The organism is Aeromonas sp. QDB14, from assembly GCF_027707845.1.
GTDB classification, from domain to species: Bacteria; Pseudomonadota; Gammaproteobacteria; order Enterobacterales; family Aeromonadaceae; genus Aeromonas; species Aeromonas caviae.
On sequence record NZ_JAPCJD010000011.1, the window covers coordinates 1 to 84,886 of the forward strand.

Genomic DNA, 84,886 nt, shown 5'->3' on the forward strand with positions numbered 1-84,886 from the left:
GGGCGGTGAAGATATCAAAGACCCGTTTTCCGGTAAATCGCAATGCGGCTCCGCTTAAGTGAACAGCATTGGGGCATGCCCGGCTTTTTCTATTGCGCTGCCCTTCCCTCAGGGTTTGACCAGTTTTTGCAGCGCCTCGAGTTCGCGCTGGGCTTCCAGCAACTCGGCCTGGGACTCCTCCAGCTTGGACTGCTTCTTGGCGATCTTGTCCGGCTTGCCCGATACCCGTGCGCTCTGCAACTCGGCCAGCCGCTCTTCCACTTCTTCCCTCTGCTTGACCACCTTGCGTTGCTGCTCCTCAAGGAGCCCGGCATCGGTACAATGGGCCTCCAGGTTGCGCAGTGCCCGCTCAAGACCGGCTACCTGCTCCTGGTTGTTGTGCGCCCTGGCGAACGCAAGCTGATCCGTCACGGCCTGCTGTCTGGCCTTGCAGCCGATGTTTTCACTACCATATGCTTGCCCGGCCAACAACAATAAGCCTATTCCGGCGATCTTCCACATAAAAACCTCTTTGTTCTGTCATACTGGATGGCCGTCCATGAGACCTGACTCCCTGTGTGAGGTCAAGACACACGGGGCCGGGCTACGACAGAGTGTGCTCTGTATCATGCCGGGCCGCTTTCGCCAAAGCTACAATGGCCCTTTCAATCAGGAGAGCCACATGACCCAACACATTCTCATCATTGCCAACGGCGCCCCCTATGGCAGCGAGTCCCTGTTCAATGCCCTGCGCCTCGGCATCGCCCTCAAAGAGGAGGGAAAGGTAGACCTCAACCTCTTCCTGATGTCGGATGCCGTCACTGCTGCTCTGGCCGGGCAGGCTCCGGCCGAGGGCTACAACCTGCGCCAGATGCTGGAGATACTGCTGGCTCAGGGCACCCGGATCCGGCTTTGCAAGAGTTGCACCGATGCGCGCGGCATCACCCCGCTACCCCTTGTCGAGGGCATAGAGATAGGCACCCTCCCCTTGCTGGCCCAATGGACTCTGGCCGCCGACAAGGTGCTGACCTTCTAGCCGTCAGGGCCCGGCCCGGACCAGCGCAGGGCGCGAGGTCCGGGTACTCAGACCATAGAGCATCAGGATCACCAGGCAGAGCAGCGCCATCAGGGCATAAAGCCAGCTCCCGCCCCAGTGGGCCAGCACCCAGCCTCCCAGCAAGGCCCCCATGGCCACCCCGAGTCCGGAGATGGAGGCCGCCCCGAAATAGCTCCCCTTCAAATGACCAGGCGCCATCTGATCGATCAGCACATTGAGCAAGGGGAAGAGGATGCACTCCCCGACGCTCAGGAGGATCACCGCCACTATCCAGTGCCACCAGATGGCGGTATCCCCCAGCGCAAACTGCAACTGGGCGCCGAGAAAGAGCGCCACCCCGAGTTGCAGCTTGCGCCGCGTGGACCAGCGGGCAGTCAGGTGCAGCAGGGGGAACTGCAGCATCACTATGGTCAGCGCGTTGGTCGTCACCAGCCAGCCGATGAGCCGCTCCACCTCCGGCGTCCCCGCGCGGGTCAGATACTGGATGAGGGGCGACTCGAACTGTGCATAGACCAGCATCAGCAGCAGATTGGCCATGATCAGCAGCAGAAACCCCCTGTCCTGCCAGAGCACCCGCAGCACGGCACGCATGCCGGGCCCGGCCGCCTGGCTGGTGTGGCAACCCGCCAGCCTGAACCCGATGACAAAGACGATGCCAAGCAGCAGATAGCTGGCACTGAGCAACAGGAAGGTCTCCTGACGCGCGCTCAGGCCATAGGTGACGCCGAGCAGAGGACCGATGGCCGCCCCCAGGTTGAGCAGGAAATAACGCAGGTGCAGCGCCAGCTCACGGGCTTTGGGCTCGGCCAGATTGTCGGCCATCAGTGCCTTGCCCGGTGAGTCGATGAGACCGTAGGAGAGTCCGCTGCCGATCACCCCGAGTGCCAGCCAGCCCACCTGGTGGGAGAGGCCGAGCAGGGCCACGCTGGCGGCGGAAACCAGGCAGCCGAACAGCAGGATGTTGCGCCGCCCCCATTTGTCCGAGAGCCAGCCGCCATAGAAGCTGACGAGAGTGGAAAGCGCCGCCGTCGCCCCCAGGATGGCGCCTATCAGGGTCGCCGAAAGTCCGTAGTCACGGTAGAGCAGGATGGAGAGAAAGGGCCAGACCATGAAGAAGGTGGTACGCACCATGAAAGTGCCCAGGATGACGATCCAGACCAGGGAAGGAAACTGCCTGAGGTAGGCCCATGACATGCTGCAATTCCTTTTGCCAACGAAGCGGGGTCGTCCCTTATATCAAGGGGCGCCAAAAGGAACAAGGAGACAATCTGCGCCATGCCGGGCGACAGGCACAAAAAAGCCGACCCAAGGGTCGGCTCTTTTACATACGGCAGCCTTATTCGGCAGCCGGCTCTTCGACGGCAACGGCAGCAGGAGCAGCAGCCGCTTCGGTCGGTGCGTTCGCTTCCTTGATGGAGAGACGCACACGGCCCTGACGGTCCACTTCCAGTACCTTCACCTTCACCACGTCGCCGATTTTCAGGAAGTCGGCCACGTTCTGCACGCGGGCATCGGTGATCTGGGAGATATGCACCAGACCGTCTTTACCCGGCAGGATGTTGACGAAGGCGCCGAAGTCAGCCAGGCGCACGACCTTGCCTTCGTAGATGCGGTTCACTTCGATCTCGGCGGTGATGGCCTCGATACGGCGGATCGCTTCCATGGCGGCTTCGTTGGCCACGGCGGAGATGCGAACGGTACCATCATCATCCAGCTCGATGTTGGTGCCGGTCTCTTCGGTCAGTGCACGGATCACGGAACCACCCTTGCCGATCACGTCCTTGATCTTCTCAGGATTGATCTTGATGGTGTGGATGCGCGGTGCGAAATCGGAGATCTGAGCACGGGGAGCCTGGATAGCTTCGTCCATCACTTTCAGGATGTGCAGACGAGCGCCACGAGCTTGCTTCAGGGCAATCTCCATGATCTCTTTGGTGATGCCTTCGATCTTGATGTCCATCTGCAGCGCGGTCACACCTTCGCTGGTACCGGCTACCTTGAAGTCCATATCGCCTAGGTGATCTTCGTCACCCAGGATGTCGGACAGCACGACGAAACCTTCTTCTTCCTTCACCAGACCCATGGCGATACCGGCAACGGAGGCCTTGATCGGCACACCGGCATCCATCAGCGCCAGGGAGGAACCACAGACAGACGCCATGGAGGAGGAACCGTTGGATTCGGTGATTTCAGAGACCACGCGCACCACGTACGGGAACTCGGCGGCGCTCGGCATCACGGCAGCAACGCCGCGCTTGGCCAGACGGCCGTGACCGATCTCACGACGCTTCGGGCTGCCCATCATGCCGGTCTCGCCGACGCAGTAGGGCGGGAAGTTGTAGTGCAGCATGAAGCGATCGGCGCGGTTGCCGGTCAGCTCGTCGATGTTCTGGGCGTCACGCTCGGTACCCAGCGTGGCCACCACGATGGCCTGAGTTTCACCACGGGTGAACAGGGCAGAACCGTGGGCACGGGGCAGGATGCCGGTACCGACGGAGAGGGCGCGGATCATTTCCGGATCGCGACCGTCGATACGCGGCTCACCACGTACTACGCGACCACGGACGATGCGGCTCTCCAGGCTGTGGAACTCTTCGCCGATCTTCTTGGCATCTTCTTCCACGCCGGATGCGATGACTTGCTCGACGACGCGGCCCTTGATGGCAGCGATGGTTTCGTAACGAACAGCCTTCTCGGTGATGCGGTAGGCTTCACCCAGTTCGCTGGTCGCCAGTTCGGCAACTTTGGCTTTCAGCGCTTCGTTGACGGCAGGCGGGGTCCAGTCCCAGGGCTTGGTACCGACGTCGGCAGCGAATTCATTGATGGCGTTGATCACGGTCTGCATCTGCTCGTGACCGTAGACCACGGCGCCCAGCATCACCTCTTCGGAGAGGATGGCCGCTTCGGATTCCACCATCAGCACCGCATTGGCAGTACCGGCAACCACCAGATCCAGATCGCTCTGGGGCAGTTCGGTAGTGGTCGGGTTCAGCACATACTGACCGTTCATGTAACCCACGCGGGCTGCACCGATCGGGCCGCCGAACGGGATGCCGGAGATGGCCAGGGCCGCGGAGGCACCGATCATGGCAACGATGTCGGGAGAAACGGCCGGGTTCACGGACATGACGGTGGCAACCACCTGAACCTCATTGAGGAAGCCTTCCGGGAACAGCGGACGGATGGGACGGTCGATCAGACGGGAGATGAGGGTCTCACCCTCGCTCGGACGGCCTTCACGACGGAAGAAACCACCCGGGATACGACCAGCAGCATAGGTACGCTCCTGATAGTTGACGGTCAGCGGGAAGAAATCACGGCCGTGATCGGCCTCTTTCTTGCCAACGACAGTCACGAAGACACAGGTATCGTCCATGCTGACCATGACGGCCGCAGTGGCTTGACGGGCCATCACACCGGTTTCCAGTGTGACGGTGTGTTGACCGTACTGGAATGACTTTACAATAGGATTCACGTGAATTTCCTTTTAACAATTTGGCGCTTTAAATTCGCGTGCAAGTATACTTGATTCGCATCAAAAGGTAAGCGCGGACGTCAATTCTGTGAGGCAGGCAACGGCCTGCATCCTGTTTGAAACGGGCAATAAAAAAGGGGAACCTCGCGGTTCCCCTTTTTTGCGAAATCTGATGGTCGATTAACGACGCAGACCCAGCTTGGCGATCAGAGCAGCGTAGCGCTGAACGTCTTTACGCTTCAGGTAGTCCAGCAGCTTACGACGCTGGGAAACCATGCGCAGCAGACCGCGACGACCGTGGTGATCCTTGGCGTGCTCCTTGAAGTGACCTTGCAGATGGTTGATCTGGGCAGTCAGCAGGGCAACTTGCACTTCGGGGGAACCGGTGTCGTTGGCGCCACGAGCGTTGTCGGCAACGATTTGAGCTTTGATCTCAGCATTTAGAGACATGGTATTACTCCAGTAGAGTGTTTAAAGGTTCACAGCCAATCTCTAATTCAGCCGTGAAATGAGGGCGGTATCATAATCGTCCCGGCCCCTTTTCGCAACGGGAAAGACGCGTGACAGACCGATACCACCTGAGGATCACTCCTCGTCGTGGTAGCGAACCAGACGCTTGGGCGCCACGCGCCCCTCGTCATCGATCTCGCCAACCCCGATGAATTCGCGCTCCGGGCCAACCGTCATGCGGACCTGGCCACTTTGGGGGCTACCTGCCACCTGCACGGCCTGACCCTGGTTCACATAGGCGGCCACGGCGACCAGCATGTTCACCTCGGGCAGAGAGGCCACAGCGGTGTCCATCGGCAGCAACAGGGGATCCAGCTGCTCCCGTGGCGGAATGCTTTCGGCCTTGGCCTGCTCGAAGATACACTCGAGCTGCTCCAGGGTCAGCATCCGCTCGTAGGGGTAGCTCGCCACCTGGGTGCGACGCAGCTGGGTGACGTGAGCGCCACAGCCCAGCACTTCCCCCAGATCGTCCACCAGGGAGCGGATATAGGTACCCTTGCTGCAATGCACTTCCAGCTTCACCTCGTCCCCCTCGAAGCCGAGCAGCTTGAGTTCGAAGATGGTGATGGGACGGGCTTCCCGCTCGATCTCGATCCCTTCACGGGCATATTCGTAGAGCGGGCGGCCGTTGTGCTTGAGGGCGGAGTACATGGACGGCACCTGCATGATGGGGCCGCGGAACTGGTCCAGCGCCTCGATCAGGGTGCCCACCGCCACGTTCACCGGGCGGGTGGAAACCACCTCGCCGTCGGAGTCGCTGGTATTGGTGCGCTCGCCCAGCTTGGCGGTCACCTCATAGCGCTTGTCCGCTTCCAGCAGATACTGGGAGAACTTGGTGGCCTCCCCGAGGCAGATCGGCAACATGCCGGTGGCCAGGGGGTCCAGGGCGCCGGTATGGCCAGCCTTGGCGGCGTTGTAGATCCGCTTGACCTTCTGCAACACATCGTTGGAAGTCAGGCCGGTCGGTTTGTCCAGTAGCAGGATGCCGTGTACGTCACGGCCTTTGAAACGACGTCTACGAGACATCTCAGGCGTTATCCTCAGTCATGTCATCCGGTGCGGATTGCTCTTCGTCACGACCGGCTTCAGTCATGCGACGCTTGTCTTCACGCACAGTGTTGGTCACCAGGTTGGAGAGGCGCATCCCCTCGACCAGGGTCTGGTCGTAGTAGAAACGCAGCTCGGGCACCACCCGCAGACGCATGGCGCTGCCCAGCAGGCTGCGGATGTAACCGGCAGCCTCGGTCAGGCCCTTGAGCCCTTCCTTGATGCGCTCGGCGTCATTCTCCAGTTGCAAGAAGGTGACATAAACCTTGGCATAGTTGAGGTCCTTGGAGACCTCCACGTCGGAGACGGTCACCATGCCGATGCGCGGGTCTTTCACCTCGCGCTGCAGGATCAGCGCGATTTCACGCTGGATCTGCTGTCCGACCCGACGGGTCCGGCTGAATTCTCTGGCCATATTCTATCCTGCGATAAAAGGGGGCCGCGGCCCCCTATTTTGTCTAACTCTCGGCTTACAGAGTCCGTTGGATTTCAACGGTCTCGTACACCTCGATCTGGTCGCCTTCGCGCACGTCGTTGTAGTTCTTGACCGCGATACCACACTCGTAGCCGTTGCGAACTTCGTTGACGTCATCCTTGAAGCGGCGCAGGGATTCCAGCTCGCCTTCATAGATAACCACGTTGTCACGCAGAACGCGAATGCGGTTGGAACGCTTGACCACACCTTCGGTGACCATACAGCCAGCAACGGCGCCGAACTTCGGCGACTTGAAGACGCTACGCACTTCAGCCAGACCGATGATCTCCTGACGATACTCAGGAGCCAGCTTGCCGCTCATGGCCTGCTTCACTTCGTCGATCAGGTCATAGATGACGGAGTAGTAACGCAGATCCAGGCTCTCGGATTCGATGACCTTGCGCGCAGAAGCGTCGGCACGGACGTTGAAGCCCACCAGGATGGCGCTGGAAGCCGCGGCCAGGGTCGCGTCGGTTTCGGTGATGCCACCTACGCCGGAACCCACGATCTTCACCTTCACTTCGTCGGTGGAGAGTTTGACCAGCGCATCGCAGATCGCTTCCACAGAGCCTTGTACATCGGCCTTGATCACCACGTTCACTTCCGACACTTCGCCCTCGGTCATGTTGGCGAACATGTTTTCCAGCTTGGCCTTCTGCTGGCGAGCCAGCTTGACTTCGCGGAACTTGCCCTGACGGTAGAGCGCCACTTCACGGGCTTTCTTCTCGTCACGCACGACCGTGGCTTCGTCACCGGCAGAGGGAACGCCGGACAGACCCAGAATTTCCACTGGCAGAGAGGGACCGGCTTCCTTGATCTCGCGACCCAGTTCGTCACGCATGGCGCGAACCCGGCCGTACTCAAGACCACACAGCACGATGTCGCCCTGACGCAGAGTACCTTCCTGTACCAGCACGGTGGCAACCGGACCACGACCTTTATCCAGGAAGGATTCGATCACGACGCCGTTGGCCATGCCGTCAACCACCGCTTTCAGCTCCAGGACTTCGGCCTGGATCAGGATGGCTTCCAGCAGGTCGTCGATGCCTTCGCCAGACTTGGCGGAGACGTGCACGAACTGGCAATCGCCACCCCAGTCTTCGGACATGACGTTGTAACGGGCCAGCTCGGTCTTGACGCGATCCGGATCCGCTTCAGGCTTGTCGATCTTGTTCACCGCAACAACCAGCGGCACACCGGCTGCCTTGGCGTGCTGGATGGCTTCGATGGTTTGCGGCATCACGCCGTCGTCAGCTGCAACAACCAGAACAACGATGTCGGTCGCCTTGGCACCACGAGCACGCATGGAGGTAAACGCCGCGTGACCCGGGGTATCCAGGAAGGTGATCATCCCGCTGTCGGTCTGGACGTGGTACGCACCGATGTGCTGGGTAATGCCACCGGCTTCGCCCGCCGCGACCTTGGCTTTACGGATGTAGTCCAGCAGCGAGGTCTTGCCGTGGTCGACGTGACCCATGATGGTCACGACCGGCGCACGCGGCTTGGCTTCGGAGGTCTCGTCACGATCGCTAAGTACCGCCTCTTCCAGCTCGTTCTCACGGCGCAGCACCACCTTGTGACCCATCTCCTCGGCGACCAGCTGAGCGGTCTCCTGGTCGATCACCTGGTTGATGGTGGCCATGGCGCCCATCTTCATCATCACCTTGATGACTTCAACGCCCTTGACGGCCATTTTGTTGGCGAGCTCCGCCACTGTGATGGTCTCGCCGATGACGACGTCACGGTTGACCACGGCAGCCGGCTTGTTGAAGCCGTGTTTCATGGCGTTCGGCATGGCCATCTTGCCACGCTTGCCTTTGCGGGCACGGGGATCGCGGGAGTTGCGGTCATTGCGGTCGTCTTCGCGACGGCCGACTTTCTTCGGCGCCTTGGCAGCGGCAGCCGTGCGACGGCTGGTCTCTTCCTTACGATCCAACTCATCTTCGGCCGCTTGCGCGTGCTTGTTGGTGGTCAGATGGTAATCGCTGCTCTCTTTGGCGCGAGCCGCTTCTTCTTCAGCCCAGCGGGCCGCATTCTGTTCCGCCATGATGCGAGCCTCTTCGGCTTTCTTCGCGGCGAGTTCTTCAGCTTTTTGCAAAGCTGTCTGTTCCTGTTGGCGCTTCAGTTCTTCTGCTTCGCGCTTGGCCATCTTTTCTGCCTCTTGCTGAGCTGTGCTACCGGCTGCTTTGGCGGGCTGTTGAGCCTGTCGAGCCTTCTGTTGTGCCTCGATCCGCGCCTTTTCCTCAGCTTCACGACGAGCCTGCTCAGCCTCACGGCGAGCCTTCTCTTCAGCGTCGAGGCGGGCCTTCTCTTCGGCCTCGCGACGAGCTTTTTCTTCTGCTTCCAAACGCGCTGTTTCCTCGGCTTCCGCCTGGCGCTGTTCATCTTCCAGCGCCGAGCGTCTTACATAGGTGCGAGACTTGCGCACTTCTACCTGCACTTCCTTGTTCTTGCCACCAGTCCCCTGAACACTCAGAGTGCTCTTGGTCTTGCGCTGCAAGGTCATGCGAGCAGGTGCGGTGACCTCGTCACCTCCATGCTGTTTCTTCAGATGTGCCAGCAGAGTCTGTTTCTCAGACTCGCTGACCATGTCGTCGGCCTTGCTCTTCACGATACCGGCATCGACAAACTGCTGGAGAAGACGATCAACCGGCGTGTCGATGTCAGTGGCAAGTTGCTTAACTGATACTTCTGCCATTCATTTTCCTCCGTTTGACCTTATTCAGACTGCTCTTCTCCGAACCAACAGATATTGCGAGCAGCCATAATGAGCTCACCAGCCTTCTCGGCGGTCAACTCTTCGATGTCGGCAAGGTCATCGATACCTTGCTCTGCCAAATCTTCCAGTGTGCCGACACCGCGAGCGGCCAGAGCATAGGCCATTTCACGGCCGAGGCCGGAGAGATTGAGCAGTTCTTCGGAAGGCTCAACGCCTTCAAAGGATTCTTCTTTGGCCAGGGCCTTGGTGGTCAGGGCATCCTTGGCACGCTTGCGCAGCTCTTCGACCATGTCTTCATCCAGACCGTCGATGGCCAGCAGCTCGTTGACCGGGACGAAGGCGATCTCTTCCAGGGTGGAGAAGCCCTCTTCCATCAGCAGGCCGGCGAAATCGTCGTCGATGTCGAGGGTGCTGGTGAACAGCGTCAGGATGCGGTCGTTCTCGGCCTGGTGCTTGGCACGCATGTCCTCGACGGTCATCACGTTCAGTTCCCAACCGGTCAGCTGGGAGGCCAGACGTACGTTCTGACCGTTGCGGCCGATGGCCTGGGCCAGGTTGGCTGCTTCCACGGCGATGTCCATGGTGTGGTTGTCTTCATCGACGATGATGGAGGCCACATCGGCTGGCGCCATGGCGTTGATCACGTATTGGGCCGGGTTGTCATCGTACAGCACGATGTCGGCACGCTCACCGCTCAGCTCGGCGGAGACGGCCTGAACGCGGGCACCACGCATGCCGATACAGGCACCGATCGGGTCGATACGACGATCGTTGGTCTTGACCGCGATCTTGGCGCGGGAGCCCGGATCACGGGCAGCGCCCATGATTTCAATCATCTCTTCGCCGATTTCCGGCACTTCGATGCGGAACAGCTCTTTCAGGAAGTCCGGGCTGGAGCGGCTGACGAACAGCTGGGAACCACGGGCTTCCGGACGCACGGCATACAGCAGGCCACGGATACGGTCGCCGGGACGGAAGGTCTCACGGGGTAGCATGTCGTCACGGAAGATCACGGCTTCGGCATTGCTGCCCAGATCCAGGATCACGTTGTCGCGGTTGCTCTTCTTGACCACGCCGCTGATGATGGTGCCTTCCTTGTCCTTGAACTGGTCAACGACCTGGGAACGCTCAGCCTCGCGCACTTTCTGCACGATGACCTGCTTGGCGGTCTGGGTGGTGATACGGTCGAAGGTCACAGAGTCAATCTGGTCTTCAACATAGTCGCCGATCTGGATATCCGGCTGCTCGATCTTAGCGGCTTCGAGAGTGATTTCCCCGTACGGGTTCTCCATGGAAGCCTGATCGGCCACCACGACCCAACGGCGATAGGTGTCATAGTCACCGGTCTTGCGATCGATCTCGACACGCACTTCAATCTCACCTTCGTATTTTTTCTTGGTCGCAGTCGCCAGCGCAGTCTCCAGAGCCTGGAAAATCTTCTCGCGGGGGACAGCCTTCTCGTTGGACACAGCGTCAACGACCAGCAAAATCTCTTTATTCATATCCGATAGCCTCGTTAACCAAAGTTCGGCACTATGTTCGCTTTTTGGATATTGGTGAAAGCCAACACCTCGTCCTTACCATCTACCGTCAGAGTGATCATGTCCCCCTGCACGGCTTTGATTACGCCTTTGAACTTGCGGCGGTTGTTTGTTGCCATCCGAAGCGTTACCGCCGCCTCCTGGCCAACGTATTTTTCGAACTGGGCGACCTTGAACAGTGGACGATCCAGACCCGGGGAAGACACCTCAAGGTAGTACTCCTCGGTGATGGGATCTTCGACATCCATGATGGCGCCGACCTGGCGGCTCACCTCGGCACAGTCTTCCACCGTCACGCCTTGCTCCGAGTCGATGAAAACGCGCAAGGTCGAGTGCTTACCCGCACGGATAAACTCGATACCCCACAGTTCAAAACCCAAGGCAACGACCGGAGCCTCGAGCAGATCGGTCAAACGTTGTTCCAACGTAGCCAAAGTCACCCTCCGAAAAACGAAAAAAGGGCATATAGCCCAGATAGAAATAGATTCAGAGTAAATTGCACATAACAAAAAGCCCCGATGTCAAATCGGGGCTTGGCGCTTTACCCTGATTGTCGCCTCGCAGCGACCGCCTTCCTGAGCGTAGGAAATGCGTGAAATTTGGTTGCGGGGGCCGGATTTGAACCGACGACCTTCGGGTTATGAGCCCGACGAGCTACCATGCTGCTCCACCCCGCGTCCGAAATCGTGCGAGATTATAGCCACTTCACACTCGTGAGACAAGACTCAGCGGCTATAACATCCCGGTTACCCGGGTTCACTGCTTAATTGGTGCCGTGGGCGGGACTCGAACCCGCACACCCTAGAGCACTACCCCCTCAAGATAGCGTGTCTACCAATTCCACCACCACGGCAAAACTCTTATTCGGGAACGTCAGTATCTTTCCTCACTGGCGCTTTGCTCTGCTCAACTTGTTGAGTCTGTTGCAGATTTTCCCATTCACTACCCTGTTTGACCTTGTTGCTGGACATGGAACCCAGAACCAGACTAATCAAGAAAAACAGAGTAGCCAAAATCGCTGTTGTGCGGGTCAGGAAGCTCCCTGAACCACCGGAGCCGAATACAGTATTCGATGCCCCTGCGCCGAAGGAGGCGCCCATATCAGCCCCTTTACCTTGCTGAATCATCACCAGACCAATCAGAGCCAGCGATACCAGCAGATAAACGACCAAAAGAATCTCGTACATTTAACTTGCACCCTTTGCCGCTTCAACTATTCCTAAAAACGCCTCGCCATCAAGACTTGCCCTGCCTATCAGACCGCCATCAATATCGGGCTGCGCAAACAAATCTTGTGCATTGGCCGGTGTCACGCTCCCACCATAGATGATTCTGACTTTCTCACCTATTACCGGAGTATCCTCCGCCAAGCGACCGCGAATAAAGGAATGAACCTCTTGTGCCTGCTCGGGTGTGGCGCATTTACCTGTACCTACAGCCCAGATTGGCTCGTAGGCGATGATAGCATTATCGAAAGCCATCGCGCCATTTTTCTCTATGACGATGTCCAGTTCCTCGGCAATCACCTCAAAGGTTCTTCTTGCCTGCCTCGCCGCGCCTGACTCACCCAGACAAAGTATGGGTATCAGACCTGCTGCTCTGACTGTCGCAAACTTCTCTGCGACGATAAAACTGGTCTCACCAAAGAGACGCCTGCGCTCGGAGTGGCCAACAAGTACATATCGGCAACCTGCCTCGACCAGCATCTCACACGAGATTTCACCCGTATAAGCGCCCTGTCTGTGCTGGCTCACGTTCTGAGCCCCCAGCTTCACTCTTCCCTGCTCACCGAGCAGTTCGGCTGTGAAACCGAGATGCACATGGGATGGACACAAGACCATATCTACGTCTTCATCAATGCGCTCTGTGCACTGACTCGTAAACTGCTCTAACTGCGACCTACTACCGTGTAACTTCCAGTTGGCTGCTACAAACGGCTTGCGATGTCCCATCGGCAACTCCCTTGCGAAAGCGGGGCTGATAATATCCAGAGGATGCTCAGCTGACAAGTGCTATTTTCAAATTTTCGAATCGTTTGAACAAGATACAACCAAGGCGACTAAAAAGCCGCCTTGGTTGTTCATTAAAACGCCGATTCGACCTGTTTGGCGATGCGCTCTGCCATATCGCGCACCTGCTGTTCGTGTTCACCTTCGACCATGACCCGGATCAGGGGCTCGGTGCCAGATTTGCGCAACAGCACCCGGCCACGGCCGGCCAGTTCCTGCTCCACTGCCGCCACTTCCTGCTGAACGGCACCGGAGGTCAGCGGATCCTTGCCTTCGGCGAAGCGCACATTGACCAGCACTTGCGGGAACTTGCTCATGCCCGAACGCAATTTGGCCAGCGGCATCTCGGCACTGCGCATGGCCGTCAGCACCTGCAGGGCGGCGACGATACCATCCCCCGTGGTGGTCTGATCCAGGCAGATGATATGACCGGAGTTTTCGCCCCCGATGCGCCAGCCCTTCTCGTTCATCATCTCAAGCACGTAGCGGTCACCCACCTTGGCACGGGCAAAGGGGATGCCCAGGGTCTGAAGTGCAAGCTCCAGCCCCATGTTGGCCATCAGGGTGCCCACCACACCGCCCTTGAGGCGGCCATGGCGCAGGGCATCCCGGGCGATGATGTAGAGGATCTCATCCCCGTCGATGATGTAACCAGTGCTGTCCACCATCACCAGACGGTCGCCGTCACCGTCGAAGGCGACGCCGAGATCTGCCTTGCATTCCTGGACCTTGGCGGCCAGCGCCTCCGGTGCTGTGGAACCGACACCGTCATTGATGTTGAGCCCATCCGGGCTGCAGCCGATGGCGATGACTTCGGCACCCAGCTCGCGGAAGACGGAAGGGGCGATGTGGTAGGTGGCACCATGACCGCAATCCACCACCATTTTCAGCCCTTCCAGGCTCAGATTGGAGGGGAAGGTGCTCTTGCAGAATTCGATGTAGCGACCAGCCGCATCATCAATGCGCTGCGCCTTGCCAAGCTCCGCGGACTCCACGCACTTGAGTTCGTTGTCGAGCTCGGCTTCGATGGCCAGCTCGACATCATCGGGCAGCTTGGTGCCGTCGGCGGAGAAGAACTTGATGCCGTTGTCGTAATAGGGGTTGTGGGATGCACTGATGACGATGCCGGCTTCGGCACGGAAGGTGCGAGTCAGGTAGGCAACCGCCGGGGTGGGCATGGGTCCCATCAGTATGGCTTTGAGACCGGCGGCGGAGAGCCCCGCCTCCAGTGCCGACTCCAGCATGTAACCGGAGATACGGGTATCCTTGCCGATCAGCACCTTCTTGGTCCCTTTCTTGGAGAGCACCTTGCCGGCGGCCCAGCCGAGTTTCATGACGAAATCCGGGGTGATCGGGTATTCACCCACCTTGCCGCGCACGCCGTCGGTGCCGAAGTACTTTCTGGTCATTGTCTGTTTCTCGTTTTTCTATTTGGATATGAAATCTTGTCCCGTCATGGTCATCCAGCCTGTACGCAAGACATCCATGGTGGCCCGCACGTCGTGCACCCGGATGATCCTGGCGCCATGTTGCAACCCGATCAGGGCACAGGCCAGACTACCAGCCAACCGCTCGGCTACCGGGCGGTCAAGCAGGTTGCCTATCATAGACTTTCGTGACATGCCCACCAAGAGCGGAAGTTGGTAATCGAGCAGTGACGCCTGCTGTGCCAGCAGCTGATAGTTGTGCGCCAGCGTCTTGCCAAAGCCATAGCCTGGATCCAGTACCAGATGCTCACGCGGGATACCAGCCCCCAGACAAGCGGCAATCCGCTCGTCAAAGAAGGCTCTCACCTCCCCCAGCAAATCGTCATAGTGCGGCTCCACCTGCATGGTACGGGGCTGCCCCTGCATGTGCATGAGGCATACCGGTACGCCAGCCTCGGCCGCCGCGCCCAGCGCTCCCGGCTCTTGCAGAGCGCGGACATCATTGATGAGGTGACCACCTGCAGCACAACCCTCCCGCATGACAATAGCCTTGGAGGTATCGAGGGAGATCATCACATCCAGCTCGGCGACCATGCGCTCCACCACGGGGATGACCCTGTCCAGCTCCTCCTGCTCGCTCACGTCGGGGGCGCCCGGGCGGGTCGACTCGCCACCTATATCGATAAGGGTGGCCCCATCGGCCACCATGTCGCGGGCATGACCCAACGCCAGATCGATCTGCTTGAAGCGGCCACCATCTGAAAAGGAGTCCGGCGTCACATTGAGAATGCCCATGACATGGGGACGGTCGAGAGAAAGGGTACGTCCCTTGCTGATTAACTGCATTGCTTCAACTACCTCCAACAAGAGCGGCAAACTCTTCGTGCAAAGAAAAACCCCGGGCAAGCCCGGGGTTTGTATCATGACAACTTATTTGGCCGGGACATCGTTCGCCTTGTCGATGTCACTCAGAGGTGCACTGCCCTCTTCAGCCGGCGCCTTGGCCTCCGGCTCGTTGTTCACGCTGGCACCACCTTGCGGGGTGTCACCGTGCTCATCATGCCAGTTGCTGGGAGCACGGACCTCGCGACGCGCCATCAGATCATCGATCTGCTTGGCATCGATGGTCTCGTACTTCATCAATGCATCTTTCATGGTGTGCAGCACATCCATGTTGTCCAGCAGGATCTGCTTGGCACGATCGTAGTTGCGATCGATGACCTGCTTGACCTCTGCATCGATGATGCGGGCGGTATCGTCAGACATGTGCTTGGCCTTGGCCATGCTGCGGCCGAGGAAGACTTCACCGTCCTCTTCTGCGTAAAGCATGGGGCCGAGACGCTCGGACATGCCCCACTGGGTCACCATCTTGCGGGCGATGTCGGTGGCACGTTCGATGTCGTTGGATGCACCGGTCGATACCTTCTCGGCACCGTAGATCAGCTCTTCCGCCAGACGACCGCCATACAGGCTGGAGATCATGGACTCCAGATGCTGCTTGGAGTGGCTCCAGCGGTCCTGTTCCGGCAGGTACATGGTCACACCCAGCGCACGGCCGCGCGGAATGATGGAGACCTTGTAGACAGGGTCATGATCCGGCACCACGCGACCAATGATGGCGTGACCCGCTTCATGATAGGCCGTCATCTCCTTCTCGGACTCTTTCATCACCATGGAGCGACGTTCCGCCCCCATCATGATCTTGTCCTTCGCCTTTTCGAACTCCAGCATGGAGACCACTCGGCGGCTCTCGCGAGCAGAGAAGAGGGCAGCCTCGTTCACCAGGTTGGCCAGATCGGCACCGGAGAAACCAGGGGTACCACGGGCAATCAGCGCCGGATTGACGTCATCCGCCAGCGGTACCTTGCGCATGTGCACTTTCAGGATCTGCTCACGACCGCGAACATCCGGCAAGCCGACCACGACCTGGCGGTCGAAACGACCTGGACGCAGCAGCGCAGGATCCAGTACGTCGGGACGGTTGGTGGCGGCGATGACGATGATGCCTTCATTGCCTTCAAAACCATCCATTTCAACCAGCATCTGGTTCAGGGTCTGCTCACGTTCGTCGTGACCACCACCCAGACCGGCGCCACGCTGGCGACCGACCGCATCGATCTCATCAATGAAGATGATGCAGGGGGAGGATTTCTTGGCCTGTTCGAACATGTCACGCACCCGGGAGGCACCGACACCCACGAACATTTCCACGAAGTCCGAACCTGAAATGGTGAAGAACGGCACCTTGGCCTCGCCTGCAATGGCTTTGGCCAGCAGGGTCTTACCGGTACCGGGAGGACCTACCAACAGGACGCCGGTCGGGATCTTGCCACCCAGCTTCTGGAATTTGGTCGGGTCACGCAGATAGTCGACCAGCTCCTTGACCTCTTCCTTTGCCTCGTCACAACCGGCTACGTCGGCAAAGGTAGTCTTGATCTGATCTTCGCTCATCAGGCGAGCCTTGCTCTTGCCGAACGACATGGCACCCTTGCCGCCGCCGCCCTGCATCTGACGCATGAAGAAGACCCAGACACCGATCAGCAACAGCATCGGGAACCAGGAGATGAAGATGGACGTGATCAGAGATGGTTCTTCCGGCTTCTCACCCATCACTTTGACGTTATGGTTGAGCATGTCGTTGAGCAGTTGGGGATCCGGCGCAGGAATGATGGTGGTGAAACGTTCACCGGTGCGCTTGACGCCATTGATGACCTTGCCATCCATCCGCACTTCACGGATCTGCTCCTGGGTCACTTCTTTCACGAAGCTGGAATAGTCCAGCTGGCGACTGGTGGTATCGCTGGGGCTGAAGCTATTGAACACCGACATCAGCACGACGGCGATGACCAGCCACAGGATTAGGTTTTTCGCCATGTCACTCAAATCAATGACCTCGCAGACTGACAGTTAACGATGAGGGTTAGGGTACTACAGTTTAAAACCGGTAGCCACAATGTAGACTTCTCGTGAACGAGCACGGGACGAGTCTGGTTTTCGAATCTTGACGACAGAGAAAAGTCTACGTATTTCATTGAGATAGGCATCAAACCCTTCCCCCTGGAACACCTTGACTACAAAACTGCCATTACTGCTCAGGACCTGATTGCACATGTCCAGCGCCAGTTCCACCAGGTACATGGCACGGGCTTGATCCACCTGCTGGGTACCGCTCATGTTGGGCGCCATGTCGGACATGACGACATCCACCTTGTCGGGGCCGACTCGCTCCAGCAAGGCGCCGAGTACAGTTTCCTCCCGAAAGTCCCCTTGCAGGAAATCGACACCGGCAATGGAATCCATCGGCAAAATATCACACGCAATGACGCGCCCCTTGTCACCGACCTGGTCGATAGCAAATTGGGACCAGCCACCGGGAGCAGCCCCCAGGTCCACTACCGTCATCCCCGGCTTGAGCAGCCGGTCTTTGCCCTGGATCTCGTCTATCTTGAAAACGGCGCGAGAGCGCAGTCCCAACTTCTGGGCTTTCTTGACGTATTGGTCGTCGAAATGTTCTTTTAACCAGCGGGTTGAACTGGGGGAACGTTTTTTCTGGGTCATGATTGTCGACTTTAAAAAACCACAAGGGTTATTAGTATTAAGGGCTAAGTGGGGGTAGAATACGCCCCTTTCAACCCTGACTTATGAAGAAATTGCCATGATTCTCAACAATAAACAGAAACAGTACCTCAAGGGCCTGGCCCACAGTCTGAAGCCGGTCGTCCTGCTGGGACAACACGGTCTGACCGAAGGGGTGCTGGCCGAGATCGATCTGGCCCTGAACCACCACGAGCTGATCAAGGTTAAGGTTGCGTCTGAAGATCGTGAGATGAAACAGCTGGTGATGGATGCCATCGTTCGCGAGACCGGCGCCATCAAGGTACAGAGCATGGGCCATGTACTGACCATCTACCGTCAGGCCAAAGAGCCCAAGATCCAGTTGCCGCGCAAGTAACAGGAAAGAGCATTCGCTCTTTCCTTCATTTCCCTTCTTCCCAAGTCGCTTGCCAAAATAGTTGCCAGGCCCTTAACCTGCGATGAATAGCCGTGGACACCCACTATGGACAAGCATCAGCTCCTCACCGATGAAGAACTGGCCATGCTGCGGGACCTGGGAAACGATGAAGACATTGCCACCAGCCAATACCTGCGCGGCACCCTGCCCCTTCCTCTCCAAAGCCTGTTGCAGCGAGCCAAGCCTCTGACACTCGAAGCCCGCATCGCCGGCTACCAATTGCGTTTCCCGCTCCACTGTACCCAGGCAGAGGAGGGCCACGCCGAGCTGCGCATCGCCGCGCCGACCATTACCGAGCTGGGTTCGCCCCATCTGCGCGCCTGGCGACTCGAGGAAAAGGCCGTGCTCTGCACCGAAGACGCGGAGTACGAGGTATACAGCCTCTCCCTTGGCGGTCTCATCGTGGCCGGCTTGCCGGACGCCTTTGCCAAGGGAGATCCACTTGGCGGATACCTTCGCATCGAGGATCTCCCTCCCTTGGCCATGACAGGCACCCTCGTCAGGCACGTGGATGCCAATCCACATCGCCATGACTGGGCCGTCCAGTTCCGGCTGGGCAAGGAGGATCAGGAACAATTGCGGGACTGACTCTTCCAGCGCCACCAGGACGCCTTCGTCCAGGCCTATCAGGGTGACTAAAGACAACAGGGGAGCCCGGCTCCCCTGTCTCTTTCCCCGACGTTCAATCAGAGATAGGCAACTTCCAGGATCTCGTACTCCACATCGCCACCCGGCGTCTTGACGATGGCAACGTCATCCACTTCCTTGCCGATCAGGGCGCGGGCAATGGGGGAGTTCACGGAAATCATGTTCTGCTTGATGTCCGCCTCGTCGTCTCCCACGATGCGGTAGACCACTTCCTCTTCCGTTTCACTTTTGAGCAGGGTCACGGTTGCGCCGAAGATGACGCGGCCATTGTTGGCAATCTTGGTGACATCGATAATCTGGGCATTGGAGAGCTTGCCTTCGATTTCCTGAATGCGGCCTTCACAGAAACCCTGCTGCTCGCGGGCGGCATGGTATTCGGCATTTTCTTTCAGATCGCCATGTTCACGGGCATCAGCAATCGCTTCGATAATCTGGGGACGCAGCTCGGTCTTGAGATAATCGAGCTCTTGACGCAGCTTTTCAGCGCCGCGAACAGTCATCGGAGTATGATTCATAGTCGAAACCTGGGTTGCTTTATAAAGAGAAGCTGCGGCAATCAAAAGAGAGCCGCAGCTGTCGGTTCGGATGGGGCATCTTAATATGAAGCCGCCACAAAATCCATGTCAGCCCCTGCGAGCGGGATCCCGCTTTGGGCCAGCGTTACTTGGATTCCGAGACGCCAAGCGGAGCCGACACCGTCGGTTTGCCCTGCATGATGGCGATCTCGACACGTCGGTTCATGCGCCGATTCTCCGGGCTGTTGTTGGGCACCAGCGGCTGGGAATCCGCCATCCCTTGCACCACCAGACGATTGCCGTCAAAACCGGGCACCTTGATCATCTGGTGGGCAACCGCCACCGCCCGCTGGGATGAAAGCTCCCAGTTGGACTGGAACAACTCGTCCTCGGTGGCCACATTGTCGGTGTGGCCGGAGACGGTGATCTCCCCCGGCACATCCTTGAGCAGCGCAGCCACCTTGCGGATCACCGGCCAGAACTGGGGTTGCAGGAAGGCGGAGCCCGCCGGGAACGCCGCTTTCTCGCGAATGCGAATGATGATCTGCTGACCCAGCGCCTCTATCTCGATGGCCCCATCCTGGATCTGGGCCTGCATCTGCTCCGCCAGTGCCTTGGCCAGGGTGTTGGACTGTTCCTGCGCCTTCTGGGCCTCCTGGGCGGTATCGCCACCGCTCTGCTGGCCTTCGGTCTTGTCATGTCCACCCGCCTTGTCCGCATCCCCAGGCTGGAAATCCAGCTCGGTCTGGGTCATGTCGATGGTCTGCTGCATGATGGTGTCAATAGGCGTCGGCTCGGGGCGACCAGGACGAAACTCCTGGGCGATGACGGAGGTTCCCTTGGGGATATCCTTGACCTCCAGGATGTTCTGCACCCCGAACGCCTTCTCCATGGAACCGGCGATCTGCTTGAACTTCTGCACATCCATCTCGGCAAAGGAGAGCAAAAGCACGAAGAAGCACATCAGCAGAGACATGAGATCCGCGAAGGTTCCCATGTAACCGGGCAATCCGGGAGGCGGGCACTTGCACTTTGCCATCTGTGCGCTCCTATTCGGTCCCGTTGTTGCGTTTGGACTGATTCAGGTAGTTCTGCAACATAGCCTGGATCACCCTCGGGTTCTGTCCATCCTGGATCCCCATGATGGCGTCGAGGATCAGGGTGCGACTCAACTGTTCCTCGCCGCTACGCAGTTCCAGCTTGTCAGCGATGGGGATGGCAATCATGTTGGCCTCGATGGCGCCATACAGGGTCGTCAGCAAGGCCACCGCCATGGCCGGACCGATGGATTTGGGGTCGCTCATGTTGGCCAGCATGGCCACCAACCCCACCAGGGTACCGATCATGCCCATGGCCGGACCGAGATCCCCCAGGGAGCGGAACACCTTGATGGCTGTGGCGTGACGCTCGGACGTCAGTTCGATGTCCTTCTCCATCACCGCACGCACTACGTCGGCATCATGGCCGTCCACCAGCATGTCGATGCCCTTCTTCATGAAGGTATTGGGGATCTCCGCCGCCTCCAGAGCCAGAAAGCCCCCCTTCCGGGCCGCATCCGCCAGTTCCACCGCCTTGGTGATGAGATCGTCGAGCTTGTCCCCCTTGTACATGAAGGCCTTGCCCGCGACCTTGAAGGCCATTAGAAACTGGCCGAGGTTGAACTTCATCATGCAGATGAACACGGACCCCAGTATGGTGATGTAGACCGATGGCATGTCCACATACATGCTCATGGGGCCGCCCAGCAACATGCCGTACACCACGACCCCGAACCCCAGCACTAAGCCTATCAGACTCCCTAAATCCACATCCCTACTCCTGTCGCCGAACGTGCCGTCTCATTATATTGCGTTGAATTTTCTGCTATTGCGTCCCCGGCAGCAAGTCCGGCACACCGCAATCGCCGATCGGCAATGCGTGGTTGCATGCCCGTTCTTATCGGCCAGGGTCAGGATAGTTTGAGGACGCCGCGTTTTTCTGCCTCCCCCCTGTGGCCGGTCGATGTTAAGATGAGCCGTTTTTTCAATCCCCGAGGATGGACATGGCCAGTAAAAAAATCGACCGTCTGAGTTTTGATGCCACCCTGGAAGAGCTTGAAACCATAGTGCATCAACTCGAACAGGGCTCGCTCCCCCTCGAGGAGGCACTCAAACAATTCGAACAGGGCATCCATCTGGTGCGCGCCGGCCAGCAGAAGCTGGAACAGGCCGAGCAGAAGATCCAGATCCTCCTGACCCAGGCCGATGGCAGCGAGCAAGCGGTCCCCTTTCGAGCAGAACAAGGAGAGGAGTGAGTGACCCTGGACGATTTCTCCCGCCTGCATCGGCGCCGCATCGACGATTGCCTCTCGGCACAGCTTGACGCCCTGCCCGCCATGGCGCCACGTTTGCGGGACGCGATGAAATACGGCCTGCTGCTCGGTGGAAAACGGGTGCGCCCCTTCCTGGTCTATGCCGTCGGCGAGATGCTGGGGGTCAAGAGCGAACTGCTGGATGGCCCCGCCGCCGCCGTGGAGTGCATTCACGCATACTCCCTCCTGCACGACGACTTGCCCGCCATGGACGACGACGACCTGCGTCGTGGTCAGCCCACCGTACACAAGGCCTTCGATGAAGGCACAGCCATCCTGGCGGGCGATGCCCTGCAGACCCTGGCGTTTTCCATTCTGGCCGACCACCCCATGCCCGATACATTGATGGCCAACCGGGTGCGGATGCTGAGTGCCCTGGCCCGCGCGTCCGGCTATCTCGGCATGTGCGGCGGTCAGGCACTGGATCTGGACGCCGAAGGGCGCCGGATCAGCCTCGCCGAGCTGGAGCAGGTGCACCGCCACAAGACCGGGGCCCTCATCGAGTGCGCCGTGACCCTCGGCGCCCTGTGCAAGGCTGACGTGGAACCCGCCACCCTCACCGCCCTGCAAACCTATGCCGCCGCCATCGGACTCGCCTTCCAGGTGCAGGACGACATCCTCGACATCACGGGCGATACTGCCACCCTGGGCAAGCCGCAAGGCTCGGATCTGGCGCTGGAAAAGAGTACCTATCCGGCCCTGCTCGGACTCGACAATGCCCGTGAGCTGGCTCGCGAACTGCATGACAAGGCCTTAACAGCCCTGCAATCCTTGCCCTACAATACCGACATTCTGGAAGCGTTTGCCGATTACATCATCGAGCGAACCCACTAAACGCTGGATAACAGTAACAATATGAGCGTTGATATTAGCGATTTCCCCAACCTGGCCCTCGCGGACACGCCGGTCGATTTGCGATCCCTCCCCTTCGAGCGGCTGCCCGTGGTGTGCAACGAGCTGCGCGAGTATCTGCTGCGCTCGGTGAGCCGCTCCAGCGGCCACTTCGCCTCCGGCCTTGGCACCGTCGAGCTGACGGTCGCCCTGCACTATGTCTACAACACCCCCTTCGATCGGCTGGTGTGGGACGTGGGCCACCAGGCCTATCCCCACAAGATCCTGACCGGAAGACGGGAGCGCATTCACACCATTCGCCAGAAAGATGGCCTGCACCCCTTCCCCTGGCGGGAAGAGAGCGAGTACGACGTGCTCAGCGTGGGCCACTCCAGCACCTCCATCGGGGCGGCGCTCGGCATGGCGGTGGCGGCCGAGAGCGAAGGGCTTGGCCGCAAGGTGGTCGCGGTCATCGGTGATGGCGCCATCACCGCCGGCATGGCCTTCGAGGCCCTCAATCACGCCGGCGACGTCCACAAGGACATGCTGGTGGTGCTCAACGACAACGAGATGTCCATCTCCGAGAATGTGGGGGCCCTGAACAATCACCTCGCCAGGCTGATGTCCGGCAAGCTCTACACCACCATTCGCGAGGGGGGCAAGAAGGTGCTGGCGGGTCTGCCGCCGGTCAAGGAGCTCGCCAAGCGGGCCGAGGAGCACCTCAAGGGCATGGTGGTACCCGGCACTCTATTCGAGGAGTTCGGCTTCAACTACATCGGCCCCATCGACGGTCACGACATCCATGCCCTGGTCGAAACCCTGCGCAACATGCGCAACCTCAAGGGTCCCCAGCTGCTGCACGTCAAGACCAAGAAGGGCAAGGGCTACGAGCCGGCGGAAAAAGATCCCATTGGCTATCACGCCGTCCCCAAATTCAACCCGGATGACAGTGCCCTGCCCAAGAGCGCCGGTGGCAAACCCACCTTCTCCGCCATCTTCGGTCAGTGGCTGTGCGATATCGCCGCCAAGGACGAGCGCGTGGTCGGCATCACCCCCGCCATGCGCGAAGGCTCCGGTCTGGTGAAATTCAGCCAGCAATATCCGGATCGCTACTTCGATGTGGCCATCGCCGAGCAACATGCGGTCACCTTCGCCGCCGGTCTCGCCATCGCCGAGCAGAAACCCGTGGTCGCCATCTATTCGAGCTTCCTGCAACGGGCCTATGACCAGCTGATCCACGATGTGGCGCTGCAGAAGCTGCCGGTGCTGTTCGCCATCGACCGGGCCGGTCTGGTGGGGGCCGACGGCCCGACCCATCAGGGTGCGTTCGACATCAGCTTCCTGCGCACAGTGCCGAACATGGTGGTGATGACGCCGTCCGACGAGAACGAGTGCCGCCAGATGCTCTACACCGGCTATCTGTGCAACGGGCCAGCGGCGGTGCGCTACCCCCGTGGCAGCGGCACCGGTATCCAGGCCGAGAGCGAGATGCAGGCCCTGCCCCTCGGCAAGGGACGTGTCGTTCGCGAGGGCAAGGGGACCGCCATCCTGGCGTTCGGCACCCTGCTGCAACAGGCCAGAGCAGCCGCCGAGGCGCTGGATGCCACCCTGGTGGACATGCGCTTCGTCAAACCCATGGACGAGGCGCTGGTGCTCTCTCTGGCCGCCTCCCACGATCAGTTCGTCACCCTCGAAGACAACGCCATCATGGGCGGTGCAGGCTCTGCGGTGAACGAGCTGCTGATGGGCTGCAAGCAGTGCAAACCGGTGCTCAACCTCGGCCTGCCGGACCGCTTCATCGAGCAGGGCACCCAGGATGAGATCTACGCCCTGCTGGGGCTGGACAGCGTGGGCATTCAGACCCGCATCGAGAGCTGGCTGCAGGCCTGACAAGGGTTATCGCAAGCAATAAAAAAGGGCGCCTGATGGCGCCCTTTTTTGTTATTCACTGTGCCAGACCAACCCTGTTCAGATACTGTCGCGAGAAGGCCGTCAACAAGGTTACAAGCCGCTCAGGAACCGAGACATACATGAGCACTCCTTGGTTCTACATAAGCGAGCAGCACATGAACCTTGATCACGGCCTCGCAGCCAGTTCGTGGATAGGTTTATCAGCCCTTGTAGATCTTCGGGTTGAACACATCCCGCAGCCAGTCACCCAGCAGGTTGATCACCAGCACCAGCACCACCAGGCAGAGGCCCGGGAAGGCGGTGATCCACCAGGATCCGGAGAAGATGTAGTTGAAGCCCACGCTGATGAGCGACCCCAGGGACGGTTGATCAACCGGCATCCCCAGACCCAGGAAGGAGAGGGCCGCCTCGCTCATGATGGCGTTCGCCACCTGCACGGTGGAGATGACCAGAATGGGGGAGAGGCAGTTCGGCAGAATGTGGCGGAACATGATGCGCGGGGCGCGGAACCCCATCACCTGAGCCGCTTCCACATACTCCTTCTTCTTCTCCGCCAGCACGGAGGCGCGCACCGTCCGGGCATACTGCGGCCACTCGGCGATACCGATGATCACCACCAGCATCAGGATGGCGAACTTCGAGTAGAACTCGGAGCCAAAGGTCGCCTGGAAGATGGCGGAGATGATGATGGCCACCATCATGGTGGAAAACGACAGCTGCACGTCGGCAAAGCGCATCAGCAGGTTGTCGATGCGACCACCAAAGTAGCCGGCCATCAGACCGATGACGATACCGAGCACCAGCTGCAGCCCCACCGCGAACAGACCAATGGTCAGCGAGATGCGGGCGCCATAGAGGATGGTGCTCCAGATGTCGCGTCCCTGGTTGTCTGTCCCGAGCCAGAAGCGGGCCTCGCCCCCTTCCAGCCAGGAGGGGGGCAGCTCCGCATCCATCAGATCGAAACTGGTCTGGTCATAGACGTTGTGCGGCGCGATCCAGGGTGCCAGCAGAGCCGCCAGCACGAAGACCACAAACACCGCAAAGCTGAACATGGCTACCTTGTCCCGCAGGAAGTAGTAGACGATGTCGGAATTTTTGAAGCGTGCCCAACGGCTTGGGCTTGCAGTTACAGCATTAGTCATCTGTTACCCCTTGGCGGTCAGGTTGACGGTCGGGTTGATCAACCCGTAGAGCAGGTCGACCAGGGTATTGGTCACCACGAAAATGAGGCCGACGAAGATGACGTAGGCGGTGATCAGCGGCGTATCGACCCGGTGGATCGCCTCAAGGAAGAGGAAGCCGGTCCCCGGCCACTGGAACACACTTTCGGTCAGGATGGTGTAGGCCACCATGGTCCCGATCTGCACACCGCCCACCGTGATGACCGGCAGCATGGTGTTCTTCAGGGCGTGCTGGTAGTAGACCTTGTTGTTGTCCAGCCCCTTGGCACGGGCAAACTTGACGTACTCGGAGGAGAGCTGCTCCAGCATCTCCGAGCGCACCAGCCGGATGAACAGCGGCAGCATGATGGAGGAGAGGGAGACCGCAGGCAGCACCAGGTGCAGGATACCGTCCCAGGTGAAGAAGCCCGAATCCCAACCCAGCAGGTTATAGGTCTCGCCACGGCCATAGGCCGGCAGCCAGCCCAGCTGGATGGAGAAGAGGTACATCAGCATGATGGCGGTCAGGAAGACCGGGATCGAGATGCCGATGCTGCTCACCGCCATGATGACCTTGGTGAGGATGCTGCGCGGTCTTATCGCCGAATAAACCCCCAGCGGAATGGAGACCACGACGATGATGAGCGCGGCGGCAAACACCAGCTCAAGGGTAGCCACCAGCTTGTCGAGGATAACCTCGAGGGCTGGTCGCTTGAAGAAATAGGAAGTGCCCAGATCCCCGTGTACCGCGTTCTTCAAGAAGCGGCTGTATTTCACGAGGAAGGGATCATTGAGTCCCATCTTGTCGCGCAGCTCCTGGCGCACGGACTCGGAGACGGATTGTCCCACCAGCTCGCGCAGCGGATCCCCCAGGTTGTCCTGGATGGAGAAGGCGACCAGGCTGATGACGAACATCACTATCACGGCCTGATAGAACCGTTTCAGCAGGAATGTAAACATGCTTGTCCTTCTACGTGGCCTGTGTCTTGGCACAGGCTTCTGTTAATGGCGGGGCAACCATGGGTGCCCCGCCGGGTCCTTCCTTAAACGCTTCGCTTACTTGTTGACCACCAGGTCACCCAGATAAGGGAAGTTCATCACGTTGACCACCGGCTTGATGTCGACGTTCTTCTTGGCACCATAGGCCAGGTCTTCCCAGTGCAGCGGCACATAGGCAGCGTCGTCGATCAGCATGGCTTCCACCTTCTGCAGGATGGCGGCACGCTTGGCAGGATCGGTCTCGGTGTTGGCTTCCATCACCATCTTGTCAGCTTCCGCGTTGGCATAACCGCCGCAGTTGTACTGACCCATGCCGGTCTTGGCATCCTTGGTGAAGGTCAGGAACTCGAAGAAGTTCGCACTGTCTTCGGTGTCGGAGTGCCAGCCGATCAGCTGCATGTCAGCGGCGCACTTGTCAAACTCCGGCCAGTACTGGGCCACCGGCATGGTCTTCAGATCCACCTTGATGTTGATCTTGGACAGCATGGCGGAGACGGCCTGGGCAATCTTGACGTCGTTGACGTAGCGGGCAGCCGGGGAGATGAAGCTCATCTTGAAGCCCTTCTCGTAACCGGCTTCCTTCATCAGCTCCTTGGCCTTGGCCAGATCATACTGGGGCTTGAGCGCCTCGTTGTAGCCTGCATAGCCTTTCGGGCTCAGCTGGCCGGCCGGGGTACCGAAGCCCTTGTTGATCTTGTCGACGATGCCCACCTGATTGATGGCGTAGTTGATCGCCTGACGCACGCGCTTGTCTTTCAGCGCAGGGTTGGTGTTCTGGTTCAGCTCGATGATGATGGCACGGGTACCGGACAGGGTGACCAGCTGGGAATCCTTGCCGTTCTTCACGCGCTCCAGATCGTTCGGGGCAACCGGGTAGATCATGTCCACGTCGCCGCCCAGCAGGGCTGCAACACGGGTGGCGTCTTCCTTGATCGGTACCACGGTCAGGTTTTCGACGTTGCCCTTGGAGGCCTTGTCCCAGTAGTTGGCGTTGCGCACGTATTCCAGCTTCACGCCCTGCTCGCGGAACTTGACGCTGAACGGACCGGTACCGGAGACATTGGTGGAGGCGAAGGAGTCACCGTTCTTCACGATCTCGGCCTTGTCCTTGCCCGCCTCTGTCTTGCCGCTATAGAACTTGGAGTCCATCGGGAAGATGTAGGTGACGGTCTGCAGCACCAGCGGGAACGGCTTGGCGGTGACGAGATCCACGGTGAAATCATCCACCTTCTTGGCTTCGGCGATGGGGTCGAAGATCGCCTTGAAGTCCGGGGAGGCCTTCAGACGGTTGACGGTCCATACCACGTCATCGGCGGTGAAGTCGTTGCCGGAGTGGAACTTCACACCCTTGCGCAGGTGGAAACGGACGGTCTTGTCGTCGATGCGCTCATACTTCTCGGCCAGACGCGGCTCGAACTGCAGATCCTGGGTGTAACGCATCAGGGGGTCGAACACCAGGTGAGACATCTCCAGGGTCTGACCGGAGAGCTGCTCCTGCGGGTCCAGCGAGGTGGCGTCGGACGCGACGGCGACCTTGATGTCGGCAGCAGAAACGTTGAACGCGAGACCAGCGGCGAACAGCGCCATGGCGATCTTGGATAATCCTTTCTTCATGTCTTTCTCCATGCTTTTGGCTTTTTATTGACAGACAAACCGGCGAACCGGTGCTTTCCTAGCTTGCGATTTCCAGCCCCTCGCGGGACATTCCCTTGAATTCCGGCATGAGGGAGATCAGCTTGCGGCTGTACTCATGCTCGGCATTGGTGAACAGTTTCTCGGTCTCGGCCACTTCCACCAGATGACCGTGCTGCATCACACCGATGCGGTCGCACATCTGGCGGATGACCGGCAGATCGTGACTGATGAACAGCATGGTGAGCCCAAGCTCCTGTTGCAAGTCTTTGAGCAGGTTGAGGATCTGGGCCTGCACCGAGACATCCAGCGCCGAGGTGGGCTCGTCGCAGATGAGGAAACGCGGGCGGGTCGCCAGGGCGCGGGCAATGGAGATGCGCTGGCGCTGGCCACCGGAGAACTCGTGGGGATACTTGACCCCGGCGCCGCGGCCCAGGCCCACGTGATCCAGCAGGTCCCCGACGATCTGCTCTATCTGCCGCTCGCTCTCGGCGAGGCGGTGGAAGCGGATCGGCTCGGCGATGATGTCACGCACTTTCATGCGCGGGTTCATCGAAGAGTACGGGTTCTGGAACACCATCTGCATCTGGCGGCGCAGGGGGCGACGCTCGTGCTCCCCTTTCAGGGCGGTGAGATCGATCCCCTCGAAGACAATCTTGCCGGTATCGGGCGGATAGAGCCCGGTGATGGCACGGGCGATGGTGGATTTGCCGGAGCCCGACTCCCCCACCAGACCGAAGGTCTCACCCTCGAAGATCTCGAAGCTGATGTTGTTGCAGGCCCGCACGTACTGGCGGCGGCTCGGGAAGATGGAATCCTTGGTGACGAACTTCAGATCCACGTTCTCCACCCGCAGCAGTGCGCCTTCATAGGTGCGCTCGTCCTGACTCTGGCCGAGCCAGTGGGTCTTGAGATCGATGCTGGTATCCGCCGCACCGGCATCCTCGATATAGGAGACCAGAGGGAAGCGCACCAGCTTCACATCCGAGCGGGGCACCGCCGAGATGAGGCTGCGGGTATAGGGGTGATTGGGGCGGCCCAGCACCTGTTCCGTGGTGCCGAACTCCACCAGATCGCCGCGGTACATCACCGCCACCTTGTCGGTGACGTTGGAGACCACCCCCATGTCATGGGTCACCAGCATGCAGCCTACCTGGCGCTCTTTGCACAGGTTGCGGATGAGCTGGAGGATCTGATCCTGGATGGAGACGTCCAGCGCCGTGGTCGGCTCATCGGCGATGATGAGCTCGGGATCCCCGGAGAGGGCGATGGCGATCACCACCCGCTGGCGCATGCCACCGGAGAACTGGTGAGGATACTGCTTGATGCGCACATCCGGGTTCGGGATCCCCACCGCCCCCATCAGCTCGAGGGCCTTGGCAAAGGCCGCCTCGCGGGACAGGTCGGTGTTGGCGAGGATGGTCTCCACCAGCTGCTGCTCCACGGTGAACAGCGGGTTGAGGGAGGTCATGGGATCCTGGAAGATGAAACCGATGCGCGAGCCACGAATGGCCCGCATCTCGTTCTGGCTCTTGCCGGAGATGAGCTCGCCGTTGAGGTAGATGTCACCACGGGCGATGCGACCGGGCGGGCTCAACAGATCGATGACGGCGTTGCCGATGGTGGATTTGCCAGCGCCGGACTCACCGACGACGCCGACGATCTCGCCCTTTTCAACAGAAAAAGAGAGATCCTTGACCGCGGCAAGCACCCCGTAGCGGGAGGGGTACTCGATCCGCAAGTTTTTGACTTCAAGCAAGGACATGGTTACCTCTGCGGGGGACATCCGTCCCAAATAATTCGTCCGTAAATCAGCCGCAGATGCTGGTTGTGCCTTGGTACTGCTCGAGAGCCGTTGTTGTGTAATTAACGCTCAATCCATGAGGCAGCCAAACCAGCGATCCGGGCGGGTTTTTTGCATTTTTTTGGAATAACCCGCGAGTAAGTTAGTCGGTTTGCCCGCGGGTGTAAATGATCCAGTTATACAATTTCGCAATACTTTGCCCAGAGAATGCCGACACCCTGGGGTTAAAATGTCGATAAAAGTCACATTACCAGAGATTACGCTGGCAATGCGAGACCATCAACCAATTATGTTTCAACAAAATAGCAACAAACCATCTTATTCACTATCAGCATTATGCTGACCAGCTTCGAATGAGTAGTGAATATTTATGTGAAATGATTTTTTGACGGCAGCATATCTGGAGTAAGGAAAAATAGGCAGAGCTAAATAGGGACAATGCAGAAGGATCAACCTGGGCCACAGGCCCGCCGGCACGGCAAGCCGGGAGGGATTGCATACAAAAAAACGCAGGCCCCTCAGGGCCTGCGTGTGCGGTATATCCGACCTCTTTGCAAGAGGAGATGAGTGAAAAAACAACGAGACGGGCGTTCGGGAGCCACCTCCCCTCACCAGTGGGCAAGCAGTTGCATGCAGGCCAGGGCAAACAGGCCGGCGATGAGATCGTCCAGCATGATGCCAAGCCCGCCGTGAATGCGGCGATCGAACCAGGAGATGGGCCAGGGCTTGAGCACGTCGAATAGGCGAAACAGCACGAAACCCGCCAGCACCCACTCCCAGCCGGCCGGGGCCGCAATCATGGTGACCCCGAATCCGATGACCTCGTCCCAGACGATAGCCCCGTGATCCGGCATCCCGATGGCGTCGGTGGCGCTCTGGCAGATGCGGATGCCCGCCACGAAACCCACCACCAGCAGGACGATGAACCAGGAGGTCGGCAGCCCGCTCACCAAGAGATAGAGCGGGATGGCTGCCAGGGTCCCCATGGTGCCCGGCGCCTTGGGGGAGAGGCCGGAGCCAAAGCCCACCGCAAGGAAGTGGAGCGGGTTTTTAAGGTTCAGCCGCGTCAGTTCGGGCTTTATCTTGAAAGACATCATGCGAAGTGATCCCAGCCCTTGAGGTGCAGTTCGACGGGTTGTTCGTCCTGCAGGTAGTCGATGCCAGGCTCCCCGGCCAGGATGCGACCGATGCGGGTGAACTTCACGCCACAATTGGCCAGCGCCGTGTCCAGGGCACCGTGATGCTCCTGGGGCACGGTGAAGCAGAGCTCGTAGTCGTCGCCCCCGGCCAGGGCCAGCTGCCAGGCATCCATGGCCGGCACCGCATCCTGCAACACGGGGGAGAGGGGCAGCAGATTGAGATCGATCTGGGCCCGCACGCCGGACGCCTTGAGGATGTGGCCAAGATCGGACGCCAGGCCGTCGGAGAGATCCAGGGCGCTGCTGGCCAGCCCGCGCAGGGCCTGACCGGCCAGGATGCGGGGATGGGGATGGTCGAGGCGCGGCAGCACGGCCGCCAGCTGGTTCTCGTTGAGGGTGCGCTTGCCCAGCAGGTGGGAGAGCGCCAGGGCGGCATCTCCCAGGGTACCGGTCACGTAGACCCCGTCACCGGCCTTGGCGCCGCTGCGCATCAGGGCGCGACCTGCCGGGACCGATCCTTTCACCGAGACGGTGATGGAGAGGGGCCCGCGGGTCATGTCTCCCCCCACCAGCGCCACGTTGTAGTACTCGGCGAGCTCGAGGAACCCTTCGGCGAAACCGGCGACCCAGCGCTCGTTGATGGCGGGCAGGGTCAGGGCCAGGGAGACCCAGCGCGGCTCGGCACCCATGGCGGCCAGATCGGAGAGATTGACCGCCAGCGCCTTGTAGCCGAGATCCACCGGATCCATGTCGGGGAAGAAGTGCACGCCGCTCACCAGGGTGTCCGTGCTCACCGCCAACTGGGCGTCGGGGGGCAGGGTCAGCAGGGCACAGTCATCTCCAGGGCCCATCACCACGTCCTTGCGGGCGTGGGGGACCTTGAAGTACTTCTCAATCAGCTCAAATTCACCCATACAGTAAAAAGCCAGCAATAAGCTGGCTCCTCTCTTAATTGCTGACGGACAGCAGGATCAGCGCTTGGGCAGCGTCTTGATCACCTTGTCCAGGACGCCGTTGACAAACTTGTGGCTGTCATCGGCGGCGAAGGCTTTGGCCAGCTCGATCGCTTCGTTGATCACCACGCGCGGCGGCACATCTTCACGACGGGTCAGCTCGTAGGTCGCCAGACGCAGGATCGCCTTGTCCACCATGTCCACTTCTTCCAGCGGACGGGAGAGGAAAGGCGCGAACACCTTGTCCAGCTCGTTGCAGTGGACCGCTACCCCGAACAGCAGATCGCGGAAATAGTTCAGGTCCACACCCTTGGTGTCCTGATCGATCTTGAACTGCTCTTCGATGTCGCCCACGTTGGCCTGGGTCATCTGCCACTGGTAGATGGCCTGGGTGGCGCAATGGCGGGCCTTACGGCGCTCGGACGGTTTCAATGCATTTCTCCTCGTTACACGTCCAGTTGTTTCAGGACGTTGATCATTTCGAGCGCGCTCAGTGCAGCCTCTGCACCCTTGTTACCCGCCTTGGTACCGGCGCGTTCGATGGCTTGTTCAATGTTTTCGGTGGTCAGCACGCCGAAGGCAACGGGAATGTCGTATTCCATCATTACCTGGGCCAGACCCTTGCCGTTCTCGCTCGCTACCAGTTCGAAGTGGTAGGTACCGCCGCGGATGACGGTGCCGAGTGCGACGATGGCGTCGTATTGACCGCTCTTGGCCAGCTTCTTGGCCGCCAGGGGAATTTCGACGGCCCCCGGTACGCGCACCAGGGTCAGATTGCTCTCCTGGACCTGACCTTGACGCTTCAGCACGTCCAGCGCGCCGTTCACCAGGCTGTCATTGATGAAGCTGTTGAAACGGGCAACGACAATAGCAACACGCGCCTCGGGAGCGGCGATATTTCCTTCGATAATCTTCATTGGAAATCCTGTCTCTGTGCAATCAATTAGGGGCCGGGCTCAAAAGTGCACGCATTCTAGCACAACAGAGCCGCGACAAAAAACCATGGCCGCAACGGGCGGCCATGGTGATGAATTCAACCATACGCAGCGCTTACTCGCCGACGTACTCCACCACTTCCAGACCAAAGCCACCGAGGGCATGGTACTTCTTGGGGGAGCTCAACAGGCGCATCTTGCCGACCCCCAGCGCCTTGAGGATCTGGGAGCCGACGCCGACCCGGCGCGAGGTGCCCTGCCACTTGGCCCCTTCCGGTGCCAGCCCCTTGTCGGCGGCTTCAAAACCCTTGACCCTGGCCAGCAGCTCGGCGCCATGGGCTTCCGCCCCCAGGATCACCAGCACCCCGCCCTCGTCGGCGATGCGGGCCATGGATTTGGGCAGCGGCCAGCTGCGAGCGCTGTGGCGGTCGGTGAGCAGCAGATCGCTCAGCACGTCGTGCAGGTGCACCCGTACCAGGGTCGGCTGGTCGGCCTTCACGTCCCCTTTCTTCAGGGCGAAGTGCACCTGGTTGTCGATGGTGTCGCGGAAGGTGACGAGGTCGAACTCGCCGTATTCGGTGGGCAACTTGCACTCGGCCACCTTCTCTACGGTGGTCTCGTGCTGGTTGCGGTATTCGATAAGGTCGGCAATGGTGCCGAGCTTGATGCCGTGCTGCTCGGCGAAGATCTCGAGATCCGGGCGCCGGGCCATGGTGCCGTCTTCGTTGAGGATCTCGACGATGACGGAGGCTGGCTCGAAGCCGGCCAGCCGGGCCAGATCGCAGCCCGCTTCGGTGTGGCCGGCGCGGGTCAGCACACCGCCATCCTGCGCCATCAGCGGGAAGATGTGGCCGGGCTGCACCAGATCGGCGGCCTTGGCATGGGGCGCCACCGCGGCCTGCACGGTGACGGCGCGGTCGGCGGCGGAGATGCCAGTGGTCACCCCTTCCGCCGCCTCGATGGAGACGGTGAAGGCGGTGGAGAACTGGGCATTGTTGCGATCGACCATCAGCGGCAGCGCCAGCTGCTTGCAGCGATCCCGGGTCAGGGTCAGGCAGATGAGGCCACGACCGTAGCGCGCCATGAAGTTGATGTCTTCCGGGCGGACACAGGAGGCGGCCATGATCAGGTCCCCTTCGTTCTCCCTGTCTTCGTCATCCATCAGGATTACCATCTTGCCAGCCTTGATATCGGCAATGATTTCCTGGGTCGTGCTCAGCGCCATGGGCTACTCCATCAACATGCTTGGGGATTGAGCCAGTCGGCTCGACTTGATACTGCGTATTGTGCTCTAGATGGGGGCACGCGGCCCCGTTTCAATCCGCGCGGGATCACAGAACCGCGTTTTCCCGTCAAAACGGCTCACAAGAATCCGGACTGGGCCAGCTTCTCCAGGGTCAGGGTAGAGGCACTGCTCTCCTCGAGCTTGCCCGTCATCAGCCGCTCCAGATAGCGGGCTATCTGGTCCACCTCGAGGTTGACCCGGTAGCCGGGTTTCCAGCGGGCGATGGTGGTCTCCTGGGCGGTGTGGGGCACGATGGTCAGCCGGAACAGATCCCCCTGAACCGCATTGACGGTGAGGCTGATTCCATCCACTGCAATGGAGCCCTTCTCGGCGATGTAGCGGGAGAGCTCCCCCGGCGCCTTGATCCAGTATTCGATGGCGCGGCCGCTGGACGATTTGCTCTTCACCTCGCCGATGCCGTCCACGTGGCCGGAGACCAGGTGGCCGCCGAGGCGGGAAGTGGGCATCAACGCCTTTTCGAGGTTGACCGGATCCCCCACCTTGGCGGCAGAAAAACCGGTGCGGGAGAGGGTTTCCAGGGAGACGTCGGCGGTATAGCTGTGATCCCCGAGCGCCACCACGGTGAGACAGACGCCGTTGGTGGCGATGGAGTCGCCCAGCTTGACGTCACTGAAGTCCAGGGTCGGCGCGTGCACGGTGAGGGCCATGTCCTCCCCCTGGCGACGCAGCTCGGCCAGGGTTCCCACCGCTTCGATAATTCCGGTAAACATGCAGATCACCTTGCTGATGACGGGGGAGATGGATGCCCCCGTGAACATTGAAAAATCAGGCTATTTTCGCAGTGATGCGAATATCCTGGCCAAGCATGCGCACATCCTTGAGGTTGAGTTTAGGGGCCTGGAACAGCCGGGTCAGCCCCGGCAGATGGAACAGGCCGCGCCCCTCATCCCCCATCAGTTTGGGCGCCTGATAGAGCACCAGCTCGTCCACCAGCCCCTTCTCCAGCAGGGCGCCGCACAGCCGCGGCCCCGCCTCCACCAGTACCGAGTTGACGTTCTGTTTGGCCAGCAGCATGAAGAGGCTGACCAGATCCAGCTTGCCATCCAGCAGCGGCACCTCCAGCTGCTGCACCCAGGCGGGCCACTCACCGGATGCCTTGTGGCGGGCCAGCAGTACCGGGCTCTCGCTCTGGAACAGGGGCAGATCCGGGGTGAGCCGGTTTTGCGAATCCACGATGACCCGAAGTGGCTGGCGCAGGGTCTCTTTGGGATAGACCGCCTTGACCGAGGGAGGCAGCTCGTCCCAGCGCACGGTGAGGGAGGCGCCATCCGCCAGCACGGTTTCGGCGCTGGAGAGGACTGCATCGTGACGGGCCCGCAGCCGCTGCACGTCCCGGCGCGCCTCCGGAGAGGTGATCCACTGGCTCTCGCCACTCGCCATGGCGGTGCGACCATCCAGGCTCGCCCCCAGCTTGACCGTCACCAGCGGAAACGCGGTGCGCATCCGCTTGAAGAAACCGGGATTGAGGGCCTCGGCTTCTGCGGCCAGCAGGCCGAAATCGGTCTTGATCCCCGCCTCGGAGAGCATCCGCAGGCCGCGCCCGCCCACCTGGGGATTGGGATCCACCATGGCAGCCACCACCCGGGTCACCCCGGCCTTGATGAGCGCCTCGGCGCAGGGGGGCGTGCGACCATGATGGGAGCAGGGCTCCAGGGTCACATAGGCGGTGGCACCGCGGGCCTCTTCCCCTGCCGCGTGCAGGGCATAGACCTCGGCATGGGGCTCACCGGCCCGCTTGTGCCAGCCCTCCCCCACCACCACGCCGGCCTTCACCAGCACGGCGCCGACGCAGGGGTTGGGAGCCGTGGTGTAACGGCCGCGCCGGGCCAGTTCGAGGGCCCGGCTCATCCATTGGTAATCGTCTTGACTAAACATCCGGGCTCCTGTGTCCAGCAACCTGTCCCCAGTGGCACGGCCATCCGATGGGACAAGAAAATAGGGTGTACGCGCTTGCAGCACGCCTTCTCGGGCAGATCGGCCATGGCATCTGACGCCATGGCGACGGGCACACACATCGCAGGATGCGGCCGCACGCCCTCATACTTTTTCACCAGTGCAACGATGCGCTATCTGGATGTCTCACTGGTGTAACAACTGGCGCTGCCGCAACGGCAGCCCCTCTCTTATTCACATAGGGAGCGACAGGCCGACGTTACTTCTCCAGCTTGGCGATCTCTTCCCCGAATTCGCGAATGTCTTCAAAGCTGCGGTAGACGGAGGCAAAGCGGATGTAGGCCACCTTGTCCAGGCTCTTGAGCTCATCCATCACCAGATTGCCCACCAATTGGGAGGCGACTTCACGCTCGCCGGTGGCCCGCAGGCGGGACTTGATGTGGTTGACCGCCTTCTCGATGGCCTCCATGCTCACCGGCCGCTTCTCCAGCGCCCGCAGAATGCCGGCCCGCAGTTTGTCTTCGTTGAAGGGCTCGCGGGAGCCGTTGGACTTGATGACGCGGGGCATGACCAGTTCGGCCATTTCGAAGGTAGTAAAACGCTCGTGACAGAGCAGGCATTCGCGACGGCGGCGCACCTGATGGCCCTCGGCCACCAGACGGGAATCGATCACCTTGGTATCAACGGCACTACAGAAAGGGCAATGCATCTGACCTCCGGCGTGGATGAAAATGGGCGCGGGCCCCGGGGGCTGGCGCTAGGCCGGCCAGTGTAACACGGCCATCCAGAGCCGGTAAAAGCCCATGAAAACAAGGGACAACCTGCCAGGCCTTCGGGCAGGACTCAGTCGTCATAGGGCAACGCCTCGGGGTCGCAATCCTGGTAATCGGGGGCAGGATCCGCCGCGAACCGGCGAGCAGCCACATGGCTGTGGCCCAGCATCAGCGCCTTGCCCACCCGGTGCATGCCATCCATCACCCGGCCGGCGCTGTCCAGCAGGATGGGATAGGCGAGATCCGCCGCCATCATGAGCTGGCAATGCGCCACCACGCTGCGCACCGTGGGCGTGGCGTCGCCATGGCCGTACCAGTGGTCGCGGTCAAGCTCGGCAATCTCGCCGAGTGCCACCGCCTGCACCGGCAGGTTGCGGCTCAGCCGGATCAAGCGGCGCACATCCCAGGCCAGCAGCCCCTGTTCGCTGGCGCGAAAGTGGTACTGGGCGCGAACCGCCTGCCGCAGTGACGCCTCCAGCACGTCCTCTTCCATGTCATCGCACATGGTCACCTCTGTCTCATCTTGCCAGACGCTGCAAAAAACAATGCCACCCGAGGGTGGCATTGGTCTTCAACCTGAAGGTCAGGCTGATTATGCGTAGACCGGGAAGCGGCGGCAGATGTCCAGCACCTTCTCGCGCACGGTCGCCAGCACTTCTTCGTTGTCGTGGCTGTCCAGCACGTCGCAGATCCAGTTGGCCAACTGGATGGACTCGGCTTCCTTGAAGCCGCGGCGGGTGATGGCCGGGGTGCCGATACGCACGCCGGAGGTCACGAACGGGGAACGCGGGTCGTTCGGTACGGAGTTCTTGTTGACGGTGATGTTGGCCTTGCCGAGGGCTGCGTCGGCATCTTTGCCGGTCAGCTCGCGACCGATCAGGTCAACCAGCATCAGATGGTTGTCGGTACCGCCGGAGACGATCTTGTAGCCGCGCTCGATAAAGGTCGCCGCCATGGCCTTGGCGTTCTTCACGACCTGGGCCTGGTAGGTCTTGAACTCGGGCTCCAGCGCTTCCTTGAAGGCCACGGCCTTGCCGGCGATGACGTGCATCAGCGGGCCGCCCTGACCACCCGGGAAGACGGCGGAGTTCAGCTTCTTGTACAGATCTTCGTCGTCGGCGGCGGAGAGGATCAGACCACCGCGCGGACCGGCCAGGGTCTTGTGGGTGGTGGAGGTGACCACGTGAGCGTGGGGCACCGGGTTCGGGTAGACGCCGGCGGCAATCAGACCGGCTACGTGGGCCATGTCCACGAACAGGTAAGCACCGATCTTGTCGGCGATCTCGCGCATGCGGGCCCAGTCGACGATGCCGGAGTAGGCGGAGAAGCCGCCGATCATCATCTTCGGCTTGTGCTCAACGGCCAGGCGCTCCATCTCGTCGTAGTCGATCTTGCCGGACTCGTCGATGCCGTAGGGGATGATGTTGTACAGCTTGCCGGAGAAGTTGACGGGGGAGCCGTGGGTCAGGTGACCGCCGTGGGCCAGGTTCATGCCGAGCACGGTGTCGCCCGGTTGCAGCAGGGCCATGTAGACGGCGCTGTTGGCCTGGGAGCCGGAGTGCGGCTGCACGTTGGCGTAGGTGGCGCCGAACAGCTCTTTGGCGCGCTCGATGGCCAGGGTTTCAACCACATCCACATACTCGCAACCGCCGTAGTAACGCTTGGCCGGGTAGCCTTCAGCGTACTTGTTGGTCAACTGGGAGCCCTGGGCTTCCATGACGCGGGGGCTGGTGTAGTTCTCGGACGCAATCAGCTCGATGTGCTCTTCCTGACGACGGGTCTCGTCTGTGATGGCCTGCCACAGCTCTGGATCATAGCCGGCGATGGTCATGTCACGTTTCAACATCCGTTTATCTCCTGAAAATCGTTTGCGCGATAGGTGAAGTGGGCCCGCGCATTGTAACGTGAGCTGGATCAAAGAGACAGTCCAACCACCCAAAAAATTGTTTATAAAATGTAAAATACGTCGCAAATTTCGAATCCCGCCCCCTGGCTTCGCTCATCCCCCCGGCCTCCCCACACCAGCAATCCGGCTCCAGCCATCGTCCCCGCTTCCCGGGCAAAGCGATAGAAACCAGAGCCAGATCATGGATATAGCATTTACTAACAGATAACATCTTTAGGCCATGGGACATCTGCACGAGCGGGTGTCGCTCCCTGCCATCCCGGAACACAAGGGGAAACGCCATGATGGATCATCTGATGCTGTTCGTGATTGTCGCGGTCTTCGCTCTCTTCTACTGGGTCTACTACACCGGCAGCCGTAAGGGTGCCTGCACCGCCAACTGGGAGACACTTCCCACCCGGGAGCAGTACCTGGCGGCCCACCCCGGCGCCGCCGACGGGGATCTCATTTTCTGCATCCATTGCGGTCATCATCAGCAGCGGGAAGTCGGCCTGGTGCACCAGATGGATTACCGCCGCCAGCACATCTGCCCCCGTTGCAAGCAGGTGCTCTATCGCGTCGAGGAGTAAGTCGGCCTCCTCGTCGCCCACGGTCATCCCGCGAATGCGACCCCCTCTCCTGGCGCTATCCGGCCAAAAGGCCCCATGAGTTTCCTTTATTTTTAAAGTCGTTAGAATCGGGGGCCATCAAGGCTCCCGATTGTCATCCACGGAGGAAAAATGCAGGAATTCATGGCGACCAGCGAACGCCGGGCCGAGCTTTACTGGTGGTTTTCCACCCTGTTTGCTGCCGAACTCAGTGATGCACAGATCGCTGAATACGACACTTATGACGTGCGCAGCTTCTTGAAGAGCCTCTCTACTCTCGACCCCATGCGCGAAGCCGTGGCCGAGCTCAACGATGCCATCGCCCGCCTGCTGGTGCGCCCCGAGCGCCAGACGGCCCTGGCCGCCGACTTCGCAGGCCTGTTCCTGAGCGCTCCCGGGCAGGGTGCCCTGCCCTACGAATCCCTCTACCGGGGCGAAGGCAAGCAGCTGATGCAGGCCCCTATGACCGAGATGCAGGCACGCCTCGATCGCCTCGGCATCAACGTCAGCGACAAATACAATGAGCCTGCCGATCATCTGGCCATCGAGCTAGATCTGATGGGCAGCCTCATCATTCGCGCCGTCGAGTCGACCACCGCCGACCAGCGCGAGGCGTGGCTTGGCGAGCAGGAGTCCCTGCTGCACGGCCACCTGCTGGGCTGGTTCGAGCGCTTCGAGCAGGCCTGCCGGGCCGCCGACAAGTTTGGCTTCTACGGTGCCAGTGCCCGCCTGCTGGGGGTGTTCCTCAAGATGGACGCCAACTACCTCTCCCTGGTCAAACCGGCACCGTCCGCCGACTGAGCCCGGCATGAAGACAGCCCTGCTTCTTATCGCATGCTGGCTGCTGGCCCTGATCCCGCTGGATCAGGGTCTCACTCCCCTCGTGACGCTGCTGTTCAACCCGGACCGCGCGCTCTACGGCACCGCCCAGCTCACCGGCTTTGCCGGCATCCTGCTGACCCTCTACCTCGCCAATCTCGGGGTAGAAGTGGTGCTGCGTCGCCGCTTCCAGATAGCGGGCATGCTGGCCCTGCTCGCCGCCTGGACAGATTTCATCAACAGCAGCGGCACCGAGAGCCACTGGCTGGTGCTCTACGCCATGGCGTTGCCGTTTCATCTGGTGGGCTGGCTGGTATTTGTTCGCGGGATCCAGGCGTTTGGCCGCCAGAAAGGCTGACATCTCGTTGATTTCACACCCTTCTCACACTTTCTTTCTCTCCTGACACTTCCTGCCATACTGACACAGTCGTCCAAATGACAAAGCAATCAATTCAGGAGCCTCCATGGAAAAAGTGCTACCCGAATCGGTTCCGACACGGCATTTGTCAGGCCCGCTCTCTCCCCACGAGTTGCAACAGCTGTTCGCCCAGGCGCCCTTCGGGATTGGGGTCTTCGATCACGAATTCAGGTGTCGCGACGTCAACGGACGCTTTGCCGAACTGACCGGCCTCGCGCGGGCAGAGCACCCGGGCAAGACGCTGTTCGACATTGTCCCTGCCCAGACTCCCCAGCTGCTCCCGCTGTTTCAGCAACTGCGGCAAGGTCCCCCCCGATGCACATTTGAGGTGGAAATGGTCGGTCTCTCCCGCGCGGCCTCCCCGGCACGCTGGCAAGTGAGCATCAGCTCCGTGCTGGATGAGGACGGCTCCTTCAGCGGCATCTTCCTCGTGATGAGGGAATCCGCGCAGACAGGCCCCCACCTCGACGCACCCGCGTCACCCGGCCTGTAGGAGATGACCCACCGCCATGCACTGCGTCTCTATCAGGCCGAAGCCCGCTTGCAGCACCTCTCCTATTACGATCCCCTCACCGATCTCGGCAATCGCCATCTGCTGCAAGAGCGCCTCACCCTGGAGATAGAGACGGCCAGGGTGAACCACCACGTCCTGGCGCTGCTGTTCATCGATCTCGACGGCTTCAAGCTCATCAACGACAACCTGGGGCACAGTGCCGGCGATCTGCTGCTCAAGCTGTCGGCAGACCGCATTCGCCACTGCCTGCGCCCTGGAGACATCGCCATCCGGCTGGGGGCAGACGAATTTCTGGTGTTGCTGCCCGCCATCAGGGAGACCCAGGATCTGCTGGGTCTCATCGAGGGGTTGCAACGCAGGCTGCACGATCCCGCCGACATCGGCCAGGAGCGGGTGAGGCTCTCCGCCAGCATCGGCGTCTCCCTCTATCCGGAGCATGGCCAGACCCCGGACAGCCTCATCAGCGCGGCGGACAACGCCATGCATGAAGCCAAGCGCCGTGACCGCAACGGCTATCTGTTCCACTCCCCCGACATGACGGCACAGACCAGGGAGCGGATGCTGCTGGAGCAGGGACTGCTCAAGGCCATTGAGCAGCAACAGTTTCGCCTGCTCTACCAACCCATGACGGATCGGCGGATGGTAATCTCAGCGGCCTGGAGGCCCTGATCCGCTGGCAGCATCCCAGCCTTGGCATGATATCCCCGGACCGTTTCATTCCGGTGGCAGAGGGGTGCGGTCTCATCGAACCACTGGGCGAATGGGTGATGCGTACCGCCTGCCGGCAAGGGCAGCAGTGGCTGGCCGAAGGGCTCGCCGTGCCCCGGCTCTCGGTCAATGTGTCGGTCAGGGAGATGCGCTCCCACGACTACGTGGAGCGGGTGACAGCCATTCTGGCCGAGACCGGTTTTCCTGCCGAACGGCTGGAGATCGAGGTGACCGAGAGCATCATCCAGAGCGTGGATCACAGTCTGCGGCTCTTCATCCGTCTCAAGGCGCTGGGGGTGCAGATCGCCATCGACGACTTCGGCACCGGTTTCTCCTCCCTGAGCCTGCTCAGGAGCCTGCCCATCGATCGCATCAAGATAGACAGGGCCTTCGTCTAGGCGTTGCCCGACGACAAGCACAGCCGCGAGCTGTGCCGTACCATAGTCCAGCTGGCCAGCTCCCTCGGCATGGCCGTCACGGCGGAAGGGATAGAAACCCAGCCCCAGCGCCAGTTCCTGCAATCCCTGCGTTGCGAAGAGGGACAGGGCTACCTGTTCAGCCATCCCCTGCCAGAACCCAGCCTGCCTCCCCTGCTCCCCCTCCGCCATTGAGCCTTGGCCGCGCCACCACGCAAGCAAAGAAGGGAGCCCATGGCTCCCTTCTGCTTCATCATCATGGCTTCCCGCCCGCTATCTTCGTCGCTATCCAAAAGTCTAATTGCCCTCGGGAACCAAAGGTATAAGTTGTTACTCAATCATTAAGAAAATGTATTCACAGGAGTGAGAGATGAGCGAGAGCAAGGTCTACCCGGTCAAGGCCCACATCGGCAACGGCGCCCTGCTGGACAAGGAAGGTTATGAAGCCATGTATCAGGCGTCGGTGCAGGATCCGGACGCCTTCTGGGGGGAGCAGGGCAAGATCCTCGACTGGATGACCCCCTACACCCGCGTCAAGAACACCTCCTACGATCCGGGCCACGTCTCCATCAAGTGGTATGAGGATGGTCTGCTCAACGTCTCGGCCAACTGCCTGGATCGTCATCTGAGCGAGCGCGGCGACAAGGTCGCCATCATCTGGGAAGGGGACAACCCGGCTGAAGATCGCAAGATCACCTATCGCGAACTGCACGCCGAAGTGTGCAAGTTTGCCAACGTGCTCAAAGCCCAGGGGGTCAAGCGTGGCCACATGGTCTGCCTTTATATGCCCATGGTGCCGGAGGCGGCCATCGCCATGCTGGCCTGTACCCGCATCGGGGCCGTGCACAGCATCGTCTTCGGCGGCTTCTCGCCGGAGGCGCTCTCGGGCCGCATCATCGACTCCGGCGCCTCCGTCGTCATCACCGCCGATGAGGGGTTGCGAGGCGGTCGCCCCATCCCCCTCAAGAAGAACGTGGATGAGGCCCTTACCCACCCGGATACCAAGGTCAGCAAGGTGATCGTCCTCAAGCGCACCGGTGGCAACGTGGCCTGGCACGATCACAGAGACATCTGGTGGCATGATGCGGTCAACGCCGCCAGCCCGGATTGTCCGCCCGAAGCCATGGGCGCCGAAGATCCCCTGTTCGTGCTCTACACCTCCGGCTCCACCGGCAAACCCAAGGGTGTGCTGCACACCACGGGCGGCTATCTGGTCTATGCCGCCCTCACCTTCAAATACGTGTTCGATTACCACGAAGAGGACATCTACTGGTGTACCGCCGACGTGGGCTGGGTCACCGGTCACTCCTATCTGGTCTACGGGCCGCTGGCCAACGGCGCCACCACCGTCATGTTCGAAGGGGTGCCCAATTACCCGGCCACCAACCGCATGAGTCAGGTGGTGGACAAACATCAGGTCACCATCCTCTATACCGCCCCCACCGCCATTCGTGCACTGATGGCCAAGGGCAAGGAGGCTGTCGAAGGCACTTCCCGCACCAGCCTGCGCATCATGGGGTCGGTGGGTGAACCCATCAACCCGGAAGCCTGGGAGTGGTACTACCGCACCATCGGCGACGAGCGCTGCCCCATCGTCGACACCTGGTGGCAGACCGAGACCGGCGGCATCCTCATCACTCCGCTGCCCGGCGTCACCGCCCTCAAGCCCGGCTCGGCCACCCGTCCCTTCTTCGGAGTACAGCCTGCTCTGGTGGACAACCTGGGTGAACCGCTGGAAGGCGCCACCGAGGGCAACCTGGTGATCACCGACTCCTGGCCCGGCCAGATGCGTACCGTGTTCGGCGATCACGAGCGCTTCGAGCAGACCTACTTCTCCACCTTCCCGGGTCGCTACTTCACCGGCGACGGTGCCCGTCGCGACGAGGACGGCTACTACTGGATCACCGGCCGGGTGGATGATGTACTCAACGTCTCCGGCCACCGCATGGGCACCGCCGAAATCGAGTCCGCTCTGGTGGCCCATCCGAAGATCGCCGAAGCGGCGGTGGTGGGTGTTCCCCACGAGATCAAGGGACAGGGCATTTACGCCTATGTCACCCTGATCGCCGGGGAAGAGCCGAGCCGCGAGCTGCACAAGGAAGTGAAGGAGTGGGTGCGCAAGGAGATTGGCGCCATCGCGACCCCGGACGTGATCCACTGGGCCGAGGGGCTGCCCAAGACCCGTTCCGGCAAGATCATGCGGCGCATATTGCGCAAGATCGCCACCGGCGAAACCGACAGCCTGGGGGATATCTCCACCCTGGCGGATCCGGGGGTCGTGGACAAGCTGATCCGCGAGAAGTCGGAAGCGGCGTGAGTCTCTTCCCCACGTCAACAGAGCCGGCCACGTGCCGGCTTTGTTGTCTTCGGGATCCGGACAGGGCAGAGTTCGGAGGCAGGCAGGGCTTGCGGGCAAACCAGGCCAATAAATAGCCAGATGTAGAGATTAGACCAGTAAAATGCTGCTAATTTTCACGAAATCAATATAATTGCGAAATCTGTGTGTCAGGGCACACCGATTTGTGCAAAAATTGGCTAGATTTTTGGTAGTCCAAAGATAGCTGATAGATAGCAGCATAATCATCGAGGATGTACTCAATATGTCGCAACATCACCGAATCCTCCTGCTTAACGGCCCCAATCTGAATCTGCTGGGCAAGCGGGAGCCGGGAATCTACGGCAGCAAGACGCTCGATGAGATCGTCGCCGATCTGACGCGCAGCGCCAGCGAACTCGGTGTCACCCTGGAACATCTGCAATCCAATGCCGAGCACGAGCTGATCGGCCGCATCCATCAGGCCATGGGCCAGGTGGATTTCATCATCATCAATCCCGCCGCCTTCACCCATACCAGCGTTGCCCTGCGCGATGCCCTGCTGGGTGTGGCCATCCCCTTTATCGAGGTTCACCTGTCAAACGTTCATGCCAGGGAGCCCTTCCGTCATCACTCCTATCTGTCTGATGTCGCCAAGGGGGTGATCTGCGGGTTGGGTGCCGATGGTTACCAATTCGCTTTAACCGCGGCCGTGCATCAGTTGCGCGCGGCTTGATAATCACTGATCAGATAAAGAAGAAAGAGAATGCTAATGGATATCCGCAAAATCAAGAAGCTGATTGAACTGGTTGAAGAGTCCGGCATCGCCGAGCTGGAAATCTCCGAAGGGGAAGAGTCCGTTCGCATCAGCCGTAATTTCTCCGGCCAGGTTAGCGTTGCCCCGCAGATGATCATGCCCCAGGCCGCAGCTCAGGTTGCCGCACCGGTTGCCGCTGCTCCGGCAGCAGCCGCTGCGCCTGCTGCCGATGCCGCCCCGAGCGGTCATCTGATGCGCTCCCCCATGGTGGGCTCCTTCTACCGCTCCTCCAGCCCGGAAGCCAAGCCGTTCGTGGAAGTCGGTCAGCACGTCAATGTCGGCGACACCCTGTGCATCGTCGAAGCCATGAAAATGATGAACCAAATCGAGTCTGACAAGGCCGGCGTGATCAAAGCGATCCTGGTTGAAAATGGTCAGGCCGTCGAGTTTGACGAGCCGCTGTTCATCATCGAATAAGGGAAAATGCCACCCATGTTGGACAAAGTAGTCATCGCCAACCGCGGTGAAATTGCCCTGCGGATCCTGCGCGCCTGCAAAGAGCTCGGGATCAAGACAGTGGCCGTTCACTCCACTGCCGATCGGGAGCTCAAGCATGTGCTTCTGGCGGACGAAACCATCTGCATCGGCAAACCTGCCAGCGGTGAGTCCTACCTCAATGTGCCGGCCATCATCGCCGCCGCCGAGGTGACCGGTGCCGTCGCCATCCACCCGGGCTACGGCTTCCTCTCCGAGAATGCCGACTTCGCCGAAGTGGTCGAGAAATCCGGCTTCATCTTCATCGGTCCGCGCGCCGAGACCATTCGCCTGATGGGTGACAAGGTCTCCGCCATCGAGGCGATGAAGAAGGCGGGCGTGCCCTGCGTACCCGGCTCCGACGGCCCGGTGGACAACGATGCCAAGCGCAACGCCGCCATCGCCAAGCGGATCGGGTATCCGGTGATCATCAAGGCCGCCGGTGGCGGTGGTGGTCGCGGCATGCGCGTGGTGCGCAACGAGGCCGAGCTGGCCTCCGCCATCGCGCTGACCAAATCCGAAGCGGGCCAGTTCTTCAAGAACGACATGGTCTACATGGAGAAGTACCTGGAGAACCCGCGCCACATCGAGATCCAGGTGCTGGCTGACGGTCAGGGTACCGCCCTCTATCTGGGTGAGCGGGACTGCTCCATGCAGCGCCGTCACCAGAAGGTCGTGGAAGAGGCGCCGGCCCCCGGCATCACCGACGAGATGCGCAAGTTCATCGGTGAGCGCTGCGTGCGCGCCTGTCTCGAGATCGGCTACCGCGGTGCGGGTACCTTCGAGTTCCTGTACGAGAACGGCGAGTTCTATTTCATCGAGATGAACACCCGTATCCAGGTGGAGCATCCGGTCACCGAGATGGTCACCGGCGTCGACCTCATCAAGGAGCAGCTGCGCATTGCCGCCGGTCAGCCCCTGTCGATCACCCAGCAGGACATCCGCATCCGTGGCCACGCCATCGAGTGCCGGATCAATGCCGAAGATCCGGCCACCTTCCTGCCCTCTCCCGGTCTCATCCAGCGCTTCCACGCGCCGGGCGGCCTGGGCGTACGCTGGGAATCCCACATCTATGCGGGTTACAAAGTCCCCCCCTACTACGACTCCATGATCGGCAAGCTGATCTGCTACGGGGAGAACCGCGACGTGGCCATCGCCCGCATGCGTCACTCCCTCGACGAGCTGGTGGTGGAAGGGATCAAGACCAACATCGCCCTGCAAAAAGAGATCATGAAGGACGAAAACTTCCAGCACGGTGGCACTAACATCCACTACCTGCACAAGAAGTTGGGTCTGTAATGGCTTGAGGCCCGGCCCATTGAGCACGGTGGCAACACAGAACAGCCACTACCTGCACAAGAAGTCGGGTCTGCAATAGCTTGAGGCCCGATCCATTGAGCACGGTGGCAGCACAGAACAGCCACCACCTGCACAAGAAGTCGGGTCTGCAAAGACCCCTTTGATCGGGATATTGCGCGATCCACCCGGATCACCAACGTAAAAAAGGGCCATGGCGACATGGCCCTTTTTTGTTATTCTTGCGCCCCGCTCACTCGTCGGAGGCCACAGTGAACCGTTTCGCACTCGCCCGTCGGGAAGCAGCCTTCTGCCTGCTGCTGACCCTGCTCTACTTTGTCGCCTGGTATGGCTCGGCTTATTTCATCCCCGAGGATCTCGAGCTGTGGGACCTGCCCCTCTGGTTCCTGCTCAGTTGCATCCTGATGCCCCTGCTGTTCATCGGCCTCTGCGCCCTCATGGTGGATCGCCTGTTCGTCGATATTCCCCTGGATAGCGAGGTACCACCCCATGAATCTTGAGCTGATGCTGCCGCTCTGCATCTACCTGGTGCTGGTACTGGGGGTCGGTTTCTGGGCCAGTCGCCACCGGACCGGCGGCAACTTCATGCAGGAGTACTTCATCGGCAACCGCAGCATGGGGGGGCTGGTGCTCGCCATGACCCTGGTGGCCACTTATACCTCTGCATCGTCCTTCATCGGCGGGCCGGGTGCCGCCTACAAGGTCGGCCTCGGCTGGGTATTGCTGGCGATGATCCAGCTACCCACCGTCTGGCTCACCCTGGGGGTGCTTGGCAAGAAGTTCGCCATCATCGCCCGCCGGGTCAACGCGGTGACCATCAACGACATGCTGTGGGCCCGCTACCAGAGCAGGGCGGTGGTCGTGCTGGGCTCGGTCACCATCATCCTCGCCTTCATCGCCACCATGGTGGTGCAGTTCATCGGCGGCGCCCGCCTGCTGGAAACGGCGACCGGCCTCAGCTATCAGCAGGGGCTCTTCCTGTTTGCCAGTTGCGTGCTGCTCTACACGGTGATCGGCGGCTTTCGCGCCGTGGTGATGACGGATGCCCTGCAGGGCATCGTCATGCTCATCGGCACTGGCGCCCTGCTGGCGGGCATCCTCATCGCCGGTGACGGGTTGCCGAATCTTGTCCACCAGCTCAAGGAGATAGATCCCAAGCTGGTGAGCCCCCAGGGGGCCGGCGACATGCTGACCCAACCCTTCATGCTGAGCTTCTGGGTGCTGGTCTGCATCGGGGTGGTGGGCTTGCCCCACTCGGCGCTGCGCTGCTTTGGCTACCGGGACAGCAAGGCGTTGCACCGGGGCATCCTCATCGGCACCATCGTCTGCGCCCTGCTGATGTTCGGCATGCACCTGGCCGGGGCGCTGGGCCGCGCCATCCTGCCCGGCATGGACAGCCCGGACAAGATCATGCCCTCCCTGATGATGGAGGTGCTCCCCCCCTGGCTGGCCGGGGTCTTCCTGGCGGCCCCCATGGCGGCCATCATGTCCACCATCGACTCCCAGCTGATCCAGGCCTCCGCCACCCTGGTGAAAGATCTCTACCTCAATTACCTCAACCCCAAGCAGGAGAAGCTGGAGGTCCGGGTGCCGCGCCTCTCCCTGCTCTGCACCCTGATCCTGGGTACCCTGGTACTGCTGGCGGCGCTCCAGCCCCCCGAGATGATCATCTGGCTCAACCTGCTCGCCTTCGGCGGCCTGCAGGCGGTCTTCCTCTGGCCCCTGGTGCTCGGCCTCTACTGGTCCAGGGCCAACGGCCCGGGAGCCCTGGCCAGCATGGTCTGCGGCATCCTCTGTTACAGCACCTTGAGCCAGTGGGGGATCAAGCTGGCCGGTCTGCACGCCATCGTCCCGAGCCTGGCCCTTGGCCTGGCGGCCTTTGTCCTGGTCAGCCTGCTCACTCCTGCCCCGGATCAGCGTGTCCGTCGATTGTTTGATCAAAATTAAGAAAAGGATCAATAAAGGAAGGCTCGCCTATTCCCAAATGGGGGCTCACGGGTAAAATGTGCGCCACGTCACAAATACCGTGCCCCCATGCCAGTCCAGAACGCCAGAAAGATCCTGACCCAGTCCCTGCAGCGCCTCGGCTATGCCCTGTTGCTTCCCGTCTCCATCCTGCCCCTGGCCGCCCTGCTCCACCGGCTCGGCCAACCGGACGTGCTGGATCTCGCCGTGCTCTCCCTCGCCGGTCGCGCCCTCTTCAGCCAGATGCCGCTCATCTATGCGGTGGCCATTGCCTTCGGGTTGAGTCGCCAGGGGCAAGGAGCCCAGGCGCTCGCCGGTGCGGTCAACTTCCTGCTGCTGAGCTCGGCGCTGGGCACCCTGGTGCCCGGGCTGCATGCGGACATGATCTGCGGCCTGCTGGCCGGGCTCGTCACCGCCATGGTTTGCTCCCGGGCCCGCACTCTGCGGCTGCCGGGCTGGTTGCGCCCCCTGCAGGAAGATCTGCCGGGCATGTTGCTCTCGGCGCTGGCCTGCCTGCTGCTGGTGCTTCCCCTCTCCATCCTCTGGCCGCTGCTGGAACAGGGGCTCACCCTGCTCGCCTCCGATCTGCTCACCACGCCATTTGGCGCCTTCTGCTACGGCGTGCTGAACCGGCTGCTGATCCCCCTCGGTCTGCACCAGGTGCTGGGCAGCCTCATCGGGCTGGGGGAGAGCAACCTGCAAGCCCTCTCGACCGCCCAGCCGCTGCATGAAGGCTATGTGGCCGGGCTCTATCCGGTCATCATGTTCGGCCTGCCCGGTGCCTGTTTTGCCATCTGGATCCATCGCCAGCGGATGCAGCAGCTGCCCCAGGGGGGGCTGCTGCTCACCCTGGCGCTCACCTCGGCACTGGTGGGCATCACGGAGCCCATCGAGTTCCTGTTTGCCTTCACCGCACCCTGGCTCTTTCTGGCCCATGCCCTGCTGACCGGGCTGTCGCTGGCCATCTGCAGCGGGCTCGACATCCAGGTGGGCAGCTACTTTTCTGCCGGATTGCTGGACCTGGTGCTGAGCTACCACGCCGGTCTGCACAGCTTCTGGCTCATCCCCCTGGGCATCCTCTTCTTCATCGTCTATGCCCTGCTCTTCTCCCGGCTGCTGGAACACGCTCCCCTCAGTCTGCCGGGCAAGCCCATCGCCGAGGATCTCTCCCGGCTCGCGACCGTGGCCCCCACCGATCCCCAGATGCTGGCTATCCAGTACCTCAAGATGCTGGGGGGCATGGACAACCTGCAGGCCATGAGCGTCTGCCTGACCCGCCTCAGCCTGCGAGTTCGCGACATGGCCCTGGTGGATCAATCCTGCCTGGCCAGACTGGGCTGCCTCTCCTGGGTCGTGCTCAACGAACATCAGCTGGTGCTGGTGCTCGGCCCCCATGCCGGCCTCATCGAAGGGCAGATCCGCATGCTGGCGGAACGCCAGTCGGTCCCGCTCGGTCTCGAACCGGCTCAGGCTCCCCTTGGCCAGCACCAGTGATCAGGCAAAGGGAAGACGTTCGGCCACGAAGTCCATCAGGCTGCGAAGGGCGGGGGCCAGGTGTTCCCGGCTCGGGTAGATGAGATAGAAGGGGTTCACCGGAACCAGGAGATCCGGCAGCACCTTGAGCAGTCGCCCCGCCGCCAGATCGTCGCCGCAGACATGGGCTGGCAGCAGGGCAATCCCCCCGTCATGGAGTGCCAGCTCCCGCAGCGCCAGCAGGCTGTTGCTCTGGCAGGCCCCGCGAGGGCGCCAGCCCCCCTCCTGCAATGGCCACACCGGCAAGGAGCCATGTACCAGGCAGGCGTGTCCGGCCAGCTCCGAGAGCTGGAGCGGCGTCCCGTTGGCCGCCAGGTAACCGGGAGATGCCACCAGATGGCGCGCCACCTGGCCGATGCGCCGGCAGATGAGGCTGGAATCTTTCAGCGGCGCTGCCCGCAGCGCCAGATCGTAACCTTCCCCCACCAGATCCAGCTGTTCATCGCAAAGGGTCAGCTCCAGCACCACCTCGGGATAGAGGGCGCGAAATTCGGCCAGTATCCGGCCAAGCAGCAAGGTTCCCGTGGCTTCGGGAGCAGTGATCCGCACCCGCCCTCCAGGAGCCGCGCGCAACCGCGCCATCGCCAGATTGGCGCTGCGCGCCAGTGCCAGCAGCTCCTGACAATGGACCACATAGACCTCCCCCTGGGGCGTCAGGCTGAGCCTGCGGGTGGTGCGTTGCAGCAACCTCACCCCGAGCCGGGATTCGAGGCGCGAGATCTTCTGGCTCACCGAGGACTTGGGCATACCGAGCACCTCGGCCGCCCCGGTGAAGCTCCCCTGCTCCATCACGGTGGCGAACAGCCCCATCAACTCCAGTTCGACATTGTTCATATATTCAAACAGTCTTTACCAATTACCCATCTTAATCTTGATAATCATCCAGACTAGAGTGAGTGGCAATCCCGAACACTGCTATTTGAAAGGAAAAGCCATGAAAGCCATCGCCCTGACTCACTATCTGCCAAGCAACCACCCCCACTGCTTCATCGAGAGCGATCTACCCGATCCGACACCGGGCCCGCGGGATCTGCTGGTACGGGTCAACGCCACCTCCATCAATCCGGTCGACACCAAGGTACGCGCCCCCAAGGACAAGGTCGAAAGCAGCCCCCGCGTGCTGGGCTGGGACGCCGTGGGCGAGGTGATCGCCATCGGTAGCGACGTCACCCTGTTCAAGGCCGGTGACAGGGTCTGGTATGCCGGCGACATCAGCCGCCCGGGCAGCAACAGCGCCCTGCAACTGGTGGACGAGCGCATTGCCGCCATCGCCCCAGTCACCCTGACCGATCTGGAAGCCGCCGCCCTGCCGCTCACCGCCATCACCGCCTGGGAAACCCTGTTCGAGCGCATGAGCCTTACCCGCGAAAGCACCGGGCGACTGCTGATCATCGGGGGCGCCGGCGGGGTCGGTTCCATCGCCATCCAGCTCGCCCGCCAGCTCACCGGCATGGAGGTGATCGCCACCGCATCGCGCCCCGAAACCCGGGAGTGGTGCCTGGACATGGGGGCACACCAGGTGGTGAGCCATCACCATCTGCAGGCGGAGCTCAAGGCGCTCGGCATCAGCGAGGTGGATGCCATCTTCTGCACCAACGCCACCGAGCAGCACTGGAACACCATGGCCAGCCTCATTCGTCCGTTTGGCCATATCTGCACCATCGCCGAGTCCAGTGAACCCTGGGATCTGGGTCTGCTCAAACCCAAGAGCGTCACCTTCAGCCAGGAGTTCATGTTTACCCGCTCCCTGTTCCAGACCCCGGACATGATCGAGCAGCACAACCTGCTCGGCCGGGTCTCGGCCCTGATCGATGAAGGGGTGCTCAAGACCACCCTCAGCAAGGTGGTGCCCGAACTGACGCCCCTCACCCTGGCCCGGGCTCATGCCGAGCTGGAAGCGGGTCGCATGGTGGGCAAGCTGGTGATCGACATGAGCGGCTTCCATCGCTGAGGCACAGCCCAGGCGGGCCTTACCGTCCAGCCTATTCCCTTTTAGGTAAATAAATGCACCATCATGGGGTGAAATCACCAGTGACAAGCCCCAAGAGTGCACAGCCCCGCAGGTAACCTTTGTCCCTGACGGGGCATCTCCCCCGAAAAAACCATAAAAAAGAGGCCATCCCGTCGGGATGGCCCTAAAAACCTGAACGTTGGGGTAACAATCACACACATATCCTTATGCAGGACATCTGTAACTTTGCAGATAGCGTGCCAATCTCTGCTTTTCCCTCCCAATTAACCGCTTTTCAGCGCACCGGCATAAAAAAAGCCACCCGAAGGTGGCTGAAAAAAGATGACGGAACTTCATAGAGCAAAGCATTCAGCGGGAACAAGTTGCTTCCCGTCACCCATGAAGGAATACATTAACCGTGCCAACTTGGCAGAGTTACCTCCCTTCCCCATGAGACCATGGTCAAACCACGACAGCACGGGCCCATGATGATAGAATCCCGCGGTTTCACATTTATGAAGAGCCGACGCCATGCCCTGGATACAAATTCGAATCAACGCCACTGCCAAGACCGCAGACAAGGTGAGCAACATGCTGCTGGGGCGTGGGGCCCAGGCGGTGACCTTTATGGATGCCAAGGATGTGCCCGTCTATGAGCCCATGCCCGGTGAAACCCCGCTCTGGGGCGAGACCGAAGTAATGGGACTGTTCGATGCCGAAACCGATCCGGCTCCCACCATCGCCTTCTTCCAGCAGATCTTCGGAGAAGACGTGGGCTACAAGGTCGAACAGCTGGAAGACAAGGACTGGGTGCGCGAGTGGATGGATCACTTCCACCCCATGCAGTTCGGCGAGCGGCTCTGGATCTGCCCGAGCTGGCGCGACGTGCCGAACCCCGATGCGGTCAACGTCATGCTGGACCCGGGCCTGGCCTTCGGCACCGGTACCCACCCCACCACGGCGCTCTGCCTGCAGTGGCTGGACGGGCTGGATCTGGCCGGCAAAACCGTCGTCGACTTTGGTTGCGGCTCCGGCATCCTCGGCATCGCCGCCCTGAAACTGGGGGCTGCCCGGGTCATCGGCATCGATATCGATCCGCAGGCCATCCAGGCCAGCCGTGACAACGCCGAGCGAAATGGCGTTGCCGACCAGATCGAACTCTACCTGCCGGCGGATCAGCCGCAAGACGTCGAAGCGGACGTGGTGGTCGCCAACATCCTGGCCGGCCCGCTGCGGGAACTGGCGCCGCTTATCGCCGGCCACGGCAAGGCGGGCAGCCTGATGGCCCTCTCCGGCGTGCTGGAAAGCCAGGCGCCAGAGCTGGAGACCATCTATGGCCAGTGGTTCGAGATGGACCCGACTGCGGTGAAGGAAGAGTGGTGCCGCCTCTCCGGCCGCAAACTCGGCTGATAAACAACAAGCCACGGTGGCTGCCAACCCATCAGCCGCACACTCGGCTGATAAGCAACAAGCCACGGCAGTTGCCAACCCATCAGCCGCACACTCGGCTGATAAACAACAAGCCACGGTGGCTGCCAACCCATCAGCCGCACACTCGGCTGATAAACAACAAGCCACGGCAGTTGCCAACCCATCGGCCGCACACTCGGCTGATAAGCAACAAACCACGGCAGTTGCCAACCCATCGGCCGCAAACTCGGCTGATAAACAACAAGCCACGGCAGTTGCCAACCCATTGGCCACACACTCGGCTGACAAGCCACAGCGGCAACACTTAGGTCGTTTCCGGACGCCGTTCTCCTTCTGCCCACTCTGGGGAGAACCTCACGCTTCTCTGCCTCCCGATGGCTTATCCTCTCTTCCTCCACCCCATCGAGGCCCAGTCATGACCGAATACGAGAAGATGATCGCCAGCCAGCCTTACAACTGCATGGCGCCAGAGCTGGATCTGTTGCGCCGGGAGACGGCTCGCCTGTACCGCCGCTTCAATCGCAGCGACGAGGGGGATGAACAGCTGGCACTGCTGCTGCAGATCGTCGGCGAGCTGGCACAGGGTGCTTTCATCTGCCCGCCCCTCTACTGCACCTATGGCCGCCACATCCACCTTGGCAAGGGTAGCTACATCAACATGGGGGCCACCCTGCTGGACAATGCCCCCATTCGCATCGGTGCCGAGGTGATGATTGGGCCGAACGTGCAGATCTACACCGCCGCCCATGCGCTGGACGCCGATGAGCGCATTCAGGGGGTTGAGACGGCACTGCCGGTCACCATCGAAGACAGGGTCTGGATAGGCGGCGGCGCCATTCTGCTGCCCGGCGTCACCATAGGGCGGGAAGCCGTCGTGGGTGCGGGCTCGGTCGTGACCAGAGATGTACCGGCCGGTGCCAGGGTGGCAGGCAACCCGGCACGGCTGCTGCCAGTCAAAGGTTGAGCGGAAGGCCCGAGGCTCGCTCAGGCGCTTTCCAGCAAGCGGTCGATGCAGTGCACCACCTGCATGCTGGCGTTTTCCATGGTCTTGAGCTGCTCGACCATGCTTTTGATATCCCCCTGCTCGCGCGCGTGCAGGGCGGCCTTGCCGCTCTCGTGGACCCGCTTGTGGGGCCCATCCAGTTCACGAAAGCCCGGCTTGTGGGCGAAGAGCTCGGCCCCCTGCCCCTCTAAATATCATTTGCCCAGCCTGCACTGAGCGTGGTCGCTCACCGGCTCGTGAAAATGCTGCTGATCGATGAGCCGATAGATGGTGTTCTTCCAGACGGCGTGATCCAGCTTGGTGGTATTGAGGAAGGAGGTGGAGGCCGCACTGTGGATCACCTGCTGCATCCGGCCTGATTGTGCCAGCACCTGGGTCACCACCACATCGATCTGGGAGGAAGAGGTCGCCACCTCGGCGGCACTGGCCTGGTTGTCATCGATGATGGACTTGATCTCCTGTGCCTGGGCCACTATCTGCTTGACCAGCACCTCGATCTGGCTGCTGGCTTCATGAGCCTTGCTCGCCAGCTGACGCACCTCATCGGCGACCACGGCGAATCCTCGACCAGCTTCACCGGCCCTGGCCGCCTCGATGGCCGCATTGAGTGCCAGCAGGTTGGTCTGATCCGAAATGCCCTGGATGGCGGTCACGAACTGGTTGATGGCGGATGTGCTGGCATCGAGCTGATGGACGGCTGCGAGGCTGCGAGCCGCCTCATCCGTGATGGCATGGGCGCGACCGGAGAGACGAGTGATGGCGCCCCGGGTCTGGGCAAAGAGCTGATCCAGCTCGCAAAGCGCTCCCTTTTCAGCCATCAGGTGCTCGGCACTGCCAGCCAGCGCTTCCCGCACGCTCTGCAGCATCTCACCTCCCTGGTTCTGGCAGGTGATAACCTGATTGAAGAGATCGCCACGCTCCCGGCTGGTGCGCTGCATGTGCTCGTATTCACCGATGGTGGCGCGCAATTCGGCCAGTTCGCTCTGGTGCTGCTGCTCTTTGAGAAGCATCGTCTCCCTGAGCTGTTGATTCTCTTTTTCAAGCTTGCGGTTGAACCACATATGGCCTCCGGATGGCAAAGGTGCGGGCAGTCGACGTCAAAGGGAAGCCTCTGGCTCTCTTGTCTCTGCCGATGCTGGCGGATCCCGGGCCGGATTTCACCTGCAAATGCAGGATATTTGACCCTGATCCTGATTCCAATCGAGACCACATCAATGACTGTGCAAAAGATCGCCACAAAGAGGCCGGGTGAGGTAGAGAAGAGGCGGAGGAGAAAGAACGCTGACGTGCCGATCCCGCAAAAAATGAAGCCCAATGTCATCAAGACGTTGGGCTCTAAAAAGGTGCTACGGAATTGCGACTCTCATCGCAGAAAATTAGAAGGGGTCACCTTCTAAACTGGCAGTGGGATAATAACGTGGCGCAAACGTTTTACATAGCGTAATAAACCAGGAGTGAGAAGAATCTCTCACAATTCAAAAAATGTCCGGCCAACCCCCTTCTACCCTCTTGGCAAGTGCGCATTTATCAGTACAGCCTGACGGCTCTGTCAGAAAACAAAAAAGCCCTGAATAATCAGGGCTTTTGGCGTTCTGCGCTTCAGAAGCTGCGCACGAAGTCCTGAATGGGCAACTCGCGCAGCTTGCGGGCCTCCAGCATGGGGGTGCCAAGGTAGAGGAAGCCCACCAGTTGATCCTCCGGTGCCAGCCCCAGTGCACCATGGATCTGCTCGTCGAAGATGAACCAGCCGGAGCGCCAGATGCCGTTGAAGCCCTGGGCCTGGGCCGCCATCTGCATCGCCATCAGGGCGCAACCGGCAGAGAGCTCCTGCTCCAGTTTCGGTACCTTGGGGTGCGCCTGATAACGGGTCGCCACCGCGATCACCAGGGGAGCACGCAGTGGCGCGACGCGGCACTTCTCGACACTGTCCGCATCCTCGCCACGGGCATGGGCGGCATCGGCCAGCAATGTCCCCAGACGCTCACGCCCCTCCCCTTCAAACAGGATGAACTGCCAGGGGGTCAGAGTGCCGTGATCCGGCGCCCGCAGCCCGGCCTTGAGGATATTGTCGAGCACTTCGCCACTCGGGGCAGGCTCGGCCAGACGACCACAGGAGTGGCGATTGAGTAACAGATGGAGGGCATCCATGGGGCAGTTCCTTGTCAAAGGCGATGATGGCGCTACCTTAGCACAGCACCAGATGAAGAAAACCCCTGAGGTTCAGGGGTTTGTCAGGATACGAAAGGGCCGGGAGGCTAGATGACGGCAGCCAGCTCCGCCCCTTGACGGATGGCGCGTTTGGCATCCAGCTCGGCGGCCACGTCGGCACCGCCGATGATGTGCACCGGCTTGCCAGCAGCCTGCAGACCGGCCTGCAACTCCTTGAGGGGCTCCTGTCCGGCACAGATGATCACCTGATCCACCGGCAGGCACTGCTGCTGGTCGCCCACCTGGATGTGAAGCCCGGCATCGTCGATACGCAGGTACTGGACGCCGGAGAGCATCTGCACCTTGCGATTCTTGAGCACGGTGCGATGGATCCAGCCGGTGGTCTTGCCAAGGCCGTCGCCCACCTTGCTCTCCTTGCGCTGGAGCAACCAGATCTGGCGCTCGGGGGCATCGATTTCGGGGGTAGTCAGGCCGCCGCGCTCACCCAGTTGCTTGTCGATACCCCACTCCTTGAGCCAGTGATCGCGATGGCTTTCAGCATCCGGCGATCCTCTCTTTTCCACCAGGTATTCGGCCACATCGAAGCCGATGCCGCCGGCGCCGATGACCGCCACCTTCTCGCCCACCGGCTTGTGATCCCGCAGCACATCCAGATAGCTCAACACCTTGGGGTGCTCGATACCCGGGATATTGGGGGTGCGCGGGCGGATGCCGGTGGCGAGGATCACCTCGTCAAAACCGCCGCCCAAGAGGCTCTCGGCACTCTGGCGCTGGCCCAGATAGAGCTCGACGCCGCACTTCTCAAGCCGTTTGGCAAAGTAGCGCAGGGTCTCGCGAAACTCCTCCTTGCCCGGGATCTGCTTGGCAAAGTTGAACTGGCCGCCGATTTCGCTCGCCTGATCGAACAGGCTTACCTGATGGCCCCGCTCGGCGGCGTAGCAGGCAAACGCCAGCCCGGCAGGACCCGCCCCCACCACCGCCAGCTTCTTGGGCTGGGGCACCCGGCCAAACGTCAACTCGGTCTCAAAGCAGGCGCGGGGATTGACCAGGCAGGAGGCACGCTTTTGCTTGAACACGTGGTCGAGGCAGGCCTGGTTGCAGGCGATGCAGGTGTTGATCTCGTCCGCCCTGTCTTCAGCCGCCTTGATGACGAATTCGGGGTCTGCCAGGAAGGGGCGCGCCATGGAGACCATGTCCGCTTCGCCGCCCGCCAGGATGCGCTCCGCCACCTCGGGGGTGTTGATGCGGTTGGTGGTGATGAGGGGCACCTTGAGGTGCTTTTTCAGCTCGGCGGTCACCCAGCTGAAGGCACCGCGCGGCACGCTGGTGGCGATGGTGGGAATGCGCGCCTCGTGCCAGCCGATACCGGTGTTGATGAGGGTGACCCCCACCTGCTCCAGTGCCCGGCCAAGTGCGATCACTTCCTCAAGGGAGGAGCCCTGCTCCACCAGATCCAGCATGGAGAGGCGGAAGATGATGATGAAATCCGTGCCCACCCGCTCACGGATGGCGCGGACAATCTCCACCGGGAAGCGCATGCGGTTTTCGCTGCTGCCGCCCCAGCCATCGGTGCGCTTGTTGGTGCGTTCGCAGATGAACTGGTTGATGAGATAGCCTTCCGAGCCCATCACCTCGACCCCGTCATAACCGGCCGCCTTGGCCAGCGCCGCAGTGGCGGCGAAGTCGCGAATGGTGCCGCGGATCTGCCGCTCGCTCATGGCCCGCGGCTTGAACGGGGAGATGGGAGCCTTGAGGGCGCTCGGCGCCAGGCTGAACGGATGGTAGGCGTAGCGGCCCGCATGAAGGATCTGCAGCGCTATCTTGCCCCCTTCCCGGTGCACTGCCTCGGTCACCTTGCGGTGTTTGGCTACCTGCCAGGGAAAGCTCAGCTGGGAGCCGTGGGGCACCAGCCGCCCCCGCAAATTGGGGGCGATACCGCCGGTCACGATGAGACCGACCCCGCCACGGGCCCGCTCGCCATAGAAGGCGGCCAGCTTGTCAAAGCCCCCCTTTTCCTCCTCGAGGCCGGTGTGCATGGACCCCATCAGTACGCGGTTGCGCAACTGGGTAAAACCCAGATCGAGGGGGGTCAGCAGCGTGGGATAACGGCTCATGATGCACTCCTTGTCGAGGTCGATGTGCACGGGGTCATGCTCCAGCCTTCCTGGCTGCCTCGGGTGACGGGCAGTAAAAAGAAGGGGTAGGTGGAGGTGGGGCTGGCTCATCGGGCCTTTCAGTTAATTTTTTGTTATCAAACTGGAGCTAGAGTAAAGAATCGAAAACTCTTTTTCAAACAAATGTTTGGACATTTTTTCAGCGAACAGCTGTGTTCCGAAGTGGCGGGGAGGCAGTCGACTCAAGGGGAAATGGCAATTGGCTGCGCAACTGGTTAATAATGGCTGCTCTCAACCCATTAACAGGGCGACAACGCAGCTATGTCTATTTTCAAAGGTCTGGGATGGCTCTTTCGCAGCCTCTGGCGCCTGCTCAACTTTACCCGCTTGATGCTGGTCAACCTGCTGTTTCTTCTCGTCGTGCTGGTCATTGTCTTCAGCGTCAGCCAGAGCGAGACCCCAAGCACCCCCATCGAGGGGGCGCTCACCCTCAATCTCTCCGGTGTGCTGGTAGAACAGCGCACCCAGACCGATCCCACGGTGCAACTGCTCAGGCAGATGGACAAGGGGGACGAGCAGCCAAGCGAAATCGTCCTCTCCGATCTGCTGTGGGCCATCAAGAGTGCGGGGAATGACGATCGCATCAAGGCGCTGGTGATCAAGCCCCAGGGTCTGCAAGGGGCCAGCCTCTCCAAACTGCAGGAGGTGACGGCCGCCATCGACGCCTTCAAGGAGAGCGGCAAGCCGGTCATCGCCATGGCGGACTACTACAGCCAGGGGGCCTATCTGCTCGCCGCCCACGCCGACCACGTGCTGCTCAACCAGAGTGGTGCCGTGCTGATCGAGGGGCTGGGTGTCTACCAGACCTACTTCAAGTCGGCACTGGAGAAGCTCAACATCACCCCGCACGTCTTCAAGGTCGGCACCTACAAGTCCTTCGTCGAGCCCTACACCCGGGACGAGATGTCCCCCGAGAGCAAGGAGGCGAACCAGCGCTGGCTGGATCAGCTGTGGCAATCCTATGTGGCCGACGTGGCGGAGCAGCGGGAGATCGAGCCGGATGCCGTCGCACCGAACAAGGATCACTTCCTCGAACTGCTGCGCAAGGCCGGTGGCAATGCGGCCAGCTACGCCCTCGACAACGGTCTGGTGGATCAGCTCGCCACCCGCGACGAAATGACCCAGGCGGTGATCAAGGAAGTGGGCGAGGACGATGATCACGGCTGGAAGGGCGTGGGCCTGAAAGAGTATCTGGCCGCCATCCCGGAGCAGTACCCCCAGAGCGGCAAGGATGAGGTAGGCCTCATCACCGCCAGCGGCGCCATCATGGATGGCGTCCAGCCTGCCGGCACCATCGGCGGCGACAGCCTTGCCGATCTGCTGGCAGAAGCCCGCCGTGACGATCAGGTGAAAGCCGTGGTGCTGCGAGTGGACAGCCCGGGCGGCAGCGCCTTCGCCGCCGAGCAGATCCGCGCCGAATTGCTGGCCCTGAAACAGGCGGGCAAGCCGGTGGTCATCTCCATGGGCAGCTACGCTGCCTCCGGTGGCTACTGGATCTCCGCCGATGCGGACAAGATCTTCGCCTCCCCCACCACCCTCACCGGCTCCATCGGGGTGTTCGGCATGTTCGCCACCATCGACAAGGCGCTCTCCCAGTACGGGGTACACACCGACGGCGTCGGCACCACCGACTTCGTGGGGGTCGGGCTGACCCGTGCCCTGCCGGATCACGTGGGTGAAGCCATTCAACTGAGCGTGGAAGACACCTATCAGCGCTTTGTCGGCCTGGTGGGCAAGGGCCGGGGCCTTAGCCCGGAAGAGGCGGAAAAAGCCGCCGAAGGCCGGGTCTGGACCGGGCAGGATGCCAAGGCACTGGGGCTGGTGGACGAGTTTGGCAATCTGGATGACGCCCTCAAGGCGGCCGCCGATCTCGCCAACCTCAAGAGCTGGCAGGTCACCCCCATCGCACCGGAAGAGTCTGCCAGGGACAAGTTCCTGCGCGAGCTGTTTGACAGCAGCGCCCAGGCGCTGGCCCCGCACCTGCAAAGCTGGCTGCCCGCCGGGCTTGGCAAGGCGCTGCTGGAGATGAACCGCACTCTGGACCCGCTGACCCGCTTCAACGATCCCCAGGGCACCTACGCCTTCTGCCCGGTCTGTCTCCCCTGACGCCGGGGACAGCCATAAAAAAACCGCCGACAGGCGGTTTTTTTATGGGGCAAGCGGCCTTGTCAGGTCAGCAAGCCGGACGCTTGCCAGCGGTGCAACTCTGCCAGCACCCGGGTCTCTCGCGCCGTCCACTGGGGACAGGGACCCGCCAGCTGGGTCTTGTTGGTTTGCAGGGCCTCGGCCAGGGGGAACCAGCCCGGCGTGAAGCCGAGGCGGATCTCGTAGGGCTGGGGGCGCGGCGCACTCCAGTCCTCCCCGACCCGGCAGAGGTAATATGACGATCGGATGCAGTAGGCATCGTAATCCGGCTCGCGCGCGGCACGATACTCCCAGGTCTCTCCCAGCAGGGGGCCCACGGCCACCAGCTCGGCGCCACACTCTTCCCGCAGCTCCCGGGCCAAGGCCGCATCGTGCGCCTCCCCGTGCTCGATGCCGCCACCGGGGAACATGAGATCCCCGTTGACGCGGGAGTGCACCAGCAGCAGTTGATCACCACGCATCACCACGGCCCTCACCGTGGCCCGTTCAAGCACCCTGTCCTCGCCGCGGATCTGGCCGTGGACGAGGCGGATATCGAAGGGATGGGCCCACTCCCGGACCTCTGTCAGGGTCGGATTCATGGTGTGCGGTAGCTCCCCTGCCTGAGTGCGTCGACGATGGTGGACGCCTGGTCGTCCAGCGTCTCCTGCTCCTCCTTGCCGATGGCATGGTAAATGCCGAGCCGGGTGGCGGAGACCTCGGGGCTCTCCTGGAATGACTCGCTCACCTTGCCCCACAGATAAGCCTGATCAAATCGCTTCTGCCCCATGTAGAGGGTGCTGAGGGCGGTGAGGATCCGGCTGTTGACCTTGTCCCCCTCCCGATAGAGGGAGAGCGCATGGTGCATCAGCCTGATGGCCTTCTCGGGCTCGCTCTTGGCATAAATGCCGCCGAGCGCCAGTTGCAGCTCGGGCTCCTCGAGGCTCGGCGTCCCCTCCTGCGCGAGGAAGCTGGCGCGGGCCTCGGGACTGGTGTTGTTGGTCCAGTGCCAGAGCAGCAGGTAGGGATCCTGGGAACCCCGGGTCTGAGCGTCCAGTTGCTCCAGTTGACGGCCGGCGGCCAGCATCCCTTCCACTCTGGGGCTCTTCTGCTCCCTGGCACGCTTGTACTCGATATTGGTGGAGTGCTCGGCGCACTGCAGATAACGCTCCAGGCCGCGCATCAGATCGTACTTGCGCCTGTCCGTCCCCTCTTCCTGGAGATAGTAACGACCGCGAATGACGTCGCTGCGCTCATAGCGACACCAGCCGTCGTCCACCAGGTCCGCGCACAGGGCGGGATATTGGGAGCAGATGTTGTGGATCCTGTCGTCGTCGCAGGCCGTCAACGTCAGGCAACAAGCGAGGGAAAGCAGTAACGGACGCTGTGAGAATAGGGTCATGGTTCACATCTGGTTGATAACAATCGCAACCCGCACCGGCCACCGCCAACTAGCAAACAGGCTACATATCCATTACAATGCGCGCGCCGTATAAGGCCGCGATTGCAGAATAATATAACGAAACCATCAGCCCTACACTGATCTGCCTTCGACGAATTTCAATTTGCCCAGGCAACTTGCTTCAACAACGTGAAATAAAAGGATCTGGTTAATGACCCACGAGCACTACTTGCAGGCGTGGCAGGAGAGCCAGGAGCTCGCCGAAGCCATGCAACCCTTGATAGGTCGCCTCTACCGACAGCAAGGGATAGAGATCACCCTCTACGGACGCCCCCTGCAAAACGCCTCCACCATCGATATCCTCAAGGCCCACCGGGTCGTTCGCCGCCACCAGGGCACCCCGCTGCCCATCCAGCAAAGCTTCCCTCTCCTGCGCGCCATCGTCGCCTTGAACCCCACCGCCGCCGAAGTCGATCTCGGCAAACTGGCCGTGGGCTACTGGCAGGATCACCAGGATGAAGCTGGCATCGAGGACTATCTGCGCGCCAAGCTGGCACCGGCCCTGAACCGCAGTACCGTGCCCGCCCCGACCGACGTGGTACTCTACGGCTTCGGTCGCATCGGCCGCCTGCTGGCCCGTCTGCTCATCGAGCGCACCGGCGCCGCCAACTCCCTGCGCCTGCGCGCCATCGTGGTGCGCGGCGGTCGCGACGGGGATCTGGAGAAGCGTGCCAGCCTGTTGCGCCGCGATTCGGTGCACGGCCCCTTCAACGGCTCCATCGAGGTGGATGCAGAACGCAGCGCTATCATCGCCAATGGCACCTTCATCCAGGTGATCTACGCCAACAGCCCGGCCGACATCGACTACACCGCCTATGGCATCGACAATGCGCTGATCGTTGACAACACCGGGGTCTGGCGTGACGAAGTGGGGCTGTCCGAGCACCTCAAGGCCCGCGGCGCCGCCCGGGTGCTGCTGACCGCCCCCGGCAAGGGGGAGATGAAGAACGTGGTGTTCGGGGTCAACCACGAGGTGATAGGCCCGGATGACAAGATAGTCTCCGCCGCCTCCTGCACCACCAACGCCATCACCCCGGTGCTCAAGGTGATGCAGGACAAGTACGGCATCCGCCACGGCCACGTGGAGACGGTCCACTCCTATACCAACGATCAGAACCTCATCGACAACTATCACAAAGGCGAGCGCCGCGGTCGCAGCGCAGCCCTCAACATGGTGATGACCAGCACCGGCGCCGCCAAGGCGGTGGCCAAGGCGCTGCCGGAGCTCAAGGGCAAGTTGACCGGCAACGCCATCCGGGTGCCCACACCCAACGTGTCCCTGGCCATCATCAACCTGTCGCTGGAACAGACCACCGATCGGGAGAGCCTCAACGCCTATCTGCAGCAGATGGCACTGAGCTCGGCCCTGCATCGCCAGATCGACTTCAGTGCCAGCACCGAGCTGGTCTCCTCCGACATGGTGGGCTCCCGTTTTGCGGGCATCGTCGACTCCCAGGCCACCATCGCCGAGGGGGATCACTGCGTGCTCTACGTGTGGTATGACAACGAGTTCGGGTACAGTTGTCAGGTAGTACGGGTGATGGAGCAGATGGCTGGCGTAGTCCGCCAGGATCTACCGGTATAGTCCGACAGGATCTGCCCGCCGGAACCCGTGTTCATGGCTCAATTTTCAAGGAGAGGCCGGATGTCGTCTCAGCAAGTGACGTTTCAACAAGCGATAGCGCAGATGCCCAAAGAGGTGTACGAGCGGCTCAAGACTGCGGTCGAGCTCGGCAAATGGCCGGATGGCAAGCCCCTCACCGAGGAGCAGAAGGCCACTTCCCTGCAGGCCGTGATGGCCTGGCAGGCGATGCACCTTGAGAACCCCGAGCACATGAACATCGGCCGTGACGGCGAGATCGTGATGAAGAGCAAGAGCGAGCTCAAGCGCCAGTATCGCGATGAGGAAGAGATAGTACGGGTAGACCTTAGCCACTGAGGCAGGCCGCACGTCACCTATCGCGGTAACGAAACGAAAGAGGGGAGCCATTATGGCTCCCCTCTTTTTTTCCTCTCTATGCAGGATGACTCATCCCCCTCATCCCCGGCCCTTCTCCCACCAGGGGAGAAGGGAGCTGGCACGCACCTGCGAGCAGTCAGCGGGCCACCTGCCGGCGATCTTCATGGCAAACCTCGCCACCTCGATCTATCCCCTCTCCCGCTGTGAGAGGGTTAGGGTGAGAGGGAAAGTCAGGGGGTCAGCTCCCCGCGCAGGGACTGCTGCATCAGCTCGCGGATGCGCGGCGCCGGCAGATCCTGGCTCAGCAGGAAGTGCAGCTTGGTGAGCGCCGCCTCGGCGGTCATGTCAAAGCCCGAGATGACTCCCGCACGGGAGAGGGCGTTGCCGGTGGCATAGCCCCCCATGTTGACCTTGCCGTGCAGGCACTGGCTCAGGTTGACGATGATAACGCCCCGGGCAGATGCCTCGGAGAGCAGCGCCAGCATGGCCGGGTTCTGGGGCGCATTGCCCACCCCGAAGGAGAGCAGGATCAGCGCACGCACCGGTTGTTGCAGGATGTTCGCTATCACCTCAGCCGAGATCCCCGGATAGAGGGTCACCACCCCGATGGGCTGGGGGGTGATGTCGTGCAGCACCAGGGGGCGATCGCACGGCACGCCCAGCTCACCTGCCTCCAGGGAGATGGCGATACCGGCATTGAGCAGGGGCGGGTAGTTGGGCGAGTCGAAGGCGTGGAAGCCGTCGGCATGCACCTTCTTGCTGCGGTTGCCGCGATAGAGCTGGTTGTTGAAGAAGAGCGTCACTTCGTGGATCGGGTAGTTGGCCGCGATATAGAGGGCGTTGAGCAGGTTCTGCTGACCGTCCGAGCGCAGCTCGGCCAGGGGGATCTGGGAGCCGGTGATGATGACCGGCTTGTGCAGATCTTCGAGCATGAAGGAGAGCGCAGACGCGGTGAACGACATGGTGTCGGTGCCGTGCAGAATAACGAAACCGTCGTACTTGTCGTAGTTGCCCTTGATGTCCTCGGCGATGCGCTGCCAGTCTGCCGGCGTCATGTCGGAAGAGTCGATGAGGGGGGCATATTCGTGGATATGGTAATCGGGCATTTCCGGTCGATGGAACTCGGGCATCCGTGCCAGACAGTCCTCCATGAAGCCCGCCATCGGTACATAACCGTGGTCGGAACGCTGCATCCCTATGGTGCCGCCTGTGTAGGCAATGTAGATGGACTTCTTCACACCCTCTCCTCTCTCTGGACTGGAAACCGGCAAATCAAACAGGGCTCAACCGATACAGCCCCCCGTCCTTCAGATGGTGCGGGCGGGCTCAATATCGGTCATCAACAGACCTCTTGAGGGTCTGTGTCCTCCCGTGGGGGCGGAACCGGGCGAATTATAAAGAGTGCCGCTGCAAATGACAGCCGCAGCAGCATTGTTGCGATCCGGAGCACACTCGTCGAGGCAGTTTTAAATGCCACGTTAACACCATGTTTTAATCATTAATGTGACATATGTGGATGTGCTTGGTGTTTTTTGCTAGTATCCGGCGGATTTTTCACAAATCTCATCTGGACGCCCGACGAACACGGGCTCGTGTCGACCCCCTCTTTTGCAGAGGGACGGGGCTGCGGCCCCTCTGTCACTGGCGCGTTCGCCACTCTGTTTCATCCCGGCTGGATCCGTGAGTCTTTCTCGCCAAAGACACAGCCGATCAACATGGGAGCACTGAATGCTACAACTTGATGCCTACGCCACCCTGGTCGCCGCGACCCTGGTGCTGCTGCTTGGCCGCCTGCTGGTCAACAAGATAGGACCCCTGCGCACTTTCAACATCCCCAAACCCGTGGCCGGTGGCCTGGTGGTTGCCCTGGTGCTGCTGGTGCTGCGTTCCACCCTGCAGATCGAACTGCAATTTGATACCAGCCTGCAGACGGCCCTGATGCTGACCTTCTTCGCCTCCATCGGCCTCTCCGCCGATCTGGGCAGCCTCAAGCGCGGCGGCAAGGCGGTGGCCACCTTCCTGCTGGTGGTCACCGGCCTGCTGCTGGTGCAAAACAGCCTGGGGGTGGGTCTGGCCACCCTGCTGGGGCTGGATCCCCACATGGGGCTGCTGGCCGGCTCCATCACCCTCTCCGGCGGCCACGGCACCGGGGCGGCCTGGGGCTCCATCTTCACCGAGAAGTACGGCGTGCAATCCGCCGCCGAGCTGGCGATTGCCTGTGCTACCTTCGGCCTGGTGCTGGGGGGCCTCATCGGCGGCCCGGTGGCCCGTTATCTGGTGAAGAAGGTGCAGGTGCCCGGTGAGGAGCACAACCGTGACGGCGCCCCCCAGGGCTTCGAAATGCCGGACATGGAGCGCCCGCTCACCACCTTCAGCCTGATCGAGACCCTGGCACTCATCGCCATCAGCCTGAAAGGGGGCGAAATGCTGGCCCTCTATCTCAAGGGCGGCGTCTTCGAGTTGCCGATCTTCGTCTGCGTGCTCTTTGTCGGCGTGCTGCTGCGCAACCTGCTCACCCTGCTCAACTGGCACGAAGTGAGCGACCGCGAGGTCTCCCTGCTCGGCAACGTCAGCCTGTCGCTCTTCCTCGCCATGGCGCTGATGAGCCTCAAGCTGTGGGAGCTGGCAAGCCTGGCCCTGCCCATCTTCATCCTGCTGGCCGTGCAGACGGTGGCGATGGCGCTCTACGCCATCTTCGTCACCTTCCGGGTCATGGGGCGCAACTATGATGCGGCCGTGCTGGCGGCGGGTCACTGCGGCTTCGGCCTCGGCGCCACCCCCACGGCCATTGCCAACATGCAGGCCATCACCCAGCGCTTCGGCCCCTCCCACCTGGCCTTCCTGGTGGTGCCCATGGTCGGTGCCTTCTTCATCGACATCATCAACGCCGTGGTGATCAAGCTGTTCCTGGCCCTGCCCTTCCTGTGATCCCGGACGCAGGCCCCGTATGACAGAGCCCACCTTGCGGTGGGCTCTTTGCTTGCTGGCCCCTGGACGCTGCCCCGACCCTCACCAAGGGGCCGACTGCAGGCAACAAAAAGCCCCGCACCAAGGTGCGGGGCTTTTTACTGACGCCACGGTAGAACTGCGGCCTGACCTTCCTTACAAAATAAAGGTCGACACCTGCTGGTTCAGGTTGGTAGCACGCCCCTTGAGGTTGTGCGCCTGATCCAGGTCGCGCATGGCGGAAGCGGTGATCTCGTCGCTCACATCCTTGATGGCGGTGGTGTTCTGGGTGATTTCACCGGTCACCTGGGTCTGCTCCTCGGCGGCGGTGGCGATCTGGCCCGCCATGTCGGAGATGAGGCTGACGGCCTGGGTGATCTCCTCCAGAGCCGCAGCGGCAGCGTCGGCATCCTTCACGCTGTTGTCCGCCAACCCCTGGCTGGTCTGCATCAGGCTCACCGCGCGGGCCGTGGTCTGTTGCAGGGTTTCGATGGTGGACTGGATCTCCTGAGTGGAATCCTGGGTACGGCGCGACAACACCCGCACCTCGTCCGCCACCACGGCGAAACCGCGACCCTGTTCGCCGGCACGGGCCGCTTCGATGGCCGCGTTCAGCGCCAGCAGGTTGGTCTGCTCGGCAATGCCCTGGATGGTGGAGAGGATGCCGGAGATGGCCTGAGCGTGACGGCTCAGCTCACCGATGACGCCGGTCGCCTGCCCCACTTCCTCGGCCAGGTTGTTGATGGACTGGCGAGTCTGGTTCACCAGGATCTTGCCCTGTTCACTGCTCTGGGCGGATTGCTGGGCGGCCGCAGCGGTGTTCTCGGCGTTGCCCGCGATCTCCATGGTGGCACTCGCCATCTCGGTGACGGCGGTGGCGACCATGGTCACCTCCTGTTGCTGGCGCTGCAGCTCTTCCACCGCGGCCTGGTTGGTCACCAGACTGCGTTCGGCATCGGCGTTCAGCTCGTTGGCAAGCTGACGGATGTTGGCGATGAGCTGATGCTGGCTGCCTACGAAGCGATTGAAGCTGCCGGCGAGCTGGCCCACTTCGTCATTGGCGTCGATCTTGATGCGCTGGGTCAGATCGCCGTTACCGTCTGCGATGCGGGCCAGGGCCTGGGACACCTTGGTGAGGGGGCCGAGCAGCAGGCTGACCAGCCAGGAGATGGCCAGGATGCTGCCCACCAGCACCAGCAGGGCCAGGCCGAGCTGGGTCATCAGCAGGGAGGAGAGCGGCGCCTCCAGGGTGCTCTTGTCCAGTACCAGCACCAGCTCCCAATCGGTGTCCGGAATGTCTGTCGCCCACAGCAGCTTGTCACGCCCCTCGTTGTCGAAGAAAGCAGGCACCAGGCTGTTGCTCGCCTTGCTCTGCTCGATCAGGGCATTGGTCAGATCGTTGTCGATCTCGCTGGCCGGCTTCATCGCCTTGGCCGCATCCTTGTAGGCGATGACGGTGCCATCCTTGTGCATCAGGATGGCGAAGCCGTCCGCCGGCAGCTTCATCTTGGTGATGTCATCCACCAGGGAGGCAATGGAGAGATCCCCCCCCACCACGCCGCCCTGGGCAGGCTGGGCCAGGGTCACCACCAGAATGTTGTAGGCCACGTCGAGGTAGGGTTTGGTGACGATCATGCCGCCCTTGGCCATGGCTTCCTGATACCAGCCACGGGAGCGGGGATCGTAACCGTCGCGGTTGATGGAGGGGTCGGAGTCGTTCATCTTGCCGCTGCCCTCACCAAAATAGGTGAGCAGGAAACGGCCGGACACCTGGGCCTGTTGCAGGGCGTTGAGGGGCTCGGCACCGGCCTTGTTGCCAAGGGCCTGGATAACGTCACGACGGGCCGCGAGCCAGTCGCTGACGCTGGCGGCCTGCTGGCTGCCAAGGCGTTGCACCTGTTCCTGACTGTCTTGCAGCAGCATGGACTTCTGGCTGCTGTAGCTCTGCCAGGAGAGCAGCAGGATCACCAGTGACAAGGCGATGACCACAGACAACAGTATCTTCAGCTTGAGTGATAGGTTTTTCATCGTGTTTTCTTCTTGTGGGAGTCGGGAACAGGATCAATCGGGAGTGCGTGGTACTGTGTGTTGTTAGCGGCCAATCCGCACAAAACTGAAGCGGAGAATGGCGTGAGTGACGATATTTTACGCGGAAATTTTAAAAATGCTGAGGAAAATTGGAGCAGGAAAAAGAGCGAGGCCAGCCAACCCTGTTTATTCCTTCTGCAATTGGCTAGAATATCCCGTTTTTAAATCACATCGACCCCGAGAGTTTTCACGATGTTTGAAGTCAATCCTGTATTAAACAAGCTTAAGGAGCTGTCTGAGAGGACCGAGCTGCTTAGGGGGTACCTTTGACTATGACGCCAAGAAAGAGCGTCTAGAAGAGGTCAATGCCGAGCTGGAACAGCCGGATGTCTGGAACGAACCCGAGCGCGCACAGGCGCTGGGCAAGGAGCGCGTCTCCCTGGAGAACGTCGTCAGCACCATCGATACCCTGACCCAGGGCGTCGATGACGTCGAGATGCTGGTCAGCCTGGCCGTCGAAGGCGAAGACGAAGAGACCTTCAACGAAGCCGTGGTCGAAGCGGACGAGCTGGAGGCCAAGCTGGTGGATCTCGAGTTCCGTCGCATGTTCTCCGGTCAGCACGACGGTTCCGACTGCTACATCGACATCCAGTCCGGTTCCGGCGGCACCGAGGCCCAGGACTGGGCCAACATGGTGCTGCGCATGTACCTGCGCTGGGGCGATGCCCACGGCTACAAGCCCGAGCTCATCGAATGCTCCGAGGGCGACGTGGCCGGCATCAAGTCCGCCACCATCAAGTTCACCGGCGAGTATGCCTTCGGCTGGCTGCGCACCGAGACCGGCGTGCACCGCCTGGTACGCAAGTCGCCGTTCGATTCCGGCGGCCGTCGCCACACCTCGTTCTGCTCCGTGTTCGTCTACCCCGAGATCGATGATGACATCGAGATCGAGATCAACCCGGCTGATCTTCGCATCGACGTCTACCGCGCCTCCGGTGCCGGTGGTCAGCACGTCAACCGGACCGAGTCCGCGGTGCGTATCACCCACGTGCCGACCGGCGTGGTGGTGCAGTGCCAGAACGACCGTTCCCAGCACAAGAACAAAGATCAGTGTATGAAGCAGTTGAAGGCCAAGCTCTACGAGCTGGAAATTCAAAAGCAGAACGCTGAGAAGCAAGCCCTCGAAGAGACCAAGTCCGACATCGGCTGGGGCAGCCAGATCCGCTCCTACGTACTGGATGATTCCCGTATCAAGGATCTGCGCACCGGCGTCGAAACCCGCAATACCCAATCGGTACTCGACGGCGACTTGGACAAGTTTATCGAAGCCAGCCTGAAATCAGGCCTGTAAACAGAGCAGCAGGAATCACCATGTCTGAACAAACCACCACCCCGGAAGTCGACCAGACTCTCGAACTGAACAACGAGATGCTTGAGCGTCGCTCCAAGCTGGCCGCCTTGCGCGCCCAGGGCAACCCCTTCCCAAACGATTTCCGTCGTGACAGCCTCTCCGGCGATCTGCACGCCGAATTCGGCGACAAGAGCAATGACGAACTGGTCGCCCTGGGTAAACAGGTGAAGATTGCCGGTCGCATCATGACCCGCCGGATCATGGGCAAGGCGTCTTTCGCGACCCTGCAGGACATGGCTGGCAAGATCCAGATCTACGTGACCCGTGACGACCTGCCGGAAGGCTTCTACAACGAGCAGTTCAAAAAGTGGGATCTGGGTGACATCGTCGGTGTCGAGGGCACCCTGTTCCGCACCAACGCCGGTGAGCTCTCCGTACACGTCTCCACCATTCGCCTGCTGACCAAGGCCCTGCGCCCGCTGCCCGAGAAGCACAAGGGGCTGACCGACCAGGAAGCCCGCTGCCGCCAGCGTTACCTGGACCTGATCGCCAACGAAGAGTCCCGCAAGACCTTCGTGACCCGCACCAAGGTGGTGGCCGGCATTCGCAAGTTCCTGAACGACAAGCGCTTCATGGAAGTGGAAACCCCCATGATGCAAGTCATCCCGGGTGGCGCCTCCGCACGTCCCTTCATCACCCACCACAATGCGCTGGACATCGACATGTACCTGCGTATCGCTCCGGAACTCTATCTGAAGCGTCTGGTGGTCGGTGGTTTCGAGCGTGTCTACGAAATCAACCGCAACTTCCGCAACGAAGGCATCTCCGTTCGCCATAACCCTGAGTTCACCATGCTCGAGTTCTATATGGCCTACGCCGATTACATCGATCTGATGGATCTCACCGAAGAGATGCTGCGCACCCTGGCACAGGACATCCTGGGCGATACCAGGATCCGTTACGCCAAAGAGGGCGAAGAGGGCCTGACCATCGATTTCGGTCAGCCGTTCCAGCGCCTCTCCATGGTCGACTCCATCCTGAAGTACAACCCGGGTGTGACCCGTGACGATCTGGCCACTCTTGAGAAGGCCACCGCCGTCGCCAAGGGTCTGAAGATCGAGCTGATGAAGAGCTGGGAGCTGGGCCACGTGATCACCGCGATCTTCGAAGAGACCGTGGAACACATGCTGCTGCAACCGACCTTCATCACCGAGTACCCGGCCGCCGTCTCCCCGCTGGCCCGTCGCAACGACCAGAACCCGGACGTCACCGACCGCTTCGAGTTCTTCATCGGCGGCCGCGAGCTGGCCAACGGCTTCTCCGAGCTGAACGATGCGGAAGATCAGGCCGAGCGCTTCCAGGCCCAGGTTGACCAGAAAGCCGCAGGGGACGACGAAGCCATGTTCTACGACGCCGACTTCGTCACCGCGCTGGAACACGGTCTGCCGCCGACCGCCGGTCAGGGTATCGGTATCGACCGTCTGGTGATGCTGTTCACCAACAGCCACACCATCCGCGACGTCATCCTGTTCCCGGCCTTGCGTCCACAAAAGTAAGCGCCGAAGAAACAGGGCCGTAGCAAAACGCTGCCGTCCATGGCAATCAAAACGCCCCGCAATTGCGGGGCGTTTTTTATGACGGACACAACCGGTGGCGAACCTTCAATACGCCACCAACTTGCCGCTTATCAGGCCGGTGGCAGCAGCCACTCCCCCTGCCACAGGGTCAGTGCCCGGCCCGCCATCAGCACCCGCTCCTCCTGCAATTCCAGCCTGAGATCCCCGCCCCGGGCCGAGATCTGGCGGGCCCGCAATTGCCGTTTGCCGAGCCGCTAGGCCCAGAAGGGCACCAGGGCGCAGTGGTTGGAGCCGGTCACCGGATCCTCGTCCACTCCGACCCAGGGGGCGAAATAGCGGGAGACGAAGTCGTCCTCCTTCCGGCTCGACGGCGCCGTCATCATGATCCCCCGGCCCGGCAGCGCCCGCAGGGCGTGAAAATCGGGGGTGAGCGCGCGGACCGCCTCCTCGCTACCGAGCTCAAGCAGGAACTTGGCCCCGGCCGCTAGGGTTTGCAGCGGCTGGCAGCCGAGGGCAGCCCCATAGGCAGGGTCCAGCTCAAGAGGAGCCAGAGAGATACGCGGGAAGTCGAGCCAGATCCAGCTCTCTTCGCGCCTGGCCACCAGCTCGCCGCTGCGGGTCGCGAAGCGGATGGGGAGCTCCCCTGACACCTCCCCCGTCTGCCACAGCACATGGGCCGCCGCCAGGGTGCCATGGCCGCACAAGTCCACCTCCACTTGCGGGGTGAACCAGCGCAACCCGTAATGCTCCTCTCCCAGTTGGGTCAGAAAGGCGCTCTCAGAGAGGTTGAACTCCGCTGCCATGGCCTGCAGCTCGGCGTCGGGCCGCGCTTCCCCCAGCACCACCACGGCGGGGTTGCCTCCGAAGGGGTGATGGCTGAAGGCGTTGACATGATAGAGACGGGACATGGTTGCTCCTTGGCGCATGAGAGATCACCGGGACAGGGGGCTCGGCAAGGCCATTTTTATATCACGGGCGCACCGGGGCTGAGATGGATTATGGCTTTATAAATTCATAAATCGCATAAAGAAGATATTTTTATTCTTTGTAGTTATTCATTACACCCCTTACCCTGACCAAAAATCAGACCATGGAAGACATGTGTGATGCCATTGACAGCCCCCACCCTGAGCCCGCTCTCTGACGAACAGCAGCGCCAGCTCAACCAAGTTCTCACCACCCTCAATACCCAGCAACTGGCCTGGGTCAGCGGTTATCTCTACGGCCTCTCCCAGGCGGGCGTCCAGCCCGTGGCGAGCGCAGGCGCAGAAGTCGCGGCTCCCGGCGGCAGCCTGACCATTCTCTACGGCTCCCAGACCGGGAATGCCAAGGGCGTGGCCAGCGCCATCAAGGCCCAGGCTGAGGCCCGCGGCCTGCCGGTGACCCTCACCTCCATGGCGGACTACAAACCCAAGCAGCTCAAGAAAGAGAGCCACCTGCTGGTGGTAGTGAGCACTTACGGGGAGGGGGAGCCCCCCGAGAGCGCCGTCGATCTGTTCGAGCAGCTTAAAAAAGGCAAGATTGGCAAACTCGAGGGCCTCAAATTTGCCGTGCTGGGGCTGGGTGACAGCTCCTATGAGTTCTTCTGCCAGACCGGCAAGGATTTCGATGGTTTCCTCGCCAAGGCAGGGGCCGAGCGCATCCATGAGCTAGCTAGCCTCGATGTGGATTATCAGGATGCCGCCAAGGCCTGGGGCGAGCAGGCCGTTGCGGCGGTCGCCGCCACCCTCTCTGCCGGCGCCGCGACTGCCAGCGTGGCGGGCTCGGTGCAGGCCGCCGTCGGCCACAGCCAGTACAACAAGGAGAACCCCTTCCCGGCCAGACTCTCGGTGAACCAGAAGATCACCGGCCGCGACTCCACCAAGGACATCCGTCACATCGAGATCAACCTGGAAGAGTCCGGCATCACCTATCAACCGGGGGATGCGCTCGGCATCTGGTTCGACAACGACGCCGATCTCGTGGGGGAAGTGCTGGCCCTGACCGGTCTGACCGGTGACGAGGCCACCCCCCATGGCAGCCTGCGTGAGGCGCTGACCCGTCACTACGAGCTGACCCGGCTGCACGGGGGCCTGATCACTGGCCTCGCCGAGATCACGGACAACGCGGCGCTCAAAGATCTGGCCGGTGACAAGGCCCAGGTCAACGCCCTGGTCGCCTCTGCTCAAGTGGTGGACGTACTGAAACGCTTCCCGGCTTCCTTGAGTGCCGATCAACTGATCGCACTGCTGCGCCCCCTCACCCCCCGCCTCTACTCCATCGCCTCCGCCCAGAGCGAGGTGGAAGAAGAGGTGCACCTGACCGTCGGCGTGGTGCGCTACCGCCAAGAAGATGGCACAGTGCGAAGCGGCGGCGCCTCCTCCTATCTGGCGGACCGTCTGCCGGAAGATGCCGAGGTCCGGGTCTTCGTGGAGCACAACGACAACTTCCGCCTGCCCGCCAATCCCGACACCCCCGTCATCATGGTGGGCCCGGGCACCGGCATTGCCCCGTTCCGCGCCTTCCTGCAGGAGCGGGAAGCACAGGGGGCAGAGGGCAAGAACTGGCTCTTCTTCGGCAACCCCCACTTCACCCAGGACTTCCTCTATCAGGTGGAGTGGCAGCGTTATGTGAAATCGGGCCTGCTGTCCAAGATCTCCCTGGCCTTCAGCCGGGATCAGGCCAACAAGATTTATGTGCAGGACCGTCTGCGCGAGGCAGGGCTTGAGCTCTACCAGTGGCTGGAAGCAGGCGCTCACTTCTATGTGTGTGGCGACGCCAACCACATGGCGAAGGATGTGCAGGAAGCCCTGCTGGAAGTGATTGCGGAACACGGCCACAAGAGCCGTGAGGAAGCAGAAGAGTATCTGAGCGAATTGCGTCGTGCCAAACGTTATCAAAGGGATGTCTATTGATGAGCAAACAACTTATTCCGGGACCGGTCGAAGGGCCGCTGGCTGACAACGAACGCCTCAAGCGCGAGAGCAACTTCCTGCGCGGCACCATCGCCGAAGATCTGCAGGACCCGCTCACCGGCGGCTTCAACGGCGACAACTTCCAGCTGATCCGCTTCCACGGCATGTATCAGCAGGATGACCGCGACATCCGCCCGGAGCGCGCCGCCCAGAAGCTGGAGCCCCTGCACAACGTCATGCTGCGCGCCCGCCTGCCCGGCGGCATCATCACCCCGGCCCAGTGGCAGGTGATCGACAAGTTCGCCGAAGAACACAGCATGTACGGCAGCATCCGCCTGACCAACCGCCAGACCTTCCAGTTCCACGGGGTACTGAAGCGCGACATCAAGCTGATGCACCAGACCCTCAACAGCACCGGTATCGACTCCATCGCCACCGCGGGGGACGTGAACCGCAACGTGCTCTGCACCAGCAACCCGGTGGAGTCCGAGTTGCACCAGGAGGCCTACGAGTGGGCCAAGAAGATCTCCGAACACTTGCTGCCCAAGACCCGCGCCTACGTGGAGATCTGGCTGGATGGCGAGAAGCTGGGGGGTGACGAGGAGCCGATACTGGGCTCCAACTACCTGCCGCGCAAATTCAAGACGACCGTGGTGATCCCGCCCCACAACGATGTGGACATCCACGCCAACGATCTCAACTTCGTGGCCATCGCCGAACACGGCAAGCTGGTGGGCTTCAACGTGCTGGTGGGGGGCGGTCTCGCCATGACCCACGGCGACACCACCACCTACCCGCGCAAGGCGAGCGACTTTGGCTTCATTCCGCTCTCCCACGTGCTGGAGGTGGCGGCCGCCGTGGTCAGCACCCAGCGCGACTGGGGCAACCGGGTCAACCGCAAGAACGCCAAGACCAAGTACACCCTTGAACGGGTGGGGGTCGAGGCCTTCAAGGCCGAGGTGGAGAACCGCGCCGGCATCCAGTTCGGGCCGGTTCACCCCTATGAATTCACCAGTCGTGGCGATCGCTTCGGCTGGGTGGAGGGGATCGACGGCAAGCACCACCTGACCCTGTTTATCGAGAACGGCCGCCTGCTGGACTTCCCGGGCAAGCCCCTCAAGACCGGCATGCTGGAGATCGCCAAGGTGCATCAGGGGGACTTCCGCCTGACCGCCAACCAGAACCTCATCATCGCGGGCGTGCCTGCCGGCGAGAAGGCACGCATCGAGGCGCTGGCACGCCAGTACGGTCTGCTGGATGACGGCGTGAGCGAGCAGCGCAAGCAGTCCATGGCCTGTGTGGCCCTGCCCACCTGCCCCCTGGCAATGGCCGAGGCCGAGCGCATGCTGCCTGCCTTCGTCACCGACATCGAGGGGCTGCTGGCCAAGCACGGCCTGGCGGATGACGCCATCATCTTCCGGGTCACCGGCTGCCCCAACGGCTGCGGCCGCGCCATGCTGGCGGAAGTGGGTCTGGTGGGCAAGGCGCCGGGTCGCTACAACCTGCACCTGGGGGGCAACCTCGAGGGGACCCGCATCCCGCGCCTGCATCTGGAGAACATCACCGAGCCGCAGATCCTGGCCGAACTGGACGCCCTGATCGGCCGCTGGGCCAAGGATCGCAACCCGGACGAGTGCTTCGGCGATTTTGTCATTCGCGCCGGGATCATCGCCCCGGTTATCGACTCCGCGAGGGACTTCTATGCAGCCTGAACAGACTGATACAGCCCGGCTTGCGCGCACCGCCGACGGCCGGCTCGACCTCGACGCCCTCCTGGCCCTGGGCCGGGAGGAGCAGGTCGAGGCGCTGGCCCCTCTCAACCGGGAGCTGGACGCCATGAGCGCCCCCGAGCGGGTGCGCTGGGCCCTGGCCAACCTGCCGGGGGAGCATGTGCTGTCGTCGAGTTTCGGCATCCAGGCGGCGCTCATGCTGCACCTGGTGAGCCGCGAGCGGGCCGACGTGCCCGTGGTGCTGACCGACACCGGTTACCTCTTCCCCGAGACCTACCGTTTCATCGACGAACTGACCGAGCGTCTCGCGCTCAACCTCAAGATCTACCGGGCCGAACTCAGCCCGGCCTGGCAGGAGGCCCGCTTCGGCCTCCTGTGGGAGCAGGGGGTGGAGGGGATCACCCGCTACAACCAGCTCAACAAGGTGGAGCCCATGGACCGCGCCCTGAACGAGCTGAGTGCCCGCACCTGGTTCTCGGGCCTGCGCCGTGAGCAGTCTGGCAGCCGGGGCAAGCTGCCGGTGCTGGCCATCCAGCGCGGTCGCTTCAAGTTCCTGCCGGTGATCGACTGGAGCAACAAGGACGTCTTCTACTACTTCAAGGAGTTCGACCTCCCCTACCACCCCTTGTGGGAGCAGGGCTACCTGTCGGTCGGCGACGTGCACACCACCGCCAAGTGGGAGCCCGGCATGAGCGAGGAGCAGACCCGCTTCTTCGGCCTCAAGCGCGAGTGCGGCCTGCATGAGGAAGGTGGCGAGAGCGACGGCTCCGGCATCTGATCCCCCGGCCCGGCCATGTGCTGCGCCCCGCCCACAAAAAAACGCCCGGCAACTGCCGGGCGTTTTTCTTTGCGCAGAAGGGCGACGTTCCACCCCTCATTACATGGCGGCGGCGCGCGCCTGATTCAGCCAGTCGTTCACCAGTGCCTCGTGGCCCTTGAGCCAGGCGTCGGCATGACGCTCCACGTCCGCCGGCTTGTTCTGCCCTTTGTTCATCAGGCCGTTCTGCACGTTGATGTCATTCAGCGGCAGCTTGACGATGGAGAAGAGCCTGGCGGCGGCCGGATTGGCCTCGGCAAACCGCTTGTTGGCAACGATGTGCATGGTGTTCACCGCAAAGCCGTAGTTCTTGCTGTTCGGCAAGCGGGTCTTGGCCGCATCCGGGGCGTCGGCGGGGACTTCCAGCCACACCACATCCTTGCCCGGCACCAGTTCGCTGCTGAGCCAGTAGGGGGTCCAGGTGTAATAGAGCACCGGCTTGCCGGCCTGGTAGCGAGCCAGGGTATCGGCGATCAGCGCCGCGTAGTTGCCCTGCTTGTGGGCCACCGTGGGGGTCAGACCAAAGGCGTCGAGGTGATGGTTGATCGCCCCCTCGCAGCCCCAGCCGGGGTTGCAACCGATGAGGTCGGCCTTGCCGTCGCCATCCCCGTCAAACAGCGCCGCCACCTCGGGATCCTTGAGCTGGCCCAGGTTGGTGATGCCGTATTGAGTCGCGGTCTTCTTGTCGATGAGGTACCCCTGGGCGGCACCGGCCACATAGGTGCCCTCACGGAAGAACACCTTGTCGCCCCCCGCCTGCTCGTACTTGTTGTCCTGCAGCGGCACCCAGTTGAACGCGAGGAAGGTGCCGTCTCCCTGGGCCACCGAGGCATAAGCCACGTTGTAGTCCACCTCCTGGGCGGGCTGGACATCGTAACCCAGACGCGCCATCAGCTTGCTCACCAGCAGGCTCTGGAAGGCCTCTTCCGGCAAGGAGCTCTGCAGGGGCTGAACGCGAACCCCCTCCCCCGGCAACTCGGCGCTGGCCATGGCGAGCGGGCTCAGCAGTTGGGTACTCAGCAGCAATGTGCCCAGGGTCAATCCTTTGGTGGTCTGTCTCATGCGTTTACTCCTTTGTAATCGATTTTCTTGTCACGACCGGCCAGGCGCAGCAGCAGGGCGGCAGGGCCATGCTGATACCAGCGACCGGTACGGGTGCGATCCGGTTGCCCCATCGCCTGGGTGAGGCGGTCGAGCACGATGGCCAGCAGCACGATGCCGAGGCCGCCGATGGAGGCGAGCCCCATGTCGAGCCGGCCGATGCCGCGCAGCACCATCTGGCCGAGGCCCCCCACCGCGATCATGGAGGCGATCACCACCATGGAGAGCGCCAGCATCAGGGTCTGGTTGACCCCGGCCATGATGGTGGGCATGGCGAGCGGCAGCTGTACCTTGAACAGCAACTGGGAGGGGCTGGCACCGAACGAGTGGGCAGCCTCCACCAGATCCGTGGGCACCTGGCGAATACCCAGCATGGTGAGCCGGATCATGGGCGGCAGGGCGAAGATGACGGTCACCACCACCCCGGGCACGTTGCCGATGCCAAACAGCATCACGATGGGGATGAGGTAGACGAACGCCGGGGTGGTCTGCATGGCATCCAGCAGCGGCCGGGTCCAGGTGGAGAGCCGCTCGCTGCGGGCCAGCAGGATGCCGGTGGGCAACCCCAGCAGCACACAGAAGAACAGCGAGGTCAGCACCAGGGACAGGGTCACCATGGCATCGGACCAGGCCCCGATGAGCCCGATCCCCACAAGAGACGCGAGCGTGCCGAGCGCCATGCGGCCGTTCACCAGTTGCCAGGCAAGCAGGGCCAGGAGCCCCATCATCAGGGTGGAGGGCACCGTCTGCAGCAGATGGGTCATGGCGTTCAGGGTCAGCTCCACCGGTGCGCGGATCAGCTGGAACAGCGGCCGCAGGTTCTCCACCAGCCAGCCGATGCCCCCTTCCACCCAGGTATCCAGCGGCACCAGCGCCTGCTGGAAGGGATCCAGCCAGTCGATGGCGGTTGTGGTGTCGGCGGCTTCGATCTGGTTCTGCCAGTCGGTGGCCTGGGTGTCGGTACTGCCCCAGGGATCGGACACCTCGGTGGACGCAGGCGCGCTCCAGGGGTCTGCCGCCAACTCATCGGCCCGCAGGGAAGGGCTCTCCAGCAGCACCAGGGCCAGCAGCCCGCTCAGCAAGAAATGGGGATTCATCAGCTTCATGCCGGGGTACTCCTGTCCAGGGTGTTGAGCAGATTGGCCTTGGAGATGAGGCCGAGGTAAGTGCCATCCTCCTCGACCACGGGCACCTGACAGGGAGCGGCCGCCACCTGGCTGATCAATTCATTGAGGGCGGTGTCCGCCAGAATGGGCTGAATGTCCGCCAGCAGCGCCTGCTCCAGGCTGCCTTTGGCCCTGACCGCCTGACCGAGCGACTCCACCGAGACGACCCCGAGGAAGCGACGGCTACGATCCACCACGTACCCGAACTCCCGCTCAAGCTCCTTGAGCTGGCGCAGGGCGTTGCCCGGCCCGTCGGTGGTGTGCTTCTTGATGAGGGGCACCTGCTTGCGGCTGGCCACGTCGCGGGCGCTGAACACATGGGCCAGATCCACCCCGCGAAAGAAGGCGCGCACATAGTCGTTGGCGGGCTGGTTCAGGATCTCGTCCGGGGTGCCCACTTGCACCAGCTGGCCATCCTGCATGATGGCGATGCGATCGCCGATGCGCATCGCCTCGTCCAGATCGTGAGAGATGAAGACGATGGTGCGCTGCTGGCTGGCCTGCAGCTTGAGCAGCTCATCCTGCATTTCGGTGCGGATCAGGGGATCCAGCGCGGAGAAAGCTTCGTCCATCAGCAGGATGTCGGGGTCATTGGCAAGGGCCCGGGCCAGCCCGACCCGCTGCTTCATGCCGCCGGAGAGGGCATCCGGATAAGCCTCTATCCACTGTCCCAGCCCCACCTGATAGAGCGCCTGACGGGCGCTCTGCTGGCGCTCCGCCAGCGGTACACCGGCCAGCTCCAGCCCGAAGGCGGTATTTTCCAGCACACTCAGGTGCGGCATCAGGGCGAAAGACTGGAATACCATGCTGATCTTCTTGCGACGCACCTGGCGCAGCTCGCGCTCCGAGATGGCGGCGATGTCCTCGCCATCGATCAGCACCTGGCCGCGGGTCGGCTCGATCAGCCGGTTGAAGAGACGCACCAGGGTGGACTTGCCCGAACCGGAGAGGCCCATCACCACGAAGATCTCCCCTTCGTTGATGGCCAAATTGACATCCTGGACCCCCAGGGTCTGCCCGGTTTTTTGCAGGATACTGGCGCGATCATGCCCTTTCGCCAGCAGTTTGAACGCTTTATCCGGCTGATCGCCGAAAATTTTGTAGAGGGATTTGACCTCGAGTTTGACTGTCATATTGTCCTTTTTTCTTGGCCGACGCCTTGCCTGGCAAACCGTCGAACGTGAGCCAACTACTTTTAACACTAAGTAATTTCACACCCAAATAAAAGAACCAATTGAAGCCAATCTGGAAAGGTTAAATTTAACTCATTGATTTTTATTGGTTATTTTCATTCATAAAAATCCATTAAATCACGATAAAAACGCCTATAACAGACAGGATCACCACAGTATCGATGCACTTTCAGCACATTTCATTAATGATTAAAGGGCGTTAGCAGCAGGCGAAAAGAGAGGGTGGGGACGACGGTGCCCATCGGGGCGATGAATGGCTTATTCATTACATAACTAATCATTTTAATGTCACGCATTCCGGATATTGCTTCAGGCACCTTCAGCCATGTCGGTTCAACCCCCTTCTCTTTGCGGCAACAGGGCACAAAAAAGCCCCCGGCTGTCGCAAGGGGCTCTTCATGGCATCAGAGGGCTCAGCGTCGCTGCCAGGTCTCAAAACAGTAGGGATGGGGGTTCTTCTCGTCAGGCTGATGGAACTCACTATTGAGCTTCTGCCAGTAATCCTCCGAGAAACTCGGAAAACAGGTATCCCCGTCCACAGCTAAATCAATCCGAGTCAGATAGAGATAATCAGCCTTTGGCAGTAACTGTTCATAAAGATAGCCACCCCCTATCACCATTAGCTCTTCTACATTATCCCGCTGAAGAAGAGCCAAGGCAGCCTCCACCGAAGAGACCATCTCCACACCATCCGCTTGATAGTCAGAATTACGGCTAATCACCAGATTGCGGCGGTCGGGCAGCGGCCGTCCGATGGACTCGAAGGTCTTGCGCCCCATCAGCACCGGCTTGCCCAGGGTGATCCGCTTGAAATGGGCCAAGTCGGCGGGCATATGCCAAGGCATCAGGTTGTTCTTACCAATCACCTGATTTTTCGCGAGGGCAGCAATCATTGAAATCTTCACGGTATCAGTTTCTCGCTTCACCATTCATATAATGGGGCGGTTACGATACACGACCAGAGACGGAATCGCCAAACCGAAACTCAGGGCCCCCACGATAAACAGCGCCTTGAGGCCGTTCTCCACCGCGCTCTGAAGCAGCTCCATGGTCACCCCGGAGATATTGAGCTCCACGATGGCGATCATGGTCTTGAACGCATAGCTGCCCGGGATCATGGGGATGATGGAGGCAACGCTGAACACCGGGCGCGGTGCCAGCAGGCGGCGCGACCAGTAGACACAGACAAAGCCGACCGTGGTCGCCGCTGCCAGGGTGGCCCACTCGATGGGCATGCCGTAGTGGATGAGCAGGGTACGCAGGCTGTGGGCCAAGGCGCCCCCCATGGCGCAATATTTGAGCATCCGTGGCGGCACGTTGAACAGCATGGCAAAGCCCACCGCCGGAATGGCCGACCAGAAGGCATCCTTGCCCAGCAGCCAGAGCAGTTCCATCATACCTTCCACCCCCAGATACCGGTCACCGACATGGCGAGAATGATCCCTATGGCTGCGCTGATGGTCAGCAGTGTCGCCGTGCCCCAGCGGGCCAGCCCCATGTTGAAGTAACCCTTCACCATGTCGGAGACCGCATTGATGAGCGGGAACCCCGGCACCAGCAGCAACACGCTGGCGGCCATGGCGAGATAGGGTTGTTCGCCCCAGCCGAAGAAGGTGGCGCTGGAGGCGAGCAGGGTGGCGATAAACCCGGTGGCGGCAAAGTTGATGAGGGGACTGTGGTGATGGCGGGCAATGAGCTGGCGCACCCGCATGGCGACCGAGGCCGAGCAGCAGGTCACCAGGAAGATGGGCCAGTCACCGCCAAACAGCAGGCAGAAGGCACCGCAGGAGAGCCCCACCATGGGCACCACCAGCCAGGGGTGATAGTGGAACGGCGTGATGGCCTCGAGGCGCTGACGTACCTCGCGCGCGCCGATAAGCGACTTTTCCGTCATGATGCAGATGCGCTGGATCTCGCACACCACCTGCATGTTGATGCCGTGCTCCCGCACCCGGCGGGTGGTGGTGACGCAACTGCCCTGGTAGAGACTGGTGAGGACGATGGCGCTGGAAGAGATGGCCATCTCGACGCTCTCCAGCCCGAGCGCCATGCCGAGCCGGACCGTGGTCTGCTCGATGATGCGGCTCTCCGCCCCAAACTGGGCCAGCATCTGGCCCGCCTTGACGATGATCCGGGTGATCTCCGTCTGCTGCTCTCGCGACAGCACCCTTCCTGGTGTGATGCTTCTCATGATCCCTTTGAGTCATAGCAAGATGAAATGTGTCTGGATATTACCCCAAAATAAATACACCTTCATCCATCTCTATCGGACTGCGGGCACTGGTCACTATTATTCAGCCGCCCGGGGAATGTTTGCAGCAAATAAAAAACAATTCACCCAACTTGCTTAACAACTTGTTTGAGAAGGGGTGAAACAAATTAATAAACACCCTGTTTTTTTATATCTTGAACAGGGCCGTGAATTATTTCCGTTTCAGATAACTGGAAAACGCTATCACATTATCCGGCAGCGGGGGCTCTGCCATTTCCTGACAAGATTCGTTCTGCAGATCCAGAATGTGCTGGCGCATGGCGTAGACGGAGTCATGCATCATGTTGGCGATACGGATGCAGCTGTCGAGGTTGTTTCTGGCCAGACGGCGCTGGCAGTCGATGCGAAATTGCAGACCTCGCAGCCGACGTTGCCGCTCTGGCCCCACCTGGGCGATCAGGGTCTCTATCTGCTGGTGCAGCAGCGCGTCGAGTCGCTCCGGCTCGGCCAGCGCCCAGTACTTCAGGGTATCGAAATCAGGCAGCTCCATATACCCTCCTGGCCGGACCTCGCCCATGGAATGGAACGACGCCGGGCACATCACTATTTCACTGTCCCTAGGGAAGGTTATACGCGAATTCAACTTCGAAGTGCGACACTCGCCTATGCCGCCTGACAGTACTCTTCGAATACCTTGACAGGCTGCCTG

General features: G+C 61.2%; 76 protein-coding genes, 2 tRNA genes and 2 pseudogenes. 30 read left to right on the forward strand and 50 right to left on the reverse strand.

What is annotated here, in order from left to right; translation table 11 throughout:
* Nucleotides 1-108: 108 nt before the first annotated feature.
* A complete protein-coding gene (locus tag PG887_RS05575) occupies nucleotides 109-501 on the reverse strand; it encodes a DUF1090 domain-containing protein (RefSeq protein WP_039041125.1) in 393 nt (130 codons plus the stop codon).
* Nucleotides 502-661: 160 nt separating this feature from the next.
* Between PG887_RS05575 and PG887_RS05580 the strand changes: the two genes are divergently transcribed.
* Entirely contained in the window at nucleotides 662-1,015 is a 354-nt protein-coding gene (locus PG887_RS05580; protein ID WP_010675361.1) for a DsrE/DsrF/TusD sulfur relay family protein, read from the forward strand.
* A 3-nt stretch (nucleotides 1,016-1,018) separates the two neighbouring features.
* Here PG887_RS05580 and PG887_RS05585 read toward each other — a convergent pair whose 3' ends face one another.
* The 16 genes from PG887_RS05585 to rlmE all read right to left on the reverse strand — a co-directional run bounded on the left by PG887_RS05585 (nucleotide 1,019) and on the right by rlmE (nucleotide 17,797).
* Nucleotides 1,019-2,230: an MDR family MFS transporter gene (locus PG887_RS05585; protein WP_042880137.1), complete on the reverse strand. Its 1,212-nt coding sequence runs from the start codon at nucleotides 2,228-2,230 to the stop codon at nucleotides 1,019-1,021.
* Between the two features lie 142 nt (nucleotides 2,231-2,372).
* Nucleotides 2,373-4,511, reverse strand: coding sequence for a polyribonucleotide nucleotidyltransferase (gene pnp, locus PG887_RS05590; protein ID WP_104455440.1), 2,139 nt, complete (start codon nucleotides 4,509-4,511; stop codon nucleotides 2,373-2,375).
* A 180-nt stretch (nucleotides 4,512-4,691) separates the two neighbouring features.
* Nucleotides 4,692-4,961: a 30S ribosomal protein S15 gene (rpsO, locus tag PG887_RS05595; RefSeq protein WP_010675364.1), complete on the reverse strand. Its 270-nt coding sequence runs from the start codon at nucleotides 4,959-4,961 to the stop codon at nucleotides 4,692-4,694.
* Between the two features lie 135 nt (nucleotides 4,962-5,096).
* On the reverse strand, nucleotides 5,097-6,047 hold the full coding sequence (truB, locus tag PG887_RS05600; RefSeq protein WP_010675365.1) for a tRNA pseudouridine(55) synthase TruB: 951 nt from the start codon (nucleotides 6,045-6,047) through the stop codon (nucleotides 5,097-5,099).
* A gap of 1 nt (nucleotide 6,048) precedes the next feature.
* The gene (rbfA, locus tag PG887_RS05605) at nucleotides 6,049-6,483 is read right to left on the reverse strand and encodes a 30S ribosome-binding factor RbfA (protein ID WP_270821319.1); all 435 of its coding nucleotides are present in this window, start codon (nucleotides 6,481-6,483) and stop codon (nucleotides 6,049-6,051) included.
* Between the two features lie 55 nt (nucleotides 6,484-6,538).
* Nucleotides 6,539-9,241 (reverse strand): translation initiation factor IF-2, encoded by a 2,703-nt coding sequence (infB, locus tag PG887_RS05610; RefSeq protein ID WP_043153231.1) that lies wholly within the window; start codon nucleotides 9,239-9,241, stop codon nucleotides 6,539-6,541.
* Nucleotides 9,242-9,261: 20 nt separating this feature from the next.
* The gene (nusA, locus tag PG887_RS05615; protein ID WP_270821320.1) at nucleotides 9,262-10,764 is read right to left on the reverse strand and encodes a transcription termination factor NusA; all 1,503 of its coding nucleotides are present in this window, start codon (nucleotides 10,762-10,764) and stop codon (nucleotides 9,262-9,264) included.
* A 14-nt stretch (nucleotides 10,765-10,778) separates the two neighbouring features.
* Nucleotides 10,779-11,237: a ribosome maturation factor RimP gene (gene rimP, locus PG887_RS05620; RefSeq protein WP_010675370.1), complete on the reverse strand. Its 459-nt coding sequence runs from the start codon at nucleotides 11,235-11,237 to the stop codon at nucleotides 10,779-10,781.
* Nucleotides 11,238-11,403: 166 nt separating this feature from the next.
* Nucleotides 11,404-11,480: transfer RNA gene (locus PG887_RS05625), tRNA-Met, on the reverse strand.
* A gap of 91 nt (nucleotides 11,481-11,571) precedes the next feature.
* Nucleotides 11,572-11,656 (reverse strand) — tRNA-Leu (locus PG887_RS05630).
* A 7-nt stretch (nucleotides 11,657-11,663) separates the two neighbouring features.
* Nucleotides 11,664-11,990, reverse strand: coding sequence for a preprotein translocase subunit SecG (gene secG, locus PG887_RS05635; RefSeq protein WP_270821321.1), 327 nt, complete (start codon nucleotides 11,988-11,990; stop codon nucleotides 11,664-11,666).
* Complete coding sequence (gene tpiA / locus PG887_RS05640; RefSeq protein ID WP_270821322.1) at nucleotides 11,991-12,755, reverse strand: triose-phosphate isomerase; 765 nt, start codon at nucleotides 12,753-12,755, stop codon at nucleotides 11,991-11,993.
* 131 nt (nucleotides 12,756-12,886) lie between these two features.
* Nucleotides 12,887-14,221, reverse strand: a complete 1,335-nt coding sequence (gene glmM / locus PG887_RS05645) for a phosphoglucosamine mutase (RefSeq protein ID WP_069652095.1) — start codon at nucleotides 14,219-14,221, stop codon at nucleotides 12,887-12,889.
* A gap of 18 nt (nucleotides 14,222-14,239) precedes the next feature.
* Nucleotides 14,240-15,085: a dihydropteroate synthase gene (folP, locus tag PG887_RS05650; protein ID WP_253584482.1), complete on the reverse strand. Its 846-nt coding sequence runs from the start codon at nucleotides 15,083-15,085 to the stop codon at nucleotides 14,240-14,242.
* An 84-nt stretch (nucleotides 15,086-15,169) separates the two neighbouring features.
* On the reverse strand, nucleotides 15,170-17,122 hold the full coding sequence (gene ftsH / locus PG887_RS05655) for an ATP-dependent zinc metalloprotease FtsH (RefSeq protein ID WP_104455437.1): 1,953 nt from the start codon (nucleotides 17,120-17,122) through the stop codon (nucleotides 15,170-15,172).
* A gap of 45 nt (nucleotides 17,123-17,167) precedes the next feature.
* Nucleotides 17,168-17,797, reverse strand: a complete 630-nt coding sequence (gene rlmE, locus PG887_RS05660) for a 23S rRNA (uridine(2552)-2'-O)-methyltransferase RlmE (RefSeq protein ID WP_010675375.1) — start codon at nucleotides 17,795-17,797, stop codon at nucleotides 17,168-17,170.
* 97 nt (nucleotides 17,798-17,894) lie between these two features.
* Between rlmE and yhbY the strand changes: the two genes are divergently transcribed.
* Together yhbY and PG887_RS05670 are read left to right on the forward strand one after the other, a co-directional pair.
* Nucleotides 17,895-18,191, forward strand: coding sequence for a ribosome assembly RNA-binding protein YhbY (gene yhbY, locus PG887_RS05665; protein WP_010675376.1), 297 nt, complete (start codon nucleotides 17,895-17,897; stop codon nucleotides 18,189-18,191).
* 105 nt (nucleotides 18,192-18,296) lie between these two features.
* On the forward strand, nucleotides 18,297-18,839 hold the full coding sequence (locus tag PG887_RS05670) for a PilZ domain-containing protein (protein ID WP_203762846.1): 543 nt from the start codon (nucleotides 18,297-18,299) through the stop codon (nucleotides 18,837-18,839).
* 98 nt (nucleotides 18,840-18,937) lie between these two features.
* Here PG887_RS05670 and greA read toward each other — a convergent pair whose 3' ends face one another.
* The 3 genes from greA to pomA form a co-directional block, all read right to left on the reverse strand.
* Nucleotides 18,938-19,414 (reverse strand): transcription elongation factor GreA, encoded by a 477-nt coding sequence (gene greA, locus PG887_RS05675; RefSeq protein WP_010675378.1) that lies wholly within the window; start codon nucleotides 19,412-19,414, stop codon nucleotides 18,938-18,940.
* 145 nt (nucleotides 19,415-19,559) lie between these two features.
* A complete protein-coding gene (locus PG887_RS05680; RefSeq protein WP_042878323.1) occupies nucleotides 19,560-20,453 on the reverse strand; it encodes a flagellar motor protein MotB in 894 nt (297 codons plus the stop codon).
* A 10-nt stretch (nucleotides 20,454-20,463) separates the two neighbouring features.
* Nucleotides 20,464-21,222: a flagellar motor protein PomA gene (gene pomA, locus PG887_RS05685; RefSeq protein ID WP_029314770.1), complete on the reverse strand. Its 759-nt coding sequence runs from the start codon at nucleotides 21,220-21,222 to the stop codon at nucleotides 20,464-20,466.
* A gap of 233 nt (nucleotides 21,223-21,455) precedes the next feature.
* Here pomA and xseB point away from each other — a divergent pair, with 233 nt between their 5' ends.
* From xseB to dxs, 3 genes are read left to right on the forward strand one after another with little or no spacing between them, the layout of a single operon-like run.
* Nucleotides 21,456-21,707, forward strand: coding sequence for an exodeoxyribonuclease VII small subunit (xseB, locus tag PG887_RS05690; protein WP_010675381.1), 252 nt, complete (start codon nucleotides 21,456-21,458; stop codon nucleotides 21,705-21,707).
* Nucleotides 21,708-22,598, forward strand: coding sequence for a (2E,6E)-farnesyl diphosphate synthase (gene ispA / locus PG887_RS05695; RefSeq protein WP_041215676.1), 891 nt, complete (start codon nucleotides 21,708-21,710; stop codon nucleotides 22,596-22,598). It abuts the gene before it with no gap.
* Between the two features lie 21 nt (nucleotides 22,599-22,619).
* A complete protein-coding gene (dxs, locus tag PG887_RS05700; RefSeq protein WP_270821323.1) occupies nucleotides 22,620-24,485 on the forward strand; it encodes a 1-deoxy-D-xylulose-5-phosphate synthase in 1,866 nt (621 codons plus the stop codon).
* A gap of 221 nt (nucleotides 24,486-24,706) precedes the next feature.
* Here dxs and PG887_RS05705 read toward each other — a convergent pair whose 3' ends face one another.
* From PG887_RS05705 to glyA, 14 genes are all read right to left on the reverse strand, one after another.
* Nucleotides 24,707-25,648 (reverse strand): ABC transporter permease, encoded by a 942-nt coding sequence (locus PG887_RS05705; protein ID WP_029314771.1) that lies wholly within the window; start codon nucleotides 25,646-25,648, stop codon nucleotides 24,707-24,709.
* A 3-nt stretch (nucleotides 25,649-25,651) separates the two neighbouring features.
* Nucleotides 25,652-26,626, reverse strand: a complete 975-nt coding sequence (locus tag PG887_RS05710) for an ABC transporter permease (RefSeq protein ID WP_201921277.1) — start codon at nucleotides 26,624-26,626, stop codon at nucleotides 25,652-25,654.
* Nucleotides 26,627-26,722: 96 nt separating this feature from the next.
* Complete coding sequence (locus tag PG887_RS05715) at nucleotides 26,723-28,279, reverse strand: ABC transporter substrate-binding protein (RefSeq protein WP_010675386.1); 1,557 nt, start codon at nucleotides 28,277-28,279, stop codon at nucleotides 26,723-26,725.
* Nucleotides 28,280-28,337: 58 nt separating this feature from the next.
* Nucleotides 28,338-30,062 (reverse strand): dipeptide ABC transporter ATP-binding protein, encoded by a 1,725-nt coding sequence (locus tag PG887_RS05720; protein WP_010675387.1) that lies wholly within the window; start codon nucleotides 30,060-30,062, stop codon nucleotides 28,338-28,340.
* Between the two features lie 647 nt (nucleotides 30,063-30,709).
* The gene (locus PG887_RS05725; RefSeq protein ID WP_043153244.1) at nucleotides 30,710-31,198 is read right to left on the reverse strand and encodes a phosphatidylglycerophosphatase A family protein; all 489 of its coding nucleotides are present in this window, start codon (nucleotides 31,196-31,198) and stop codon (nucleotides 30,710-30,712) included.
* Nucleotides 31,195-32,154: a thiamine-phosphate kinase gene (gene thiL / locus PG887_RS05730; RefSeq protein ID WP_039040298.1), complete on the reverse strand. Its 960-nt coding sequence runs from the start codon at nucleotides 32,152-32,154 to the stop codon at nucleotides 31,195-31,197. The genes PG887_RS05725 and thiL overlap by 4 nt, the downstream gene beginning before the upstream one ends.
* 57 nt (nucleotides 32,155-32,211) lie before the next feature.
* Nucleotides 32,212-32,625 carry a transcription antitermination factor NusB gene (gene nusB / locus PG887_RS05735; protein WP_010675390.1) on the reverse strand — a complete coding sequence of 138 codons (414 nt, stop codon included), beginning with the start codon at nucleotides 32,623-32,625 and terminating at the stop codon, nucleotides 32,212-32,214.
* Nucleotides 32,626-32,639: 14 nt separating this feature from the next.
* On the reverse strand, nucleotides 32,640-33,110 hold the full coding sequence (ribH, locus tag PG887_RS05740) for a 6,7-dimethyl-8-ribityllumazine synthase (RefSeq protein WP_010675391.1): 471 nt from the start codon (nucleotides 33,108-33,110) through the stop codon (nucleotides 32,640-32,642).
* 133 nt (nucleotides 33,111-33,243) lie between these two features.
* Nucleotides 33,244-34,353: a bifunctional 3,4-dihydroxy-2-butanone-4-phosphate synthase/GTP cyclohydrolase II gene (ribBA, locus tag PG887_RS05745; RefSeq protein ID WP_039040299.1), complete on the reverse strand. Its 1,110-nt coding sequence runs from the start codon at nucleotides 34,351-34,353 to the stop codon at nucleotides 33,244-33,246.
* Nucleotides 34,354-34,490: 137 nt separating this feature from the next.
* The gene (locus PG887_RS05750) at nucleotides 34,491-35,144 is read right to left on the reverse strand and encodes a riboflavin synthase (protein ID WP_270821324.1); all 654 of its coding nucleotides are present in this window, start codon (nucleotides 35,142-35,144) and stop codon (nucleotides 34,491-34,493) included.
* A gap of 55 nt (nucleotides 35,145-35,199) precedes the next feature.
* Nucleotides 35,200-36,309, reverse strand: a complete 1,110-nt coding sequence (gene ribD, locus PG887_RS05755; protein ID WP_039040300.1) for a bifunctional diaminohydroxyphosphoribosylaminopyrimidine deaminase/5-amino-6-(5-phosphoribosylamino)uracil reductase RibD — start codon at nucleotides 36,307-36,309, stop codon at nucleotides 35,200-35,202.
* Nucleotides 36,310-36,586: 277 nt separating this feature from the next.
* Complete coding sequence (gene nrdR / locus PG887_RS05760) at nucleotides 36,587-37,036, reverse strand: transcriptional regulator NrdR (RefSeq protein ID WP_010675395.1); 450 nt, start codon at nucleotides 37,034-37,036, stop codon at nucleotides 36,587-36,589.
* 134 nt (nucleotides 37,037-37,170) lie between these two features.
* A complete protein-coding gene (locus PG887_RS05765; protein WP_270821337.1) occupies nucleotides 37,171-37,605 on the reverse strand; it encodes a hypothetical protein in 435 nt (144 codons plus the stop codon).
* Between the two features lie 87 nt (nucleotides 37,606-37,692).
* Nucleotides 37,693-38,946: a serine hydroxymethyltransferase gene (glyA, locus tag PG887_RS05770; protein WP_010675397.1), complete on the reverse strand. Its 1,254-nt coding sequence runs from the start codon at nucleotides 38,944-38,946 to the stop codon at nucleotides 37,693-37,695.
* Between the two features lie 341 nt (nucleotides 38,947-39,287).
* Between glyA and PG887_RS05775 the strand changes: the two genes are divergently transcribed.
* From PG887_RS05775 to PG887_RS05825, 12 genes and pseudogenes are all read left to right on the forward strand, one after another.
* Nucleotides 39,288-39,575: a hypothetical protein gene (locus PG887_RS05775; protein ID WP_069652090.1), complete on the forward strand. Its 288-nt coding sequence runs from the start codon at nucleotides 39,288-39,290 to the stop codon at nucleotides 39,573-39,575.
* A gap of 150 nt (nucleotides 39,576-39,725) precedes the next feature.
* Complete coding sequence (torD, locus tag PG887_RS05780) at nucleotides 39,726-40,394, forward strand: molecular chaperone TorD (protein ID WP_109112682.1); 669 nt, start codon at nucleotides 39,726-39,728, stop codon at nucleotides 40,392-40,394.
* 7 nt (nucleotides 40,395-40,401) lie between these two features.
* Nucleotides 40,402-40,770 (forward strand): hypothetical protein, encoded by a 369-nt coding sequence (locus tag PG887_RS05785; RefSeq protein ID WP_045525778.1) that lies wholly within the window; start codon nucleotides 40,402-40,404, stop codon nucleotides 40,768-40,770.
* 106 nt (nucleotides 40,771-40,876) lie between these two features.
* Nucleotides 40,877-41,323, forward strand: coding sequence for a PAS domain-containing protein (locus PG887_RS22715; RefSeq protein WP_442866333.1), 447 nt, complete (start codon nucleotides 40,877-40,879; stop codon nucleotides 41,321-41,323).
* A 33-nt stretch (nucleotides 41,324-41,356) separates the two neighbouring features.
* Nucleotides 41,357-42,663: pseudogene (locus PG887_RS05790) on the forward strand (putative bifunctional diguanylate cyclase/phosphodiesterase); the annotation flags it as partial.
* A gap of 175 nt (nucleotides 42,664-42,838) precedes the next feature.
* Nucleotides 42,839-44,785 carry an acetate--CoA ligase gene (gene acs, locus PG887_RS05795; protein WP_048207056.1) on the forward strand — a complete coding sequence of 649 codons (1,947 nt, stop codon included), beginning with the start codon at nucleotides 42,839-42,841 and terminating at the stop codon, nucleotides 44,783-44,785.
* Between the two features lie 283 nt (nucleotides 44,786-45,068).
* On the forward strand, nucleotides 45,069-45,518 hold the full coding sequence (aroQ, locus tag PG887_RS05800; protein ID WP_039040307.1) for a type II 3-dehydroquinate dehydratase: 450 nt from the start codon (nucleotides 45,069-45,071) through the stop codon (nucleotides 45,516-45,518).
* A 36-nt stretch (nucleotides 45,519-45,554) separates the two neighbouring features.
* Nucleotides 45,555-46,016, forward strand: a complete 462-nt coding sequence (accB, locus tag PG887_RS05805; RefSeq protein WP_010675405.1) for an acetyl-CoA carboxylase biotin carboxyl carrier protein — start codon at nucleotides 45,555-45,557, stop codon at nucleotides 46,014-46,016.
* Between the two features lie 15 nt (nucleotides 46,017-46,031).
* Nucleotides 46,032-47,372, forward strand: coding sequence for an acetyl-CoA carboxylase biotin carboxylase subunit (gene accC, locus PG887_RS05810; protein WP_010675406.1), 1,341 nt, complete (start codon nucleotides 46,032-46,034; stop codon nucleotides 47,370-47,372).
* 269 nt (nucleotides 47,373-47,641) lie between these two features.
* The gene (locus tag PG887_RS05815) at nucleotides 47,642-47,890 is read left to right on the forward strand and encodes a YhdT family protein (protein WP_039040309.1); all 249 of its coding nucleotides are present in this window, start codon (nucleotides 47,642-47,644) and stop codon (nucleotides 47,888-47,890) included.
* Entirely contained in the window at nucleotides 47,880-49,337 is a 1,458-nt protein-coding gene (panF, locus tag PG887_RS05820) for a sodium/pantothenate symporter (RefSeq protein ID WP_270821325.1), read from the forward strand. The genes PG887_RS05815 and panF overlap by 11 nt, the downstream gene beginning before the upstream one ends.
* A gap of 87 nt (nucleotides 49,338-49,424) precedes the next feature.
* Nucleotides 49,425-50,849 (forward strand): PTS transporter subunit EIIC, encoded by a 1,425-nt coding sequence (locus tag PG887_RS05825; RefSeq protein ID WP_270821326.1) that lies wholly within the window; start codon nucleotides 49,425-49,427, stop codon nucleotides 50,847-50,849.
* Here PG887_RS05825 and PG887_RS05830 read toward each other — a convergent pair whose 3' ends face one another.
* The gene (locus PG887_RS05830) at nucleotides 50,850-51,722 is read right to left on the reverse strand and encodes a LysR family transcriptional regulator (RefSeq protein WP_270821327.1); all 873 of its coding nucleotides are present in this window, start codon (nucleotides 51,720-51,722) and stop codon (nucleotides 50,850-50,852) included.
* 100 nt (nucleotides 51,723-51,822) lie between these two features.
* Between PG887_RS05830 and PG887_RS05835 the strand changes: the two genes are divergently transcribed.
* The 3 genes from PG887_RS05835 to PG887_RS05845 all read left to right on the forward strand — a co-directional run bounded on the left by PG887_RS05835 (nucleotide 51,823) and on the right by PG887_RS05845 (nucleotide 55,234).
* Entirely contained in the window at nucleotides 51,823-52,839 is a 1,017-nt protein-coding gene (locus PG887_RS05835) for a zinc-binding alcohol dehydrogenase family protein (RefSeq protein ID WP_270821328.1), read from the forward strand.
* 531 nt (nucleotides 52,840-53,370) lie between these two features.
* The gene (prmA, locus tag PG887_RS05840) at nucleotides 53,371-54,249 is read left to right on the forward strand and encodes a 50S ribosomal protein L11 methyltransferase (RefSeq protein WP_010675412.1); all 879 of its coding nucleotides are present in this window, start codon (nucleotides 53,371-53,373) and stop codon (nucleotides 54,247-54,249) included.
* Nucleotides 54,250-54,685: 436 nt separating this feature from the next.
* Nucleotides 54,686-55,234 carry a sugar O-acetyltransferase gene (locus tag PG887_RS05845; RefSeq protein ID WP_104455427.1) on the forward strand — a complete coding sequence of 183 codons (549 nt, stop codon included), beginning with the start codon at nucleotides 54,686-54,688 and terminating at the stop codon, nucleotides 55,232-55,234.
* 233 nt (nucleotides 55,235-55,467) lie between these two features.
* Here PG887_RS05845 and PG887_RS05850 read toward each other — a convergent pair whose 3' ends face one another.
* From PG887_RS05850 to PG887_RS05860, 3 genes are all read right to left on the reverse strand, one after another.
* Nucleotides 55,468-56,334, reverse strand: a complete 867-nt coding sequence (locus tag PG887_RS05850) for a methyl-accepting chemotaxis protein (protein ID WP_442866334.1) — start codon at nucleotides 56,332-56,334, stop codon at nucleotides 55,468-55,470.
* A gap of 538 nt (nucleotides 56,335-56,872) precedes the next feature.
* Entirely contained in the window at nucleotides 56,873-57,421 is a 549-nt protein-coding gene (locus tag PG887_RS05855; protein ID WP_201996382.1) for an NAD(P)H nitroreductase, read from the reverse strand.
* Nucleotides 57,422-57,528: 107 nt separating this feature from the next.
* On the reverse strand, nucleotides 57,529-59,556 hold the full coding sequence (locus tag PG887_RS05860; protein ID WP_270821330.1) for an NADPH-dependent 2,4-dienoyl-CoA reductase: 2,028 nt from the start codon (nucleotides 59,554-59,556) through the stop codon (nucleotides 57,529-57,531).
* A gap of 321 nt (nucleotides 59,557-59,877) precedes the next feature.
* Here PG887_RS05860 and sppA point away from each other — a divergent pair, with 321 nt between their 5' ends.
* Complete coding sequence (gene sppA, locus PG887_RS05865) at nucleotides 59,878-61,722, forward strand: signal peptide peptidase SppA (RefSeq protein ID WP_104455424.1); 1,845 nt, start codon at nucleotides 59,878-59,880, stop codon at nucleotides 61,720-61,722.
* Between the two features lie 62 nt (nucleotides 61,723-61,784).
* On the opposite strand, the gene PG887_RS05870 is transcribed toward sppA, so the two are convergent.
* Together PG887_RS05870 and PG887_RS05875 are read right to left on the reverse strand one after the other, a co-directional pair.
* Nucleotides 61,785-62,342: an NUDIX domain-containing protein gene (locus PG887_RS05870; protein ID WP_270821331.1), complete on the reverse strand. Its 558-nt coding sequence runs from the start codon at nucleotides 62,340-62,342 to the stop codon at nucleotides 61,785-61,787.
* Entirely contained in the window at nucleotides 62,339-63,142 is an 804-nt protein-coding gene (locus PG887_RS05875; RefSeq protein ID WP_104455422.1) for a DUF2989 domain-containing protein, read from the reverse strand. Before PG887_RS05875 ends, PG887_RS05870 begins: the two co-directional genes overlap by 4 nt.
* A 211-nt stretch (nucleotides 63,143-63,353) precedes the next feature.
* Between PG887_RS05875 and PG887_RS05880 the strand changes: the two genes are divergently transcribed.
* Complete coding sequence (locus tag PG887_RS05880; RefSeq protein WP_270821332.1) at nucleotides 63,354-64,787, forward strand: glyceraldehyde-3-phosphate dehydrogenase; 1,434 nt, start codon at nucleotides 63,354-63,356, stop codon at nucleotides 64,785-64,787.
* Between the two features lie 60 nt (nucleotides 64,788-64,847).
* Nucleotides 64,848-65,141, forward strand: a complete 294-nt coding sequence (locus PG887_RS05885; RefSeq protein WP_010675423.1) for a YeaC family protein — start codon at nucleotides 64,848-64,850, stop codon at nucleotides 65,139-65,141.
* 251 nt (nucleotides 65,142-65,392) lie between these two features.
* Here PG887_RS05885 and ansA read toward each other — a convergent pair whose 3' ends face one another.
* A complete protein-coding gene (gene ansA / locus PG887_RS05890) occupies nucleotides 65,393-66,400 on the reverse strand; it encodes an asparaginase (RefSeq protein WP_010675424.1) in 1,008 nt (335 codons plus the stop codon).
* A gap of 490 nt (nucleotides 66,401-66,890) precedes the next feature.
* On the opposite strand from ansA, the gene gltS reads away from it, so the two are divergent.
* Nucleotides 66,891-68,090, forward strand: a complete 1,200-nt coding sequence (gltS, locus tag PG887_RS05895) for a sodium/glutamate symporter (protein WP_039040321.1) — start codon at nucleotides 66,891-66,893, stop codon at nucleotides 68,088-68,090.
* 174 nt (nucleotides 68,091-68,264) lie between these two features.
* Here gltS and PG887_RS05900 read toward each other — a convergent pair whose 3' ends face one another.
* Nucleotides 68,265-70,136: a methyl-accepting chemotaxis protein gene (locus tag PG887_RS05900; protein ID WP_270821333.1), complete on the reverse strand. Its 1,872-nt coding sequence runs from the start codon at nucleotides 70,134-70,136 to the stop codon at nucleotides 68,265-68,267.
* A gap of 252 nt (nucleotides 70,137-70,388) precedes the next feature.
* Between PG887_RS05900 and prfB the strand changes: the two genes are divergently transcribed.
* Nucleotides 70,389-71,487 (forward strand): peptide chain release factor 2 gene (gene prfB, locus PG887_RS05905; protein WP_102948437.1). Its coding sequence is split into 2 segments (ribosomal slippage): nucleotides 70,389-70,463 and nucleotides 70,465-71,487, totalling 1,098 coding nucleotides; the frame shifts between segments, so codons are not numbered across the junction.
* Between the two features lie 20 nt (nucleotides 71,488-71,507).
* Entirely contained in the window at nucleotides 71,508-73,043 is a 1,536-nt protein-coding gene (lysS, locus tag PG887_RS05910) for a lysine--tRNA ligase (protein WP_010675428.1), read from the forward strand.
* 131 nt (nucleotides 73,044-73,174) lie between these two features.
* Here lysS and PG887_RS05915 read toward each other — a convergent pair.
* Nucleotides 73,175-73,972: pseudogene (locus PG887_RS05915) on the reverse strand (PhzF family phenazine biosynthesis protein).
* A 198-nt stretch (nucleotides 73,973-74,170) separates the two neighbouring features.
* Here PG887_RS05915 and PG887_RS05920 point away from each other — a divergent pair.
* The 3 genes from PG887_RS05920 to PG887_RS05930 are packed head-to-tail and all read left to right on the forward strand — an operon-like array spanning nucleotide 74,171 to nucleotide 78,466.
* Nucleotides 74,171-75,958 carry an assimilatory sulfite reductase (NADPH) flavoprotein subunit gene (locus PG887_RS05920; protein ID WP_043154270.1) on the forward strand — a complete coding sequence of 596 codons (1,788 nt, stop codon included), beginning with the start codon at nucleotides 74,171-74,173 and terminating at the stop codon, nucleotides 75,956-75,958.
* Entirely contained in the window at nucleotides 75,958-77,670 is a 1,713-nt protein-coding gene (gene cysI, locus PG887_RS05925; protein WP_203762875.1) for an assimilatory sulfite reductase (NADPH) hemoprotein subunit, read from the forward strand. The genes PG887_RS05920 and cysI overlap by 1 nt, the downstream gene beginning before the upstream one ends.
* On the forward strand, nucleotides 77,660-78,466 hold the full coding sequence (locus PG887_RS05930; RefSeq protein WP_270821334.1) for a phosphoadenylyl-sulfate reductase: 807 nt from the start codon (nucleotides 77,660-77,662) through the stop codon (nucleotides 78,464-78,466). The genes cysI and PG887_RS05930 overlap by 11 nt, the downstream gene beginning before the upstream one ends.
* Nucleotides 78,467-78,565: 99 nt before the next feature.
* Here PG887_RS05930 and proX read toward each other — a convergent pair whose 3' ends face one another.
* From proX to PG887_RS05965, 7 genes are all read right to left on the reverse strand, one after another.
* Nucleotides 78,566-79,567: a glycine betaine/L-proline ABC transporter substrate-binding protein ProX gene (gene proX, locus PG887_RS05935; RefSeq protein ID WP_223930449.1), complete on the reverse strand. Its 1,002-nt coding sequence runs from the start codon at nucleotides 79,565-79,567 to the stop codon at nucleotides 78,566-78,568.
* Nucleotides 79,564-80,712 carry a glycine betaine/L-proline ABC transporter permease ProW gene (gene proW / locus PG887_RS05940; RefSeq protein WP_270821335.1) on the reverse strand — a complete coding sequence of 383 codons (1,149 nt, stop codon included), beginning with the start codon at nucleotides 80,710-80,712 and terminating at the stop codon, nucleotides 79,564-79,566. Before proW ends, proX begins: the two co-directional genes overlap by 4 nt.
* Nucleotides 80,709-81,905: a glycine betaine/L-proline ABC transporter ATP-binding protein ProV gene (gene proV / locus PG887_RS05945; protein WP_270821336.1), complete on the reverse strand. Its 1,197-nt coding sequence runs from the start codon at nucleotides 81,903-81,905 to the stop codon at nucleotides 80,709-80,711. The genes proW and proV overlap by 4 nt, the downstream gene beginning before the upstream one ends.
* A gap of 473 nt (nucleotides 81,906-82,378) precedes the next feature.
* Entirely contained in the window at nucleotides 82,379-82,870 is a 492-nt protein-coding gene (gene folA / locus PG887_RS05950) for a type 3 dihydrofolate reductase (RefSeq protein ID WP_103261092.1), read from the reverse strand.
* Nucleotides 82,871-82,894: 24 nt separating this feature from the next.
* Nucleotides 82,895-83,362: a threonine/serine exporter family protein gene (locus tag PG887_RS05955; RefSeq protein ID WP_052816098.1), complete on the reverse strand. Its 468-nt coding sequence runs from the start codon at nucleotides 83,360-83,362 to the stop codon at nucleotides 82,895-82,897.
* Nucleotides 83,359-84,156, reverse strand: coding sequence for a threonine/serine ThrE exporter family protein (locus PG887_RS05960; protein WP_050498274.1), 798 nt, complete (start codon nucleotides 84,154-84,156; stop codon nucleotides 83,359-83,361). The genes PG887_RS05955 and PG887_RS05960 overlap by 4 nt, the downstream gene beginning before the upstream one ends.
* 232 nt (nucleotides 84,157-84,388) lie before the next feature.
* Entirely contained in the window at nucleotides 84,389-84,727 is a 339-nt protein-coding gene (locus tag PG887_RS05965; RefSeq protein WP_010675440.1) for a DUF3135 domain-containing protein, read from the reverse strand.
* Nucleotides 84,728-84,886: the final 159 nt, after the last annotated feature.

What these genes read in the sequence shown, in the direction of transcription:
- PG887_RS05575 (WP_039041125.1), bottom strand. Translation starts at nt 501, where the DNA reads ATGTGGAAGATCGCCGGAATAGGCTTATTGTTGTTGGCCGGGCAAGCA.
- PG887_RS05580 (WP_010675361.1), top strand. Translation starts at nt 662, where the DNA reads ATGACCCAACACATTCTCATCATTGCCAACGGCGCCCCCTATGGCAGC.
- PG887_RS05585 (WP_042880137.1), bottom strand. Translation starts at nt 2,230, where the DNA reads ATGTCATGGGCCTACCTCAGGCAGTTTCCTTCCCTGGTCTGGATCGTC.
- rpsO (WP_010675364.1), bottom strand. Translation starts at nt 4,961, where the DNA reads ATGTCTCTAAATGCTGAGATCAAAGCTCAAATCGTTGCCGACAACGCT.
- truB (WP_010675365.1), bottom strand. Translation starts at nt 6,047, where the DNA reads ATGTCTCGTAGACGTCGTTTCAAAGGCCGTGACGTACACGGCATCCTG.
- rbfA (WP_270821319.1), bottom strand. Translation starts at nt 6,483, where the DNA reads ATGGCCAGAGAATTCAGCCGGACCCGTCGGGTCGGACAGCAGATCCAG.
- infB (WP_043153231.1), bottom strand. Translation starts at nt 9,241, where the DNA reads ATGGCAGAAGTATCAGTTAAGCAACTTGCCACTGACATCGACACGCCG.
- nusA (WP_270821320.1), bottom strand. Translation starts at nt 10,764, where the DNA reads ATGAATAAAGAGATTTTGCTGGTCGTTGACGCTGTGTCCAACGAGAAG.
- secG (WP_270821321.1), bottom strand. Translation starts at nt 11,990, where the DNA reads ATGTACGAGATTCTTTTGGTCGTTTATCTGCTGGTATCGCTGGCTCTG.
- tpiA (WP_270821322.1), bottom strand. Translation starts at nt 12,755, where the DNA reads ATGGGACATCGCAAGCCGTTTGTAGCAGCCAACTGGAAGTTACACGGT.
- glmM (WP_069652095.1), bottom strand. Translation starts at nt 14,221, where the DNA reads ATGACCAGAAAGTACTTCGGCACCGACGGCGTGCGCGGCAAGGTGGGT.
- folP (WP_253584482.1), bottom strand. Translation starts at nt 15,085, where the DNA reads ATGCAGTTAATCAGCAAGGGACGTACCCTTTCTCTCGACCGTCCCCAT.
- rlmE (WP_010675375.1), bottom strand. Translation starts at nt 17,797, where the DNA reads ATGACCCAGAAAAAACGTTCCCCCAGTTCAACCCGCTGGTTAAAAGAA.
- yhbY (WP_010675376.1), top strand. Translation starts at nt 17,895, where the DNA reads ATGATTCTCAACAATAAACAGAAACAGTACCTCAAGGGCCTGGCCCAC.
- PG887_RS05670 (WP_203762846.1), top strand. Translation starts at nt 18,297, where the DNA reads ATGGACAAGCATCAGCTCCTCACCGATGAAGAACTGGCCATGCTGCGG.
- greA (WP_010675378.1), bottom strand. Translation starts at nt 19,414, where the DNA reads ATGAATCATACTCCGATGACTGTTCGCGGCGCTGAAAAGCTGCGTCAA.
- PG887_RS05680 (WP_042878323.1), bottom strand. Translation starts at nt 20,453, where the DNA reads ATGGCAAAGTGCAAGTGCCCGCCTCCCGGATTGCCCGGTTACATGGGA.
- xseB (WP_010675381.1), top strand. Translation starts at nt 21,456, where the DNA reads ATGGCCAGTAAAAAAATCGACCGTCTGAGTTTTGATGCCACCCTGGAA.
- dxs (WP_270821323.1), top strand. Translation starts at nt 22,620, where the DNA reads ATGAGCGTTGATATTAGCGATTTCCCCAACCTGGCCCTCGCGGACACG.
- PG887_RS05705 (WP_029314771.1), bottom strand. Translation starts at nt 25,648, where the DNA reads ATGACTAATGCTGTAACTGCAAGCCCAAGCCGTTGGGCACGCTTCAAA.
- PG887_RS05710 (WP_201921277.1), bottom strand. Translation starts at nt 26,626, where the DNA reads ATGTTTACATTCCTGCTGAAACGGTTCTATCAGGCCGTGATAGTGATG.
- PG887_RS05715 (WP_010675386.1), bottom strand. Translation starts at nt 28,279, where the DNA reads ATGAAGAAAGGATTATCCAAGATCGCCATGGCGCTGTTCGCCGCTGGT.
- PG887_RS05720 (WP_010675387.1), bottom strand. Translation starts at nt 30,062, where the DNA reads ATGTCCTTGCTTGAAGTCAAAAACTTGCGGATCGAGTACCCCTCCCGC.
- PG887_RS05725 (WP_043153244.1), bottom strand. Translation starts at nt 31,198, where the DNA reads ATGATGTCTTTCAAGATAAAGCCCGAACTGACGCGGCTGAACCTTAAA.
- thiL (WP_039040298.1), bottom strand. Translation starts at nt 32,154, where the DNA reads ATGGGTGAATTTGAGCTGATTGAGAAGTACTTCAAGGTCCCCCACGCC.
- ribH (WP_010675391.1), bottom strand. Translation starts at nt 33,110, where the DNA reads ATGAAGATTATCGAAGGAAATATCGCCGCTCCCGAGGCGCGTGTTGCT.
- ribBA (WP_039040299.1), bottom strand. Translation starts at nt 34,353, where the DNA reads ATGGCGCTGAGCACGACCCAGGAAATCATTGCCGATATCAAGGCTGGC.
- PG887_RS05750 (WP_270821324.1), bottom strand. Translation starts at nt 35,144, where the DNA reads ATGTTTACCGGAATTATCGAAGCGGTGGGAACCCTGGCCGAGCTGCGT.
- ribD (WP_039040300.1), bottom strand. Translation starts at nt 36,309, where the DNA reads ATGTTTAGTCAAGACGATTACCAATGGATGAGCCGGGCCCTCGAACTG.
- nrdR (WP_010675395.1), bottom strand. Translation starts at nt 37,036, where the DNA reads ATGCATTGCCCTTTCTGTAGTGCCGTTGATACCAAGGTGATCGATTCC.
- PG887_RS05765 (WP_270821337.1), bottom strand. Translation starts at nt 37,605, where the DNA reads ATGTGCGATGACATGGAAGAGGACGTGCTGGAGGCGTCACTGCGGCAG.
- glyA (WP_010675397.1), bottom strand. Translation starts at nt 38,946, where the DNA reads ATGTTGAAACGTGACATGACCATCGCCGGCTATGATCCAGAGCTGTGG.
- PG887_RS05775 (WP_069652090.1), top strand. Translation starts at nt 39,288, where the DNA reads ATGATGGATCATCTGATGCTGTTCGTGATTGTCGCGGTCTTCGCTCTC.
- torD (WP_109112682.1), top strand. Translation starts at nt 39,726, where the DNA reads ATGCAGGAATTCATGGCGACCAGCGAACGCCGGGCCGAGCTTTACTGG.
- PG887_RS05785 (WP_045525778.1), top strand. Translation starts at nt 40,402, where the DNA reads ATGAAGACAGCCCTGCTTCTTATCGCATGCTGGCTGCTGGCCCTGATC.
- PG887_RS22715 (WP_442866333.1), top strand. Translation starts at nt 40,877, where the DNA reads ATGGAAAAAGTGCTACCCGAATCGGTTCCGACACGGCATTTGTCAGGC.
- acs (WP_048207056.1), top strand. Translation starts at nt 42,839, where the DNA reads ATGAGCGAGAGCAAGGTCTACCCGGTCAAGGCCCACATCGGCAACGGC.
- aroQ (WP_039040307.1), top strand. Translation starts at nt 45,069, where the DNA reads ATGTCGCAACATCACCGAATCCTCCTGCTTAACGGCCCCAATCTGAAT.
- accB (WP_010675405.1), top strand. Translation starts at nt 45,555, where the DNA reads ATGGATATCCGCAAAATCAAGAAGCTGATTGAACTGGTTGAAGAGTCC.
- accC (WP_010675406.1), top strand. Translation starts at nt 46,032, where the DNA reads ATGTTGGACAAAGTAGTCATCGCCAACCGCGGTGAAATTGCCCTGCGG.
- panF (WP_270821325.1), top strand. Translation starts at nt 47,880, where the DNA reads ATGAATCTTGAGCTGATGCTGCCGCTCTGCATCTACCTGGTGCTGGTA.
- PG887_RS05825 (WP_270821326.1), top strand. Translation starts at nt 49,425, where the DNA reads ATGCCAGTCCAGAACGCCAGAAAGATCCTGACCCAGTCCCTGCAGCGC.
- PG887_RS05830 (WP_270821327.1), bottom strand. Translation starts at nt 51,722, where the DNA reads ATGAACAATGTCGAACTGGAGTTGATGGGGCTGTTCGCCACCGTGATG.
- PG887_RS05835 (WP_270821328.1), top strand. Translation starts at nt 51,823, where the DNA reads ATGAAAGCCATCGCCCTGACTCACTATCTGCCAAGCAACCACCCCCAC.
- prmA (WP_010675412.1), top strand. Translation starts at nt 53,371, where the DNA reads ATGCCCTGGATACAAATTCGAATCAACGCCACTGCCAAGACCGCAGAC.
- PG887_RS05845 (WP_104455427.1), top strand. Translation starts at nt 54,686, where the DNA reads ATGACCGAATACGAGAAGATGATCGCCAGCCAGCCTTACAACTGCATG.
- PG887_RS05850 (WP_442866334.1), bottom strand. Translation starts at nt 56,334, where the DNA reads ATGTGGTTCAACCGCAAGCTTGAAAAAGAGAATCAACAGCTCAGGGAG.
- PG887_RS05855 (WP_201996382.1), bottom strand. Translation starts at nt 57,421, where the DNA reads ATGGATGCCCTCCATCTGTTACTCAATCGCCACTCCTGTGGTCGTCTG.
- PG887_RS05860 (WP_270821330.1), bottom strand. Translation starts at nt 59,556, where the DNA reads ATGAGCCGTTATCCCACGCTGCTGACCCCCCTCGATCTGGGTTTTACC.
- sppA (WP_104455424.1), top strand. Translation starts at nt 59,878, where the DNA reads ATGTCTATTTTCAAAGGTCTGGGATGGCTCTTTCGCAGCCTCTGGCGC.
- PG887_RS05870 (WP_270821331.1), bottom strand. Translation starts at nt 62,342, where the DNA reads ATGAATCCGACCCTGACAGAGGTCCGGGAGTGGGCCCATCCCTTCGAT.
- PG887_RS05875 (WP_104455422.1), bottom strand. Translation starts at nt 63,142, where the DNA reads ATGACCCTATTCTCACAGCGTCCGTTACTGCTTTCCCTCGCTTGTTGC.
- PG887_RS05880 (WP_270821332.1), top strand. Translation starts at nt 63,354, where the DNA reads ATGACCCACGAGCACTACTTGCAGGCGTGGCAGGAGAGCCAGGAGCTC.
- PG887_RS05885 (WP_010675423.1), top strand. Translation starts at nt 64,848, where the DNA reads ATGTCGTCTCAGCAAGTGACGTTTCAACAAGCGATAGCGCAGATGCCC.
- gltS (WP_039040321.1), top strand. Translation starts at nt 66,891, where the DNA reads ATGCTACAACTTGATGCCTACGCCACCCTGGTCGCCGCGACCCTGGTG.
- PG887_RS05900 (WP_270821333.1), bottom strand. Translation starts at nt 70,136, where the DNA reads ATGAAAAACCTATCACTCAAGCTGAAGATACTGTTGTCTGTGGTCATC.
- lysS (WP_010675428.1), top strand. Translation starts at nt 71,508, where the DNA reads ATGTCTGAACAAACCACCACCCCGGAAGTCGACCAGACTCTCGAACTG.
- PG887_RS05920 (WP_043154270.1), top strand. Translation starts at nt 74,171, where the DNA reads ATGCCATTGACAGCCCCCACCCTGAGCCCGCTCTCTGACGAACAGCAG.
- cysI (WP_203762875.1), top strand. Translation starts at nt 75,958, where the DNA reads ATGAGCAAACAACTTATTCCGGGACCGGTCGAAGGGCCGCTGGCTGAC.
- PG887_RS05930 (WP_270821334.1), top strand. Translation starts at nt 77,660, where the DNA reads ATGCAGCCTGAACAGACTGATACAGCCCGGCTTGCGCGCACCGCCGAC.
- proX (WP_223930449.1), bottom strand. Translation starts at nt 79,567, where the DNA reads ATGAGACAGACCACCAAAGGATTGACCCTGGGCACATTGCTGCTGAGT.
- proW (WP_270821335.1), bottom strand. Translation starts at nt 80,712, where the DNA reads ATGAAGCTGATGAATCCCCATTTCTTGCTGAGCGGGCTGCTGGCCCTG.
- proV (WP_270821336.1), bottom strand. Translation starts at nt 81,905, where the DNA reads ATGACAGTCAAACTCGAGGTCAAATCCCTCTACAAAATTTTCGGCGAT.
- PG887_RS05955 (WP_052816098.1), bottom strand. Translation starts at nt 83,362, where the DNA reads ATGATGGAACTGCTCTGGCTGCTGGGCAAGGATGCCTTCTGGTCGGCC.
- PG887_RS05960 (WP_050498274.1), bottom strand. Translation starts at nt 84,156, where the DNA reads ATGAGAAGCATCACACCAGGAAGGGTGCTGTCGCGAGAGCAGCAGACG.
- PG887_RS05965 (WP_010675440.1), bottom strand. Translation starts at nt 84,727, where the DNA reads ATGGAGCTGCCTGATTTCGATACCCTGAAGTACTGGGCGCTGGCCGAG.